Genomic DNA, 115,343 nt, shown 5'->3' with positions numbered 1-115,343 from the left:
ATTCAATAAGTGATTTTATTATTTTTCCTGCTCTTTTATCTACTACTTCATAAACTATTTCTAGTCCATTTCTTTCACCTTTTATTATTCCAACACTTTTTAGCTTTTGTAAATGCTGAGAAATTGTAGATTGAGGCATCCCTAAACAACTATGCATATTAGTTACATTACAACAACCTTTTTCTAAAAGATTCTTTACTATACAAAGTCTAACAGGATGAGCTAAAACCTTTAAAAACTCTGCTATATCTTCATATTGTTTATAATTACTATCCAAGCTATCACCTCTTCCCCCTTCTCAATATAAATATCATCGCACTTTGTTATTAATCTGTCAATAATATTACTATATTCAAATTTTATGATATTGTTACTGAGATGTCAATATAAATTTAATAACTCCAATTTATAATTTTAATTTTTCCTCTACTTAGTTTTAAAATGCCACGTTTTTCTAAAGCTTTTAAACTTCTGCTTACAACTTCTCTAGATGAGCCTATATCAGCTGCAATTTTTTCATGAGTGGTATAAATTATCTTACTACCATTATTATCTTTCATTTTTTCCTTAAAATAATTTATAAGTCTATTTTCTATACTGTCAAATGTAACTTTTTCTAACCCTTGCACTACATCTTCAAACTTATTATATAAATTTTTAAATATATATTTTAAGAAACTACTATTATCTAATAAGGTTCTTTTAAAAAAGTCCATTGGTATAAGGGCAATAACAGAATTCTCTTCTACTTCTGCAAAAGAAGTATCTTCTGATTTAGTTAATGCACATAGTATTGTATTAAAACAATTATCACCTTTTTTCAACCTATATAAAGTTATGTCTTTACCGTCATCCCCTAATTTGTAAACTCTTATTGTTCCTTCTAGTATAAAAGAAAAACCTATACAACTTTGTATATTATTAAACATACTGTCTCCAATAGAATAACTATTTATAATTATTCTATTGAAGAGCTCTTCTAATAAATCTTCATTTAAATCTTTTAAGAATGGATAGCTTTCCATTAATTCATTTCTTAAATCCATATTACACATACCTCATAAACTCTAAAAAAAGTAAAACTAATATTATTTTAGCTTTACTTTTTTTCTTTATCAACCCATTTGATAACTATTTTAAATTATAGTCCTAATAAATTATCTATTCTATTCTTGTCAAACCCAACAACTATTTTCCCATCTATATCTAAAACAGGAACTCCCATTTGTCCACTCTTGTTTACCATTTCCATAGCTGCTGCTCTATTTAACCCTACATTAACTTCTTCATAATTTATATTGTTGCTTTTTAAATAATTTTTAACCTTAGTACACCATGGACAAGTATTTGTTGTATAAACTCTTATATTATTCATTTTTTTATTTCCTCCAATATCATATTATTTATTCTATGATATAAGTATACTCTTTCATATTGTTTTTGACTGTAACAAAGTCACAAAACTTAATTATTATATTAATTGCTTTTATATAGTTCACTGCAGATTATACTGCTATTTACTATATAAAAATAATCTACATTTTAGATATGCAAAAATCTAAAATGTAGATTATTTTATAAAATTCTTTTAGGATTAAACTCTAAAAAATCACAGGCTGTCATTATATATTCAATTCCTTCGTGTTCTCCATTAAGTGCATTTGCTAAGGAAGGTCCATGTAAATGTCCATATATAACCTTCTCTACAGCATATTCTTTAAATAGCTCTGTAAAGGCTGAAGGTTCTCTTTTCTCGTTAATTGGAGGATAATGTATCATCACTATTATCTTTGTATATCCTTCTGCTTTTGCTTTATCTAGGGAAAGTCTTAATCTTATAAGTTCTCTATTAAATATCTTTTTATCCTTTTCTGTAAATCTATCTGTTCCTTCTAAGATCCATCCTCTTGAACCACAAATAGCATAATCCTCATAGGTATAAAAATTATTCTGGAGAAACTTTGTGTTTTCATACATCTTATTAAGCTTCGATATTCCACCCCACCAATAATCATGGTTTCCCTTTGATATAATTTTTTTCCCTGGCAGGGCATTTATCCAATCTAAATCAACTTTACTTTCATCCGATCTCATTGACCAAGATATATCTCCTGCTATAAGCACTGTATCATCATTTGTGATTTTATTCATCCAATTATCCTTTATCTTTTCATCATGCTTAAGCCACTTTTCTCCAAATATGTCCATTGGTTTGTCTGTTGTAAAAGCAAGATGAAGATCTGAAATAGCATATAAAGCCATTTAATCTACTCACCTTTCTACTATTCTATCTAAATCTGTTACATATGCAATAATATGTGCTACTGCTTCATAAAGATCAGAAGGTATTTGTTCTCCTATATCTACATTACAAAGCAAGTCTGTCAACTCCTTATTATACACTACAGGAACATAATTTTCTTCTGCTTTTTCAAGTATTTTATCTGCAATATGTCCCATTCCACTTGCTGTAACAATTGGAGCAATTAAATTTTCTTCATATTTTAAAGCAGCAGCCTTTTTTCTTCCTTTCATATTCTCCTCCTAAACTCTTTACTTTAAACTCTCCTATCAAGTGATATTCCTGAGTTTGAACTAAAGAAATCCCTGCATGATGTTAATGAAACTTCACTTTCTTTTTTAGATACTTTTACACCTACTAAAAATCCCATATTCTCTATATTATTAACTAATTTTGTCTTTGCCATATCTACTATTTTAACAAATTTTTCTTCACATTTTAAATCTATGTCTATTTTTCTATCTAAAACCTTCATATATCCATCTATTGTGCCTAAATTTTTAGTATCAACTGTAACTACCATTTTTACATTTGTACTATCTATTTTTTTGCCTTCTTTTCTATTATCCTTAATTATTAGCTTACATGGATATTCTCTTTCTTTAATATTAACTGGAACATCTGCATAATAGTATTCTTCACTTATTTTATTAAACATCTTTATTTCATTTATATTATTTTTTATAATATCTATAACTTTTTCAGAAATTATAGACTCTCCCTTTAAAGTAGATATAATATCTTTAATTATTTCTTTATTATTTTCTCCACCTTTATTAATAGAAGCTTCTATTAACTCTTTTGATGGTATATTTAATTTATTATTAATGAATATATCAGATTTTATTATAGCATCTTTTATTGTAGTATCTTTAATAACTCCATCTTTCAGTAAATCACTTGTTTTAGTATTTTTAATTGAATCTTTATCTAAAGTTTCTTGGTACTTTAAATTTATAACATCCTTTAATTTTGAAAACTCCTCTTCTGTTAATGTTATTCCTTTTCCCATAGCAGTAGATAGTAATTTTTCTAATTGTCCTTTACTAAAGTCTAATGATTCTGTTACTCCTAATGATTCATTATTAGCTTTATTTAAATAATTATTAAACTCATCTACTATATTTTTAGCCCCAATTTCATTAAACTCAGCTATTATTTCTTTAAGCTTGCCTATAAATTCTTCTGGCTTTATTAAATTTATTGAGTTAAAAGTTCTATCAAATTCATTACTTGTAAACTCTACTCTTCTATTACTTAAGATTTCTTTTAATGAAGTATTAAGCAAGTCTTCTGCTTGACCTGAAATAGATTTAAGTAATGAAAGCATACTAACCTTAGAACTTCCTGAATCACTTTTTTGATATAACTCATTAATTAATTTATTACTTATATTATTAACTTCTTGTCCCTTATTAGTTTCTTTACCATTACTAATTTTTTGATTATTATTAACCTCTTCGCCACTACTAATTTTAGGATTTTTTATATCTACTGCCTCTTCTATATCTGTAGTCTTAATATTTATATTATTTAACTTCAAATTATCCTTATTATTATTTGAATTATCTTCCAAAATCCCATCCTTAAACTTTGGAATAGAATTAGAAATATCATCAAGTAATTTAGGTATATTATTTTCCCCTTTAAATATCTTATTATACCCCTTTATATTTTCTTTATTAAATTCTATATCATTTTCAAAAAATAACAAAATATCTTCTTCTGATAATGTCTTAAACTCTCCTAAAAATTCTTTAAGGATATTATTAATTTTTATTCCTTCTTCACTATTCTTGCTTATTCCTTTGCTCATTAAGTATTTTGATATAAACTCATCTATCTCTTTTGGATTAGCTTGTATCTTATCCGAAAACTGAATTAACCCCTTAATTTCTTTTATATTTTCTTTAGTAAGGGGTATTCCAAACTTTAACATAGACTTTAATAAGTTTGTATCTTCTTTGCTTAATCCTTCTTTCGAAATAATATCATTAAATTCACCTTGAGCTAACTCATCTCCAGAAACACTCTTAGCTATAACCTTTAATTTTAATTTTCCATTTACAAAACCTTCAACTTGAAATCTTTGTAATCCATTATCTAATGATTCTATATCTCCATCAATTTCGGCTGAAAACTCCCAACCATCTAGCAGCTTTATAGTAACTTCATTTTTATCATCTTTGTTAATTATCTTCCCTGAAAATTTTTCACCAGAATCAAAAGTCAGTTTACTAGATATTCTTTTGTTGTTTACATTATATGAATTACCTACATTAAAAACTCCTGGCATAATTTCACCTCATATACATCTATATTATTTATAATGTCGAATACTTTATACAAATTCTTAACATATATAACCTCAGAAAGCTTTATTTAAAATCCAAATTAATTTTCTTTTGGAAATAAGTTAGAAATAACTATATAATCTTTAGAAATTTTTACCTTATATGATATAAGTATAGAAATCAATGGAGGTTAAAAAATGAATAAAAAACTTTTTTCAAAAATAATAATTATATCTGTTATTACAATTTCATCAACCCTAGTATCTTGTCAAAATACTTCAAAAAAAATAACTATATCGGATAATACAAAAAACACAATTTCCTCTGAGGAAAATGAAATAAATCAAGCTATAAAAACTGCTGAGGAATATCTTAATGAAAATAATTTCGATGAAGCTAAAGAATATTTTAATAAAGCAATATCTCTAGATAAAACAAACAAGGACATATATTTAAAAATTAAGGATATCTATATGTCTCTAAATAGATTTGATGATGCCTATTTTATTGTAAAGACAGCACTAACAAACAATGTAGATATTGAAAATATGAAGTTAATTTTAAAAGATATTTCCTCTAATTTTGAATCAATAAACATGACTTTATCTATATATCAAAATACTAACTACACCTTACCTAACGAAGTTAAAACTGTAATTTCAGGAAATACAATATCACTTCCTATAACCTGGGATAACCAAGTAGTTGACTCTTCAACTGTAGGTACTTTTATTTACGAAGGCTTTAATGAAGAGTATGGTAGAAAAGCAAAAATGGAAATAACAGTTTTAGAAAATGTTTATGATAAACAAATTGGATGGGTAAAAAATTTCTATACTGATAATGGGAAGTTATATATAGATGTAGATTTAATTGAATTTTATTTAGGTAGAGAAGATGCTCTTAGAGAGGCTATTAAAGATGGAAAAGCTGGAATAGACGAAAATGGGGAATATTTTTTACCAGCTCCAGTTTGGATAAGAAATAACTCTGATGCTATTACTACTTACTCAGTATCTAACGATTGTATATATTCTTTATGTTCAGCTACTCTAAATCTTGAAAATCATGAAAATAGGGGGACACTAGTAAATACTTCTTATGATGATTTTCTAAAAGAATTTAATGATACAAAAAATAATAAATCAAGAATACTATTAGTTTGGGTTGATATAAAAAATGGTTCAGTTTTTAAAATATCTGAACAATATCTTCCATAAAATATTTAAAAGTAGAGCTTATTATGAATAGAAAATTTATAAAACTCGCTATTATCCCTATTTTTTTAATACTAACTACTTCATTATTTGCCTGCGAAGACACAACAAAAAAAGTAACAGTTTCTAATGATACTCAAAGTGAAATCTTAGTGGAAGAAAATGAAGTTAGTGAAGCTATTAGCAATGCAAAAAAACTTCTTGATGATGATAAATATGATGAAGGTAAGGCATATTTTAATAAAGCTATTGATCTAGATAAAACAAATAAAGATTTATATTTAGAAATAAAGGATATATATATGAACTCTAATAAACTAGATGATGCTTACTTTATAATTAAAACTGCTCTAGCTAATGGAGTAGACAGTGAAAATATGAAAGCAATAGCTAAAGAAATTTCATCTAAATTTGATGTAATTAAGCTTACAAATTCTGTTTATCAAGATTCGGAATTTAACCTACCTCAAAGTGTAACTACTGATATAAACGAAGAACAAATCTCACTTCCTTTAACATGGAATGTATCAAAAGTTGATACATTAAATCCAGGTACCTTTAGTTATTACGGTACCAACGATGAATATGGCAGGCAAGTAGAAATGAACCTAACAGTTTTAGAAAATGTTTATGATAAGCAAATCGGATGTATTAATAATATCTATACTATTGATGGAAAAACTTATATAGATGTTGACTTAGTTGAATTTTATCGTGGGCAAGAAGAATCTCTTAGAGAATTTCTCAAAGATAATAAAGATAAAGATAAGATAGATCTTCCTACTAATGAAAAGGGAGAGTATTATGTTCCAGATAGTTATTATATAAGAAATAACTATGATAAATTAACCACCTATGAAATATCAAATAACTGTAGCTTTCAATTATTAAATCATGATTTTCTATCTTTGGGATATAATGTTAATCCACCTAAAAATTCCTCTGTAACTGAGGTAGCTTCATTTAAAGATTTTAAGGATTATATTAATTTGCGAAAGTCAATGGACATAGGAGATCTCGTTACAAAGGATGGTAAGCCATTAACTAATAGAAGTACACTTTGTTGGATAGAATTGAAAAACGGATCAGCTTATTCTATCTATAGACAATATACACCTTAAATTTATTCTTGTGATCTTAAAGAAATAGATTTCTTACTTCTTTAAGATCACATTTAAATTAATAGTCTATTGTATGTCTATTTAACATTTAGTAAATATTATGTATAATTAAGCTATAATACCCATATTAAGGAGAATATATAATGAATAATCAAATACTTATTATTGAAGATGACAAATCTATAAATGATATACTATTCCATACTTTAAAATCTGAAGGGTATTTACCTCATAGTGTCTTTTCTTTAAAAGAAGCTAATGATTTTTTAAGTGTAAACTTACCTGAATTAATTTTATTAGATTTAAACTTACCTGATGGAAGCGGATTTGACTTATGTAAAGATATAAATGCTAAATATACTATACCTATTATAATTCTTACTGCGAAATGTGATGTATTTGATAAAGTTCTTGGCCTTGAGCTTGGAGCTGATGACTATATTACTAAGCCATTCCATATAAAAGAAGTTATAAGTAGAATAAAGGCCGTATTTAGACGAATTGAAAAATCATCTTCAAAAGATAATAAAAATTTTATTAATATAAATTCAAATATAAAAATTAATTTTGATAACAGAACTGTTTTAAAAAATGATGAAGTTATTCAACTTAAACCTAAGGAATATGAACTTCTCGAATTTTTTGTTCAAAACAGAAATAAGGTTTTTTCTAGAGAACAAATTATAGATAATATTTGGGAGTTTTCTTATGATGGTGATATAAGAACTGTTGATATTCATATAAGAAGAATTAGAAGTAAACTTGATATAGTTGGACAACCATCAATAATTGAAACAGTATTTGGTATTGGATATATGATGAGGTAAATATGAAAATTAAATATAAGTTTACTTTAATTATTACTCTTACAATTATCTTACTTGGTATTTCATTAAATATATCTGTTAGAAAAATATTAAAAGATAATATGGAAAATACAGTTACTTCTTCGTTAAAAGAAATAATGAAGAGTACTCGTGAATCTGTTAAATACACATTATCTGTAAGAAATTATCTTTATAAAGATAAAGCTTTATCTCAAGAAAGTAAATATTTAATGGAATATATTTCTTTAAACTATGATAGTAAGCTTCAAATATGTGATGTAGATGGTAACGTACTTGCTTCTAATTTAGAAAAAGCTAGTCCTGAATTTACTGAAAATCTTCCTCAAGTTAAATCTGGTAAAACTATTGTTGATATAAAATATAATAATAAAACTCTTACAGGAAAGCTTTCTTATCCAATAATAATTAATGAATCCTACATAGGTATAATAAATTTAAATAAAGACTATACCTATCTTTATTCGGATTATACTAAAGCAACAAATATATTAACTTTAATTGAAATAGTGTTAATCTTATTTATATTCTCAATTTCATATTTCTTAACAAATAAGATAGTACAACCAATTACTTATTTAACTTTAGCCTCTAAAAAAGTTGGAGAAGGAGACTATAATGTTTCTATAGAATCCTCAGGAAATGATGAAATTTCCATATTATCTAAAGAATTTATAAATATGAAATCTAAAATACAAGAACAAATTTTAGATATTGAGCAAGAAAAAGAAAAAGTTGAAAAGTTAGCCTTAAGCAGAAAAATATTTTTTGATACAGTAACTCATGAACTAAAGACTCCTTTAACTTCAATAATTGGATACTCAGAAATGATATTAGAAAATGTAGTAGATGATGAGGAATTTAAAAAAAGAGCTGTAAGCAGGATATATTCAGAAAGTCAAAGGTTAAATACTCTTGTATTAGAAATTATAAAAATATCTAAAGGCCTTTCTTCAATAAATGAAGAATATGTAGAATATAATATAAAAGAATTGCTTCAACAAGTAATTGCTGATATGTCTATAAAAGCTGACAAATATAATTTAAATATAATTTAAATATAATTTATAATTTAGAAGATAGCTTCTTAAAAATTAAAGCTAATAAAATCAAAGAAGTATTTATTAATTTAATAGATAATGCTATTAAATACTCTGTTAATAGTAATAATATTGAGGTACATGGATTTATTGAAGATAATTTCTATAGGGTTTCAATTATAAATGAAGCTAATCTAATACCTGATGAAATATATAGCCATGTTTTTGAGCCCTTTATTAAGATAAATTCTCATGACGATAATTATAGCTCTGGCTTAGGTTTATATCTTTGCAGTGAAATAATAAAAGATCATAATGGAAGTATTACTTTATCAAATGGTACTAAAGTAGAGGCTCTTGTATCTCTACCACTACCACATAATTCATTATAAATTATTGTTATATACTGGTCTACAGCTTGTTAGTAATTTGAAACAAATGACTTCCTCAATTATTAATTGTTAACTGTCAATTTTTAAATAAAAAAGGCTGCCTTATGCAGCCTTTTATTATTCTACAACTATTTTATTATAATTTTTCTTTCCTCTTTTAATTAAAGCTGAACCATCTTCTAAATCTGATTCTTCTAAAGTTCTAGTAACTTCAGTAACCTTTTCCCCATTTAGTGATAATCCACCTTGTTGAATTAATCTTCTTCCTTCAGCTTTAGATGGAACTATTTTGTTTTCAGCCATTATATCTAAGATAGTTGATCCTAACTTTTCTTTACTTATAGTTACAGTTGGAACATTACTCATATCTACTCCACCTGAAAATAAAGCTTCAGCAGCTGTTTTAGCTTTATTAGCTTCTTCTTCGCCATGAACTAACTTTGTAACTTCAAATGCAAGACGCTTTTTAGCTTCATTTATAGCTGAACCTTCTACTGAACATATTTCTCTTACTTCATCCATAGGAACAAATGTTAATAATGATAAACATTTTTCTACATCAGCATCATCAACATTTCTCCAATATTGATAGAAATCAAATGGTGAAACTTTATTTGGATCAAGCCATAAAGCTCCTCCAACAGTTTTTCCCATCTTTTGACCTTGGCTATTAGTTAATAAAGTACAAGTCATTGCCATTGATTGACCTTGTGCCTTTCTTCTAACTAATTCAACACCTGCAATCATATTTGACCACTGGTCATCTCCACCTAATTGCATCTTACAATTATACTTTTGATTTAATACGTAGAAATCATATCCTTGCATTAACATATAATTAAACTCTAAGAAGGAAAGACCTTTTTCTAATCTTTGCTTAAAGCACTCAGCAGAAAGCATTCTATTTACAGAAAAATGAACTCCAACCTCTCTTAAGAAATCTACATAATTTAAGTTTAATAACCAATCTGCATTATTTACTAATATAGCTTTATCATCAGAAAAATCTATAAATCTTCCCATTTGCTTCTTTATTGAATCAACATTATGTTGAATTTGTTCTTTTGTAAGCATAGATCTCATATCAGTTTTTCCTGAAGGGTCTCCTACCATTGCAGTTCCCCCACCAAGAAGTGCTATTGGTCTATGTCCTGCTCTTTGCATATGAGCCATAAACATTAATGCAATGAAATGTCCAACATGTAAACTATCAGCTGTTGGATCAAAGCCTATATAAAAAGTTATCTTCTCCTTTTCTAGCAATTCTCTAGTTTCATCTTCATGAGTAAATTGCTTTATGTATCCACGATCTAATAACTCATCTAAAACATTAGCCATTCTACGTAACCTCCTACTTTTATTACTTATTATAGTATATCTTTTAATTTAAATATTATCAACTGATTAAAGCTTAAAAAAGTGAAGGTAAGGAAAGTGGATAGTAAAAACTATCCACTTTTGAACCTTTGACATTTATGCTGCATATTTCTTTATAAAGTCTGGTAAATCTTCTTTGCAATCACAATTTAAATTTATAAATAAATTTAGATTAAATTTTTGAGAGAATTCCTTTAATTTTATAAACAGGTTTGTTGATTCTAAATTACTACACTCTACTATATTAGATAAAGCATCTATATATATATTTTCAACATCATAATTTTGAGATATAACTCCACAAAGTAATCCATAAAAGCTATCACAATCTATTACGCCTAATTCATTAGTATTTATAAACCTTATCTTTCTTCTAAGCTGCATCATGTATCTTGTATCATTATCAATGTAAACTGAATCCCCTTTTGCCTGGCTTAAACGTTCATTTGCAAGTTCTATTAATCTTTTAGTTTTACCTGACCCCCTACTTGCGCAAAAAACTTGAATCATTGGAATCCACTCCTTCTATATAAAATTTTTTATTCTCTTAATATATATATATTCTATCTTGTTGAAATTATTTACAATATTATATTTAAAAAAATAAAAAGATAGAGAATTCCTTTTAATCTCTATCTTTTTACCTAAAAAAGTGCGAACTCATTACTTTATTCTTACCTGCATGTTTTGCTTTATAAAGATACTTATCTGCGCAATTTATAACTTCTTCTAAAGTTTCTCCATCATAAGGATAAAAACCTACTCCAAAGCTTGCAGTAACATTTCTAACAATTCCTTCTTTTAAAACAAAGTTTCTAGACACTGCTTCTCTGATTTTATCTATTCTTTCGTACACTCCTTCGGTGTCATTCATACAATCTATATATAATATTATTTCTTCTCCACCATACCTTGCAATTATATCTTGTTGATATAACCTATCTCTTATTATGTTTGCAGTTTCTATTAAAACCTTATCACCAAATTGATGCCCTAATGTGTCATTAACCCTCTTAAAATTATCTAAGTCAATCATAACTATAGCATACTTATCTACTCTTCCATTATCCAATCTTTCTTCTATAATTTCATAAAATGTCTTTCTATTATAAATTCCAATTAGTGCATCAAACTTCGCTGCCTTTTCTATTTTTTTATATAAAATAGAATTTTCTAAAGCAATTGCAATTTGACTAGCTATAGAACTTAAAAATATTTCATGAAACTCAGTTAAATAATTATAATGTGTATGATCAACAATTATATATCCTATGAATTTTTCTCCAACCTTAATTGGTACTCCCATTCTTGAGTGAATAAATATACCATTTAATTCATCTTTTACAATCGGTTCTTTTGAATTTACTATAAATGTTTTATTCTTACCTATGTTCCTCTTACACTCTTCTGTAAGCCCTATACTTTCCTTTGTTCCATTAGTAGCCTTTATTACAAATTTAAAATCTTCTAACAAGTATATAGTAGATTGTGTTACTCCTATAATTCCTATTATCATATCATTTATCATTTGTATTATATTCTTATTACTTAAATTTGAATTTATATAATTGCTAATTAATATTACATTAGAAAGCATATCAAGATTTTTTTCATATTGAACGTTAACACAACTTAATTCTTGTATTTTTTCTTCTGTGATTTTCTGATAGCTTTCGTACTCTGACTTAAGTTGATGATACTTAACTTTATAATCGTCCATACTCCCTCCCTATTTCATCTTACATAGTATGAATCGAATTCAGACAATCTATAGATTAATATTACTTTATTTTCCTTTTAATATCAATAGCTTTTTCTTACTGAAAATTTTTTAGCTAAACTATTGTTATAGACTATCTTTAATTAAGCTGCTTCCTTCAATTATTAAGTTAACATTAACTTCTAAATCTGTTTTCGAAATAGGATCAGATACTGCTGCTTTAGGATAATATATATCTAAAAGTCTTTCAACCTCAAAAACATCTAAATCTTTTTCTTTATACTTATTAAATATATCTTCAAGATAATTTTCTATTTCCTTTGCTTTAACCTCTTTTATATATTTCAACAATTCATTATCAACAATAAATCTATCTTGAGTTTCTGCAATTGATACTTTTACTTCTAAATTTTTAACTAACTTTATATTATCTCCATCTAATCTCAGTTTGCTCTCTGTGTTACTATCTAATACATCAAGAGTTATAAAACCTCTTTTTGATTGTGGATTAGACATTTCAAGGGTTCCTCTTTTAATCTTATTCATTAGTAAATTATAGCTCATAGCATCTTTTGCATCTATTCTTTCAACTAAAGTATTATCCTTTATTATAGCTCCTCCACCTATTTCTATTTTCTTGTCTAATGCATCATCTCTTATTTCAATTACTCCTACTATATATGTATCGCTAGCTGTTATTGAATTACTTAAGTAATCATTTATATTTGCTCTCATTGCTCTTGGGTTTCTTTTATTCTTATGAACTAATTCTTCTAAATATAACCCTAAATATTCTTCATCACTTGAAGTAACTTTTAATAAATCATCAACTTCACCAAAATATACAAATATATCTGGTTTAATTTGAAATTCTTGATTGTTATTTATTAAATCTACATATTTTTTAATTCCTTTTCTAGCTGCTTTTTCTGTAAATATATAAGCTCTATTTTGAGAATAATTCAACTCGTAACTAGAAGCTAAATTTACATCTCTTAATGCTTCTAAAGCCGTCTTTCCTACGCCCTTATATATTACTCTTTTTCCTTTATCTGAACTTTCATTAGTACTTCTATAAGGCTTTACACCATCTACATAAACTATAGCTCTATCGAACTCATCTGTATCAAAGATAACACTTGTTGCAAAGCTTACCTTATTTATATCTCTATAATTAAAACATCCAACTAAAAATAAAGGAATAAAAAATATAGTTAAAATCTTACTTAATATTTTAATTTTCATTTTTAGTTCCCCTTTTTTATTATATTCTTTGATATTTTTCCAAGGCCACCTCTTAAAACTACGTCTTTAAATCTATATTCGTTTATGCTTCCAACTGGAAATAAAAATTGATATCCAACTGAATCTAATTCTGCTAATTGTATTAATAGTAATAAAGCTCCACATAAAAATCCTGGTATTCCAAATGCAGCTGAAAATACAACTAATATCAATGCCCAAAAGGATACTGCTCCATAAAGTTTTGGAATTAAGAAATATGATAAAGTACTTAACGCTACTACTATTATTGTTATTCTTGATGCAATACCAGCACCTACTGCAGCATCTCCTAAAATTAATGCTGAAACTATGCTCATTGCTCCACCTATCGGTTGTGGTAACCTTAAACCTGCTTCTTTTATAAATTGAAAGGCAAGCATCATTAACATTACCTCAATAAATGTAGGAAATGGAACCCCCGCTCTAGATACTGCAAGTCTAAACATAAATAATGAAGGTATCATAGCAAAGTGATATGTTATTACCGCAACATAAAGTCCTGGTACTAATGTAGCTATAAAAAATGCAAACCATCGTAATATACGATTAAAATTTGTATAATATTTATTTAAATAGTAATCATCTGGCATTTGAAAATTTTCTAAAAAGAAGTATGGCGCTGTAATTACAAATGGTGTTCCATCAACAATTACTCCAACTCTTCCTTCTAATAATTTTGCACTAACTTCATCTGGTTTTTCTGTATAACCAACTGTATCAAAAAAGCTTTTTTGGTTTTTAAGGGCATCTTCTACATAATTAGTATCTAATATAAATCTTAAATCTAAATTATTTACTTTTTCCTTTATATTCTCTACTAATTCACTTGGAGCAACTCCATCTATATAACATACAGCTACTGATGTTTTAGATTGTTCTCCTACTACTACTGCCTCAAACTTTAAATTAGGATTCTTAACTCTTCTTCTTATTAATGCAATATTAGTTACCATTAACTCATTAAAGCCTTCTCTTGGTCCCTTTAAAACCGATTCTGTCTGTGGGGTTCCAACACTTCTTACTGGAAAGCCTTTTGTTTCTACATAAATTATCTCTTGAAAGTTATCAAATATTAATATAGGATCTCCTGATAACACATGCATTATTGCATCGTCTATATCTTTAGCAATATCTGTTGCATTTATGTCTAATGCATTTTCTATTACTTCTTTAGGAGAATTAATACTTCTACTATTAAGAGTCATTTCTCCAAATCTCCTTAATGGTAAAACTACATATTCGCTTATCATAGCCACATTACATAAATCATCAATAAATACTACTGTAGCCTTCCCTATTACTGTTTGGATTGGTCTATACTTAACATCAAAAGAGTTCTTTAATTTCTCTTTTACATATTCTAAATTATTCATATACATCACCTGATTGTATTATTTGTTGAAAAACTGTTTAATATTCATTTTTTTGCTAATACTAAATAATGCACAAAATCAATGCATTAGTGAAAATCTTAATTGTTAAGTATTAAATATTCAGAAAGGTGATAAAGATGAATAAAATTTCTAGTAAACATTTTATATTATTTATAATTGGAGTAGCCCTTATATCTGTTAAAACATATCCATCTATATTTGTTGACATAGGGGGAAGAGATACTTGGCTTGCATCATTAATAGCATCTATAGCATTTATAGTTTTCTTAATGTATATAATTAGTGTTTGTAAAACAACAAAAACCTACGATATAAACGATATATTTTATCGTTCCATGCCCAAATGGATAGGTATAATTTTAATGCTTATATTTTTATTAACTTTATTTATAAATGCAATTGAAGCAGGTGCCGTAGAAGCAAATGTATTACATTCCACACTTTTTCTTGAAACTCCTGTTTGGTATGCATTAATTTTTTTCCTTCTTCCATCTCTTTTTATTTTTAATAAAAAGCTAAAAACTATCTTAATCTTTGTCTTAGTTAGCGTATTTATACTTATAGTAAATGGAATAATATTTTTTATCTTATCTCAAAGCTATAAGGATATAAATAATTTACTTCCTGTAATTGGAAACGGAATTTCTATGGAATTTATAATTTCAAGCTTTCTTGTACTTGGAGGATTTTCTTCCTTTATGATAGCCCTACCATTTTTAAAGTACATAGAAAAATATGAAAATATAAGAAGACATACTTTTTACGCTGGAATTATTACCTCTGCCTTTGTAGTTATATCAATGATAGGAGTAATAACAGCCTTTGGTCCATTAAGGGCTGCAAATATCTTTTATCCAGAATTTATATTAGGTCAGAGAATTGAAGTTGCTGGTTTTTTAGAGTTTGGAGAACTATTTTTTATAGTTCAAACAGTAATAGGATTTTTTGTAAAATATGTTTTATCAACTTATAGCATTCTATTAATTTGTGGAAAATATATGAAAAATAAGCGTATTTTTATAGGCATATATACATTTCTAATATTTGTTTTTTCTAATTTTTTAGGAATGAATAATTATATACTTTATGATGCTTTAAAGTATTTACAAATACTTAATTTATTTAGTTTTATTTTAATACCTCTTATAGTATTTTCTTCTTATTACTTTAAATTTAAGTCTATGGAGAAGTTTTCAAAAAATTCTAAATAATTTATAAATATTTTTATTATATCTTATTGAAATAATTATACTTTATGGTATAATTATTTTGAAAATTTAAATGATTAGGAAAAATCTCGATACATTCTCTATCCCTTAAAGTTCATAGTACACCTTAAGGAAGAAGATTTATCAAGTTTATCCCTATGAATTTTAAGGAGGATTTTAAAATGGAAGATAAGAAAATAATTTGTAAAGATTGTGGAAAGGAATTTATTTTCACAGTTGGAGAGCAAGAATTCTACAAGGAAAAAGGATTTGATAACGAGCCAGTAAGATGTCCTGATTGTAGAAGAGCTAGAAAAGCACAAAACAATAGAAGATAATTCTATTTCTAAAGACTAACCTTCAATGGTTAGTCTTTATTTTATGTATTTTTTTTGGAAACTTGCATAAACTAAGTATCTAGACCTATCATTACATTATAGGAGGACTTACTTAATGAAATTTCTAAAAATATTTTTTAATATATTTGTTTTATTCACGTTAATTGCTTTAATATTTAAATTTTCAGTTTGGTCAATTAATATAATACTACTTTTATCTATGTTAGTATTATTTATTGACATTTTTTATGTAAAAGCTTAGATATTATTAATAAATAACATCTAAATTAAATTCTTGATTAATGTATTGGCATTGTAAAGATTTTTAATTTCTCCCTCTCTTAAAAATCTTTTTATATAAATTTTAATATTTATCATAATTTAAATTAATCTTTAAACATGCTTCTTATCTAAATTTTTTCCTCTTTATAAAACCTCAAATTAATTCATTACCACTTTCATATTACATCAATATTGCTACCTATAGTATTAATAACTTTAATATTAATCCATCCTTATTGACATCATAATTTTCCAAATCTATAATTAAGAATATAGTTATGGTTATAAATGTTAGTATGCACAAATGAAAGGAGTGCTTTATTTGGAAAGTAATACGGAAAAAAAGAAGGTTATTTTTAGTGGAATTCAACCCTCTGGTCAATTAACATTAGGAAATTATTTAGGAGCAATAAAAAACTGGGTTTCTCTTCAAGATGAGTTTGATTGTTATTTTTGTGTAGTCGACTTACATGCAATAACTGTTAAACAAGAACCAAAGGATTTAAGACAAAGAACTCTTGAAGTTCTTGCAATATATATAGCAGCAGGTATAGTACCTGAAAAAAATACTCTATTTATTCAATCCCATGTTCCTGCTCATAGTGAATGTGCATGGTTATTGACCTGCAATACTTATATGGGTGAACTTAGCAGAATGACTCAATACAAAGATAAATCTCAAAGATATGGAGATTCAATAGGAGCTGGATTATTTACTTATCCAGTATTAATGGCTGCAGATATCCTTTTATATAATACAGACTTAGTACCAGTTGGGCAAGATCAAAAGCAACATCTAGAAATTGCACGAGATATTGCTAATAGATTTAACAATACTTATAGCCCAACATTTAAAATACCTGATCCTTACATTCCAAAGGTAGGAGCTAAGATAATGAGCCTACAAGATCCAAGTAAAAAGATGTCTAAATCAGATGATAATCCTAATTCATATATTTTAATTATGGATCCACCTGAAGTTATCAGAAAAAAAGTTTCTAGAGCTGTTACTGATAGCCTAGGAATTATAAACTACTCTGATGAACAACCAGGTGTTAAGAATTTACTTGATTTATTAGTTGCAATTAAAGGATCAACACCAGAAAAACTTGTAGAATACTATAAGGATAAAGGTTATGCTGATTTAAAGAAAGATGTCGCTGACGCTATAGTTGGAGAATTAGAACCAATTCAAAATAAGGTTGAAGAAATCCTTAAGGATAAAAAAGCATTAGAGGATATCTATAAATTAGGTGCTGAAAAAGCAAATTATGTTTCAATGAAAACTTTAAGAAAAATGCAAAAGAAAATTGGGTTTATACCAAGATAAAGTGTAATAATAAAAAATTGACTTAAAGCTTTATTAATACTTTAAGTCAATTTTTTAATCATAAATTATCATTTTTATTAATGTTAGGAAATATATTATTTTTAATTTTATTATATTGCTCTAATGTATCTACTTCTCCCCACTTTAATGCATCTACTTTAACATATCCAACATCATAAGTTCTTGCTACATCTAACAATATGTATTCATAATTCACCATTGGATTTATGTTTTTACTAAATTCATCTAACATCAAATTAAACAATTTAAAAGAAAGTTTTGTTATTCCAACAAACTCTCCATCTATTTTATTAAATTGATGCATGTCTTTTCCTATTTTATACAAATAATTATTTCTGATTTCAACAAATGTTTCATCTCCAATTCCACTTACATCAGTTATTAAAGCGCAATCTCTTATTATATTATCAGTTAAAAATTTTATGGCTCTTTTCTCAAATACTAAATCGCTCTCAACTAATATAAAATCATCAGATATTATCCCTTTAGCACATGCTAAAGAACTCATTGTTCCAGTATTAATATAATTGGGATTATATACACAACTAACATTATCATACTTTGAGATGGCATTATTATATTCTTCTGATTTAAATCCTGTTATTATTAAAATCTTTTCTATTCCAAACTCCTTTAGTATACTTATAGTTCTCTCAATTATTAAATTATCACCTATTGGAAGCACTCCTGTTGGAATATTAAAATCCTTTTGTTTACCAGCTCCAAGAATAACAGCTTGTTTTACATTTTTTTTAATAGTAGAATCGTTTATATTTAACTTAGTCTCCATTGCTAATTCTATCCAATCTACTAATAAATCTTCACCTAATTTAGTTATTTCATATCTAACCCTCTTATCAACTAAATGTTTTTCTATAAATCCATTCTCAATAAACTCTTTTAATAAAGAATTTATTTTTCCCAGGGAAACTCCTGTTAAACTCGCTAACTTCCTTTGAGTTATAAATTCATTATCATTTATTTCTTTTAATATTTTAAAATTAATTTCTAGCATAATTCCTCCAAATAGAAATAATTTAATGTTATTATATCATAATAACATTAAATTAAACTTATTTGCAGTATTTAAATTTCAAATATAAACTTACTTTTTCAAAAATATTTTGATTAATAAGCTTACCTATATAAAAAATAAAAACTATGAAATATTTTAATTGTTTCCATAGTTTTTATCTTTATATAAACTTACTTATTCCAATCACCATTAGTTAAATATTGAATAAATGGCTCTCTAAGCTCTTCTCTTTTTAAAGCATACTCAACAGTCGCTTGTAAGAACCCAAGCTTATCTCCAACATCATATCTTCTTCCTTCAAAGTTATATGCATACATTGCTTCACTTTCTATTAATGTTTGCAATGCATCTGTAAGCTGAATTTCTCCCCCTTTTCCTGGAGCTGTATTAGTTAAGATTTCAAATATATGTGGTGTTATTATATATCTTCCTAATATGGCAACATTGCTTGGAGCTTCATCTATAGAAGGCTTTTCTACTAGCTTTTTAACCTTATAAACTCTGTCTTCTATATGGATTCCATCTACTATTCCATATTTATTTACATCTTCACGGGCTACTGTTTGAACTCCTAATATAGAAGTCTTATACTCTTTGTAGCAATCCATTAATTGCTTTAAACAAGGGACTTCTGAGTCAACAACATCATCACCTAATAAAACAGCAAAAGGTTCATTTCCAACAAAAGCCTTTGCACATAGTATAGCATGCCCTAACCCTTTAGGCTCTTTTTGTCTTATGTAATGGATATCAACAAGGTCTGATATATCTCTTACAAGCTCTAAAAGATCTTCTTTGTGATTTTTTTCAAGTTCCATTTCCAATTCTACGGACTTATCAAAATGATCTTCTATACACTTTTTGTTTCTTCCCGTAATTATAAGAATTTCTTCAATTCCTGATGCTACTGCTTCTTCTATGATATATTGTATTGTTGGCTTATCAACTATAGGTAACATTTCCTTTGGTTGTGCCTTTGTAGCTGGTAAAAATCTAGTACCAAGCCCAGCAGCTGGTATAATGGCTTTTCTTACTTTCATCTTTATCCCTCTCATTCATATATCTTTACATAATATAACTAAGTATAATTTTAACATATCTACTTATATAAAACAAATTGCATTTACTTAATTTAAATCACTTTACTATATTCAACTTTAAATTTTTCTAAATATATTATGAATTAACAATTTCATTTAATATCATGTGCTTTTTTTATAAAATTTATGAATTTAACAATTAAGTTTCTCTTAAATATCAATTTCATTATACCATTATTTCTCTTAAGTTTTAATTTAATAATTTATTGAATAATTTTCTTCATCATGGTAATATAAAAAATATACAATTTAACATTTAATAATAATAATATATTTTTATTATTAAACTATTATTAAATTATAAGTTTTGATAATAATTTGTTGTGAAATTAAATTCTGTTATAACTTTAAGTAAAGGAAGGTAAAAATATGAAGAAAAGTACGAAAGATTCCATTGTTGTTGGTTTTGCTCTATTTTCAATGTTTTTTGGAGCTGGAAACCTTATATTTCCTGCTTTCCTAGGAAATAAAATAGGAAGTGAATTTTTATTAGGAATTATAGGTTTTATATTTACAGGAGTTGGATTACCACTTTTAGCTATCCTTGCTTGTTCTAAGTGCAGTGGCACTTTTGAAGCTCTTGCTGGAAAAATAAATAAAAAATTTGCTATTATTTTTACAGCTGTGCTTTTTACAGCTATAGGGCCAATGCTTGGTATTCCTAGAACAGCTGCAACTACTTTTGAGCTTACAATAAATCCATTTTTCCCTAATATATCAGCATTTTGGGCAATGACAATTTATTTTGTAATAAATTTATTTTTTGTTTTAAAAAGTACTTCTATAATAGATACAATTGGAAAATACTTAACACCTGCTTTAATAGTACTGTTAGTAACTATTATTGTCAAAGGTACATTAATGCCTATAGGTCCTATATTAGAAACAAATGCTGTTTCTGTTTTTCCATCCTCATTATTAGAAGGATATCAAACTATGGATGCAATAGCAGCTCTTTTATTTGCTGGGATAATAACAAAGTCAATAAAAGACAAAGGATACAAAGAAAAACAGCTTTCACCAATGATCTTAAAATCAAGCCTTATAGCCGTTATTGGACTTGCATTTGTATATGGTGGATTAACTTACATAGGAGCACAAACTGTTAATTTAGCTCCATCTGACATAGGTAAAACAGCCTTATTAATCTTAATATCTAAAAATGTATTAGGCTCAATTGGTCCTGTAATAATTGGAGTTGCTATGGGCCTTGCTTGCTTGACAACATCTATTGGGCTATTAACTGCTGGTGCGACATTTTTTGAAAAAGTATCAAAAGGAAAGTTACCATATAAATTTAATGCTATAGTCCTAGCTATAATTAGTTTAGGTATTGCTACATTAGGAGTTGATAAAATAGTTCTTTTATCTGTACCTATACTTAATGTATTATATCCAGTTTCTATCACATTAATTGCAACTACTCTTTTATCAAAAGTTTTAAAGAATATAAGAGCTGTAAGACTTGGAGTATATACTTCACTAGCATTTGGGTTATTATTTGCAATTCCGGGATTAAATTTAAGTTTTATTCCCTTAGGAGAATTAGGCTTTGGTTGGGTTATTCCAACAGTAATCTCAATTATAATAGGATATATTATATTTACTCCAAAAACTAAAGAAGTAATTCAATTAGATTAATTTAAATAAAAGCTGTGCTAAAATAGTATAGCTTTTATTTGTATATCTTTTGTTTTTTCTTCCCCTTTAACCTTCTTAATATAAAATATGTTGCTATAGAAATCGTAAATATTAGTATCTTTCTTATGAAAAATAATTCTTCATACTGCAAATTATAATAATATATTTCATTTATTAATTCACTTAAAGTTGGTGATAATAATAAACCTGGAAAAGTAATCACCATAAGTTTTCCTATTTTTTTAGGAAAATCAAATATTATTCCTTCACTCATACTCTCAACTAACATCTTGTTAGTTAAATTCTTAGCTATTATTATAAAAATAATCCCTAATAAAATCAATGATATTGATATATAAATTATTTCCGAGTTTGATATAGGTATTTCATAATATGTTCCGCTCAAATATTGATAACATATGCCATATAAATATCGTAATCCTTTAATTTTTTCTTCACCAATATAAATATAATTAATATAAGCACTTGATTCAATATTAATTAGTATTGAAACTAGATAAATAAATATAAATACTAATGAACCAAAGAAATAATATATGTTAGAAAAAATTGAGTCAAAAAAACATAAAAATCCTATTACTATTGTAGATATACTAATTATTCTAATAATATCTAATAATATTAATTCATTTAAATTGCCAATATACACTACAAGCTCCCTATTTTCTAATACACTTTGTCCAATAATTATTAAATAGATAAATATATAAACTATATTTGAAATAATTAGCACTATAAATTCTCTTTTTCTTATATCCATTCGTGAAAATGGTCCAGCTAATAAAGTTGACCACTTTTTTCTTTTAAATATACCAGTTGCTATTATATAAACAATTATTAAATATAATACTAAAAAAAATAGTCCTTCAAAATTATAAATATACTTATTTAAATGCCCCCAATAACTATCATTATATAGATAACCTTTTAATGTATAATTAAACCAATTACTAATAATGCTCTTATTAATGAAAAATGATGCTATATAAATTATAATCAAAAAAGGAAATATATTAGAATCACCTTGATAAAATAGAGCCTTACCTAAATATTTCTTCATACTCCCCCTCCTTTTCGAGCTTATAAATGAATACTTCCTCTAAAGTTAAATCTATTTCATCTATAAATAAGGGATTAAATTTTTTCAATTGCTTTTTTAAATTATCATCATATTTTTCAGTAATTATTGTAAAGACTCTACCAACTTGAGATATATTAAATATCCCATTTATATTTAAATCTTCCTCATAAACTGGAATATCAAATGCAACTTGTATCTTTTTTATATTTTTCTTCATACTTTCTAAAGAATTATGATAATCAATCTTCCCATCATTTAATATAAGCACTTCATCGCATATCCTTTCAAGTTCACCTAAATTATGCGAACTTATTATAACTAGTTTTTCTTTTGTAGAAACCTCATTTATAATTATCTTTAATACCTTCTCTTTTAATATAGGATCAAGGCCAGATGTAGGCTCATCTAAAACTAACAAATCTGCATTTAAAGAAAAAGCCATCATAAGATTTACCCTAGCCTTCATACCTTTAGATAATTGAAAAAATCTTCTATTAGTAGGTATTCTAAAAACTTTATTTATACGATAAAACTTATCTTCATCAAAATTTTCATATATTTTTTTATAATAATTAATTATTTCTTTTAATGTTATTAAATAGAAACTGCTATGCTCATCTGGAACAAAGGCTATTTTACTTTTTGTTATTGGATTATCATAAACATCTTGTCCATCTAAAAAAATTGCTCCTTCAGTCCCTTTGTAAATCCCAACTATACTTTTGATTAAAGAAGTTTTCCCCATACCACTAGGTCCAACAATTCCTAACACCTTGCCTCTTTCAACTGAAAAGTTTATATTTTCCAAGACCATCTTTTCATTTAATGTAAGAGAAAAGTTTTTTACTTTTAGCATTTCTAAACTCTCCCTTCACTTGATCAACTTAATTCTTTATGTAAATATCATCAGTATGAGATGGTATTTGACACTCTTTAGGAGGAAATTTTTCCCATTCATTATAGAAAACTTTTAATACATTTTCATGATTATTAGGTACAGGAAATTCTAAACCTTCAAAGTTATAAGTTTTTAATGGAAATACATCTGATTTGTGTACCGCTTCCTTAAAAGGCACTTCTACTCCATATACTATTTTTTCTGCTTCCGTTACTTCGCTTTTTGATGCGTTTTTATACATATTTTTTATCACTTTTTCATATGGTATAAAATAATATATGCTATTAGTTATTTTACATATAAATATTATTAAGTTCTTTAAAATATTTTTTAAGAATGGTTTTTTAAATTCTAAATCTCCAAACCACTTGCTTAATATAATCGCATTAAAAAACTTTTTATAATAAATGTTTTTCTTTGTAAAACTATCATATGGAAATATATCTATAAAAACTCCCAAATTCCTTTCATTATTATGCTTACTTCTTATCTCGCTATTTTTATCTCTTATCTTAGCAAAAGCATTTTGACATAAATCATCTGTTTCAGGACTTTGAAATATAAAATTTGAATTTAATTCATTTTTAACTATTTGTAAAAATTTATTATAGTCTTTTCTTAACATACCTATATCAAGATCATCATCCCACGGAATAAATCCCTCATGCCTTATAGCTCCTAAAAGTGTTCCTGCATCTAGCCAATAGTTTATATGATGCTTTTTACATATTCTATCAACTTCAATAAGTATCTCTAACATTCTTAATTGCGCTTCTTTTAAGCTTGCTTTCTTCATATTACCATTCCCCCTACACAGTTTTAAATTAAATATTATTATATAAATTTTAAAATTCCTTACTTAACTTTTTACCTCTTATAAAATTAGTTATGAGCTACTTCATAATAATCAACTACATAACCTTCTCCCTCATCAATAACTACTAAATAGATAGTTATATTTTGAGTTTTTGTTTCTTTTTCATTAACTTTTTTGATAGTTCCATCTTCATTTATTAAACTCTTATCAGTATATAAATCATATCCTCCTATAGAATCTAATTTATAAAATTTAACTACATCTGGTTTCTTATAATTAGGTATTAAATCATAAGATTTTTCATAAGAATCTATGAAGTAGTTAATTTCTTCTTTATTTGCTAAACTAAGCTCATATTCATACAATACAGGAATCTGCTCTTTAATTTGATTTACTATCGTATTATTACTATTATATAGCCTATACCTTCTTGATATACTTTCATGAAATTCTTGAGGCGTTCTATCTTCATAAATTCCTTTGTTTATTTTTACTTTTTCATGCACATTTGCATACCCTATAAAATTTACAATAGCTTCTTCTGGAGTTTCATATATTGTTTGTTTTTCATAAACTTTAGTTTTATTTTGTATTGCAGATATAAATAAAAAAACTATAACCAATCCACTTACTGCAATAAATGTAGACTTTTTCATAAAACTCCCTCCTTACTTATAAAAAAATACTAAGTACACTAATTAAAATAGTACACTTAGTATTATATTTAATAAAGTATTTTAAAACAATTAATTTTTCCTTAATATTAAATCAAAGCTATTTAATCAGGTATTTTTTCAAAATCTTTATCTAACACAACTGGCCATTGATATTTTACTGGGAAAAGACCTCTATATCTTTCATCACTGTTTATTTGCATATATGAATGAATAGAATCTTTATTAAATATAGTTACATATGGATAATTAATCACATTTACATAACTATAGTAGTTTCCTTGATATAATAAAGAATTTATATTCTTTATTAATAAAATTATCATTATTCCACTTATTATAGCCATTTTTCCAATTTCTATCTTTGTTTTAATATACATAGGAGCTAAATTAGCAATAAGTACACAATCTACTATTTTTATATAAAAATTTAATCTTGATGCAATGGCAGGACTTGTCATTAATATTAAATATAAAAACAATCCAAAAATATAAATATTTAATAAGAATAAATTATTTTCTTTCTTTTCTTCACTACTACTATAAAATAAATAAATTACTATAAAGAATATAAATAATCTATTTAATAAGCCACTATAAGATATACTATCAGATAGATATACATATATTCTAGACTGAAAATGACTTGGTAATATTTTTATTAATAAATTTTGTACACCTAATATCTGATAAAGTATAATAGTTGTAAATATTCCAGTAAAAACTTTCTTATTATATAGAGGAATAAATTTTACTACTAATAATACTAATAAAAACATAGCAGATAAGTGAAATGATGCTGTAATAATTGTTCCAATTACATAAGAAATATATTTTTTCTTATGTAAAAGAGGCAATAGCACACCAACGAATATTGACATTGCTAAGCCTTGTCTTATAGCACTATACCAAAATACCATATAATATACTGGATAAAATACAGTTAAAGCTAGTAGTTTATTTTCACAAAATTTATGGAAAAATCTATATACCAATAACATTGATATAATTGCTATAATTGCATTAAATTGAATGTAACTTATTCCTATTGATCTAGTTAATAGTATTAGTACATTAAACCCAGGATCCCCAGCATTAAAAATATTTTGATAGCCACCTAAATTATTAAATATAATATTATAATTAAAATAATCTGTTCCTTGACCGTATCTAAACACTAAAAGTAATGTTAAAAGTAAAAACATTATTTTATAAACATTATCTTTTTTATCTTTATCTTTTATTATAAAGCAGCAAAGTACTAATGCTAATTCTATTGCTATATATAACATATTATCAATCCTTTATCAAATTTTTAGTTTATTTATACTACTTGCTTAATATATTTTCTATCTTCTTTACAAACATTCTATCTGTATAAGAATTATTAGCAATTTCGTAGTTATTATTACTGTACATTAAAATATTTTTCTTTGTTTCTAAAATTGCATTCGCTATACTATTTTTTTCTGCTTCACAAACACATCCATTTACTTTATCTTCAAATATATCACTTATTCCACCTTGATAAGTTGTAACTATAGCATTTCCAGTAATCATTGCTTCTAAAATAGAAATCGGTTGTCCTTCATTAGGATAGTATGTTGGAAGACAAAAAATATCGTTGCCTATTAAAAGTTCTCTTTTTCTTTTGCCTTTAACTAAACCATGATATTCAACAAACCCATTAAGTTCTTCTATTTTTTTATTTACTTCACTTTCTATGTCAGTTTCTATAGATCCTGCAAGATTTAGCTTAAATTCTATATTATTATCTTTCATAACTTTACAAGCATCTAACAATTCAAGTATTCCTTTTGTTTTCATTAAATTGCTTAAATATAGTATATTAATACCTTTGCTATTTTTCATTCTATTTTGTTTAGCAATAAATTCATTATTATTTAAAACAAATTCTTTTTGTACTCCGTTTTCACAAACAAAAACCTTTTCCTCAGGCACAATATTATCAAACATTTTTACTAAAGAGTTACCTAAAACTATTATCCCATTACTCATATTTAAGTACTTAGAAACAATTTTCTTTTTTCTTTGAGAAACTGAATCATACATTTTCCTTACAAAACCACCATGAAAATGTAAGTAGCAAGGAGTTTTAGATAATTTAGAAGCACTTATAAAAAATGTATATTTCATAAATCCAATAAAGCTCTGAGCTGGTGTTATATAAACAACATCAAAATTTTTAAATAATATCTTATAACAGCCCTTTAAAATTGGCTTTAAGCTCCATAAAACCTTAGATAGATCAAATTTACCTTGTTCATTTAAACCACCAAACTTCTTTGCATTGTTTTCTTTATCTGCATTTGTAACTATAATCTCTAAATGATTTCCATTCTCAATCAATCCTTCACTAACCATCTTATTAGCTATTGTCATTCCATTAATTTGCCCTGGAAATGAGACCTATCATTAATATTTTCATAAAATCCTCCAAATATGAATTTTGTCTACTAATCAACTTAATTAATTAGTAGACAGAAATTTTACTTTCCCCAAGTTACCTTATTAATTATCTTAGTGAAACTTTGAATTATTTTAACAACTTTAACTGATACATTTTCATCATTATAGTCTATTGCTAGTAAAACTTCCTCATTATTTTCTTCCATTGATTTTGCAAGCTCTATTGATTGTAGGATATCATCTTTCTTAATTCCTCCAACTATAACAGAACCCTTATCTAAAACTTCAGGTCTTTCAGTACTTGTTCTTATTAATACTCCTGGGAAATTTAGCATAGCTGATTCTTCACTTAAAGTACCACTGTCAGATAATACACAAAAAGCATTCTTTTGTAATTTATTATAATCCATAAATCCAAAAGGCTTTAATTGTCTTACCAATGGATGAAATGATATTTGTTTTTCTTCTATTCTCTTCCAGCTCCTTGGATGAGTAGAATATATAATTGGCATATTATAGTTTTCTGCTACTGTATTTAAAGCTTCTACTAAACCAAATAAATTTTCATCGTTATCTATGTTTTCTTCTCTATGAGCACTAACTAATATATATTTTCCTTTTTCTAACTCTAATTTTTCTAATATATCAGACTTTTCGATCATATCCATATTTTTAGTTAAGACTTCTTTTATAGGCGAACCAGTAACAAAAATGTGCTCTTTTCTAATTCCTTCACTTAACAAATATCTTCTTGAGTGCTCTGTATAAGCTAAATTAATATCACTTACATGATCCACTATCTTTCTATTAATTTCTTCAGGCACATTTTGATCAAAACATCTATTTCCTGCTTCCATATGGAATATAGGAACCTTTAGCCTTTTAGCTGAAACAGCAGCTAAGCAACTATTTGTATCTCCAAGAACCAATAAAGCATCTGGTTTTTCTTTACTTATTACCTTATATGATTCGGCAATAATATTCCCCATTGTTTCTCCTAGGTCGTTTCCAACTACTCCAAGAAAATGATTTGGTTTTCTTAAACCTAGTTCATCAAAAAATACATCATTTAATGTATAATCCCAATTTTGACCTGTATGTACTAATATATGATCAAAATATCTATCACAGGCTTTAATAACCTCTGAAAGTCTAATTATTTCAGGTCTAGTTCCAACTATAGTCATAAGCTTTAATTTTTTCATAATAGCTCCTCCAGAATATATTACATACTTATTTTATACTTCTTCCCAAAAAGTGTCAGGTTTCTCTTGATTAAAAATTTCATTTGCCCAAAATAGAGTTATTACTTCATCTTCTCCTATATTGGTAATGGAATGAGTATATCCAACTGGTATATCAATTACTTCTAAATCTTCACCATCAACTTTATATGATATAATCTTGTTATCATTTATATTTCTAAATTTAACTTCAGCTTTACCTTGAATAACAATAAATTTTTCAACCTTAGTATGATGATAATGATTTCCCCTTGTTATACCTGGTTTTGTTTTAGATACAAAAATTTGTCCAAATTCTTTTGATTTAACTATTTCAGCTAACCACCCTCTATTATCTACCTTTTTATCCAAAAGATAAGAAAATTCATCTTCTGGTAAGTATGATAAATATGTAGAGTAAAGAACTTTTAAAAACTCATCCGAAAAATTTGGAAGAACTCCAGTCTTTCTTATTTCTTTAAATCCTCTAAGACTATCTACAATGTAACCTAAAGTTTTCTTATATATTATGTCAATTTCCTTAAATGAAAATTCATTTTCTATATCATTAGTTTCATTTATTAAACACCTAATAACATCATCTATATAAACTAAATTCAACTCTATAGATCTATCATTTATCCATATTTCGATATCTTTAGCTATATTATGACAAAAAGTAGCTACTGCTGAGTTATAATTTGGCCTACACCATTTCCCAAATACATTTGGTAATCTATAAATTGTAACTTTTGCAGAAGAATCCATACTATATTGCTTTAAATACTCTTCAGCCATCTTTTTACTTTTACCATATGCATTATCCAATTCTGCTTGTATAGATGATGTTATTACAATAGGAGTGTTCTTATTTTTACTTTTTAAATAATTCACAATATCTTTAGTTAACCCTGAATTTCCTTCAAAAAATTCATTTTCATTTTTGGGTCTATTAATTCCAGCTAAATGAAATATGAATTCTGCTTTATCTAAAGCCTCATTTAGCTCTTCAAGTGAATTTTCTTTATCTATCTCTATTACTTCATTTTCACCTAATTGTTTTAATACAGAAACTAAATTTTTCCCTATAAAACCTTTAGATCCTGTCACCAAAATTTTCATATTATTATCCTCCTATATCCTATTAATAATGATATCTGCTGAAGTTTTAACAGTATAATTATCTTCTAGATATAATCTTCCATTTTTACCCATCTCAATCAAATTATCTCTATTTATACTAATCTTTTTAATTAAATTATTGAACTCCGTTAAATCTCCACTTTCACACCAATATCCAAAATCCCCATTTTCGATTACTATTCCCACATCTGTATTTTTATCAGTTGCTGCTATTACTGGAATACCAATTTCCATATAGCTTAATAGTCTTGATGGAAAGTTTGGTATTGTAAATCTGTTATCTAATAAGATTAGCCCTATATCGCATGCTTTGATCAAGTTATCATAATCTTCTTTTGGTAACATTGAATACAATAAACAATTTTTAGGAGAGTTTAACTCAATCCAATTTGAAATTTTACTGTACTCAGTTCCCCCTCCAACTATTAAGAAAAATACATCACTGTTATTTTTATTGCTTTCTAATACCTCCATTAGAAAGTCTATCCCCTGAGGTTTTCCTAAATTTCCTCCATAGACTATTATAGTAGAATCATTAGGTAAATTATGTTTATTCCTAATTGATAATTTTTCATCCTTTGGTATTTCATTAAACTCTAATGGCTCTATGCTATTAGGACATATTTCTACCTTGCTATGGTCTAACCAACTGTTATGCTCTAATATATATTCTTTATTTCTTTCAGACATACAACCTATATAGTCAGATATCTTATATAACTTTTCTTCTTTTTTTCTAAAATACTTATAAATTAAGCCATTTTTACTTATCATATTAAGATCAACTGCATTTTGAGGAAATATATCTTTTAATAATAAATAGGATTTTGCATTGTCTCTATTTTTTATATACTTTATAACTTTCTCAAAAGTAATAGGAGGAGTAGAATACATGATTAAATCAAACTTTACATTTTTTAATTCTTTTTTTATAGCTTTAATAAATTGACTTTCTATTAATAATGTACTTATTCCTTTTTCTATCTTATTTGTTTTTTGTATATTTCCAGTTTTAACTCTTAAAACTTTTACGCCATTACAATCAGATATATAAGTTTCTTTATTGTTTCTTTTTTCAGTAGGAGTAACGACTGTTATATTATTACCCCTACTTTTTAGTTCATTCATTAAATCTATATATATTCCTCTACTATTAGCCTTTTCTGGATAAGCTAGTGTTAAAAATAATATATTCATGTAAAATCCCCTTTATTAAACTAATTCTGTCATTACATCTTTACTAGCTTCTTTTCCGATGCTTTCTAACTCATGTTGAATATATGGTAGCTTTAACAACATCTTTTTAACTTCTTCTACGTTTACTCTATTTGTATTATCTGAATTATACTCTTCTTGGTTTCTTATCTCATTGTTACCTTCTGTAAAATATTTTGCATAATTTAAATCTCTATTATCTGAAGGTATTCTAAAGTAATTTCCACAGTCTATAGCTTTAACATACTCTTCTTTAGTTAATAAAGTTTCATATGATTTCTCACCATGTCTAGGGCCTATTATTTTAGTTCCTACATTAGAATCAAATATCTCCTTTACAGCTGTAGCTAATTCTAAAATTGTAGATGCAGGAGCCTTTTGTACAAAAATATCACCTTGCTCACCATTTTCAAAAGCATAAAGAACTAAATCAACCGATTCTTCTAATGACATTAAATACCTTGTCATATTAGGATCAGTTATTGTTAAATCTTTTCCTTCTTTTATCTGATTTATAAATAATGGAATTACAGAACCTCTAGATGCCATAACATTTCCATATCTAGTTGCACAAAAAACTGTTTCTCCTTCAGCAGTAGCTCTTGCTCTTGCTATCATAACTTTCTCTGCTAGAGCTTTTGATATACCCATAGCATTTACTGGGTAAACAGCTTTATCAGTACTTAATAAAATTACTCTCTCAACATTATTATGTAATGCTGCTTTAAAAACATTATCAGATCCTTCTACATTAGTTTTAATTGCTTCCATTGGATAAAACTCACATGAAGGTACTTGTTTTAATGCCGCTGCATGGAATACATAGTTTACTCCCTTCATAGCATAGTCAATACTCTCGTAATCTCTTACATCACCTATATAGTACTTTACTTTATCACTTTTTATATAAGTTCTCATATCATCTTGCTTTTTTTCATCTCTTGAGAATATTCTTATTTCTCTTATATCTGAATCAATAAATCTCTTTAATACTGCATGACCAAATGATCCTGTTCCTCCAGTTATTAAAAGCACTTTATTCTTAAACATAATTATTCCTCCATATTTGAAAATTTAATCGGTTTTGCTGGCACTCCAACTGCTGTACAACACTTTGGTATATTTTTTACTACTACAGATCCTGCGCCTAATATAGATCCTTTCCCAATAGTTAGCCCTTGTATTATAGCAGTTCTTGTACCAATCTCCACTCGCTCACCAATATCGCAATTTCCTGAAATACTTACACTTGGATACACAGTTATATAATCTTTCAATATAACATCATGTCCTATAGTACAAGATAAGTTTATAGTAACATATTTTCCAGTTTTAACATTTACAGTTATTACATTTCCTGCACAAATTATATTTCCAATACCGATCTCATTAAAGTTTCCCAACTCTACATTAGGATGAATCAATGTTGCTGGCTTAAGTCCTATTTCTTCACATCTATTAGCAAGTTTGGCCTTTATATTGGAATTACCTATTGCACAAGCAAAATATAAATCCTTTATCTTTTCTAAAGATTGCAGATCTCCAAGTATTTCATATGCATTTAAAAAGTTGCCTTTTTTACTCAAATCATCATCTATAAATCCAAGAATATTCCACTGCAACTCTTTCTTATTTATTTCTTCTATTAGCCATGCAACCTCTCTTCCAAATCCTCCAGCACCAACAATTACAATATTCTTTATATTGGAGTTATTTCCAGTAAACTTTTCCATTGTGACGCCTCCTTCTTGATTAATTCCTTCTCTTTTAAATACTTTTAGAATAGTCTTAAAGAATATTTCAATATCTATCCATAAAGACCAATTTTCTACATACCATACATCATGTTCAAATCTTTCTTCCCAGCTTAATAAGTTTCTACCATTAATTTGAGCCCATCCAGTAAGTCCTGGTAGCACATTATGACGTTTTATTTCTCTTTCATTGTATAATGGAAGATATTCAACTAAAAGTGGACGTGGTCCAACTATACTCATATCTCCTTTAAGTATATTAAAAAGTTCTGGTAATTCGTCTAAGCTTAAACTTCTTATCAAGTTCCCAAATTTGGTTAATCTTTCCCCATCCGGTAGCATATTCCCAAACTTATCTTTAGCATCTTTCATTGTTCTAAACTTTATCATCTTAAAAATCTTATTATCTTTACCAACTCTCTCTTGAACAAAAAAAACAGGACTTCCTAGCTTTATAGCTATTAATATTCCCACTATCAAAAGTACTGGTGATAAAATAACTATAGCAAATAACGATATTATAATATCTATTAACCTTTTTATTGTCTTCATAACTACCTCAATTTTATATTTAATTATATGGATATAATAAAAAATATATATTTTTTATTATATCCATATTTCTATAAAAATAATTTTTTTATTATCGCTATAACTCTATCTATATCTTTTTCAGTCATTTTTGTATCTGATGGAAGACAAACTCCTCTATTAAATATATCTTCAGAAATACTTCCTTCATTATCTAAATGAGAATAAAATTTATATTTACTATAATAAGGTTGTAAATGCATTGGTTTCCATATATGTCTTGATTCTATATTATCTTCTTCAAGAGCAAGTATTATATCTAACGGTGATACCTTACATTCATCTTTTATAGTAATTGTAGTAAGCCAATAATTAGACTCACCATAACTACATATAGGCATCATTTCTATAGCATCAATTTCTTTAAATGCTTCTTTATATCTTTCAAATATTTCTTTTTTCTTATTAACTCTATCTTTTAGTACCTTTAATTGTCCCCTACCGATCCCAGCTACAATATTACTCATTCTATAGTTATATCCAAGCTCTGTATGATGATAGAACCTTTCATTATCTCTCGCTTGAGTTGACCAAAACCTTGCCTTTTGAATTGCCTCTTCATAATTTGATATAAGCATTCCGCCACCTGATGTAGTTATAATTTTATTACCATTAAATGAATAAATACCAAACTTACCAAAAGTTCCACTATATTTTCCTTTATAAGTTGCACCTAAGGATTCTGCTGCATCTTCTATAATTGGCACATTATATTTATTACAAATTTCTAATATTTCATCCATATCAGCGCTTTGTCCATATAAATTTACAACTACTACAGCTTTAGGAAGCTTTCCGTCCTTTTCACAATCTTTAAAAGCTTTTAATAAAGCTTTAGCTGAAATATTCCAGCTTTCAGGCTCTGAATCTATAAATATCGGCTCACCACCTTCATACATTATAGGATTACAGCTTGCTGAAAAAGTTAATGATGAACAAAATACCTTATCACCCTTTTCTATTCCAATTAATTTTAAAGCTAAATGAATCGCTGCTGTCCCTGAAGATAGTGCTGCTGCACTTTTTACTCCAACATATTCTGCAAGTTCTGTTTCAAAGTTATTTACATTTGGTCCTAATGGTGCTATCCAATTATCTCTAAAAGCCTCATCAATATATTTTCTTTCTTCTCCCCCCATATGTGGTGAAGATAAATAAATTTTTTCCTTACTCATCCTATTACCTCCAATATTACTATTTACTAATTTGTACTGGTTGTAGCTACTTCATCTAATCTAGTATAGGTAGGAACAATCTTTTTCAATTCATATTTTACCTTTTCTTTATTCTCCATTTTGCTGGCAGAAACAAGAATTTGTATCTTATCTTTAAGTAATTCATAATCTATATTAGATGGCATTTCAATAAATATTTTTTCATGTTTAGTTTCACTTAATTTATTCTCTGCCATTAAAAGCTCTTCATACAGCTTTTCTCCTGGTCTTAACCCTACAATTTCAATTTTTATATCCTTCTCTGGAGTAAAACCAGATAACCTTATTAAATCTAAAGCTAAATCATATATTTTAACAGGTTTCCCCATATCAAGAACGAATATCTCTCCACCCTTTGCAAAAGCTCCTGCTTGTAATACAAGTTGAGCAGCTTCAGGAATAAGCATAAAGTACCTAGTTATATCCTTATGGGTAAGAGTTATAGGACCACCTTCTTCTATCTGTCTTTTAAAAAGAGGAATAACAGATCCATTACTTCCAAGTACATTTCCAAACCTAACTGCAACAAATTCTGTTTTACTATTTTCATTTATAGATTGAACTATCATCTCACACAGTCTCTTTGTTGCACCCATTACATTAGTAGGATTAACAGCTTTATCTGTAGAGATTAAAACAAATTTTTCACATTCATACTTGCTTGCCATCTCAGCTACGTTCATAGTGCCAACTACATTGTTTTTAATAGCTTCTGCTGGATTAAACTCCATTAATGGAACATGTTTATGAGCTGCAGCATGAAACACAACGTTAGGTCTGTATTCTTTAAATACCTCTTCTATCTTCTTTCTATCTCTTATTGATGCAATTACAACATCTTGATCAAGATTAGGAATTCTTCTTTGCAACTCAGTTTGCAAATCATAAGCATTATTTTCATAAATATCTAGTATTATAATTTTTTTAGGATTAAACTTAGCTATCTGTCTACAAAGCTCAGAGCCTATGGAACCCCCACCACCTGTAACTAAAACTACTTTTTCTGTTATATAATCTGATATACCTGATTTATCAAGTTTAACTTCTTCACGCCCTAGAAGATCTCTCAAATCCACATCTCTCATTTTTTTTACATTTAAATCACTATCTATCATTTCTGATATTCCAGGCATTATTTTTACTTTAACACCAATCTTTTGACATAAATTAATTAAGACTTTTTTATCATTAGCATTTATAGATGGTATAGCTAATAATACGGTGTCAACACCTTTACTTTTAACTATTTGCGTAATATCATTACTCGTCCCTAGAACCTTATATCCATTCAAATAGGTTCCAACTTTAGTTGTATCATCATCAACTAAACCTACTATATTATAATTCATAGAATTATTTTTCTTGATTTCCGATATAACAAGCTGTGCGCAAGACCCAGCTCCTATAATTAATAAGTTCTTTTTACCTTCCTTATTTAAAGAGTTTATAAATATCAAAAATCTGTTATATGCTCTAAAAGATATTCTATAACCTAAAACAAGAATAGCTATAAGAACTCCTGATATAGAAGTTACTAGATTAGGGATTCTCATTGGAACTATAAACATTATTATTAAGTTTAATATCATTCCTAAAATACAAGCAATAACTCCTTGTAAATACTCATCTAAGCCTGCACTCTTCCAGTTATTCCTATAAAATTTCATAAAATAAAATGGAAGTATATATGCTATAACTATTAAAGGTAAATGATTTAAATAAGCTTTAATGTATTCATCCGGAACTAAAGAAGTAAATCTAATATAAAAACTAATCACATAAGCTAAGTTTATTAAAATTATATCTACTAAAAGGAACATAAACCCTTTTATTTTGCTGATTTTTCCCATAAATTTGCCTCCTGGTACTATAAGCTAACTAAGTATAATTTTCAGTTTGTCCAAATATATTAAAATATACATAGATTACTCCATTTTAGACATCTAAATATTATTATATCACAAACTATTTCTATATAATAAGAATTTTTTATATTATTATTTATTTAAAATCTTAATATAAATTTAAAATGACTCTATTTAAGAGTCATTTTACTTTTTAATCTTCTATTCCCCAATTTAATGATTTAATAGAATCAATCTTAAATATCTTATTTGTGTATTCTGAATTTTTTATTGGATGCATTTCAACTACTAACTGTTTAAATCCTGGAGTACTTAAATACCTAGCTGCATATTCATTAGTTTTATTTCCTTTTTCTAAAAATCCTTGTATTTCTATTTTTGTAACTGGATCTTTTAATGTTATTGAATAGTATTTATCTATTTCAGATAAAATTTCTTTATCTATTTCTTTATCTCTTATTTCATTAGTCAATGAAATACCCTTACTTGTTCTTTTGCTATCTTTAAATAAACTGATATTATTATAGTTATCTAATTTTGCATAAACTTTAAATTCTTTCTTTTCGTTACTATTATCAAAAATAAACTCATCTAAAGTTAACTTATTTTCTCTTATGATGGGTTCAAAATCTATCTTATATGAATCATTAACCTTTTTTAAATAAAAAATATAAACATTATCTTCATAATCTCCATTTTCATTGTTTTTAAAAATCTTTACCCTACTATACTCCCCCTCTTTATCGGCTTCCCAAGTTGTATCTTGTTCTAGTACATATGAAAATTTATTTTTTCTAAACTCTTTTGAAAACTCCATTATTTTCTCTTCTTCTATAGAACTCTTAACCTCTTCATAATCATATATATACTCAATTTTACTCTCAATACTTTTTGATGATAAAAATTTATATACTACGTCTCTAGGCGAATTACCTATCTTCTCTCTTCCATATACTATATAAATACCAACTGCTATAATTGCAATAAATATAGAATATATAATTATTTTCTTTCTATTTTCCATAATAATACTCATCTCCTAGTTTTTTATGTATTTAATATATAATTGAATTACAACTATATTATAAATAATTATTAATGATTTAACAATAAATAATATATTTTAATAATTGACCTCTAATCTCGAAATACTTTTAGACAGTTAAAGTTATAGATGTTAATATATAATTATAAAAAATTTTAAGGAGATATTAGTATGAATTACTTATCAAACTTTTATAAAATAATAACTAATAAATTTTATTTTAAAATCTTATATTTATTAATAAGTTTATCTACTATAACAATTTTAAGATTTATTCCTGGAATAAGAGTTATAAATAAACTACTTATTTTCTGGGGAATGTTACTTATATTTATTAATATTCTTGATATGTTAATAAAAAGATATTTGCCATCTAAATTTCAAATAGCTATGCATATCTTTTTATTAATTACGTTAGTATTTACATTAATAAAATATCCTTCCATAGAAAATCTTAAACTTGTAATAATAAATGCTATGATACTAACTTTATTTTTTGACGTGGACGTTAACAAAAGTAAAAATAAACTTATACAAGAACTTAAAGTATTTAGCTATATATACTGTATATTTACTTTCATACTGTCCTTTATATCACTAATAATATATTTCTCTAAAGAGACTATTTGGATTTCAGAAACACTAAATGGAGAGTATCTTGTGTATTCATTTACTACTGCTTTTGCTAATGAGAATTCATTAGGTATATCTGCAGTAATATCATTAATTATTAGTATTTACTTATTAATTTCTATTAAAAGTAAACCTGCAAACAATTTTCTAATGTTATTTAACATAATGATACAATCTATAGCTATGATTATTTCAAATTCGAGAAGTGTTTATTTAATTATTGCTACTTTTATTTTATTTTCTCTATTTATGTACTTAAAAAATTATATGTTAAGAATCGCATTAATAATATTACCATTTTTATCAGTTATATTTTTATTCATTACAAATAAAGCTAGTATTAACAACTTCTTAACTGGTAGAGATATATTATGGTCTACATGCTTTGATGTTATAAAAAATAATCCTATCTTTGGAATTGGATTCACTAATTTAACTAATGTATTAAGTGAAGAAAAAGTATTAACCCTAGGTAGAGTTCATAATATATATATAGAATTAGCAGCAACAAATGGCTTAATAGCCTTAATTGTTTTTATTGTAATATTAGCTTTAATAATATTATTCATATTTAAAAAATTTGATTTATTTCATTATAAACAACTTCTTTCTTATAATGTTCTTTTTGCATTAATTATATCTATAATGTCAATAAATCTTGTAGAAAGCAGTTTAGTTTATATAGTAAGCTTTATTTCAATAATATTTTGGGTAATTTCTTCTTATTTAGTATCAATTTTTTTAAAAGAATAGTATGAAAAATTATCCCATTAAGTGTTTATAGAGCTAAATTCACGCTTCTTATATTACTTAATGGGATATAATTTTTTATAAATTTATATTAAATAATTATTTTTTAATATGTACTCAGCTATTCTAAAGTCAAAATTAGTATCGATATCTATAGAATGTAAATTATTCATAATATAAGCTTTACTAAGATCACCATAAAAGTCTCTTGTCTCTATATAATGATTTGTCTTTGTAGCATAAATTGCTCCATTAATTCTATAATACTTATTTAAATCCTGTCTTCTCTTATTATTTTCTTTTTTTATAAATCCATTTAAAGATAAACTTTCATCTAACTTATTACATAGTAATGGAGAATGCTCCTCCTCACATACACTGACAATAGAATTTAAATCTTCATCAATTAACATTCTAATTGAGTCTCTAATATCAGAACTTAATCTTAGAGGTGATGTAGGTTGTAAAACTAAAAAATAATCATAAATTTTATTCATATCTTTTAATTTATTTAAGGTAAATATAATAACATCTTCTGTAGCAGAGTTATCTGCAGATAGTTCCTTTGGTCTTAAAAAAGGAACCTCAGCTCTATATTTCTTAGCTATTTCTGCATACTCTAAAGAATCTGTTGAAACTATAATATCAGTACATACTTCACTCTCTATCGCTGCCTCTATTGTATAAGCAATTAAAGGCTTTCCATTTAACAGTTTGATATTTTTATCTATAAGTCCTTTTGATCCACTTCTTGCTGGAATAATAGCAAGAACGCTTTTATCTTTATACATAAATTGTCCCTCATTTTAATCAACTATTTGCCTTAATAGCATAAATGCCTCTGCATACCCACATCCGATATTTGCTCCCCTTACCATAGCTAGAGCTTTTATAGCCTTTTCTGAACGCGGAAATGGAAACTCTCCTATTTCTGATGTAAAAACATTCATTATATCTATTTTTTTATCTATAAACTTTTCTATATTAACAAATACATTTCCATTAAACTTACCTATGGAGTTATTTATACCAAACTCAGTTTCTGATAAGGTTTCATATGCATATATAGTTTTAACACTAGGATTTCTAAACCACTTTGTACAGGACATAGCAGCTTCAGCAACTATTCTATGATCACTATGTACATCTCCCCAATTAGGAATATATAAAATTTCAGCATTAGCTTCACTAATACACTTAGAAATTCTCTCAACTAACTCCCTTTTATCTATTTTTTCAAGTTGAGTCGTTGGAAATTTCAAGTTATAAATTTTTTTAAAGCCATACATATTTGTAACAGTAAATATTTCTTTTTCTCTAATTTTAATTTGTTCTTTCGTAAAACCCAGTTCTTCATTTCCACACGTTACTATTATCCAGTAAACATTATCACCTTCATTTATATGCTTTAAAATAGTTCCTCCACATCCAAGAGTTTCATCATCAGGATGTGGCGCTATAACAATTATATTTTTCATAATTTCCTCCTATAATAATGGATCCTCATATTTATCTACAAAAGATTTATAATCTAGCTTTCTAAATAAATCAATGATATTATCTATTGATTTCCCATCACCGTAAGGAGACTTAACAGAAATAAGCTTTTCTAAAAATTCCTTCGATGTAGCTTTTTCTATAGCAGTAGATATGCTTTTTCTATCTTCTTTTACAAATAATACATTTTCTGCTGCTAACCTTCCCCTTTGTCTATTACCTACATTTATAGCTGGTTTATTTATAGTAGGAGCTTCATATAATCCTGCACTAGAATTACCTATCATAAATTTACAATTTCTTAATAAATTAATAAAGATTTCTCTAGAAAGATTTTTATAAAATTTAAAACTTATATTATTTTCATATCTATGAATAACTTCAATTATATTTTTATTACCACTATCAATATTAGGATAACTTACAAATGCGTTAATTCCTTTTTCTTCAAGAGCCAATAATATTTCTTCAAAATGCTTTCCTGCTGCTTCTTCCTCTCCAGTGTTAGGATGAAATATAACTACAGCATATTCACTCCATTTAGAGCGTTCTAAATCTTTTAACAAATGCTCTTTAGATATATGTCTAGTAGATATAAATTTATCTAAAGCAGGACTTCCAACATTAAATATTCTGTTATGAGTCTCACCCATTTTTATTAATCTACTCTTAGCTTTATTATTACTTACAAAGTGTAAAGATGATAACTTTGAAGTCGCATGCCTTATTGAATTATCAACATTTCCATCTGATGCATGATCTCCACCAAAGAAATGTACTGTTGGAATTCTTAAATAAGAGCCTATTATTCCAGCTACTATCACATCTTCTCTATCACCAGCATAAATAATTAAATCTGGATTATACATAGTTACACTATGTATACAATCTTGAAGCAATATAGATAAAGATTTAACTCTTGCTGATTTAGAGCTAGAATCTATTAAAGTCTCTATCTTAGCAATTATAGGAATGCCATCTTTTTCGATATTATCTACTGTATAACCATAACTATCTGATAAATGAGCGCCTGAAACAATTACACCTATTTCAAAATCATCACTGTTATTTAATTTTTTGTATAAACCACTCATTAAATCATAATCTGATCTTATTCCTGTAAAAGATAATATTTTTTTAATAGACATCAGATACCCCCATATTAATGTTCCAATTAATATAACTATACATTTCACTATTGTTATTTTCTAAATCTCTTGCTCCAAAATAAGTTATAGGATTACTATTAACAAAGCCCAATCTTTCTAATATTTCGTGCTCAGGAGAATAGATTGAATTCCATGTATTTATATATTTAACGCCCTTATTCTTACTAATATAAACAATATATTCAATTAGGCTTTTTGATAGTTGGATTTCCAATGAATTTATTAATACAATATCAACTTCTTCATTATTAAACTCTTTAGTGATTATTGAAGCTAATGCCTTCCCATCTTTGCTAATAACATAATTCTTATATTTATTTATTGGATTATTCTTAAATCTCCATATTAAAGATTCATTATTAGAATATATATTTATTTTATTACCATTATTAAGAAGTTCTGAATAATCTAATTCAAAACTGTTATCTTCAATAATATTAAAGTCACTACCATCTGTAATTCTCACATTATCTAAATTTAATTTCAAAGTAGGAATTTCATATATATCTTTCCACCCTAACTTTTTAACAAATCCTATATGAGAATTTACGTTAGGAAAACCTAGCACAGTTTTATAATTAGACTCTTTCATTTTCTCATAAACACCATTTGCCAATTTAGTGAAAAAACCTTTTCCTGCAAAATCTGGATGAGTCATGGTTGTCATAGAAAGTGCTAACTTCTCACACTTTCCATTTACCGATCCAATTAAAGGTGAAACAGAATAGTTTGCTACTATCTTATTATCTTCTATAGCAACATATACAAAAATATCATTTATAGGATTATCAATATATCTCCATTTTAAGAACTCATACGATATTTCCCTATTAAAACAAATTTTGAACAAATCTTGTATTTCAGCAATTCTTAGAAGATACTCTTCCTTACTTAAAAACTTAAACTCCATAACAAAGTCTCCTTTATATTTCGATTAAATCATCTTTTTTAAAATCTTTTTTTGCTTTCATTCCTATAATTTCATCCCAATTCTTTGGTGATATTCCATTACCAGGTCTTTTAACTGATATATTATTAGATGTAAATATATCGCCTTTTTTAATATTACCTAAAGAAACAATACTTTTCTTTCCTGCAATAGCATTTTCTTTTTCCGACTCTGTTAAATTTTTAATTCCATCTCCTAAAGCTAACTCTATATTTCTTATAGAACTAACCATATTACAAAGCTCCTCAGGATTTAAACTAGCCTTATGATCTGGTCCTGCCATGTTCTTATCTAATGTAAAATGTTTTTCTATTACCTCTGCCCCTAATGCTACTGCGGCTATCGGAACCTCTATACCCTTTGTATGGTCAGAATAGCCAACTTTAACTTTAAACGCTTTTTTAATAGTATTCATAGCTAGCAAGTTTACATCACTCATCTTCGTTGGATAAGCTGTGTTACAATGTAAAACAATAACATCCTTTGCCCCTTCACTGTATAATAAATTAAGTGCAAATTCTATATTAGATAAAGTGCTCATCCCTGTTGATAATATAATTTTTTTAGCTACTCTTGCTACTTTTCTTAAGTATGGTACATTTTCAATTTCACTAGAAGGAATCTTAAATATATTCATATTAAATGAACTTAATAAATCTATGCTATCTAAATCAAAAGGAGATGATAAAAACATTACTCCTTTATCTTTACAATAACTTATAAGTTCTTTATGGTCTTCTACTGATAGTTCTAGCTTTTTTAACATTTCTATTTGAGATGTTTCTTCTTTTAAATTTTCTATTTGATAATTAGCTTGTTTTGCACTTGTTGTAACTAAATTTTCAGATTTAAATGTCTGAAACTTAATTGCATCAACACCTGCCTCAACTGCAACATCTACTAATTGTTTGGCTAAATTTAAATTTCCATTATGATTTACGCCTGCTTCTCCAATTATAAAAACTCTACTCATTATAAAATCTCCCTTCCAGGATTTCCGCATACCTTTATATTATCACCTACATCTCTTATTATAACCGTTCCTGCTCCAACGATAGAATCTTCTCCTATAGATATACCTTGTATTACAGTAGAATTAGTTCCAATATGGGAATTTCTCCCTACCTTTACTCCTCCACTTAAGGTTACACCTGGAGCAATATGTACAAATTCTTCTATAAAACAATCATGCTCTATAATAGAACCTGAATTAATTATAGAATTTTTTTTTATAATAGAAGAAGAATTTACTATTGCGCCTTTACCTATAAACACACCTTCTTCTATTTTTGAACTTTCAGAAATAATTGCAGATTTATCTATAATTGTTGGAATTTTATATCCTATATCTTTTAACTCTTTATATAACTTCACCCTAATTTTAGGATCTCCTATGCTTCCTATGGAAATAAAAGCATTATGATATCCTTTATCATAAAATTTTTGTAAATCTCCATCTATACCTATGACTTTTATTCCTAACACTTCATGACCTACACCAATTGAATCCACTATTCCTGCAATATGAAACTCATTACTTCTTATAATAGAATCAATTATGCTTCTACAGTGACCGCCACCACCAACTAATATTATTTCTTTCATTACTTTCCCTCTAACCTAGAAATCATTTCTTTCATCTCATCAATTTGTCCCATATCCATCCATGATTTTTCTGTGATTGGATAAACACTAACTTTTTTATTTTCTTTCATACACTTTTCAACTATTTGAGGAAGATGTATAAAGGTATTTTCTTCTATGATATCTAAAACTTCTGGTTCTAATAAATAAAAGCCTGTATTTGCTAAAAATGAGTATTCCGGCTTTTCAATTATTTCAGATATCCCACCATTATTATCAATATTAATTACTCCATATGGTATAGCAAAGTTTTTTACTGCACACACTATAGTTATTAAGTTTTTTTCGTTCTTATGATATTCATATATAGAACTATAATCAGCATCAATTAATATATCACAATTAGAAACAAAAAATGTTTTATTAATTTTTCCCTTTAATAAATATAGGCTTCCACCAGTTCCTAGAGGTTTTTCCTCTTCTACATAAATTATCTCATAATTTTTTTCAATCTCATCAAAATATGATCTTATCATATTCTTTTTATAGTTTACAGTTAAAAAGTATTCTCTACACTCATACTCTCTAAACTTATTTATTATTCTTTCTATAATTGGTATATCTCCAATTGGAATTAAAGGTTTAGGTAATATTTTTGTATATGGATATAACCTGCTTCCTAAACCTCCTGCCATTATTACAACTGGAATGTTTAAGTTAGCTTTACACTCTCTACTTTTTAATTCAATATCATCCCAAAAAATAACTGACTCTAATTTACCTTTTGCTCCTACCACAGGAATAGCAGAGACTCCATACTCTCTCATAATATCTTTTACTTTATTTTTTTCAAATTCAGTTATGTACTTTGGACTATAATTAGCAACTTCTTTTACGGAGTTAGATAAATTACCATTCTTCATAATCCATCTTCTAATATCTCCATCTGTTATTACTGCCTTTAATAATTCATTTTCTAATATTATTAAAATTCTTTTACCTGTATCATCTAACTTCTTAATAGCTTCTCTAATAGTTGCCTTCTCACTTATTATTAGTTCATTTATATCCATAGCACTCTCCTATCAATATAATTATATATTATATATATCACTCTTGTACTTCTGTAAGTTTTCCTTTATCTTAAACCATTCTATAGTTTCTTCTATACCTTTTTCAAAAGTATATTTAGGTGCCCAATTAGTTAATTTCTTAATCTTTTCATTTGATCCTAACAATCTATTTACTTCACTTTTATCTGGTCTAAGCCTCTCATTCTCACAAATAATTTTTGCTTTCGGATTTATTTGACTAATAAGCTCCAGCGCTAATTCTTCAATTGAAATTTCCTGTTGTGTTGCTATATTTATTTCTTCACCTATAGCCAAATCCGATTTAGAAATTTCTAAAAATCCCCTTGTTGTATCCTTCACATAATTGAAATCTCTTGTAGGTGCTAATGATCCTAATTTTATTTCAGTTTCACCTGCTAATAACTGTGTTATAATTGTAGGTATTACAGCTCTTGCAGATTGTCTTGGTCCATAAGTGTTAAATGGTCTAACAATTGTTATTGGCATATTAAAACTTCTATAAAAAGATTCTGCTAATCTATCAGCTCCTATTTTAGTTGCTGAATATGGAGACTGTCCTTGATATGGATGCAACTCGTCTATTGGGACATACTTAGCAGTTCCATATACTTCTGATGTAGATGTAACTAGTATCCTACTAGTTTCTAGTTCTCTAGCAGCTTGTAAAACATTTAATGTACCCTTTATATTAGTATCTATATATGAATCTGGTGAGTGATAACTAAATGGTATAGCAATTAAAGCAGCTAAATGAAAAACTTCATCAACACCTTTCATAGCCTCTCTAACTCCATTTGGATCTCTTATATCTCCAGTAAAAACTTCAATATCTTTAATTTTGTTCTTAGGTAGCGTATCTAACCACCCCCAAGAGTTAAAAGAATTATAATATGAAAAAGCTTTAACATCATATCCTTCTTCTAATAATAATTCAGTTAAATGACTTCCAATAAATCCATCAGCTCCAGTTACCAACACTCTTTTCGACATGATTTTCCTCCTTAAGTTAACTTTCAAAATTCTTAAATACTTTAAGTAATAAGTATAATATTCCCATTAAAATCACATATCTAATAATAATGAAATCCATTATTAAATAGAAACAGCCTGTTACTATAATCATTAAAAACAAAGCTCCAAAATAATAAGAAACATTTTTATCATCATATTTAATAAGATACCTAACTACTAATAAATGAATTATAAATAGCACTATGTATGATACTAGTGTTGTAATAGATGCAGCTACCATTCCATACTTAGGTATTAATATTATATTTAGTAAAACATTAACTCCACCAGCTATAATAGTTCCTATAGGTATGTATATTACTTTTTCTACATAAAACTCTAAATTTACAGAGAAATTATATAAAAATGAACAGTAGTAAGATAATATTATTATTGGAATAAGCTTTATTCCTTGCCAATAAGAGCTTGGCGCAAACATTTTACCTATTTCTGGAATGACAATCATAAAAGATATAACTATTAAAGTAAATATATTTATATACTTTTTTATCATTTTATTAATTTCATAAATATTATTTTCTTTTAAATTGTCAAAATACCACGGAATCCATGCGTTATTTATTCCTCCCCACAGAAGATTTACAACCATCCCTATATTGTAAATAAAGCCATATATTCCAACTGCTTCATTTCCAATATATCTTTCTATAAATATTCTATCCGCATTTATAAGCACCTGTTGTGAAAGTACATGTGGTATTACTGGTACAGAAAGCTTTAGTGCATACTTTAAACATTTCTTTGTAATAAATAACTTCCCTCTAGTTGCCTTAAAATAAACTATAGATCCAATAAGTAAGTTTGATAAAACTCCTCCTAAAACTAATCCAATGTATTTATTGTGTTTCATTAATAAAACAAGTAAGAAAGAAATAACTACATTTAATATAGTTACAACAAATGATATAGTTAAACATTTTTTATCTTCTTTATTTTGAATAAGATGAATACTATATATTGAAATAATACATGAAAAAAAGCTCTGAATTGTTGCTAAAAGAATTAAATTACTATTTAGTCCCATATGTTCAGATATTGTTTTACTAAATAGTATTGATATTAATGTTAAAACACCAAATACTGTAGTTGTAAAACTTATAATAGTAATAATTAATTCATCATATTCCTTTTTATTAAATTTAACTCGCCCTTTTGCAATAGATGAATTAAGTTGCAACCCACCAAATACACTTATAAATCCTACCCATACAGTAAATATATTAAATGATCCATATTCTCCAGGAGATAGCATCCTTGAAAAAATAGGAAAAGTAAAGAAGTTTATTCCTTTTATCAATAATGAGCCAACAGTATATAAAATACTTGATTTAAGCAAATTATTTTTTTTTATTACATTAATTAACCTCATTTTAATTACCTTTTTTATCAAAAAAACTTATTATTTCTGATACTACACTTTTACTTTTTTTATTTTTAATCCAAATAACATTAACTCCACTTGCTTCATACTCTAAACCTAATGTGGATTCATAAGCTAAAGCTAGATCAACTCTAGGGTAAAATTTATTATCAGTAATTATGTTAACTTCATCTTTTAACGAATTATATAAACTAACTCCGAAACGTGGATGAGGCTTTATGTATATATGTAAATTAATATTATTATCTAATAATTCTTTTACTATTTTCTTTTCCATATCTACTGAAAAAGGTTGCCCTATTATTAATATGCTATTTTTGCTACTAACTTTTTCACTTAAATCAATAGATAAAGGAATATTTTCAAAACATATGTCTTTACAATTTATAAATATAGAATCTCTAAATATATCTTTTTGGTTTTCATTAAAGCAATAAATTTTAGATATATTTTTTACTTCTTTTATTTTAAAAGGAACAACAACACCATGCTGTATAAGAACTTTTTCTCCCGATATATTTATATTATCTATTAAATGTATCCATCTATCATATTGATTACAAAAATATAACGTTTTACAATTTTTAAGTTGCCTGTCTAAAACATCGTACACTAAAAACCATTCAAAAGCTGAATATGTAAGTAGTCTTGCAGTTATATCATAATCCTTCTTAATAGACCCCTTAGCTTTAGTTAAAGAATTCTTAAAAGCTCTAAAAATATCTTTATATGTAATTAAACTTAAAAAATCTATTGACTTCTCATCTTTAGTTATCTCAGATTCATTAACCCAAGGAAAATCTATCCTATAGTCTACATTAATAAACACTCTTTTTTCTAAATTATATATTCGCGGTGATAATCCTAGTACTATATCTCCATCTAATAAATTCTCATTATTTTTTACTTCTAACTTTAAAATTAGAAATTTTCCAAGCTTATATAACTCTAAAGTTGGAAATAAAATTATCCACCATAATATAGATGCTATATAAAAAATAATAGTCCATTGAATTTTATTTTCTTTTATTTCTGTAAACTTAACTGATCTAGGGATAACAAAAGAGAAGTACTTATGTAAACCTGTTTTTTTCATAACCATCTCTTCTAATTCTAACTCAGAATTTATGCATCGCTTATAAATATTTTCCATTGAGAACTTTTCCATAATATCTCCTTAATTATATAGAAAGTTATAATTTAAATAATGCAATTTAAATTATATCAACATTTATTTTCTTAATCAAGAAAACAAGTCCATAACTAATATTACTTAATTTTAATAATATTTTCAATACCATTAAATATTTACTATAAATAATATTCTAAGTTATAAAGCTTTAAATTAGAATTACTAATTTAAAGCTTTTAGTCTTTTATTTTTTAAATTTACTTTTTATTTTGGTTAAAATATTAATTACTACTCCCGATATTTGCTCACTATGTTTTAATACATATACTCCATATATTCCTACTGAAAGAATGACAGTAAATAAGGCTACTAAAATTATATTGCTAGTAAACATACTTACTATGAACTTAACTAAGAAAAAACTCATACAAACACTTATAGTTTTTATTGTTTCCTTAGTAAATATTTTATAATTAATTTTCAAAGTTCTCTTTATGTATATATATTCAGAAGTTATTAATATAGTATTAGCTATGAATGTAGTTGCAATAGCTGTAGTTGCATTTAATATACCAAAGAAAACTAGTAATGTATTTAATAATAGGTTTATAATTCCACTTACTAATACAAACCACATAAGTTTATCTTCTTTTTTATTTAAGTATAATATATGATTTGTTAATACATACTCTATACCTAATGTAACAAAGTATATAGAAAATATTCTCATAGTATTTATAGATGGAGCAAGCTCACTTCCTCCATAAATAAGCATTATTTCTTTAGATAAAACTAACATCCCAATTGCTACTGGGAATAATAAATAATAAAATTCTCTAGAAACACTTCTTAAAAGATTCTCATAGGAATCCTTTCCTTTTGTTTGCAATATATTAGATAGCCTTGGTAATGCTACTGCTGTAAAACTTAGCATGAGGGCATTCATTGTTCCTGATATACTTTGAGGCATAGTATAATATGTTACACTAGCCTTATCAACAAACTCTCCAATCATCAGCCTATCTAACTGAGTAAACAAAGTATTTATGTTAGCCATTACAACAACAACTATTAAAAACTTTATATGCTTTTTTATTTCTATGTTCGAGAAGTCATATCCAACTTTTCTAGATATATATATGTAGCTAATAACATTATTAAGCATAGTAGATAATAATAGTAATATTACATATTTATTAGTATCACCTTCCCCCTTAATAATTAGAAGTAATATTACTAAATAAATAATTTTAACTGCTAAAGTTTTAATTGTTATAAACTTATACTCTTCTAACGCCTCTACAACATACTCTACATACACGGCATTAGAAACTATATTAACCGCATATAACATTAAAATTGTGTACTCACTACTATTAGAATACCTATAATTTATAAAAACTAAATATATTATCAAAGTTATAGCACTTGCTAACACACTAATAATCATCAATGATGAAAATAATTGTTTTAATTTAACTTTATCATCTCTGCATTTACTTAACTCTCTTAATCCATATTGATATAAACCGAAAGAACTTAATATTAAAAAATATCCGAATACGCTTTCTGCAAAATAAACCCTGCCCATGTTATCCGCATTCAATACCCTTATAGCATATGGTCCTATTATTAAAGGTATTAATAAATTGCATATATTTAATATAAGTTTATATATACTATTTTTAACTAAAGAATTCATATCTACCTCATTTTATTTATTCTACTTTCTAAATATTTTATTAAATCATCTATTTCTTCATATATACCAACTTTGTTTAACAGATTATCCATTTCCATTGGATCCTCCTTAATATTGTAGATAGCTACTATTTCATAAGTTTTATCTAAATTAACTTCCGAAACCAATTTATATTTTTTACTTCTTACTGCAATTTGTTTATTTCTTAAAATATAATCTGGACATCCACTTCCCATATACTCTAAAGTTATAAAATCTCTTTCTTCCTTTAATATAGACTTACCATCTAAATTATAACAAGTAAAATCATCATCATTTAATTCTAGTATAGTTGGTATTATATCTATAGCCGATCCATAGTTATTGCAAACTTTTCCTTTTATATCTTTGCCTAAAAAAATTAGTGGTGTTTTATAATTTTCATCATACATTGTACATACTTTTGACTCTCTGTATATTTCACCTAAATAAGATGTTCCATGATCAGAAGTTATAACAATTAATGTTTCATCATATATACCATCTTCCTTTAATTTTTCAACAAAATCAATTACCTTTTTATTTGAATATCTTATAGATGCCTCATAAAAAACATTTGTACTATTTTTTTCTTTTATAAGATTATTAAAATCATTAAATTCACTATTTATATTATCAGTGTCATTAACATCATAAGAAATAAAATTGAATGGAAAGTGCGTATCCATTGTTTGTAAATATATAAAATTATTGTTTTCCTTGTTATCTTTTAAATACTCATATATGTAATCTAAATTACTTTTTGTAGTAGCCATATCATAATAAGGCTTTCCAGTGTAATTTAAAAGATACATTATTCCATGCTTTAATTTTGAAACATCTTTTTTATTAAAAGCATCTGCAATAGATTTTTTTAAAACTTTAGAACTTCTATTTTTAAAACTGTTTTTTAAAATTCTTAATACCTGTATACCAGATTGAGTTAAACATTTGCTTATTAATTTTGATTTTATTTCCTTATATGCATTTGTTTCTGTAAATTTAACGTCTTTTATTTCATATAACTTTTTTCTTTTGTCCTCTAAAACTTCATATATATATACATTTTTATCATCATTATAGCATTTTTCTTCATCAATCATTATATCTTTATATTTCTTGAAATTTAATTCATTTAAATTAGTATGTTTTCTTAAGTAGTCAAATCTATATGAGTTATTAAAGTAATCATATATGTAATCATTCATTACTTTAAAATAATCATCAAACAATTCAATTAATTGTTTGTTATGTTCTTCTGTTATTTGATTATTTTTATATAAATTAATATAATACTTTATTCTATAGTCATATACAGTACTATAACTTAATGAATGTATATAATAATACTCATCTACTCCCCTTTTAAATGATAATGTGTTAGGATAATACCAAATACTATTAAATGTCTTATAACCTTTTTCTTTAAAGATCTCATTTATAGTGTATTTCCTGTGCTTTAAATTCATCAGGTATCCTTCATAGTCTAATACATTTGTCCCTGTTAATAATGCTCCCAAGGCTGCTTCTGTATATGGTGCTTGTGAAAAAACATTATCAAATATTAATGCATTATCCTTATATGTATCAATTATATTTAAATTCTTTTTTAAATAATCTATATTATTATGAGATAGTGAGTCCATCACTAAAAAAATTATATTTTTATACTTCATATAATCACCTGCTTTAATTAATGTATCCATTAATTATTCTTATAAATATCAATTTCTTCACTTCATTATACAATAATTTCACATTGTTTTAAATTAATTTTTAGTTAATAAAAAAGCATTTACTTGTACTAAACTACATAAATGCCTTTTAAATTACCATCTAAATATTTTTATTTCTTAAATACTCTTCTGCATTATTTAAATCCTCTACTGAATCTATTTCAAACCAATCGTCAGTCTTTATTTTTTTCGCAGTCACACTCATTTCTTTTAACATAGGGGAAACTACATCATCCCAATAGACATCTTTAAAATTTTCACTTTCAACTACTTCTTCTAATCTCTTTTTAATCTTGATACCATCCTCTTTATTCCAAAATGATATTCCAGACATAATATATCCAGTGCCACCTTCTACCTTTAAGTTAACAACTCTTTCCCCATCAAATATAACTTTCCATTCTTTTTCAAAGTTTTCTTTTACTCCTGTGAAATAAGCAGAAGAATTTATATTTTCATCAAAATAATTATTCACCATATATACATCTGCTTCAGTAACATAAGCATCTTCTAAATAATCTCTTATCAAATACATAGTATAAACATTATTATATAAATTATATTTATCATTATGTACTAATTTAACACCATACTTTTCTCTTAAATATTCAAACTTATCACTTAGATAACCTGTAACAACTATTATATTATCAATACCCTTTTCTTTAAGAAACCTAATTTGTCTTTCTGCCATAGGCTCTCCACAAACCTTAACTAAAGACTTTGGAGTATTATCAGTTAAAGGTCTTAATCTAGTTCCCATTCCTGCCGCTAAAATTATAGCTCTCATTTTTACCTCCTATTTTTCATTAACTATATTATTTAATAAATACTCTTAATCGATATATAAGTTCAAAATTTGAACTACTTAACAATTATATACTATCACCCGATTTATAGCAATATTTATGAATTTATAATGTAAAAAGGATGTCTAATTAGACATCCTTTTTACATTATAAATTACTATCTATCACTCTTGCTATAATCTCAGCCATTTGCTGTTGCTTATTTGGATCTGCAAGTAAACTGGCCTCATATGAATTAGTTATAAACCCACATTCAACCAATAGGGAAGGCATCCAAGTATTTTTTACAACATAAAAATCATCGTCTTTTAATGTTCTGTTTACTCTTCCCATTTCACTTGCTATAGCATTTACCATAGAAGTTCCTATTTTTTCACTTGTTTCTATTTTAGAATTTGTTACTCCCATTCTACTAACAGGCCCGTATAATCCAATTTCTTTTCCATCAGTAGCTAGTAATCCTCTAGTTAAAGGTTCAGCTGTACTATAATATATCTCTACCCCATTAGGTGAACTAGGAGGAATACCTGCTGAATTATGATGAATACTTATAAAAAAGTCAGCATTTAAATTATTAGCTAAATTAACTCTATTTTGTAAACTTTGCCTCATTGCAGTATAATCTCTATCCTCAGGATTTCTAGTCATAACTACATTAAAGCCTCTTTTTTCTAGTTCCTTCTTTAGTTTTACAGAAACATCCATATTTAAGTCTCTTTCAACATATGTTGTAGACCCATGAGTTGCATAAGCTCCATCGTCTCCACCATGGTTATGTCCTGGATCTATAACAATTAATTTAGCATCTCTAACAATTAAATCCTTAAAATAAAAATCATCATATTCTTTTGATGACAACTTATGTTTTACATGAACTACAAATCTATATTCTCCTTGATCTACCGGAACATAGTTAACACTATTTTTTTCACTATAATCTTGTATTGTTTTCCAAGTTCCATCAGGAGTTCTTATACCAAATTTATAAAGAGTTTCACTTGGCTTATCAGTTGTTCCTACTAAAACTAAATTTTCATTCGGCTTTAAATCACCATTAATAATGAAAGAATTAACTTTAACTTCGGCCTTTGAAATTGATATATCTTCAAATCTATAGTCATCATACTCATTAAATGAACCTTTATGTTTCGCATGTACAACTATTCTATAATTTCCTTCTTCTTTAGGAGTGAAGTTCAATGTATTATTATTACTATAATTTTGTATTGTTTCCCAAGTTCCATCAGGAGTTCTTATACCAAACTTATATAAAGTACTATCTGAAGGTGTTGCCTTTGCTGAAAATTTTAAATTAAAGCCAACATACTTATTTCCAGAAATATTAAATTCACTTAATTTAGAATCTTTAGAGTTTATAGAAATATCTTTAAAATCATATTCGTCATAGTCTTTCATAGATTCTTTATGTTTAACATGTACTACAAATCTATATTCTCCTGGCTCCTTAGGAGTATACTCAAACTTACTTATTTTACTATATTCTTTTATAGTAATCCAATTTCCCTTAGGATCCCTTACCCCAAATTTATATAGGCTATTATCACTAGGATCGGCTAAAGCGCTTAAATTTATTGGTGATCCAATTAAATCTCCACCATTTACAGTAAACTCTTTTAAAGCAGACTTCTTTTCAACATTTTCAACAATTTTAATATCCTTGAAGTTATAGTCTTCATAAACAGCACTAGAATTTTTACTCTTTACATGAACAACGACTCTATATTCTCCAGGTTCTTTTGGCACATATACAGAATTATTTTTTGAGCTGTAATCTTGTATAACTATCCATTCACCATTAGGATTTCTTATTGCAAACTTATATAGAGCTTCATTTTGTGGATTTGCTTTAGCATTCATAACAATATCATGTTCCACTATATTTGCTCCATCAACATTAAATTCACCTAAAGCTACAGTTGAATATTTGACATTAAAATCCCTAAGGTCATAATCATCATATGCCTTACTAGATAGCTTATGTTTCACATGAACTACCACTCTCAAATCTCCAGAAAATGGTATGTTATAATTAACACTATTCTTTTCACTGTAATCTTGGATCACTTTCCACTCACCACTCGAGTCTCTAATAGCAAATTTATAAAGTACATCCTCTGGCTCAGCATTTGCACTAATATTAATAGTAGAACCTGTAATCATATTTCCTGTTACATTAAAACTTGTAACTTTTCCTTTTCCAGCTACATTCTTATCTTCAAACCCAAAATCATCATATGCTTCTAATGATTTTTTATGTTTTACATGAACTACAAATCTATAGCTTCCAGTTTTATTAGGTGTAAATGTTGCTTTATTATTAGAGCTATAATCTTGAATTACTGTCCATTCTCCTGTGCTATCATCTCTATATGCAAACTTATACATTGTATCTGATTGCATATTACCTGTTGCAGATAAGTTAATAGGTTGTCCAGTTACAAATTCACCTTCAACATTAAAACTATCTAGTTTCACAGAGTATTTACCTTGTTCACTTTGTAATTGATCTATAATTGAAAGAAGATAGTATCCATAACCTTGATGAGCTGCCCAACCTTTTCCCTTAGGATTTTCTTTTATTCCTAGATGCTCAACATAATTAGCACTTCCTCTTTGAACATACTTAAATCTACTATCTACACATTCTAGTTTTAATGGTTCTGTAGATGCATATGCTTTTAAATGTTGAACTACAGCTCTTATACCAATTCTAATGCTTGGAAAAGATTCGCCTGGAGCTCCGTTTCCTACTGCTCCTAAACCTGCGAAATTGTTTTGCTCTTCCTTAACATCTCCTCCAAATTTTAGGTATCCAGTTTCATGCATCATTTGAGCAAATAATATATCAGGATTAACACCTTCTATGTTAGCTTCTTCAATAGTCATGTTTACAAAATCAACAACATAAGACAAAGTCTTATCTGGATTTTTCTTACTCAATAAAGAAACCATTTGCTCTTTAGTTGCTTTTCCAGTTCCCATGATAATATTTTTACTTGAGTTTGTATTTATTGTTACACTAGTCTCTTTCGTTGCTCCCTTATTATCAATTGAAACTATCTTAAGTGTGTGTACACCATCAGATACACCACTTATTTCTTTAGTAAACCCACTATTTAAGGAATTCTTATATTGTGGATATTTAGATTGTATATCTGTTCTTTCAACACCATAGGTTGCTTGTCCTATACTTTGATTATCTAAATAAACCTCAACCTTTGAAATTCCATTTTCACTTAATGCCCATCCCTTTATAAAAAATGAGTCTGTCAGCTTATGATTTTGTGTTGGATTTTCTAAAGTCAATACCATATCTAAATTTGAATCTGCTTTTGCATTAAAATTTGGTGCAAATAAATTAAAAATAAATGCCATTAATGTAATAATGGCTAACCTTTTTGTTTTTTTCATTTTATCCCCCTTATTAATTAGGGCCATAAATAAAATGACTTCGTAACAAATTAAATAGAATGATATTTACACTATCTTAATAATTATACATTTTTTAACCTTTTATAGCAATGACTTTCAATTAAATAAAAAACTTTTTTACAAATATATACCATTTATAGCTTATACTCCTAATAAATAATATACAAATCTGTTTATTATTAAGATATTATGTTAAAATTTCTTTTCAATAAATGTTAGGTTATGTCAAAACAGTTCATTAAAAGAAGAAAGAGATCTTTACTATTTAAAACAACTTTAGTAATCTGTTACATATTGTCTAAGGGATGACTATTGCAAAGGACAAATGATTAATGGTGTTTATCACTTAGTTTTTAATATAAAGGATACAATATATCAAATGAGAGATTATATATTTAATGATATGCAGTAATAGTAAAAATGACCTAAATCTATAAATTTAGGTCATTTTTACTATTACTTAATTATTAGTTACATTTTGCTTAATTTTTCTCATAATTATATTTTTAATTGAAATTATTACTTCATCCTTTGTTAATATTAGAATAATAATATATATTATCCCACATACTGTAGCACTAAGTATAGTATATATAAATACACTTTGTATTAAAAATTTTAATATATAAATAATAGGTATAAAAATTAATGATATAATCCCATATTTTAACTTATTTATAGTAAATAGATTAATATTCATTTTTAATTTTAACTTCATATATATATATTCTATTAAAATTAGTATACAGTTAGCTATAGTTGTAGTAATTATAGCATTAGTTGCATTAAATTTATTATATTTTACTAATATTATATTTAGTAGTAGATTTATAACTCCTGAAAAAAAGACAATTTTTACTTGTACTTTCTCCTTGCCATTTATATACAATACTTGATTGCTAATTATATTTTCATATGCAACTGTTACCATATAAATTGAAAAACCCGCTAATATAGGTGCTGCACTAATAAATTCTTCCCCTCCATATATTTTAACAATTTCATAAGATAAACTAAACATACCAACTGCTGCTGGAAACACAAAAAGAAAATATATGCCTGTTATTTTATCTAATAGCTTAGAATAATCCTCTCCTTTATCTTTGGATAAATAACTTGATAGTCTTGGTATAGTTACCTGCACTATAGTTAGCATAAATGAACTTATTATAGTCATTATTTTTTGTGCTAACCCATAGTAACCTACAGAATCCATACTAACTAATTCTCCAAGCATAAATTTATCTAATTGTGTATAAAGTACATTCGCATTAGATAATATAACTACTAAAAACATTGGTCTTATATGCTTTTTAATATGCATTTTATCAAACTTGAACTTTATCTTTGACTTTACATAAATAAAACTCAATAAATTATTAATTATATTTGTAATAACTACTAATAATAAATATTGTATATAGTTATCTGAGCTCTTTAATATTAAAAATATAGCTATAGTATATATTAACCTAACAATTATTGTTTTAATAGTAATGAAATCATAATTTTCTAGACCCTCATTTACCCATTCAACATAAAAAGCATTAGCTAAAAAATTAAAGGTTGTAACTATACATGCAGAATAAAAAACTTCATTTGAGTATCTAAAATTTATAAAGACAACATATCCTATTGTTGATAAAATATTAGTTACCATCGTAACTGTAAATAAACTTGTAAATACACTTTCTAATTTATCTTTGTTATCTCTTACTCTACTTATTTCTCTAATTCCATATTGATAAATGCCAAAACTTGCAAAAACAAAGAAATATTGATATATTGAGTCTGTAAAAGTTATATATCCATTTAATGTATCTCCTAGTTTTCTATAAACATATGGTCCAATTATTATAGGTACGACTATATTAAATAAATTTAATAGTAACTTAAAAATTATATTTTTTCCTATGGATTTTGACATTATTACTTATCTATCCCCTCTACCTCATCATACACGACTTCTATGCTCTTTGCATGACTGAACCTTTCATTTTCTGGCGGCATTTTATGATAATCTCCATACATACTTTTTAGTATTTCATCTGGACTGTTTGGTCCTTTGAATATTTTACCTTCAAACTCTATTTCTTTTATAGGAAATACATCTTCCTCTTTATATATTTGCTTAAAATATAAATCAATACCACTCCAATATAGTTTATCATAAGATTTACATTTATCTCTAAAAAACTTTTCTATACTTCTTCTATTATTTATACTAAGTACTTTTACAAAAAAATAAACAACTGGATAAATAATTTTCCTTTTTAATGATAATTCACTAAATCTCTTATCTAAAATAATTGATCTTTCCATTATGAACTTATATAAAGTTTGTAATCTATAATTAATTTTTCCTTTAGGAAGTTTATCTAATGGAAATACATCAATATAAATACCATTTCTAAACCCCTCATCACCACTTTCAATTATTTCTACATATTTACTATGATTATGCCTTATTTTCATAGGTATATAAAAATACTTATATTTAGTATCAGTTTCTGGAGTTTGTAAAAAATAGTTTTCATTTAATTCTTTTTTGGCTATTGATTTAAACTTTTCAAAGTCATCTCTAGGCATTGAAACATCTAAATCATCATCCCACGGAATAAATCCATTATGTCTAACAGCTCCTAATAATGTTCCCCAATCTAAGAAATAATTTAAGTTGTTTTTTTTACATATCCTATCAAATTCAACTAACATATCTATCATTATGTACTGTGCTTCTCTAACACTAATTTGTTTATATTTTAGCATAATATGCAACCTCCGCGTGCCTAATCTCCTTATAATTTTAACATATATTCACTATAATACAATTAATTTTAATATTACAACATGAAACCTAAATATACTAAAATATATAAAAGAGTAGATTAAAAAATAATCTTTAATTATTTTTCATCCACTCTTTTATAGTAATTAATTCTTTATCATTTCAAAATATTTCTTTAATAAATCTATAAATATTTTCATATCACTTTCATTTATATTTCCTATATTTGCAATTCTAAATGTATTTTTTGAATCTATTTTTCCTGGATATATCGTAAATCCTCTTTCATACAAATAATCATGCATTTCATCAAAATCATATTTATATATTTTAGGCTCAATTATAGAAGTTATTAGCTTAGAGTGATTTTTTTCATCAACTAGTCTTTCTAAGTTAAGTTCTTTTAAACCATCCCATAATATATTGCAACAACTTACATATCTTTTATATCTTTCCTCAATAGTTTCCTCTTTAGTTTCTATTATAGCCTGTTTTAAAGCATAAAGTATCTGTACTGGCGGAGTAAATCTCATTTGATAATTCTTTTTAAAATACTCATATTGCTTATATAAATTTAAATATAAATTTCTTGGCTTAATACTTTTTATTTTATATAAACTATCTATATTAGCAATTACAAAACTTATTCCAGCCATTCCTTGAATACATTTATTAGAACTTGAAGCCAAATAACTAATATTCATATCCTTCATATTTATAGGCATTCCTGCATATGAACTCATAGCATCTACAAGCATTTCTACATTATATTTAAAACATATTTTTCCTATACTCTTTATGTCATTTAAAAGCCCTGTTGTAGTTTCATGATGAACAACAGCTAAATGAGTTATTTTATTTTTACTATCTTTCACTACAAATTCAAGCTTCTCTAAGTCTATAGAATTTATAGGTGAACTTTTAAATTCTATAAAACTTATTCCATAGCTTTCGGCTATTTCACACATTCTTTGACCATATGCCCCATTGTTTACTATTAATATAGTTCCATCTCCTACAACTGAACTAATCATAGCCTCTACGGCAGCTGTTCCAGAACCTCCAAAAAGAACAGTAGTATACTCTTCTAAAGGGCCAACAAATAATGTTAATTCTTTAGATACAAACTCCATAACATCACCAAATTCACTTTCTCTTGGACATATGTCTGGAACAACCTGAGCTAGTTTAACTGTATCTGTAGTAGTTGCTGGACCTGGATTTAACAATATATTTCTCTTTATATTCATTCAAATTCTCTCCTTCAACTATTTATTCAAAAACCTCATAAAATTTTCTTTATTTTCTATTGGAGTTGTAGTTGGTCTCCCCAAATTTTTCCTAGCACCCTTTTTTACTATTACTTCTAAAAGTACTGGCCCCTTAATATCCTTAATTTCTCTACTTATTCTTTCTAAATCTTCCTTAGTTGAACAACTATAAGCAGCTTTATATCCTAATGATATTGCAGTTTTTCTTAAATCTAAATTTAGTGCCACAGTCTCTTGTCCACCAACTGAATCATGAGCTCCATTATTAATAACTATATGCTTAAAATTTTCAGGATTTTGAGATGCTATTATAGCTAATCCTCCTAAATGCATTAATAAAGCTCCATCACCATCTATACAATAAATATCTCTATCTTTTTTATTTAATGCAATACCTAAAGCTATTTGAGAAGCATGTCCCATTGAACCTACAGTTAGAAAATCTTTTTCATGAGATTCCCCTCTTTTTTCTCTTATTTCAAATAGTTCCCTTGATGCCATTCCTGTTGTTGATATTATTATATCATCCTCCTTAGTTTTCGATATTATTATTTCTATTGCTTCTTCTCTAGATAACTCAAATTTACCACCATCATTATCCTTTAACCTATATTCCCCAAAAGTCCCCTTCTTAATAATTAAAGCAACGGCTTCATTATTTTGTTTTGAATATGAGTAAGCTTTTTCTATGATTATTTTAGCTTCTTCGTTTGAAGTATCTTCTGATAGTATTTCATATTTAATTCCTAATATCTCTATAAGCTCTTTAGTAATTAATCCTTGTTTTTTATGCTGAGGTTCATCTTTTATTCCTGGTTCCCCTCTCCATCCAACTACTAAAATCATTGGAATACTATATACTAATTCATCAATTAAAGATGCTAAAGGATTTATAGCATTTCCAAGCCCTGAGTTTTGCATATATACTAATGGTATTTTTCCAGTTGCTAAATGGTACCCTGCTGCCATTGCCACAGCATTTCCTTCATTAGCTGCTATAATATTATTTTCACTTTTTGTATTATCCTTAATATAAGCACAAAAATCCTTTAATAATGAATCAGGTACTCCAGTAAAAAAGTCTATTTCATTTTTAGTGAGTTCCACATAAAAATTAGAAACATCTATCATTTTATTTTCCTCCTGGAATTAATGTAAGTATTTCTTTTATTGGCATACATAGCTCAGAAGCCTCTTTAGATCTCTCATTTCTCAATATAGTTTCAGCTGTTTTTACCATAGCAGGATATGCACTTCTAATTAAATGATTAGCATAAATAACTATATTAACACCTACTTTTCCAAGCTCTTCTTCAGTCATATGATTATAAGATGTTGGAACTACTACTAGTGGTACCCTCTCATTAAATTTTCTAAATCTTCTACAGAACTCAATTATTTCACTACCGTTCTTTTCCTTACTATGAATCATTATTCCATCTGCACCAGCGTCTACATAAGCCATTGCTCTTTCCATTGCATCCTCAATACCTGCACCAGCTATTAGACTTTCTATTCTTGCAATTATCATAAAGTCACTGGTAACCCTAGCTTCTCTACCAGCTTTAATTTTATTACAAAAGTTTTCTATTGTATCTTGTGTTTGTGTTACATCTGTACCAAACAATGAATTTTTCTTAAGACCAACCTTGTCTTCAATAATAATTGCAGACACTCCTAATCTTTCTAAGGTTTTAACAGTATAAACAAAGTGTTCAATTTTTCCACCTGTATCTCCATCTAAAATTATAGGCTTAGTCGTAACCTCTAAAATATCATTAATAGTATTTAGTCTTGATGTTAAATCTACTAACTCTATATCTGGCTTTCCTTTTGCAGTTGAATCACATAAAGAGCTTACCCACATACCATCAAATTCTCTTATCTCCCCATCACTTTCACATCTAGTCTTTTCAACTATTAATCCTGTTAAACCATTATGAGCCTCTAAAATTCTAATTGGATTTTTTTCACCTAACAGTTTCTTTAATTTTTTCATTCTTTGTTGAGGCGTTGTCCCTATTTGATTTAACATGTTATCTAGCTTACTTATTGATACACCTTTAGTATATGGGATTTCTACTAATTCACCATTCCACTCCTTTAAAACATCAATAACCCTTTGTCTTAAATTTGATTGCAACCCATCTTTCCAATCATCACCATGAACAACATAATCTGGCTTTATCTTTCTTAAATTAGGTACTTGATCTAAAGTATCCTGTAATATAACTTCTGAAACGCCTTTAATATTTTTTATTATTTCATAACGCTCATTATAATTAAGAACAGGACTTCTCCAATATTTACATATGACCTCATCTGTATGTAAACCAATTATAACCTCTCCTAATTTTCTTGCTTCCTCAATTACATTTAAGTGTCCATAATGAAGTATATCGGCACTCATAGCTACATAAACCTTTTTCATAATTCTCCCTACCTTTACTAATTTTAATAATTCCTTTTGAATATGTTCACAATATATACATGTTCAAATTGTGTACACGTTCATATTATGAACATATTTTATTATATTTTACCATATTTTGCAATAGGTATTTTTAAAATTAAAAAAATTTAACAACTGAATGGATTTTACTATATTAATCCAAACATTGCTTTTTTCTTCTAAATAATTTAATATGTTGTTATGTTTTTGTTTAATAATATTAAAAAGAAAGGGAATATCTATGAGAAAATTATCTTTATTTAAAAAGACTATTATAATAATAACATCGCTATTATTATTGATTATCTTATCTGGTGGAATATATACATACTATCTATCTAATAAAGTTTCAAGAGTTGATGTAGATAGAAATGAGGTTACTGATACTGGAAAGGAAGCCCCTAAAGAAGCTGATGATGTTATAACTATAGCTTTATTTGGAAGTGACTATTCAGAGTTTTATGATGTAAGTTCTGCTGATGCAACTATGATTTTGTCTATAGACACTAAAAATAATAAAATAAAACTTTGCTCACTAATGAGAGACATTTATTTAGATCTACCTGATGGTGGCAAAATGAACTTAAACTATACTATTTTAGATGGCGGCCCTAGTTCAATATTAAAAGCTATAAATTATAACTTTAACCTAAAAGTAGATAAATTTGTACAAGTTGATTTAAAAAGACTTCCTAAGATAATTGATTCTCTTGGTGGTGTAGAAATGGAGATAACTCAAGATGAGTTAAAATATATTAATAGTTACATAGATAATATTGATAAAAATAATGGTACTAAAACTCAACATATAACTACAGCTGGAAAACAACTTTTAAGTGGTACCCAAGCTTCTGCTTATTGCAGAATAAGATACACAGAAGGAAGAGACTTTAAAAGAACTGAACGTCAAAGGGATGTTCTAGAAGCTTTATTTGTTAAGTTTAAAGACATTAGTTTGACTGAAATGCCAGGTCTTGTTAACAATATTTTACCATTAGTTACAACTAATCTTTCAAACTCTGAAATTATATCTATTTCAAATAAAGCACTTGGAATGGGTTTAAGTAATATTGAGCAAGGAAGATTCCCTTCTGATAAAAATATTATAAGTGCTGAATTTACAGATATGTATCATACTAATATAGATATAGAAGGAACTACTAAAGAACTACATAAATTTTTATTTTCTATTGAATAATTTACCTAAAAAGTGTGTATATAATATGGCTTACTCCGTCGCTTTACTCCAAGTCGTCATCATATTATATACACACTTTATAAACTAAAGGTTAAATATAGGGTTATCTATATGAAAATCTTTATATGATAATTGCTTAATCACTAATTCATATACTTTAAGAATTTCTATTATTTACTCAAGAATTCATGAAATTCTAAAACCTTTCTCATATGTGAATATATAAATGTAATATCAATTTATCTTTATAGGCTCAATAAATTTTTCTCTTTCTATAAAGTATCTATTAAAAACTTCATTCTTTTCTATATTATTGTCTAAAGTCTCTCCAAGCTTAAATGCATTTACTAAACCATCCATTCCTTCTTTTGCACATATTACAAAGCCACTAGCAAGTTTATCTCCTGGAATTGTTAAAGCTGTACACTTACACATATTTGCTGCCTTTACTATTGCTTTTCCACCATTTGAAGTAATTTCTTTTTCTGCTTTTCCTTTAAAGCTTCTTTGAATAGTTTCATCATAGCCATAAACATCTATTGGTCCTTCATAGGTTAAAATAATGTCTGCCATGTCATTTTCAAAAATATATTTAATTTCTTTTATTCCTATGCTTCTTTCATAAATATTCTCAAAAAAGTATTCCTTAAACTCAAATTCTTCTTTGTTTATATTAGATATTGTTTTATCTATTTCTAACCTCATATCTATGCCATCTGGTAACTTTAAGCAATTATATGCTGGTATTAATACTCTCGTTTTCTTTTGTTTATAATTTATTTCCTTGTGGATAATATCTTCTACTACCATCTTCAATACAGGTAAATCTTTAGAAATTATCCCAATTCCTCCATTAAAAGATATACTATCTGTGGATAAGCCTTCTTTACCTGTAACTAATCCTATTCCTGAACCTATAAAAGAATACAAATTAGTACTAAGGGCAGGAGCAAGGACTGATCCTCCCCCATCTGTTCCTATGCCAAAGTCATTAATTCCTTTAAGAATATTTACTGCGGTTCCACTACTTGATCCAGTCATACATCTATAAGTTAAAGGATTAATTAAATCAGTATCCACACTTCTACCAATATGAGACATCTTATCCACAGTAGTGAATAAATATTTAGAATTTTTCCTCAATTTATCCACTACCTCTATAGGTATATCCACAGTATTTTTAACACCAAAGGTTAAATATTCTTTTTCTTTGTGTTTTTCTTCTTCTTCTAAGGTTTTATTTATTGAAATAACAGATTTATATAAATTTTGTTCTGCTAGAATTTTAGTCTTATATAATTTTGTTTTACAATCCATCATTTAGGTAACCTCCTTGTTAATTAAAGATAACTTTTCACCTCTATAAAATAAGCAATGGAGAAATAAAAACAAATTAAATTTATTAATCCTTTATTAACCTTAAATTTCTTCATTTTAATTTCTCCATTATATTGAATTATTTAATTTTCCTATATATAATATTTATCCTTGTCTCTTTAAAAAGTTTATACTACTTAAAGTACAAATTTTATAATAGTTTATTTAAGAAACTTGCTCCATTTTCCGGTGCTTTTACTTTAAAGTAATCTGCAACTGTTGCTCCTACATCTGAAAGTGTTGCCCTTACTCCAACTGTTCCTTCTTTAATATTTTCTCCATATATCATAATTGGAACCATCTCTCTTGTATGCTTACTATGCCCTATTGTTGGATCATTTCCGTGATCTGCCATTACTAGTAGTATATCATCTCCAGTTATTGTTTCTATAAGCTCACCTATAAGCTTATCTGATATTTGAAGTTTTTCTGCATATCTATCAATATTTTCCGCATGTCCTGATAAATCTGTCTCCTGTACATTACAGCATATAAATCCTTCTTTTACTTCTTTAGATATTTCTATTGTTCTCTTTAATACCTTTTCTGTATCTACCATAGGGATACTTGTTCCTTTTTCATTTATAACTACATCTGCTACTTTTCCTAATAAATAAACTGGTATATTTTCTTCAGAAAGTATTGTTGAAACTTGAGTTTTAGGATTAACTCCATATCCTAAATGAATACATTCATATCCATTATCATAGACCCCTGATTTTGGTGCATTTATTCCTATATATCCACCATCTTTTTCTTCTTCTGCATTTAATATATCTTCTAAAGTAATTCCTTTTCCTCCAAAAGTTATAACTCTTGGAACTGTTGCAATAGATCTAACTATATGTCCAATTTCTAAAACCTTACTAAAATGTATTAAATCTAATGCTGATGTAATATTGAAAGCTTGACCTAAATCGCATTCTATATTATCTGCAACAGTAAGTGCATCTTCTACAACTAGATATTTCTCCTTATTTCCCTCTTTATATTCAACTTTATATCCAGCTTCTTTTATAGCATTATATATTGATTCTATTTTATTTTTAATAGGCTCTCTAAATGGCATCTTTGGTTTTGTTCCCATTATTTCTTGATGACCAAAGAAAGTATCTGCTCCAAAGTGAGTTAACTTACCCTTTCCAAAAGTTGCATGTGGATTTTCCTTCATTCCATTTATTTCTGTTCCTAATATATTAATAAGACCTAGCTTTTCAAGATTTGGTAAAGTTACATCTTTTCTTCTTTCTAATATATGAAGACATGTATTTGAATTTATATCCTGAGGTCTTGTTTCTTTAACATCATCCATTTCTCCAATTCCAAAACCATCGAGTACAATTACAACAAATTTTCTCATCTTAATCTTCCTCCTCTTCTTATTTAGTAAAATATTAATTTCAATATTTCACTGTGTTAGACATTTTTGTTGATATGATAGTTACAATCACATATGAGAAAGTTTTTATGGTTTCATTCTCTCTAGAGCAGGCCCCATATCAACATGTGCGTATAGCACTGCCTATTTTGAATATAATTAAAAGAAACTTCAGCACAAGGTTGTAGTACTATCCCATCCTCAGCATCCATTTCTTTTAACTATTTTTTATTTTAAATATTGGTTATTTATATTTTTATAGTAGCTATATTTATGATTCAATAGATTTTTATCAGCAATTTCTTTAATCTATCACTATTTTACTAATCTTCCTTGCGAATCATAAACTCCAACTATTTCTGGATTTCCACCTTTAATTCCTTTAACTAAAGCTACGTTACTTCTAGTTACAAATATTTGAGTTCTGAAAGCCATAACTACAGTATCTGATACTTTACAGTTTTCTGATAGTTCAAAATGGTAATCTATACTTTCATCTGTTGGTGGAATAACTTTAATCATTTTTGAATTATCTATATCTTCACCAACTAAAGCATTTTCCATGTGAGATCTTCTATAATGACCTCCACCATAACAATAAGATCTATCTGCTAAGTTATGTGATACTTCACTTACATAAACCATAGCTGGAAGCTCCACTCCATCATTAAACTTATGATATGGAGTAGTACCAGTTAAACCATGACCTGGTTCTCCATGAGTTCCACCTTCTTCGTATATACTCTTTATAGAGCTAACACAAGTAGCTGATGGCATGTTTAATTGTTCTATTTTCACATTAAATGTCTCTTCTAAAATATCTTTAGCCTTTTTAATTGTATCTATATTATTTGTTCTTTTAATCTTATTACTTTCTTCATTAAACAAGAAACATGGAAATGAAGCTACTCCTGCTAAATTTAAATTCTTAAGCTTTACTAACTCTTCTCCAATTGTTTTAAGCTCTTCTAGCTTAAATCCTCCATATTGACCTGAATATAAGTTATCATTTTCTCCTAAAACTCTAAGCATTATATTTTGCTTTAATCCAAGCTTTTCACAGGCTTCATTAATTTCTTTAGCTTTTTCAACTGAATAAACAGTAATATAATCTGGTTTAGATTTAACTACCTTTTCTATTAAAGCCTTTGGAATTTGAACTAAGTGTCCTACGTGACCTATCTTAATTCCATTATCAATCATAACTTCTGCTTCTTTAAAGTCTACTACTACTGCTCCATCGTAGCCAAGCTTCATAAATTCCTTGCAAATAAGTGGATTTCTACCTATTTGTTTTGTCATAAAATAAAGCTTTATCCCATACTTATCTGCTTCATCTTTAAGTTTCTTAGCATTTTCTATTAAAGTATCTAAATCAATAACATAAGTATCAGGTATTATCAATCCTTCTTTATGGAGCTTAAATGCAGCTTGAACTAACTCCCTATTTCTTTCTATAGTTTTTTCAAGAAACATCTTTACTCCCCCTTACTTAATTTCTTTTTTAACGTCATCAATTGCATTTTTTAATATTCTTATTATTGTATCTGCTCCACTTCTCATTGGATTTACTCTTATCATTCTCTTTTCTAAAGTAGGATCAGCTGCTCTAAAGGTTCCAGAAACTCTATACATCATTGGAACAAATTCATATTTTGATTCTGAGCCTACTGGATGTGATGCTGCTCCATATTTAGTTGTTAATTCTAAAACTTCTTCTGCTATATTTTCCTTTAATTCAACTAATAATACTTTTGATTGAGCATTAGCAAGAAAAGCATCCTTTATTTCTGGGATCTCTCCACTTTTTAATCTAGTTACAAGCTCCTCATTAACTTCTGATTGAATTGCTAATGAAACTGGTGCATATACAAGTCCTCTTAAAGCTTCCATTGCTTCATGTCCTTGGACTTGACTTCCCCCTGAATAATTTAATGAATAAACCTTATCTATAAGATCTTTCTTTCCTAATAAAACACCAACACCTTCAGGTCCTAATATCTTAAAGCAAGAAAAACTTCCAAGATCAGCTCCACATTGGTTACCTATCTTCTTTACTTTTAAAGCAGCATAGTTATCATCAGTAATTATTTTTATGTTAGAATTAGCTTCTTTTATAGTAGTTATAACTTCTTCTAAATTATAAGAGTCATCTATTTTTTGTCTTGTATTTTGAACTAAAGCACCCTTTATTTCTGGATTTTTTAAGATAACATCTTTTACATCATTTAAATCATTAAAGTTAGCTTTTATAACCTTAAGTCCCATAGTTTCAATAGTAACTTTTGAAGTAGGATATATTGGTGCATCATGAACTAAAATAGTATCTCCGCTGTTCATAAAGCTAATTAATCCCCATCTTATAGCTCCAGTTCCTGCTCCTCTAACAAATATTGCTGCTTCTGCATCAAATACTTCTGCAAAAACCATTTCTACTTTTTTAGTATAAGTTGGTTTATTTAATCCCTTAACAACACCTAAGTCCCCTAGGGATAATATTTCTTGTCCATCAAAATTCTTTGTTATTGTATCTATTATTTTAAATTGTAATTTCTTTGCTTCATCTAAACTTATTGAGTGTAATGGGTATGTTCTCATAGATTTTCCTCCTACTTAAGGTTATATATATTTTTTATATTATTAACTAACATATTTTCTATATGTTTGTTAGAAATTTCATTTTCATATAATCTTGGTAAAAAGTTATCTATTAAATAACTATAACCAAGTCCACCATTTCCTTTAAAGTGAGATTTTCTTGTAATATCCATAGACATAACTATTTGATTGCTATATCCTTTTTCACAAAGAGCTTTTAACCACTCTACTCTCTTTTCATCTGGCTGATAATTATTTTTTCCAATTGTATCAAATGCTATATTTACTCCTGTATCAACTAATCTAAACATATATTCTAAATCACCACTTAGATCTATATGACTTAATGTAACTTTAGATAAGTCAACGTTAAACTCTTTAAATATTTCAATTTGCTCTAATCCTAATTTTCCAAGTGTTGTATGTGTTATTATTGGTGCTCCTGTTTCAGAGTGTGCTCTACATGAAGCTTCAAAAACTTTCTTTTCCATTTCCTCTATTTTATTTAAGCTAGTTCCTATTTCTCCTATAACAGCTGCTTTAACCTGTGTCCCATCTATCCCATTGACTATTTCATCTACTAAAAGCTTTGCCATTTCTTTTTCGCTTATCTTATAAACCTCTTCTGGAAGAAATGGTTCCTTATAGTATCCTGTTGCTTGAAGAATATTTATACCAGTTTCTTTAATAACTTCACTAACATATTCAGTACTTCTTCCCATTCCTCTATTAGTAACATCTATAATGGTAGAAACTCCTTTAGCCTTTAAATCTTTAAACTCTTCTATTGTTTGTCTTTTATTATTTAAAAAACAATCCGCATCTTTTTTTACGCCTGATAAATCTATAGTAATATGTTCATGACAATAAATTATTTCTTTATTCATATAAATATCTCCTTATAAAAAAGTTTATCTATGTAATTTTACTTATTCCGTCCCTTCGCTCCAAGTCATCGAAAAATTACATAGGTGAACTTCAAAGCTGAAGGAAGGAAATTATATATTGGAGTATATGTACTTCTATAACATTTTAGTTATTGAATAAGTTATGCTTATTTTAAAAGTGAGGTAGCAAGTTATTATGCTACCTCTCTATTTAATTAAGTAAAATTTATCTAATTTTTATTTAATTCTTATTTAGGAACTACATATAATCCAACTAAGTTTAATATGTTAATTAAAATTCCTACTGTAATTGCTCCTACTGGACCAACAGCCATATCTACTATTGGCTTCTTTGAAGTTTTATTTAATACATAAAGTCCAACTACTACGAATAATCCAAATCCTGGTGCCATTGCTTGAGCTGCCATCGCACCACCTACTAATAAAGCAACTTCTAGTACTTTACTCATAGCTGTTCTTATGTTATCTCCGCACTTTCTAACTCCTGGGAACTTGTCCATCATCTTAGCCATAACATCTAAGAATAAAATTTCTAAAGTCATTACTACTGCCCCTGCAACAAATGCTAGTATTGGGTTTCCTATTAAGAATCCAGTAACGAATACAAATGTCATACCTGCTGGTGCATATACTCCAGTTGAAATTGCAGTAGTTGCAACTAGTGGTATAAATCCTATACCTCTTGCAAATGCTGTCATTGCAGCTTCAGTTGTTTTTCCTTCTGCTAAAAGATTTAAACTAATAGGGTCTCCAGCTACTAGGCTTAAACTAGTTGCTGCTGATACTAATCCACCCATTAAAGCTAATAAAGGTAAGTTCTTTTTGATTTTTTTAACTCTTTCTTCAAAAAGTGCTGCTAAATCAATCTTTGGTGCATTTGGATCTGGTTTTTCCTTCATTGCAAAAGCAATCATTATTATCATACCTGCAAGTAATGCCATACCTTCTTGATCTAATTTAACCTTAGCTCCATTTATAGTGAAAACTCCATATATTGCAGTTATTTGTCTTACTATTAAAGCAACTATTCCTGTAAGGAATCCTTTTTTAATTCCAAATTGATAAGATACAACCAATGCTGGGAATACTGCAAATGCAACTGTAATTGGAGTACCAACTAGTTTTAATGAATCTAAGAAATTAACTGGTAGCTTTGCAAATAAATCAACAACAAATTGTAATCCATAAACTATACCTACTCCATAAAGAGCTCCAACTATTCCAGATATAACTAGTCCCTTTTTACCACTTGGACAGAAAGATCCAATAATATCAGTACCTAATAATATACTGTGAATTAAGATTATAGATGCAGCTATTGATACCGGAATACCAAAACCAATAACTAATCCAAAGCTTATTGCAAAAGATGTTGCTGCTAAAGCTTTCTTGTCCATTCTACCTTCTAGGTATTCAGGAACTATAGCTCTAAAACCATCATTGAAAACAGCTATACCAGCATTTGCTAGTATTGCTGCTAAAGCACCTAAAAGTGCTACAACTAAATATTGCATAAATAATACCTCCCAAAAATTTTTTAATATAATATATATAAATAAAATATATAACTAATTAAATTTTCTATTTATGTTTTTATGACTGTTTGCTCACTTTATTCAACAAAAGCTAACTTTCATATATAAATACTTGAGTTGATAAATATTTTATAATAGATATTTAAGAATTACTGGTATAACCTCTTCTGCATGTTGTGCTGTAAATCCGTACGCTTTTTTCCCTGCTTCTACTTCTGCTTTTATTTCTGCTTCGCTTTTAATATTTCCTGGCATTGATACTGTTGCACATTGGCCCATTCCAAGTAATGCTATTGCCATTGCAAGTGCTCCACCGCCACCAGTGTTACACGCTCCTAAATAAAAATCTGCTGCTCCTGTTTTTATTGCCATTGCTGCTTCTATATCACTTTTAATTTCAATACTTGCTTTGTCACCTGCTATTTTTGCTGTTATATCTGCTACTCTTTGCTTGTCTATTTGTCCACCTATTACTATTCTTTTCATTTTTATATTCCTCCCTAATTTTAAAAATTTCTTTATATTATTCTAATTTTTTTATTTACTTACTATCTATCTATATCTTTATATGTTTATTTACATTATCTACTTTTCCATATTGTTATTTATCTATTCATTTGTTTATTTTCTTATATATTTGTCCTATATCTATTTACTTGTCCCACTCTTCTTTGTTTACTTAGATTAATTATAGCAATGTACAAACATGCATTATTATAAAATCAAACTCTGAGTCTGGAATTTTTCCTAGAATTTCTTCTAATTCTTTTGTTACTAAATATGCTTTATCATAATTTTTATCTTCTTTTAAAGATTCTGCTACAACTTCATCTAATTTATTAACTAATTTATCTTCTTCAATTCTTGTTAATGCTGAACATAAATGAGTTATAAACATAGATGCATTCTCTTCTAAAAGTGTTATATCCATTTTTTCCTTAAAATGGTCTATTACCTTTAGAACCTTGTCATAATTTTGTTGTGATAATTGTCCTGAGTCTCTTAGTATATTTAATCTTAATGTTAATTCCATCTCCAAACCTCCAATATACGTTTTTTTGTATTTTGATATTAGTAATACCCCTAGTATTGAGGCATTATCTTCTTTTCCATAACAAGTCTTTGATATTCCTTCACATCATCTACATTTAAAACCCTAGAAAAAAGTGCTGGAACAATTGAATTTTTCTTATTTGCAATAATTACTGCTTCTGTATCTTTTATATTTTTATTTTCTCTGTTTATAGGAATAAATTTTATGTCATCTTTCCTATCCTCAATATCATCTAAATTCCAAATTGCAGCATCTATTTTATTTTCTTTTATTGCTGTGATAAACTGACTATAGTTTAATGGAACATATTCTACTTCTATTTCTTCAAAATATATTTTACTTAACATAAACTGATCTATAGAAGAATTATCTATTCCAACTCTTGTACCTTTTTTGAATTCACCATTAAAATCTTTAGAAACAACTATTATATGTTCATTAACATAACTAAAATCTCCAAAAGTTTTAACTATTTGAATTTCCTTATTATTTTCTAAATAATAATCAGCAGTTAGTCTAGAAGTTACTGCAAAATCATATCTGCCATCTTCCAAAGCTTTTAATCTATGGTTAGATCCTCTCATAAAAGCAAGATTTGTATTTATACCTGATCCATTTAAACACTTACAAAGTCCAGTTGCTAGTCCTTCATACCTTTTAGAATAAGGTAATGGCATAACCCCTACTAAAGATTTAATTCCTGTAAGTTCTAAAAGCTTTATATAATTTATCTCCTTTATAAAAGTTCCTAAATGTCCTCTAGATTCTAAAGTTAATGCACCATGCTCTTTTAAAAACTTTAAAGCAGATTGTATTGTACCTCTTGCGGTGTAGTAATTCTCAGAAAGCTCTGCAATAGTCTTAATTCTGTCACCTTCATTTAAAGATAAAAACTCAACTGCCAAGGAATTAATTGCTATTCCAAGCTTTTGCATAAGCGTACTTTGCAAGTCCAATATATCACTTCCTGTCTAATTCTCATTTAATGTACAATATTTTGTATATTTATAATATCACGCTTTGATTACCTTTACAATAGCATTTCAAAAAATATTTCTTGGAAATTATTAGACTAAATAAAGCATTTGTATCATTATATAGAATATCTAATTAATAAAAAAGACGATTCAAGTTTATAATTGAACCGCCCTACCAAAACTTTATATTTATCTTATACTATTAAATTATTTTTATATTATTTTTTCTTCTTAATACTTAATACAGAACCCAATAATAAAGATACTCCAGCTATATATGGTAATGGACTCTCTACCCCTGTTTTTGGAAGGTTGGTATATGAAGTATTATTTTTTGTATCTGATTTACCATTACTATTAGTATCTGAATTATTATTTTCAGTATTTCCTTTGTTATTATTTATATACTTAATTGGTTGTGATACTGATCCTGAATAAGTTCCCGTAGCATTTCCTATTTTCACATCATTTACAAAGGAATAATTCTCAACTACATCTTTTGATATATTATTCCACTTAATCTTATTTGTTTCTGAATTATAATTACCACCACTGCTAATTTCACTAGGCTGTATTCTTTCTCCATTAATACCAACTAAAATATTATCTACCTCAAGTGAAGCATTTGCTTCTAATTCAGATAAATTAATATCTTGATCACTTATATAAAATTCACGCAATTTAGTGAACTCACTTAATGGTTTTATATTACTTATTTTATTAGAATTCAAATTTAAGTACTCTATATTACTCAACTCTTCTAATTCTTCTATTTTACTTATTTTATTAAGTTGTAAAGACAAAAATCTTAAATTTATTAATCCTTTTAATCCTGTTATTTCAGATATTTCATTAGAGTCCATAATTAATAAATCTAAATTATTTAATCCTTCTAGCCCTTCTATTTTACTTATTTGATTTGACCTTAAAATTAAGGTCTCTAAATTCTTTAACTCTTCTAAACCTTCTATTTTACTTATTTGATTTGAATCTAATAATAAGCAATCTATATTAGTTAATCCTTTCAACCCTTCTATTTTACTTATTTGATTTGAAGTTAATTCTAATGATTTTAAATTAGTCAGCCCTTCTAACCCTTCTATTTTCTCTATACTATTTTTTCGTAAACCTAATATTACTAAATTAGCTAACCCTTCTAACCCTTCTATTTTAGCAATGTGATTATCTGATAAATCTAATAAATGTAATTTAGATAAATGGCTTATATTATCAATATAATTTATTTCATTACCATCTAAAAATAAATCCTCTAAATTAGTTAATTCTTCTAAGCCTTCTATTTTGCTTATTTGATTTTTTCCCAAATTAAGATATTTCAAATTTTTTAGGTCTTTTAAAGCTTTAATATCATTAATTTTATTTCCATATAAGTTTAATGTACCTAAATTAGTTAAAGATTTCAAAGGATTAATATCATTTATTTGACCATTCCACACTTCCAAATGTTTCAAATTTTTACAATATTGTAACCCTTCGATGCTATTTACATTTTTATTACTTGCTACTAATTTTGTTATGTTTTCAAGTTGCTCTTTAGTAATATCAGCATTTTCTGCTTGATTCAATGTTTCATTTAATGCTTTCTTTAAGTTAATATCTGGTATATTTATAAATTCATCTTTCTTTTGTAATGATTCATTAATTTTTAAGTTCTCTTCCTCTAAGCTTACTTTTTCATCAATTTTTTTAATATTACCTTCTTCAGCTGAAGCATTTACAGATGGCACTGTTACTTGATCTTGACTTAATGTTTCATTTAATGTTTTCTTTAAATTAATATCTGGTATATTTATAATTTCATCCTTCTTTTGTAATGATTCATTAATTTTTAAGTTGCCTTCCTCTAAGCTCACTTTTTCATCAATTTTTTTAGTATTAACTTCTTCAGCTAAAACATTTAAAGATGGGGCTGTTACTTGAGTAAGTATTGCTGTAGCTACTATTAAAGCATAGATTTTACTTTTATTCATAAAAACACTTCCTTCTATTATTTTCTATATGATAATTATATCACAATATTTGTAAATAATAACGTTAATTTGTATTTCGGACATATTTTGGACGTATTTGGACATATTTTGGACATATTTTTAAATGTTTTACTATTTATATCTAAATACATAAAAAAGTCGCTAAGGCGAGCTTGCCGAGCTGTCGACTTTTTTTGCGCATGTGCATTTAACTGACACTCCAAATTTTATATTTGGTTAGTGGAAGTTACACTACTCAGTGCCCGAAGCTTGCCTGAGGAAAATCTTGCACGCGCACTTTATTCTCTTTTTACTCTATAGGACTAACTTTAATAACTTATGTTCTATAAATAATTTATTCACAGATTTTAAAAATATAATTTCCTATAGAGTAAAAAAAGAGCTTTCATTAAGATAGCTCTTTTATTGAAAAAGAATTAGACCTCAAGTGGGTAACGTTACGCTACCCCCTTTGATTTTTTTATTTCTTAATCGGTATTATTATTGTTACCGTTGTTCCTTTATTTAATTTACTTTTTATCTCTATTCCATATTCATCCCCATATATAAGCTTAATTCTACTATCAACATTATTTATTCCTATTCCGCTAAAATGTTCGTTTTTAGATTCTTTTTTCTCTTTAACTTTTTCTAAAGTCTCTTCTTCTATTCCTACACCGTTATCATATATTTCTATTTTCATATTTTCATCTTGTTCTTTTATGAAAATTTGTATCTTTCCTTCTTCATCTGATGGAAATCCATGGAAGAAGGAATTTTCAATAAAAGGCTGTAGTATTAGTTTAGGCACCAAATAATCATTACAATCAGGCATTATAAAATACTCAACTTTTATTCTGTCTCCATACCTAATATTATTTATAAAAACATAATTCTTAATATTCTCTATTTCATCAGCTACAGTAATAAACTCATCTGTCTTACTAATTGTATTTCTTAATAAACTTATAAAAGAATCTAATGCACTTATTGATTTATCATTACTTCCTTGCCATATAAGCCATTTTATACTTGATAATGTATTAAAAATATAATGTGGATTTATCTGCATCTGCAAGGCATGTATTTCGGCTACTCTCTTTTCCCTTTGAACCTTAACTAGCTCATCTACATATTTATTTAAATCCTTTATCATATAATTAAAGGTAGATGATAACTCTTTAACTTCTTCTGGACCACTTACTTCTATATATTCATCAAAGTTTCCATCCCTTACATTAGACATTTTTTTAGTAAGTAAATATAGAGGTTTAGTCATTTGCCTAACTATTAAAAATATAACTATTAAAATACATAATGTAATTACAACACAAATGAGAATTATATTTCTCATATCATACATTTTTCCTAAGGCTTTATAATTATCTACAGTTCCGCATATAGTTAAATTACAATAAGGAAGTCTTTGAATTAATATTGTATTTGTATCACTTTTATAACTTTTACTTACTTCCTTTGTTAAAGCAAGCTCATCTATGCTTTCTTTAAATTCTTCTTGGACTTCTCCAATATTTTCTTTTTTGTTTGAAGATAGAACAACATTATTTTCATTTAGAACTACTATATCATTTATTTCTACTGTAAAATAATCATAAAATTTTTCAAAATCTTTTTCTTTTATTGTAAAGTATATAACCCCATAAGGCTTTCCATTACTTAAATTCAAAGCTTTTGTTATAACAATTACAGGCTCATCCTTTGTGAAGGAAGTAAATCCCTTTTTTAAATACTGATATAGAATAGTTTTACTATTTTCTAAGGATTTTTTAGAGATATCCATGTCCAATATCTCATTAGAATCCATAGTTAAAAGCTCTTCTCTATTTAAATATGAATTTCCATTTAAACCTACTATTAAAACACTCATATCATATGTATTTGTTGCTAATGCTGATTTCATCTGACTCTTAACATCATATATATTTTTAAAATTTTCTTTTATACTTAAATTTTCTTCAGCGAGAAATACTTTAAAGGCTTTATGAGAATTCACTTCATTTATAACTTTAACTACTTCAGCATGAAAATCATAAAATTTATCATTTACTTGCTGAAATATTTTTTTCTGAGAGTCACTATAAGTTTTTGTAAATATTCCCCTTGAAATATTTATTATAATATAACTAATAGAAGCTGATACACAAATTACTCCTGCAACAACAACACACAATATTTTAAAAAATAAACTATTTTTTATCAGCTTCTTTTTCATTACTTAGCACTCCCTTAACTTTGTTTAATCTTCGATAATTACTAGGAGTATGTCCTACTATCTTTTTAAAGACTCTACAAAAATAACTATGATCTGAGTAACCTACCATACTACTTATTTCAGAAACATAAAACTTATTTTCTTGTAATAGTTCACATGCTTTTTCAATTCTTATTCTATTCAGATATTCTGAAAAGCCTTCCTTACAGTGATTATTAAAATAGAAGGATAAGTAATAATAATTAAAGTTAAATGCCTTTGAAATATCACTTAACTCAAGAGATTTATCATAATGCTCATTTATATAATCTAAAATTTCTTTAATTCTTTCCTCTTCCACATTAATATTTTTTGAAATAATATCTTTAAGTTCTAAAATAATTTTATTAATTTCTTCAATAAAGTCTTGTGAATATGATAAATTATCTATTTTCTTAAAGTATGATTGCCTTAACTCATCTGTTTCTATTTCATAAGATTCTAAACTTACTATCACATTATATAATAAGTTTTTAACAAGGTTTTTAAGCTTATACTCATCGATCCTTAAAGCTATAGCATAATCTACATATTCATTTATCATATTAATTGCTAAATTGAATTCTTTTGTTTTTATTAGATTAGAATATTTATTATAATCAAACTTTACTAACTTGCTTTTTAAATCTATTCCTTCTGTATTTAGTAAAAACTCATCTTTATAATAAAATTTTTGAGATAGGTCTAAAATAAACTTTTCATTATATATTTCTTTAACTTTGTAAATGTTATCAAATTTTGGTGTGATTATAAAAAATATATTTTCTTGAATTAATAAATTCTTCTCAATATATTCTTTAATGTTCTCTACTATTTCTTTATCTTTACTTATTTTATAATTGATAATGTAACAAAGTACTTCATCATTAATTAAGAGCTTCAAATGAATATACTCTTCATTAGTTATAAAAAATTCTTCTATCTTTGTTTTAATTCTTTTTATATTTTCTTTATTTTTTCCATAAATTTGCTTTAAATTTATACCTAAAATTCTAAAGCAAGTATTAGGAAAAATTGCTGAAAACTTAGTATTATCTAATTTAGAATCAAAGCCAAGTAAATATCTTTCAATTAAATTATTGTAATAAACATCCTCATTTTTAATTAACTCTAAACCTGGAATTCTATCAACTGCTTTTTTTAAAGTTACTAAAAGCTGACTTGGATTTAATGTTGGTTTTAATATATAATCTACAGCTCCATTTAAAAGAGTATTTTTAACATATTCAAAATTATCATAGCTACTTAAAATAATAATCTGTAGATCTGGATATTTTTTTTGAACTATTTTGGAAAAATCAACACCATTAAGTATAGGCATAACTATATCAGAAATTATAATGTTAGGCTTTAAGGTATCTATTAGCTCTAATGCCTCTTGCCCATTTGTTGCTTCTCCAACTATTGTAAAGCCTTCCCTTTCCCATTCAAGCATATGTTTCATTCCTTGACGCATAATAAATTCATCTTCTACAATTAAAACCTTACAATAATTTTTACTCATAATATCACCCTCTACAGATTATTATATATAAGTTACACTAAAGATTAAATATTAGGCATGCGAAAATAAATAATAGACCAAAGGTTCGAAGCATATTTGCCACGAGACAAGAAGTTAAAAGACTGTCATAGTGGAGCTATGCCAGGCTTTTGACGACTAAGTAATCGTGACAAATAGGCGAGAAAACTGGTCTAATATTTATTTGATAATGCCTTAAGCCTTTGATATAATAAAACTTAAATTTATATCTTCTTTAGATGAAATTTTATATTCATCATGTACTAAGGCTCCCCAACTATCATCTCCACCAACACCCATTTGTTTAGCTATTATACGTACCCATGTATAATTAATAGGTGGAAGTTCTTCTATATGCATAGCATTTTCAAGCTCATAAGCACTATATGGTAATACGCTTAACTCAAATGGTATATTTATATATTTAAAAGATAAACCTTCATTATTACTATCTGTTACCCTTACCCATCTTACACCTTTTCTATTTCCACATTCTTGTGGAATTAAATATTTAGATAAATTATTTATAGCTGTATTTTTAAACCTTCCAAGCCTAGCACCATTATTACGATCTATATAATTTTCCTCTGGCCCATAACCACAGTATTCAAAATTACTAAGTTCCTTTTTTAATTTAAAATCCATAGCAAATATAGGTATCTCTGATAAACCCTCTACACCTTTATAATGTATATCAACTTCTATATTCCCATTTGGAGTTACTGTATATTTAACTATATTATTAGTTTTAATGCTAGTTGGCATTATAAATTTATAAGTTAATACTATTTTACCATTTTCTTCTATATATTTAAAGCCTTCTAATTTTTGATTAGCTCCTGCTATTTGCCATTGTGCAGTTCTAAAATCATGGCCATTTCCCCTATCATTATCTGTGGTTGCTCTAAAGAAAGAAGTTCTTGGAACTCTTGTTATATATTCAACTCCATCATAACAAAGAGATATTAAACCTGCTTCTTGTTTAGAAAACATCATTCTAAAGCCTTTACCAACTACACCTATATTCACATCTCCATGGATAATCTTGAAACTTTGTGGTGAACTGCTATTTTCAATCACTTGTAACAACTTGTCTTTATCTTCTATAACTTCTTTGGGGTATTCTTCTAATGATTTATTTAGATTATCTTCCTGTAAAATTTCTTTTAATGTACTTTTCTTGCTATTTATATTTTCACTAACTTTTGTACAACCTTTGCAATCTATATTATAAACTTCTTGACCAAAAGATACTTCAAACCCTTTATTAGCCCACAATAAATTTTCCTTTAACCTCATAGATATATTATAGGTATATTCCCCATAATTTTCAATATTTGGATATTGTATCTCTATATACTTTTCTGTTCCTGGTTCAACATCAGCTTTTATCATAGTTTCAAAAATCTTTTCGCCTTCTTTTTCAATATATACTACAAAATCATATTCATCTGTTCCCACAAATAAATTATTATTTTTTATAGTTACACCTTTGTTGTTAGGAATAATTTTTACATTTGAATATAAATATTTTACTTCTTGAGCCTTTGGAGATACACTTCTGTCAGCATAAACAATTCCATCAGTACAGAAACAATAGTCTGTTGCCCTATCATCAAAGTCCCCTCCATATGCAAATACTTTTTTTCCTTCTTTATTAGTTACTTCTATTGCTTGATCTATATAATCCCATATGAATCCACCTTGATACAGTTCATATTTATCCTCAAGATCTGTATATAACTTCATTCCTCCACAGGAATTGCCCATTGCATGCATATATTCACAGCTTATATAAGGCTTTTGTGGATTGTTTTTTAAATATTCCTCTATATCTGAAGGCTTTGCATACATTCTACTTTCAATATCACTTATTTCATCAAATTCTCTATTCCAAAATACCCCTTCATAGTGAACTAATCGAGTATCATCATTTTCATGAAAATACTTTGTCATCTCTAAAATATTTGTTCCTGCATAAGATTCATTACCACATGACCACATTAAAATTGATGGGTGATTTTTATCTCTTTGAAGCATTGATTCTGCTCTATCAATTACAGTATTTCTCCATTCTGGAATTGAACCTGGAACATTCCACTCTGGATCACATGCCCCCATCTTTTGCCATGATCCATGACTTTCTAAATTGGCTTCATCTATTAAATAAATTCCATATTCATCACAAAGATCATACCAAAGACTTTGATTTGGATAGTGAGATGTTCTTACTGAATTTATATTATTTTGTTTTAAAAATTTTATATCCCATAACATATCCTCTTTAGTAATTGCACGTCCATTTTTAGAGCTAAATTCATGTCTATTTATTCCTTTAAATACTATCCTCTTTCCATTTAAACACATCAGCTTATTAATTAATTCAAACCTTCTAAATCCAACATTTTGAGGAACTATTTCTAATAAAGTTCCTTCATTATCTAATAACTCAATATAAAGTTTATATAAATAAGGACTCTCGGCACTCCATACCTTAACTTTATTTATAGTAGACTTAAAGCTTACTTTATTAATGTCTTTATTAGTGGTGTTACTATCATTTTCATTATTATATTTATCAAATTTAACTTCTTGAAAGCTATGAATCAAATTATTATTTTTATCTTTTAAATATGCTTTTACAATACATTCTTTATTATTGTTTAATTTTATATCTATACTTAATTCACCATTAGTATAAGTATCATCTAACCCTGCCTTTACAAATAAATCTTCTACATGATAATTTGGTGTTGCATATAGATAAACATCCCTAAATATTCCTGAAAACCTCCAAAAATCTTGGTCTTCTATCCAGCTAGCACTACTTCTTTTATATACTTCAACAGCTAATTTATTTTCTCCATCCTTTAGATGCTTTGTTAATTCAAATTCTGATGGAGTAAATGTGTCTTCACTATAGCCTATAAACTCTCCATTTAACCATACATAAAATGCTGTTTCAACACCTTGAAAGGATATATAAATCTTTTTATTTTTCAATTCTTCTTTTACTTTAAAATATTTAACATAACTTCCAACTGGGTTATACTCTTCTGAAACTTGTGGAGGTCTTAATTCCTCTACTCCATCCCATGGATACATTGTATTTATATATTGACATTTATCATAGCCTTGCATTTGAATATGTCCTGGTACATTTATATAATCAAAACTACTGCAATCATAATCCTCCTTATAAAAATCTTTTATCCTGTTACTTGGATTAACTGCATAAGAAAATCTCCATTTTCCATTTAAACTTTGCTTAAGTGGTATATCATATCCTAATGACAAATCCTCTTTCTTATCATAAAATAAATGATCTGAATGGGAATCTATCCTATTAACTCTAAAAACTTCTGGATTTTCTAACCAATCTAAGCTTGGCTCATTTTGTAAGTTTTCAGTGCTTTGTGAGCTTTGTATATCTAACATAAACATAACACCTCTTTTCTGGTTTTATCTTTTTATTTGGCTGTGTTAAGAGCATTTACCTCTAACACAGCCTTTTTTAAAATAATTGAACCCCTGGAGGGAGGGGCAATAATTATCCTTTCATTGAACCTGTCATACCTGCAACAAAATGCTTTTGCATTAAGAAGAATATTAAAGCTGTAGGCAGAGTTGCTATTAAAACAGCAGTCATCATCAGTCCATAATCAGGAGTATATGATGAGCCTAATGCTGATATAACAAGTGGTAATGTTCTTTTCTCTGGTGATTGTAATGCTATAAGTGGCCATAAGTAACTGTTCCAGCTAGCCATAAAAGTAACTATTGTTGCTGCTGCATAAGTTGACTTCATTGTCGGTATATAAATCTTAAAGAAAATGCCAAATTCCCCTAGACCATCTATTCTTGCTGCTTCCATTAAGTCCTTTGGAAAACTCTTTGTGTTTTGCCTAAAGAAGAATATTAAAAATGCTGTTGCAACTGAAATAATAATTACTGAACCATGTGTATTTAAAGATATTCCTTTTAATGGAACAACGTTGCTAAATTTACTAAACATTCTAAACAAAGGTACCATTAAGGCTGCAAAAGGTACCATCATAGATAGTAGTATAAATTTAAATATTTTATCTTTAGTCTTTGTTTTATATACCTCAAAGGCATATCCTGCTAGTGAAGAAATTAGCATAGCTAAAACTGTAGTAACAGCTGCAATTTTCAGTGAATTTTTAAATGCTGTCATATATTGCAAGTCTGATGCTAATAAGTTTTTTAGATTTTCAAAAAAATATGTTCCTGGTATTAATGTGCCTTTTGTAATTTCAACGGACTTATTAGTTGTAGCTATGACCATCCAAATAAATGGGAAGACTGATATAAAAGATAAAATAATTAAAAACACATATTTAATAAAATTTATTATCTTACTTTTTTTATTCATCCTTATCCCCTCCTGCTTTTAATTGAATAAATGATAGTATCACTATAATTAGTACTACTACATATGATATTGCTGCTGCATATCCAAAGTTTGGTGAATATTTAAATAATAAATTATATATATATTGTGAAATTGTAATTGTTGCATTTGCTGGTCCTCCAAGTGTTATATTTGCAGTTTCATCAAATAATTGTAATGTTCCTATTGTAGAATTTATTGTTGTAAATAAAATTATAGGTTTTAGTAATGGAAGAGTTATGCATTTGAATCTCATAAAAGCACTTGCCCCATCAATTTCAGCTGCTTCATATATAGAATCATCAATTGATTGCATACCAGCTAAGTAAAATACCATATTATAACCTGTCCATCTCCATGTTATTGCTATTATAATTAATACCTTTGCCCATATAGGATGAGTAATCCATGCAATTGGTTCTGATATAACATTAATTTGCATTAAAATTACATTTATAAATCCATCAGTGGCAAATAGACTTTTAAAAATAATAGAATATGCTACAAGTGACGTAACACATGGTAAAAATATTGCTGTTCTAAAAAATCCTCTTGCTTTTAATTTTTTATCATTTAATAAAGCTGATATTCCAAGGGCTAATATAGTCATAATAGGCACTTGGATTATTAGATATAATAATGTATTAAATAATGCCTTTTTAAATGTTGAATCTGTTAACAACCTTTTATAGTTATCTATTCCTACAAAGCCTAGATTATTTCCCAGTCCACCTTGGAAGGAAGTTATAAAAGCTTGTACCATTGGATAAAACACAAAGACTGTTATTAAAATAATGCTTGGCATAATAAATATCCATGCTTTTCTATCCGACTTATAATTGAGACTATTGTTTTTCTTTCTTACTATCAAGCCTATTCCCCCTATATAGAAAATAACCATTTACTAATTTTTATTTTAATAAATGGCTACTCTCCTTATAATAATTATTTCTCTTTTAACTCTTATTATTGTGCTACAGCTGATTCAATTTGGCCTTGGAAATTCTTTAAAGTTGAATCAATATCAGCTCCACCTACTATAGCTTGAACAGCTTCAGTCATAATACTTTCAATTGCATAAGTGTGTAGTCCATAATTTACTGAAGGTACTTTTTCATTCCATTTTGCAAAATCTGCAAATATTTCTTGACCACCAAAGAATTCATTTGGCTTAGAATAATTTGGAGCTTTTGCTGCTGCTTTTAGAGTACTTACTAAATTTATATCTTGTGCTAATCCATTCATTAAATCTGTATTTGAAGCAAAAGTTTTTCCTAAGAAATCTACTGCCATATCTGTGTTTCCAACATTTTTAAGAACATACCATCCTGCTCCACCTAGTGAAGATGCATTAACAGATTTAGAATTAGCTCCCATCTTAGGGAATGGTGCTATAGCCCATTTTCCACTTTGATCTTCAGCCTTCTTAATTGAAGGTGCAATCCAACAACCTGTAACTACTGATGCAACTTCTCCTTTATTAAATGCTCCTACAAATTGATCCCAATTTGCTACTTGCTTTGTAATTCCTGATTCAGTTAAATCCTTATATGTCTTTAGAGCATCTTTTAATGCTTGATTATCTGCTATAGTAACCTTACCATTTTCATCTGTGTACCATGCTCCAGCACTTTGTAACATCATTCTAATTTGTCCTATATCACTTGGATCTAGTGTACACATAGCAACACCAGTCTTTTCTTTTACAGCTTTACCTATTTCAATGTATTTTTCCCAAGTTAGGTTTTGCATATCTTCCTTAGTGTATCCAGCTTTTTCTATTAAATCTGTTCTATAGAAAGTTTCTGCAACTCCACTATCAAAAGGAATTCCATATAATTTACCATCAACATAATTTACACCTGTTTTAAACTCTGCAAAATCTCCTGCTTTAGCTATAGATGATAAATCTGCAAATTCATCTTTATATGATGTTAGATATCCTTGAATTCTATAATCTTCAACTAATACAACATTAGGAAGTCCTTCATAAGATCCTGAAGATAAGCTTGTATTTAATTTAGCTACAATATCATTTTGAGCCATTGTAACAACTTCAATTTCTGCGTCAGGATGATCCTTTTTATATATTTCCTTTGCTTTATTTGCTGCTACTATGTTGAAAGACTCGTCCCATGCCCATATTGTTATTTTGTTACTTTTAGCATTTTTATTATCCGTCTTATCACTTGTGTTTTTGCTATTTCCTCCACAAGCTACTAAACCTAAAGTTAACGTTGCTGCTAATAAAATTGATGTCAATTTTTTAATTTTCATTTAAACCCCTCCATCTTAATATTCTCTTTGTCATTCCCCTTTTATGAAAAGTGTATTAAGCTTAACTAGGCTTGTTTACATTTTGTAATGCTTTACACCTTATGCATTTATATTATCATAACTTAATTGCTTTAATTTAGAAGATTCTTTACTTAAACTTTTAATATTTTTAGATTTTATTTTCTACATTACATAAGAAATGGATTATTTTTATAAACTTGTACTATTTTTAGATTAGAATAAATAAAATTTCTATTATCATAATTTAAAGATAAATCTTGTAAATTCTTTGAAACTACTTTATAATTGTATTGCGTTCAATAGATGAACATTATAAATTATACATATATTAAGTAACGAAATTATGGAGGTCATTATGGAATCAAATGAATTTAATAAAAATAAGGTTGATAATGCCATTATAATGGCAGCAGGTCTTTCCTCTCGTTTTGCTCCACTATCTTTTGAAAGACCAAAAGGTTTATTAGAAGTAAAAGGCGAAATACTTATTGAAAGACAAATAAAACAATTACAAGAAGCAGGAATAACTGATATAACAATAGTTGTTGGATATATGAAGGAAAGCTTTTACTATTTAAAAGATAAATTTAATGTAGAAATTGTAGTAAATAATGATTATAACAAAAGAAATAATAATTCAACATTATACTTAGTTAGAGAAAAACTTAAAAATACTTATATTTGTTCTTCAGACAACTACTTTACTAAAAATGTATTTGAGAGTCATGTAGAATTCTCATATTACTCAGCTGTATATGCAGAAAGCGAAACAGATGAATACTGTATAACAACTGACGAAAATGACATAATAACTAATGCAAAAGCTGGTGGATATGATTCTTGGATTATGTTAGGTCATGTTTACTTCTCAAAGGAATTTTCAGAAAAATTTGTTGAAATTCTAGAAAAAGTATATAACGATCCAGGAGTGGACAAACTTTTATGGGAAGATATATACATAAATCATATAAACGAACTTCCTATGAAAATTAGAAAATATGATAAAAATGATATTTTAGAGTTTGATTCATTAGATGACTTAAAGAATTTTGATTCATCTTATATAAAAGATACGCGTTCAAAAATAATTAAAAATATTTGTTCTATATTAGTGTGTGAAGAAAATGAAGTTTGTAATGTAGTTCAAATAAAAAAAGGACTAACAAACACCTCATTTTTATTTGAAGTAAGAAATGAAAAATATATATATCGTCATCCAGGTGCTGGAACAGAAGAAATAATAAATAGAGAAAGTGAATGTTTCTCTCAACAAATTGCTAAAGAATTAGGATTAGATAATACATTTATTTATATGTCTCCTAATGAAGGATGGAAAGTTTCTAAATTTATAGATAATTGTAGAGATTTTAATTATAGAAACCCAGAAGATGTAAAAAAAGGCCTCTCTTTAGTAAAAAAACTCCATGATAGCTGTATAAAATCAAACTGGGAGTTTAGTATTTTTGAAGAAACTGAGAAATTACTAGATTTAATTAATGAAGAATCTCACCTTCCTCACTTTAATGATATTGAAACTTTAAGAGAAAAAATTAGCAATCTATATGAATATGCTGAAGGTGACAATATAGAAAAGCGCTTATGTCACAATGATTGTTATGATCCAAATTTCTTAACTGATAATAACAATATATACCTAATAGATTGGGAGTACTCTGGCAATGCTGATCCAGCCAGTGATATGGGTACATTTATATGTTGTTCTGATTATACAGTTGATGAAGCTATGGAAGTATTAAAAATTTACTTTGGAAGAGATCTGACTTTAGTAGAGAAATGTCACTACATTGCTTATATAGCTATTAGTTCATATTACTGGTTTATATGGGCATTATACAAAACATCACTTGGTGAAGATGTTGGAAACTACTTAGATCTATGGTATGAATATGCAGATACATATGGAAATGTTGCCCTAGATTTATACAAAAACAAAAAATAGGAGGATTTTCTATGGAGATAATAGGAAAGATAGTCGTTTATATAATTATGTTCTGTGCAGTAGTTGGTGCTATTGCATCAATAGTTAAAGAAGAGAGCGAGCTTGGAAATCAGTTCTTAGAAGGTATAAACTCAATAGGAGCAATATTCTTACCTGTAGCAGGTATAATGGCATCTGCTCCTTTTATAACTAAGTTTGTTTCTACTATCTTTGGACCGCTATTCCAAGCTGTAGGAGCTGACCCAGCTATGGCTGCTACTACATTTATAGCTGTAGATATGGGAGGCTATCAACTTGCTGAAGCACTAGCTTCTACTAAAGAAAGTTGGATAATGGCAATGACAACTGGATATATGGCTGGTGCTACTATTGTATTTAGTATCCCAGTTGGATTAAAGATGATAGGAAAAAAAGATCATAAATATCTTGCTTTAGGCATGATGTCTGGTATATTAACTATTCCTATAGGTGTACTAACTTCTAGCTTATTTATTGCATTAAACAAACCATTTGTTAGAGATATTATAAGTACAGATGCTGCTTCAACTTATCAATTATTATTAAGTTATATGCAAATCTTTAGAAATCTAATACCTTTAATTATAATTTGTGCAGCTATTGCTATTGGATTATTAATTAAACCAGATGCAATGATAAAAGGATTTATTGTATTCGGTAAGGTTATGGATTCTGTTTTAAGATTAGTATTTGTATTTTGTGTTGTTGAATATTTCACTGGATTATTTAGTACTTTATTTGGCGTCTGGGGATTTGATCCTATAATAGCAGATGCTGTTGACCAGGTAAGAGCTCTTGAAGTTGCTGGAGCTATAGGAATAATGCTATGTGGTGCTTTCCCTATGGTATATTTAATTAAAAAATATCTAGCAAAACCTTTAAATGTAATAGGTAAAAAGTTCGGTCTTTCTACAGATGCTACTACTGGCTTACTTGCAGCAGCTGCAAATGTACTAGCCTTATTCGCTATGATTAAAGACATGAATGCAGAAGATAAAGTTAAAACTATTGCTTTTTCAGTATGTGGTGCCTTCCTTATAGGTGATCATTTAGCATTTACTGCAAACTTCCAACCTAATTTAATATTACCTATTATGATTGGAAAATTAGTAGCTGGAGTTTGTGCAGTTATTATAGCAGTTAAAATTGCAGTTCCAAAAGCAAAAAAATTAGAAGAACTTTCCACTGAAGTTTAAAAAATGTAATCAAAAGCCTATAGAAATTTTCTATAGGCTTTTTCAGGCCTGCTGACAAAGTATCAACAGTCTTCAGTTTTATACATAAAAGTATAACTTCAGTTGTTTCTTTAGTAACTACTTATGCATCAACTTTTTAATAAATCTTACCTCTAATAACTGTATCAATTATATTAAACTCATCATCAATTACTAATAGATCAGCATCTTTGTTTACAGCTATACTTCCCTTTCTATCAAATACATTTATATATTTTGCTGGGTTTATACTAGCCATCTTCACAATATCGAAGATATCCACCTTAGAATGTTTTACAACATTTTTTACTGAATTAATATAACTCATTTCTAAGTCTTTAACGTTTTCATATTGACTATTATCTATTATTTCTTCTCTTCCATCATCATGCTTAATCATTATGCCTTTTTCATGAGGAATGAGAGTTATTTTCCTAACGTAATGATGCCAAGGCTTATCTGTTTTAGCTAGTCCACAACAGTCTGTAGTTAAAATTATTTTATCGCTAGTTTTAATTCTTAAGGCTATATCAAAAATCTCATGTTTTACTGTTAATCCAGTTTGTTTAGCAAATTCACAATACATATCCTCAAAATACAGAGCTGCTCCAGCTACACCAAGCTCTCTATGGTGCATACCCCTCATTCCACTAAAGGTATGAGTAAATCCTCCAAACCCATATCCTCTCATTTCTTTAATTTTATCAAAGGTAGATGCAGAATGGCCAATTGAAAGTTGTATTCCCTTCTCATTGCAGAATTCAGCAACCTCTCTAGCCCCTTCTAATTCTGGTGCCATTGTCATTAATTTTATTAAATCATGTGACTTTTGCCTATTGTAAAAGGACTTCATAAGTTCAATATTAGGTGATATACAATTTTCTTCCTTTTGCATTCCCTTGTATTCCTTATTTATAAATGGCCCCTCTAAGTGAACTCCTACCATTTCTGCCCCTATTTGTTTTGATTCATATACTTCATTAGCTTCATTAATCTGTTTTAAAATATCTTCTATAGCATCTGCTCCAGTTGTTGCAAGAAAAGATGTTACACCTTCTTTTGGTAAATTCTTTTGCATTTCTAATATTGATTCTTTTGACTTTTCAATCCAAAAAGACCCTGTTCCCCATCCATGAACATGATTGTCTATAAAACCTGGAATAATATTAAAATCTGAATAATCAAGAACTTCATTATGATTATCCCATTTCAATGCATTTAAAATATAATTTTTTAAATCCCCCTCTATTAGTTCATCTTTACATTCTACTATATCTATAATTTTCTCTTCATGAATTTTAATAAAACCACTTATTTTTTTATCTTCTAGATATATATTTTTAGAATAAATTATCATACTACTTCTCCATTTCATCAGCTTTTTTAATATTTTGCCTATATTAGGCATCTGAAAATAAATAATAAGTCAAAGATGGGAAGTATATTTTGAGTTAGACAAGGAAACAGGTTCCGCAGATAGTAGTACTATCTAAGGGCTCTGTTGACGCAGTATAACACAAAATAGACGAGCATTCTGACTTATTTATTTTTTGAAGATGCCTTATTTATATCATTCTCCTAATTGCTTCAATGCATCATCTACGGCATTTTTTACAGCTTCTACATGTGGGCCAAAAACTACATGTATATGCTTTTCTGATGGTAAGAATATACCTAAGCATCCACTTTCTCTTATTCTATCTTTATTAATTAATTCCGGCTTATCAACATCTACACGCAAACGGCTTACACAGTTTTCTACAGTTAGAATATTAATTGCACCACCTAAACCATCTATAACAATTTCAGCAATTTCTTTATATCTCTTTTCTTTTAATAAAAGACTTGCACCTTCATCTAGTTCAAAGTCTTCTCTACCAGGAGTAACTAAATTAAACTTCTTAATCATAAATTTAAATCCATAATAGAATATTACAAAATTTATAATCCCTAGTATCACTAGATTAATCCAATTTGTATTTTCATAAAGAAGTCCAAATACTCCAAAGTCAAATATTGTACCTCTTATATAACCCATCTTTACTCCTAAAAATCCTAAAGGAATAGTTGTTATGCCTGCAAGAATTGAATAGGTAACAAATAACATTGGACTAACAAGTAATAAAGTAAACTCTAAAGGTTCTGTAATATTTCCTAGGAAAGCTGTTAAGCAAACTGTAATAATAACGCCTTTTGCTACTTTTTTATTCTTTGTAAATGCCGTATGGTACATAGCTAGTCCAATAGCTGGAACTCTAAATAAAGTAGTCAACATTTGAGCCGGAGCCATATAGCTTGATAAAGTTGGCATATACTCGTTCCATGCTGGATGTGTTGGCCCTAAATTAAATAATATTTCATTCATAGCATTCATTATTCCAACATATTGCTCTCCATTTATCATATAAACTCCACCAGCTTCTGTAAATCTTACTATTGAAGATAAAACGTGGTGCAATCCAAATGGAATCAACAATCTATTAAGTGCCACATATATACCAGGTCCTACGTATTTATTCATAAAAATTACAGATCCACTTATAAGCACCTTGGTTATTATTCCCCAGAAAAATGGAATTACTAATCCTATAGGAATCATTAATGCAAAGCTTATTATAGGAACAGATTTCTTACCACTAAAGAAAGCAAAGGCAAGTGGCAACTGTAATTTATAAAATCTATCTGTACACTTAGCTGCTACTATACCAGCAATAATTCCTCCTAGAGCCTCAATTTTCAATGTTTGTACACCTAATACCATTCCTTGTCCTAATTGAGTCATAGTTTCTTGAGGAGCTAAGGTTTTTGTCACTATTAGATAAACATTCATAACTATATTTAATGTTAAATATGCAACAACAGAAGAAAATACAGCTATGCCTTTTTCCTTTTTGCTTAATCCATAAGCTACTCCCATTGCAAATAATAAAGGAATATTATTGAATATGATGCTTGTTATGGACTTTAAACTATTTAAAATAGTTTGCAATGTTTCATTTGATAGCCAGCTAAACTGTTCTATCATATAACTTTGTGTAAATGCATTACAGATCCCCATTACCATACCAATTGGTGCCATAAGAGCAACTGGTAATAATAAGCTTCGTCCAAAGGTTTGTACGGATTGCCAAAACTTATCTTTTTTCTTCATAATTTAAATTCCCCCATTATAATTTTTGCACAATAAATTTCTTAGATAATCCCCAAATACGTTTATTGTGTATAGATACCCTCATACTCTTTATATGAAAATTTATGATATTTTATAACTGGTTTTTAGTAATTTTTTCTTGATCTACACCAATAGCTATTAGATTTTTATTTCTAGTTTCTTTTATAATTTTCGTTTTATAATATTTTATATAATGTTAGTCATTTAGTTACTCTTTGACATTTATCTATGTAATATCCTGTAGATGGTGTTTTCATAGTGTTAGTTATATAGTTATTGTTTGACAAAGACTTACTTATAAAAAGATAAAAATAGGCTGTATCAATTTTTTTTGATACAGCCTATTTGTTAATTCTATTTACTTTTAATTGTTAATATTGAGGCTAATAATTTTTATGATTTTTTATTAAATCTAATTATTTTCTATCCATGGAATAATAACCTGATTAAAAGCTACATTATCTATTAAGTATCTATTTTGATAATATGGATCTGAATCAGGTGTTATAGGTGATGGACTAAGGATAAAAGCTTCTTCGAAACCTGCTTCCTTTACAATATTAGTTACTTCATCCGAAGTTTCTCCAAATGGATACGCTATAGCTTTAACTTCCACTTGTAAGTTATTTTCTATTACTTCTTTACTTTTTATTATATCTTCTTTAAACTCTGTATATTTAGTCTCCTCTAAGAAAACTGCTTTATCATCTTCTAAATAATGCATATCATAAGAATGAGAACCAAAGGATACTAGTCCACTATCTTTCATTTCTCTTAAATCATCCCAAGTTGCCATTTGTAAGTTATTAAAATCATTATTTCCTACTTGTCCAGCTATAACAAATAAAGTAAATGGAATATTCATTTCTTTTAAAATTGGAAATGCATTTTCATACACACTTTTATCCACATCATCAAAAGAAATCCATACACACTTTTCCGGGAAATTCCCTTCTTCTCTAAATTTAATCATTTCATCTAATGTTGCAAAATATGCACCTTGTTCTTTTAACATAGTCATTTGCTTTTTAAAATCATCTTCATATACATTATATTTAGATAATTCTTTAGAATTAGTTATAGCTTCTATACTTTTAAACCATATTTTAGGCTTCTTCACTCTATGATAATTTAATGCAACACAAATATTTTCTGAAGTTATTTCTTTCAAAGTTTCATCTTCTTTAGAATCTAAAATAATCATTTGATAACATTTAAAAGCTACTAATAATATTACTAACCCTATTAAAATAATCTTATTTCTTTTTTTCAAGTTTCTTACCTCGTTCTAATTCTTTTATTGGATTCTCTTCAAAAATTAGAACTCCATGTTCTTGTAGCTTATTGAAGTTTTTCTCAGATATTAAATTTAAACTGAGCATTTCCTCTTTTGTTGTATTTTTAGGATATACTCTTCTATTTAACTTTCCAAATTTTTTTTTGTTATATGTTCTCCAAATAATCAATATTAAAAAGCTCATAATTAGTAATAAAAATACAATTATTAAAAATCCATTAATATCATTATTTGTCATTTTTAAAGCTTCCTTTACAGCAGATATGTACTTATCATTTTCATTAAACACAGCACTTATAAAAAAATAAAAAACTACAATAGAGTAAATCCACATAACTAATGTTAATATTATAGTTAATAATTTTTTAAAAGGATTTTGTTTCGATTTAATTATAAAATTATTCATTAAATACTACTTCTATGCCCCCTATCTGGCGAGGTCCACACAGCATATCCTCCCCTTATTCTCGACTTTATTGCTTTCGGTGTTGCAGCAATTACAACAAAAGTATTTATCATCCAATAAATAGCTGGATACCATGCTGCCCAAATATAGTATCTTGCCACTTTATCATATCTTGAGTCATTTATTATGGATATTATTAATTGGACATGGCTTAACATTACTAATGCAAAAGAATTAAATGCAAACCACATCATAATTTCTTGAAAATCTTTAGCTTTTAATATGTAAATAACAGTAATAATTAACCACATAAATGCCCATATAATACTAAGAATTTGCTCAATATATATTGGCCAAAGTCTCCTCTGTCTCCAATCTTTAAATATATCCCAATGTCTAAGGACTACTTCTTGTCCACCTTGAGACCATCTAACTCTTTGTTTCCATATTCCCTTTAAAGTCTCAGGAACTAACATCCAGCATAAAGCCCTTGGTTCGTATCTTATATCCCAAAATCTTTTTTGCAGTTTCCATGAAATAGCTATATCTTCTGTAATCATATCTCTATCCCACATTCCTACATCTATTAATGCCTTTTTTCTAAAAGCTACAATGACACCTGATACCGTCATAACCTTTCCTAGTATTCTTTGAGTTCTTTTAATAGATCCAATAATAGAAGAATATTCAACAATTTGCATACGAGATAATAAAGTATCTCTATTTCTTATTCTTGGATTTCCTGTAACAGCACCTACTCTTTCACCTTTATTAATAAAATGGTTAATTAAATAGTAAGGGGCACTGTCTTCTATTAAAGCATCAGAATCTATACATAATAAATATTCTGATGTTGAAGCAAAAGCACCAATATGCAAAGCATTTGCCTTACCTTTATTTTGCACTGAATGGATAACTTTTAACTTTTTTTCATTTTTAGCTATATCCTTTAAAATTTCTATTGTACCATCTGTGCTTCCATCATTAATAGCAATAATCTCATAATCTGGATATGATAAATTTAAGAGATTTTCTATTGTTTCTCTTATAGTTTCTTCTTCATTAAAACATGGTACTAAAATGCTAATTTTAGGCCATGATATTCCTTCTATATTTAACTCAATATGTTTTTCTCTATAAAATGAAAATATTACTGCTCCAGAAATCCAAAACAGAGACATTATTAACGGATACCAAAAAACAAATGCTCCTAGTATAGATAAATTATTATAAATAAAATCTATCATTATCCACAACCTTTCTAAAAAATAATATTAATAAAACATTCATACTAAAGTACTAATGTAGATATTTGAATAATTATATCATATTTTTTTATTCATTCATTTACAATAGTATCTATTTACATATTGTTCATATTATTTCTTATTCCAGATATATTACCTAAATTCAGTTGGAGTACAATTTGTATATTTCTTAAATACATTAATAAAATATCTATAATCCTTAAAGCCAACTTCTGATGCAATATTATATATTTTTTCATCACCTTCCTTCATTAATATTATTGCTTTATTTATCCTATACCTATTTAAATAGTCATTAAAGGTATATGTTGTTTCCTTTTTGAATTCATTATTTAAAAAGGTTGAACTTGCACATAGTATTTCAACTAAATCTTGAATGCTTATTTTTTCTTTATAATTTTCATTAACATAATCTATCATCTTCAAAACATATTTAGATGTTTTCTTTTTATCTTTTATTAAATTTGGTTTTAAACATGAAAATTCATCTATATCTTTATATTCTTCCTTTATAATCTTAGCTTGTTTTCTAAGCTCTACTTGTTCCTTAGCTTTTTCTAAAGCTATTTTTAATTGTTCTGTATCTACTGGCTTTAAAAGATATTCCGCTACATCTAGATGAACAGCCTTTTTAGCTAAAGAAAATTCTGCATAGCCTGAAAGTATTATTGCACTAAATATATATTTATCTACTGATTTTTCAAGCATTTCTATTCCAGTCATTATAGGCATATTCACATCTACTATAACTATATCTGGCTTTAAGCTTTCTATTTTTTCTAACCCTTCTATTCCATTTGCAGCTTCTCCTACTACTATTAAATCCTGCTCTTCCCATTCATAAGTATAAATTAACCCTTTTCTTATCATTTCTTCATCTTCTATAATTAAAACCTTATACATAGTTATTCCTCCGTTCATTGTTCATACTTTTATCTTCAAAGTATTCTTACTATAAAATCATAATTCATAGGGTAATTCTATTTTTATACTAGTACCTACCCCAAAAGTACTAGAAATTTCAAAGCTTTTATTTTCTCCATAAAATAGCTCAAGTCTTCTATATAAATTATGTAATCCTATATGATTAGAATTATTTTCAACCTTTGATATTATTTCTTGAATCTCTTTTAATGTTTCTTCATTTATTCCTGATCCATTATCTTTCACTTCTATTATTAGTTTATCTTCCTTATTTTCACATATAATATCTATCTTTAGGCTGTCCTTTGTTATATAACCATATTTTATTGAGTTTTCTACTAAAGTTTGTATTAATAACTTTGGCACTAAAGCCTCTTTTGCTTTATCAGTTATAAAAAAATTATAATTAAGCATGTCCTTAAACCTAAATTTATTTAACTCTAAAAAATCTTCTATATAACAAATATCCTTATCTAAAGTTACTCTATCAGCCTCATAATTTATGCTATACCTTAATAAACTCGCTAACTTTATTATTATCTTTTCTGTATCCTTTGGTGCTATATATATCGAATACCTTAATGTTTCTAATATATTAAATATAAAATGAGGATTAAATTGTGATTGCAGTAGCTTCATTTCACTTTGATATTTTAATTTAGATAGCTCTTTATTTTTTATCATTAAAGAATTTAATGTGTCTAACATAGAATTATATTCATCCCCAAGGACTTCAAACTCATCCCCAGTTTTTATGTTAACATAATGGGAAGTATCCCCAGTTTTCAACTTATTAACTGCACAAATAAGCTTGTCTATCGACTTAGTATTTTCTTTTGACATCCTATTTGCTAAATGATTTAATAAAAACCAAAATAGAAATCCTACTATCATTAAAAAGGCTCCATAAACAATAAATAATGTATTTTTTATTTCCAAGGAATTTAAAGTGTAAATATTAAAATTAGACTTAGGTAAAGTTGTTTTCTTCATATAATAACTACCTGATTCTAAAGCATCTACATTTTCTATTTTATTTCCTTTTGCAACTTGTGGATTAAACTTATTTACAAGTCCTTTAACTGAATTGTTCGTAGTTACAATAACTCTATTTCTTTTGTCTGTAAAAACTGCAAGCTCATTATTTTTTACAAAGAGCATTTCTTCTAACGGTGACTTAAACACCATTAAAAGAGCATAACCAATTATTTCGTTGTTATCCTTTACAGCTTTAGCAAAGGTAATAGCTGTACTGTCATTTTGATACTTAATAAAATTCTCTTCCACATAAGTCTCATCTGGTTTTTCTTTTAGCTTAGGTATTATATTTCTACGTATATATCCGTCTGCATCAAAATTAGAATCTGAATATGCTGTAGATATTATAAAGTTTCCACTTGTATCTACTACCTCAAATACGCCCTTTACATCTTGATCTTTATTAAATTTATAAAACTCATCAAAAATCAGATTCCCATCTTCTTTAGTTTTAATATACTTTACTAAATTACTAGAAGATGATACATTATTAATTTCATTATAATAATTCTCATATAACTTACTAATGTTCTCATTTATAATTTTATTTGCTTGAGTTGTATTAATAATAATATTTATCTTTAGCATTACAACTACAAATATTGAAAATAATACTAATGCTATAACTATAGACATTAATGAATACCTTAAAAACATGTATCTTATTGAATCTTCAAAATTTCTTACCTTTTTAGCTCCTTTTACCATATTATATTTCTCCTTCGTAAATCTGTTTTCTATTTTACACTATATTTATTTATTTTGACATTTATTTATGAAAACCTTTTTATTAAAATAAAATTGTTACAAATTTTAATTTTAAGGGGGATTTTATGATGAAAAAAATTATTGCTCTTTTAACTGCTACTGTAATAACAGTTGGTTCTTTTGTAGGTTGTAGTGGTGTAAAGGACTCAGCACAAACCAAAGACGGCTCTAAAAAGCTTGTTGTTTACTCACCTAATAGTGAAGATATAGTTAACACTATAGTACCTTTATTCGAAGATGAAACTGGTATAACAGTTGAACTAGTAAGTGCTGGAACAGGCGAATTATTTAAACGTCTACAATCAGAAAAGGATAATTCTTATGCTGACGTAATATTTGGTGGTTCAATGGCTCAATATGTTCAAAACCCTGATCTTTTTGAACCATATGTTGCTAAATATAATGATGATCTAGTTGAAGGTCATAGAAATGTTAATGGTTATGTAACTACTTACGGTTCTGATGGAAGCGTACTATTAGTTAATAAAAATCTAATTGGTAATATAAAAATAAAAGGTTATAAAGATTTATTAAACCCTGAGCTTAAAGGTAAAATAGCTGCTTCAGATCCTGCAACTTCAAGTTCTTCCTTTGCTCAATTAACTAACATATTACTTGCAATGGGTGGTGATTACACATCTGATGCTGGTTGGAATTATGTTAAATCTTTAGTTGCTAATTTAGATGGTAAAGTTGCTAATGGTTCAGGTGCTGTTCACAAAAGTGTTGCTGATGGTGAATTTGTTGTTGGTTTAACTTATGAAGATCCATCTGTAAGCTATGTTAAAAATGGTGGAAACGTTGAAGTTGTTTACCCTGAAGAAGGTGCAGTTTTCCTAGATCCTGGTTCTGCAATAATTAAGGGTGCTAAAAATATGGACAACGCTAAGTTATTTATGGACTTTTTAACTTCAAAGAAAGCTCAAGATGCTTTTGGTACTCAATTAACTATAAGACCTTTAAGAAAAGATGCTGAACTTGCTGATTATATGAAACCATTAAAAGATATTAAATTATTAGAAGAAGATAGAAATTATGTATTTGAACACAAGAAAGAAATAGCTGAAAAATATACTGAAATATTTACAAATACTAAAAATTAATATTAAATAAATTATTTATAGGAGGAATATTCGAAAATGAGTAGATGTATTACATGTGAAAATATAATAAAAAAATATGGTGAAAACATAATTATTCCTAATCTAAATCTTGAAATTAAAAATGGTGAATTTTTCACACTACTAGGCCCTTCTGGTTGTGGAAAAACAACATTATTAAGAATGATTATGGGATTTAATAGCATAGAAGGTGGCACTATAAAATTCAATGATACTATCGTTAACAATGTTCCTCCATCTAAAAGAAATATAGGAATGGTTTTTCAAAACTATGCTATTTTCCCTCACTTAACTGTTAAGGAAAATATAGCTTTTGGACTTGAAAATAGAAAGGTTCCTAAGGATGAAATAGCTAAAAAAGTTGATGAAATAATTGATATTGTAAAAATTAGTGATTATAAAGATAGACTTCCTGAAGCTTTATCAGGAGGTCAACAGCAAAGAGTTGCCTTAGCTCGTGCTATAGTTATTCATCCAGATGTTCTTTTAATGGATGAACCCCTTTCAAACCTAGATGCAAAATTGCGTGTAGATATGCGTAACGCAATTAAAGAAATTCAAAACCAAATTGGTATTACTACTGTTTACGTAACTCACGACCAAGAAGAAGCTATGGCTGTCTCAGATAGAATTGCTGTTATGAATTCTGGAGTTATTCAACAAATTGGAACTCCACAAGAAATTTATCAAAGACCTAGCAATTTATTCGTTGCTTCATTTATTGGAAGCACAAATATAATGAAAAGAAATATTTCTTTAAATAATGGAAAAGTTACTCTTTCATTATCTAAGAATTACAACATCGAAATGGATAATTTATCTAAAGACTTATTAAATAATAATGAGAAGTTAGATGTTACTGTATCTATAAGACCTGAAGAACTTGTAATTTCTAATGAAAATGAAGGAATTAAAGCTACTATTTTATCTAGCATTTTCTTAGGAATAAACACTCACTATTTCGTTGAAATAAAAGATACAAATGAAACCTGTGAAATAATCCAAGAATCAACTATTAATAATATATTAAAACCTGGAACTGAGATTAATCTTACTGTTAAAAAAGAAAAGATTAATGTATTTAGTAATAAAGGTGATGAAAACTATACTAAAAAATATTCTGTTGCAGCTACTGCTTCAAATTAATTGATAAGTGAGTAGGTGATTTTATGAAATTAAATAAATCAAATAAAAATTTAGATATTTGGACATCTTTAACAGGTTTAATCTTTATATTTTATGTAATATTTTTAATTTTCCCTTTATTCTCATTGCTTGCAAAGAGTTTTGTTGATGGAAATACACATGGATTTTCATTAGGATATTTTCAAAAGTTCTTTAGTAAACCTTATTACTACAGTGCGTTATTTAACAGTTTAAAGGTTACAATTAGCGTTACATTCTTATGTGTACTAGTTGCTACCCCTCTTGCTTATATAATGACTACTGTAAAAATTAAAGGTAAGGGACTTATTCAAATATTAATTCTTATATCATCAATGCAAGCCCCTTTTATAGGTGCTTATTCATGGATATTATTACTTGGAAGAAATGGTGCATTAACAAACTTTCTAAAAAACACACTTCATCTTCCTACTCCTGATATATATGGATTTGCTGGAATACTTTTAGTTTTAACACTTCAGCTTACTCCACTTGTATATATGTATGTATCAGGTGCATTAAAGAAGGTGGACAACTCACTTCTAGAAGCAGCTGAAAGTATGGGCTGTACTGGAATTAAAAAAATGCTAAAGGTTCTTATGCCTTTAATTATGCCAACAATTTTAGCTGGGGCACTACTTGTATTTATGAGAGCTTTAGCTGATTTTGGTACTCCAATGCTTATAGGTGAAGGTTATCAAACAGTTCCTGTTTTAATCTTTAACGAATTTATAAGTGAAATGGGTGGCGATGATGGCTTTGCAGCTGCCATAAGTGTTATAGTAATTGTTTTTGCAACAGCAGTATTTTTAATGCAAAAATATATATCAAATAAAAAGTCATTTACTATGAGCGCTCTTAGACCAATAAAAGCTAAAAAAGTAACTGGAATTAGAAATATATTATCACATGCTTACGTTTATATATTCACTTTATTAGCTTTACTACCTCAAATAACAGTTATATATACTTCCTTCCTAAATACATCTGGTAGATTATTTAAAGAAGGTTATTCATTAAATAGTTATAAAAATGCCTTTACTAAAGTTGGTGGTTCAATAAAAAATACTTTTTCACTAGCTATAATAGCATTAATAATTATAATTATATTAGCTGTAATAATAGCATACGTAACTATTAGAAGACGTAACGTTATGACAAACTTATTAGATATTATTACAATGTTCCCTTATATAGTTCCTGGTTCAATTTTAGGTATTTCATTATTAGTTGCCTTTAACAAAAAACCATTACTTTTAAGTGGAACGGCCTTTATAATGATACTGGCCTTTGCAATTAGAAGACTGCCATACACTATAAGATCTAGTGCAGCTATAATACATCAAATTGGTACAAATACAGAAGAAGCAGCTATAAGCCTTGGTGCCTCTAACGTAAAAACCTTTAGTAAAATTACACTACCACTTATGTTACCTGGTGTAATTTCCGGGGCAATCCTTAGTTGGATTACAATTATAACTGAACTTAGTACATCAATTATTCTTTATACTGCAAAGACTAAAACAATGACAATAGCCATATATACTGAAGTTATTAGAGGAAACTACGGTGTTGCAGCAGCACTTGCAACTATACTACTGATAGTTACCGTTATATCCCTATTAATCTTCTTTAAAGTATCAGGACAAAAAGAAGTTACTATGTAACCTCCATTAATTAGTCCTCAGGTGGCTTATTATGGACTTACTATAAATCCTAAAAGGACCTAACGTTTCGTTAGGTCCTTTTAGATATTTTTTATCTTGTTAAAATAATATTTCTTAAATAATTACCTATATAATTCAATATCATATGCATCATATTAGTATCAATATTTGTATTTGTTCCTTTATAAACAATTGATATATCACTATTTTGTTCTATACTTCTAAATTTTATGTTTCCAATATACGCCGTTTTGGCCCCTTTGCTCTTTGCTTTTTTAATTAATCTTTCATTATGATTATCTTGTTGTCGATTATATTGCAAGCAAATTACAAGTGAATCAGCTCCTACCTTATCTACTTCAGAAACTTGATAATTAGGATCTAAAAAAGCACTTGTCCTTTTACCCATAAAAATCAATTCTCTTTGTAGACGCCATACCTCTGAAGTAAGTTGAATCCCGATAAATATAACCTCTTTACTATCTTTAATCATCGATACTAAAGACTCAATTCTATTTTGATCTAACACACTCATAACCTCTGTTATTTCATCACATAAAATTCGTCCATATTCAATAGGAGTAACAATTTTTTCATTTACTCCCGGAAAATATTTGCCATCATAATAATAATTTTCCTCAGACATACTCATATAATTTCTAAAGTCTGAAAAATTACTATAATACATTTGTCTTATGAATCTATTTAATGTTGAAACTGAAATATGTAGAGAATCTGCGCAAGATTGTAAATTTGACATATCAAGATTATTATAATTTTCTAAAATAGATTTAGAAACCTCAAAATATATATCCCCTTGATCATAGGTATTATAACAATCTATTATAGCTCCTAACTCTAGCATAAAATCATCCCCTTAAAATCCTTTAGTAGCCTCTATTATGATAACACAATTTATGCCTTAAATGAAGTTTTATGCCATTTAAGAATGGACATATGTAAATTTACTTATTCCGTCGCTTTCGCTCCAAGTCAACGTAAACTTACATATGTCCACTTACAAACTGAAGGTAATAAAAGCATTATATAATCACATTTTCACGATCTTAAACTTTTATACTTTCCCAAAGATTTAAAAACAGGTCATCTCTAGCTTGGCTATAGATGACCCGTATCTCTTAATAATTATTAATTCTATTAAAAACTAGTTACTCTTAACATATTTTGCAGCATTAATTCCTGCGATTCTACCTGATGTATATGCAAATCCTAAAGTTGCACCTTCAAAATCAACATATGCTTTACCATACATTCCTCCTGCATCAGCACCAGCTGCATATAATCCATCTATAGGCATTCCTTTTTTATTAACTACTTCTATATTTTCATTTATACTAATTCCACCTAAAGTGCCTAAGTTTCTTGCTGAGAACTTAACCGCATAATATGGTGCTTTATCTACTGATATAAATCTAGATGGATTTGAGAAGAATAATTCATCTTTTCCATTTTTTATAGAATCATTATATTGCTTAACTGATGCTACAAATTTTGATTCATCTACACCCATTTCCTTAGCAAGACCTTCTAATGTATCTGATTTAAATACAGCACCAGTACCTAATGCTTTATCTAAAAGTGCAGCATAATCTACCGGAGTATGCTCTTCTTCTAAAAACATAGCTGTATCATTTGGCTCATTAAACTCCATAAAAGATTGTGGATTATCTTTCCATTTACCAAATTGTTCTTCAATAGCTGCAGTACCTGATACTTTAACTTTATCTAACATATTTGAGTCAATAATTACATATTCTGTTTGTTCTGGTTGTGCACTAATTTCTGCACCATGAATTGAATATAATGTTGCTTTTGTTTCATCTGAGAAACGTTGTCCTAATTTATTTACTCTTAAGTTAGGAAATTTACTAAGGTTTGGTAATATATATGAAGCATCACCTATTGCCTCAGCAAGTTTAGCATTTTCTTCATCTGTAAACTTCTCCCAGAAATATTGTGCTACATCTGTTCCATACTTATCAGCGCCTGCATCCCAAGCCATTTTGATTCCATCACCTGTATTTTGAGCAATTTCACCTTTAGTGTAACTATCACCAATATATTCCTTTAACATCTCATCGTTTCCACCAAAACCACCTGTTGCTATTATAACAGCTTTAGCATTAACATTTAAAGTTGATCCATCTGGTTTAGTAGCCTTAACTCCAGTAACTTTTCCATCAGAATCCTTAATTAATTCATTTGCTGGTGTACCAAACCTAACATCTCCACCTTTAGATTTAAATGATTCTATTAATTTATTTATAGCTACTGTTCCACCTTCTTTATATCCATGTAATGTAGCAGGCTTTCCTATATGTTCATATCCTCCACCTGTTCCAGCATCAACAAGATTTAACTCACAGCCATTTTCTTGTAACCAGTCTACAGTAGGACCTGATTCATCAATTATTTTACGAACTAATAATGAGTTCATAAATCCATCAGAAGCTTTAAGATATTCGTTATATAGCCATTCTTTACTTACAGTAGCATTTTTCTCCTTTTGCTCTTTTGAATCAGCAGCAAACATACCACCTGCAAGTGTTCCAGCCCCCATAGGTGTTGCTGTTTTCTCAAGTAAAGTAACTTTTGCCCCATTATCCACAGCTGAAAGAGCCGCTGCTGTTCCAGCCGCACCAGCACCTATTACAACTACATCAGTACTAACTTCTTCATTTTCTTTTTTAGAAGCTGTATCTTTAACTTGCTTTAATTTTTCAACATCACCATTAGCTTGTACAGTACAATCTTCAACAGCTTTTAGTATAGCCTCACTCATTAATGTAGCACCAGAAATAGCATCAACACCTATACTTTGATTTGAAACAATTTTTTCTGGTAACTGGTTAATTGCCGCTTCAGCAATAGTTTCTGTTTCTGAATGACTAACTACTTTAACACTTTTAATTTCTGTATTTGTAAACTCTACTTCAACTGTAACAGGACCATTTTTACCATCGGCAGTTCCTGTATATACTCCTGGTGTAAATTTAACACCTGATTTACCTGAACACCCAACACTAGCAAATAAAAGGGTCATTACAGCAAATAGAGACAAAAACTTCATAAGACATTTTTTCATATTTCCCTCTCCTTCAACTTTATCCTACGTCTCATAGTATAACATGGATAAATTATTAACAAAGTTTCAGAATCAGATTTATTTTTTCTATTCTAGACGTTTACATATATATAATCATTCTTATATCTTTCACATCTAAAAAAGTATGGAACCTTACAAGTAGTTTTTAGTAACCTCGCTATAATTATAAAAGGGGGTCGCGTTTCGCGACCCCCTTTTAGATCCTTAGTAAATATAACCTTATTTAACTTTATCCCCATTAAATATTAATGAACTTGTTTTACTTTGTGAATTAAAGTGTAACTTTAATTGTTTCTTTAGTAACTACCTGTGCAGCAAATTTTTCAGCAATATCTCCTGCTTCTGTTTTTATAAGCTTTTTAGCTATAACAGCATCCATAAGCGCCGAAATATCTGCATCTTGAACATCTTGCTTAACATCTCTAACTATTAGGTTAAGCTTCTTTCCTGAAACATCTTTAAATGCCATAGTAGCAGTTCTTTGAATCATTCCCCTTCCCCCTTTCTTTATTATTTGTAATAACTCCTATTAATCTACTATCCTCTAGTTATTACAAAGGTTTGCTCTTTTTTGATTGTACCAATATTAAAATCTAAAAGTTTTTCTATACCATCAGATAATAATACTAGCTCCTCATCTGTTGCAGTAGCTGATATGTTTTTAAAGCTTTGTTCCTTAAAAACATCTTTCCCCTTAGCATTAACACCTACTTGGTATCTTACTGCTAAATTGTTTCCTACTAATACTGAACTTGCTGCCATATTTATCACCTCCTCATTATCTATATATGCAGATATGAGAGGTTTTTAAAAATTATATAAATTTTTTCATAAAAATAAGGGACTACTGAAACGGTAGCCCCTTTAAAAATATTTGATACTTGTTTTTCTTTGGAGATTAATTAGACTCCAGCTCAGCTTAAAATGTTACCTCGAAGTCCAAAAATAATAAGAAATCTTACTTGTCTTCAAATATATAGTTATGCACACTACTTCTTACTAAATCTCTATCAAAGGTTAAATAATATACTCCATCTATCATTTGACCTTCCCCCTGATTATCTCTTGGGAATCTCTCTTGTGCTAGTCCACCTGATATTAATCCACTAAAATCTTTTCCTAAAGTTAATATCTCATTTGGTGACATATTAGTTTTTACGAAAGGTAAAAACTCACTAACAAGAGCTGGATACTCTGTTAAAGTAGTATCTTTTAATTTATTAAATATTGCATCTACAACAGTTCTTTGTCTTTCTGTTCTCTTATAATCTCCACCACTAGCATATCTAATTCTTGAATATGCTAAAGCTTGTTTGCCATTTAACACTTGATTTCCAGCTGAAGTTATACCTGGTATATGAGATATTTCTTCTGGTATTATGTTAATAGTAACTCCTCCAAGCTTGTCTATAATTGTTGGAAGTGAAGTAAAATCAACTGCCATAAATTCCTTTATATTTAAATCAAAATTTTCATTTAAAGTTCTAACAGCTAGTTCTGGACCACCAAAGGCATATGCATGATTTATTTTATCAAGACCACGTCCTGGAATATTAACATAAGAATCTCTCATAATAGAAGTTAACTTTAATTTATTATGTACACTATCTAAAGTTAAAATCATAATAGAGTCAGATCTACCAACATCACCTTCTGGTGCATCAATACCAAATAAAGCTATATTTCTAATTTCCTTAGATTTTTCTTCTACTTCTGGCTTAATTCCAAGTTCTTCTGAAGATGTGTTAATCTCTACCTTTTCAACTTTATTTAGCATGTTATTAGCATACCAATATCCCCCACCAATTAATCCTAATAAAAGGAATAACACAACTCCTAATGTCCATAGAACTACCTTTTTATTTTTTGACATTTTTCTTTTATTATTTCTTTTAGACATAAATATCTCTCCCTATTAGACTGATTTAATCATAATTTTCTTACTACCTAGTAATATCACCAGATAGTAATTACATTCTATTGTTTAATTTTAATAATTAAACTTAATTTTACTATACAACTTTTATTAATGCAAATATCAATCAATTTGGCCCTAGGGGATGTCGCGAAACGCGCCTCCCCTAAGACCATGCTATTAATTATAAATTTTAATCATGCCCACCCTAAAAGCTGCTTTTCTAAAATGTCATAATCATAATCTCTTCCTATAAAATTATTAAATCTTAATTTCTTATGGGATCTATAATCTTCGTAGTCCCTATTCTTTTTCTCTTCTTTAATAATATTTTGATTTAAATATATTTCAAACTTATCTCCAAATAAAGTTTGTGGATTTAAATATTGCTCAAACTTATTATTTTTCCAAGTCTTCACCTTTTTATCAATAACAGTCTTAAAATCATCAATATTATAGCCTTCCTTGAGCTTATTCTTAATTAACATAATAGTAGCTTTGTTACTTTCTTTATAATTAGTTCCAACCTTTGAATTTAAATATGCAATTATTTCTTTAACTTCTTCTATATATTTATATATATTAGTATCTATAGTAGATGAATTATTTAATAGATTAGTCTTTGATGAACATTTTGATGTACACCCCTTATCATTTTCTGTAGATAGCCTTTTATCATTTTTATAGATAACCTCATCATCACAAGGCTTTTCCTTCTCTAATTTATGAACAGTATCATCATTTTTAAAGACACCATGGGCATTATTTTGCATATTATTATCATCAAAAAGTTCATAAAATCTTTTACCAAGCTTAAAGTAAGAAAAAGTTCCTCCTTCTTTTTTAGTATAATGATCTAATATCTCTAAATCTCTTAGTTTTAACATCCTAGCCATAATTGACCTCTTTTCTAATCCTAAGTAAGGCATTTCCTTTGCAAAACTTTGATAACTAACCCAATAATACTTTTCACCTTCAATAACTTCATAATTCATCCTTCCACTATCTCTAAAATCATCAAAATATCTAAGTATAGCTAAATCTTTAACATCTAAATCAAACTCCATAATCTTTTTAACTGAAAACCCTAAAAATGAATATTGCATAAACCCTATCCCCTTTAAAATAATTATTTTATCCTTCAACTAATAAATATCTTATATTTTAAGTTTTTGAGAAAATTATTTTATAAATTTAAAAAAATTATAAAAATAAAACATCTGCCACCCCATTTCTGGAATTTCAGATGTTTTAATTTTAAGATATATTATTTATATCATTTTACTAAAAATTCTATTATAATTTCTTTGCTAACATAGTTAAATCAAAAATATCTATAATATTATCTAGATTTAAGTCATACTTATCTCTCCAATTAGTATCACCCTTCGATAATCCATATTTTAATGATACATTGCTTAAATCTTCTATATCTACAACACTATCATTATTAAAGTCTTCATTTATTTTTAAAGAAATCCTTTCAATATTATATGAATCTGTATCATATGGATTTATATTCAAAATATTATCTGTTATGTATAGTCCACTTACATTATAATTTAGTTCAAATAATGTTTTAAATTCTTTACTCTTAATGTTGTAACTTTTTACTTTATATCCCTCTAAAAAATTTAATGTATTGTTATAGCTAACCATATACCTAGGATATAACCCCTGAAGCTCTATCCTATTATCTTTTCCTAATAAATCTATAGAATAAATACCACTTCTATTAGATGATACATAATAAATTCTATCGTTAATTCTAGATATGTCATTAGGATTAAAATTTCTTAAGAATTTAAAACTTTCATCACTGCATTCTGGATATTGACTTTTATTCCAAGTATGGCTTGTACTCATTTCATCATTTGATTTATTAAAATAAGTATATATTCTCTCGTTACTTTCTGGAACTGGATCGTTAAAAGTAACATCAAGATTATAGTACTTACCATTTATATTAATATAATTCCAAGCATGATTCATTTCAGAACTAGTAACTATACCACTCTCTATACCCAAAATGTTTGCTAATACCTTTACTGCTTTTGCATATCCATCACAAACAGCTACACCATTTATTAAAGCTCCATAAGCAGTATGCGAAATATCTGGTATCGTATCCTTTAAATAATTATCATAATCATAAGTAGTATTATCTAATAAGTAATCATTTATTATATATTCAAGAGCTAACTTATCATTAGTATTACTTAAATATTCTTCTAGTATATAATTAACCTTATTATTAAACGCATTCGTCATTTCTAATATTTCTGAGTTACTGTACTGATAAGAAACATTCAAGTTACATTTAATTAACTTTTTAGTATTCCTATCATAAGCGTAGCTCATTCCTACTTTATTGGGTGCATAAAAAATATTTGGATTTTCATATATAGCATCAAAATAAGCTGAAAATATATCTTGTGCATCATCATAATATATGTTTGTACACAAATCAGATATATCAATAGTACTTTCAATATTTACTAAAGATTTATATACCCTATCTTTTATCAATTTCTTAATTTCTGAATAGCTTAACGTATTACTGTCTAGTGTATTTGTATCATTATATACTCTGCCCTCCATCAATAATTCTGTTTCTGAAACATTTGCTATCTTGTTTTCTAATCTACTTTTGTCATTATACTCATAATATTGCTTTAGATCCATAGAGGCTTCATTATTATTTATTACCTCTGCATTAACCTTATGGATACTACTACCCAAAATTAAAATAAAAACTAAATTTAATACCCTAATTATTTTTTTCATGACATTTCCCCTTTTAATTATCATATAGTTTTTAAATATTATTTCGAAAATCAATACTTATACTTATTTAATATTCTTAGATACGTATACAATATCAAATAAATAAACTATATTAATTTCTCCATATTTATTAAAATCTGTTTTACTATGACCTCGTATAAAAACTTATTATTATTATTATCTTAAATTTCCATTAAATCTTTAGACTATTTTTATAATTAAATATAATAATATAAATTAATTATGTACTATTTATATTCTTTTTTATAAATACTTTTAGTAAAAAATGCCATTAATAATAAAAAGTAATGGTAACCAATTACCATTACTTTTTATTAATTAAAATATTATCAGCAGTCTATTTAACTCTTTTTATATTTATTTCTCTAACTTAATAATATATTTGCTCTACTTACTATAGTTCATTGCTGCCTTTGCTAAGTCTGCTATATCGATTTTATTATTACTATTATCTAAATTTACTCTTGGATCAAAAGAGCTATCTACTCCCTTTTCCTTATCTATATCTTTTGAAATATATATTAAGTCAAATAAGTCTACATATCCATCTAGATTTATATCTCCAACTAATATATCCTCATTATTATTTATAACTATAGGAATATTTTTAGAAACAATTTTTCCTAATGAATCACTTACTCCACTTATTCTAATTATGCAATCTCCTTTTAATGATTTAGGTATTGTATTTCCAAAAGAAGTCACAACTGAATCTCCATGCATTAAATCTATCTTAATATTACTAAGATTATTGTCCACCAAATATGATTTTATTGCATCATTGTCTTTAAAGTTATTTATTACTCCTCTAACCTCTTCATTGATATTATACTCACTTTTATCTGAGTTAATTTCATAAGATAAATTTTTCCCTATAGGAATTATAACATTACTAGAACCTACTACAATATTCTTTTTATACTTTGAAATACCTAAAGCGTAATTAACTAAATCCATAGTAATTTCATAAGAACCACTTGGTAAGTATAACCCTTTTGATATATCCGAAATCTCGTTTAATTCAAATTTCTTCCCATTTACATATGATAAGGTTAAAATATGTGTAGCTAATTTCCCTTTTGCACTACTTTCAATTGTTACCTTCTTTAATGATGATTTATCAAAATCAATAAGCTTATACTCATAACCTGTCTTCTCAGCAATAAAGTTTTTACTTACTAAATATATTCCTGAATTATCTTCTATTAATGCCTCTATTGTGTAAGCTTGTCCTTTAAGTAGCCTTAATTCAACTTCTGAATCCTCTGCAAGAATATTTTCTACTTTCAATCCTTGCTTTCCATAAACGGATACTCTTTTAGCATTAGTTATCTTATACCAAGATACTTCGTCATTATAAATACTATTAACATGTAGCTTTCCTTCTTTAACATATGCAGTCTCACTATTATCTTCTATTTCTACTACTTCCCTCCTACCTTGTGTATAACCTGAAACTTCAAAATAATTATATCTATAATCCTCTCCATCAATAATATTAGGATTTTGTAATATAACTGGACCAATACTATTATTGAAGCTAGCATCGACTTCTTTACTTCCTTTATATAACTTATATGAAGCCACATTTACACTAGTCTGATATATAATCTTATCTCTTGATATGACTTTTATATTATTTTGAGTTATTTTAATTGGATTATTACTATCTTTATTAATAGTTAATTCTACAGTGTAGACGCCCTCTTTAATACTACTTGGCAATGAATTTATATTATTAATTTCTCCACTATCATAATTATTTCCTTTATATCTAATTGTATAATTAATTGCTCCACTTAATTTATTTCCATATTCATCATTAAAGCTATCACTTTTAATTAAAGTATTATTCTCATTTAAATATAATAGGTCATTTAATTTAACATTATATGTTCTTTCACTTCCTATCATAATTCTTTTACCTTCATTACTGATGAATGAATCCTTAATTTTTATTTCTTCACTTTCAGTACCATTATCATATTCCTTATGAATTGATGCTCTATTTATATAAAAAGTATTTGGCGCTAAAAAAATATTTTTATTAACATCAAGTGAATTAAGTCCATATGAATTACTCTTTAATGAATAATATAGTTCATCTACAGGATATTTAGATGACTTAATTTTCACATTAACTTTTGCATTATTAGCTATATTAGATACTATATTACCTTTTCCTATTTTGCTTGAAGTAAGATATATCGTATCTGAGTTGTTTGATTCAATAACTAAGTCGTAGTTATCTGCCTTTACAAAGTACTTGAAGGATGGTTTTATTTCATCAAAATCTTTTTCGAAGCTATCTGTATTTGAACCGTAATATGAATTACTTTTCTCCATCAAGATAAATTTCATAGTATTTATATTTTTAAAGCTATTTTTATCTAAATTAACTGTATATCCAGCAAGAGAACTATCCATTATTTCCTTAGTATCTTTATTTAAGGAATAATCTTCATATATAACCCTATCTCCATTAGCATTAAATCCTTTAATATCATACTTACGGGATGAATTATTAATTTCATCATTGCTCATGTAAAAATAGCCATCAATTATTTTATATCTACCAACACCACCACTAACCAACGGTTGTCCCAACGGATCTTTCGCTGGAATAATTTTATATTTTGATTCATCAAAAGTATATTTAATAGTATTAGATTCAATTATTCTTCCATTAAAATCTAGACTATAAAATACATCTACATTCTTACCACATTCATATAAAAAATTATTTACTATATAATATCCATTACCTCTGTTAGTATATATCTTACTTTGCTCTTTTTTCTTTCCACCAACTATCTTATTAATGTATTTATCATTAATAAGATTAGAATCTACTAAATTTTCATACTTATCATATAAATATACATTAGCAGTAATTTTCATATTCTGAGTAAATAATAGACTATCTGATGTTTCAGCTACTAACCTTAACGGTTCTCCATATTTAATAGCATAACTATCTGTATTAATTGGACTTGATAGCTTCTTTACATAATTATACCTTTCATAATCTTTAGAGTTATTATTCACTACCTGAAAATTATAATTATCAAATACATTTTTACTTATATAATCTGAATTATCTACTTTTAATGTAGCCCAACTACTACCTAATTTAATGTAATCCACTTTATGACCTTCATGATTTTCTAGTAAAATTTGAGAAACATTATTATAATCCAAGTTTATATTAGTTGTTTTATTATTAACGACTTGTGCTAACATACGTTTATTAGAGTTATTGTAGTCAGTACAATAAGCTTCAATTAAAAACTCGCTTCCATCAATATAAATATTTTTATTGTTATATTTTTCAAGAAAACTATTAATTGAAGAATTTCCAACATAATCTTCAATGGCCATATCCATATCATAATATTCTATTCCACTTTTCTTTTTTAATATTTTAAAATTTAATCTGAATTCTTTATTATTGGGTATAGAAATATTAAATTTAGTCTTATTTAATGATGTTCCTTTAATTTCCACAGTTGAATTATCTATTTTTATATCACCATAAAGGACATATTCATCCTTGCTTGTTTTACCAAAAACACTAAAATTATTCCCTTGTACTAAAGACCTTTTATCAATATAAGTAATTCCTTCTACAATTGGTATTTCCATGGTATCACTTCCAGATCCGCTAGTTATTATAAGTTTACCTGAAATTACATTATCTCCATTTGGAGCCTTTACACTTATTTTTAATGTATTGCTTGAAATACCTTGTGCTGCAGTTTTATATTGAGTTGTATCAGTAACCTCTCCAAGTGCATCCACAGAACTTGTATTAGATATATAATCTTGTTTCCTTACTAATTCTTCTAAAGATACTGTCAGTTTTTCACCACCAGCATTATCTTCTACAAGCTCTACATTTTGATTTAATTTTATTTCCTCTTTAAAATCCTTTATTTCAGAATCATCTAATTCTATTAATAAATAATTATCATAAGATTCTATTTCTTTGCCTTGATACTTTTCTATTATGTCTTTATAACTTGTATCATTTAAATTCTTCACCTTTACAACTACTTGTCCACTAATTGCTTTTAGTTCTAAATTCTCATCATTTAATGTAGTTGCTAATACCTTACAGTCCAAATCGGATAAAGTCATTGTAATTACAAATATATATGTAACAATTAAAGACATTATTTTCTTTACCTTAGCCATTTATCCCCCTCCAAATATTATTATTTACGTTATAATTTTAATATATTTGTAATATTTTATCAATATTTGTATTTTATAATAATTTTTGTATATTTATAGCCATACTTTTTACTTTAACCTAAAATAAGACTGCATCATACTGAATGACTCATCCGATATGATACAGCCTCATCTTTTTCTTATTTTTATAAGTTTATGAACTTACTAAATAATATAAAAATATTTATTATATTATTTTTCTTTATCTAATCAGTACACTTCTTATTAATAAAAGCAAAATCAGCAATCTATTTTATTCTTTTTGTACATAGTACTAAATCAAATATATCAATTATATTATCTTTATTGAAGTCTAATCTAGAATTCCAATTTATTTCATCTTTCTTTTTATTGT

The 115,343-nt window shown here is 27.3% G+C and carries 94 protein-coding genes and 2 pseudogenes (2 of these 96 running past the window's edge); 17 read left to right on the top strand and 79 right to left on the bottom strand.

Translation table 11 applies throughout. The annotated features are described in order from the left end of the window. From ACH36K_RS05270 to ACH36K_RS05245, 6 genes are all read right to left on the bottom strand, one after another. Nucleotides 1-277, bottom strand: the 5' portion of a protein-coding gene (locus tag ACH36K_RS05270) for an ArsR/SmtB family transcription factor (RefSeq protein ID WP_411169908.1). The gene continues 2 nt to the left of window position 1, outside the view; the window shows 277 of its 279 coding nt (coding positions 1-277); it begins with the start codon at nt 275-277; only part of the stop codon is in view: it crosses the left edge, with 1 base visible at nt 1. 115 nt (nt 278-392) lie between these two features. After that, on the bottom strand, nt 393-1,046 hold the full coding sequence (locus ACH36K_RS05265; protein ID WP_411169907.1) for a Crp/Fnr family transcriptional regulator: 654 nt from the start codon (nt 1,044-1,046) through the stop codon (nt 393-395). 95 nt (nt 1,047-1,141) lie between these two features. Next, on the bottom strand, nt 1,142-1,375 hold the full coding sequence (locus ACH36K_RS05260) for a glutaredoxin family protein (protein ID WP_291650811.1): 234 nt from the start codon (nt 1,373-1,375) through the stop codon (nt 1,142-1,144). Nucleotides 1,376-1,575: 200 nt separating this feature from the next. Next, a complete protein-coding gene (locus tag ACH36K_RS05255) occupies nt 1,576-2,262 on the bottom strand; it encodes a metallophosphoesterase (protein ID WP_411169906.1) in 687 nt (228 codons plus the stop codon). A gap of 9 nt (nt 2,263-2,271) precedes the next feature. Continuing rightward, a complete protein-coding gene (locus ACH36K_RS05250; RefSeq protein ID WP_411169905.1) occupies nt 2,272-2,535 on the bottom strand; it encodes an EscU/YscU/HrcU family type III secretion system export apparatus switch protein in 264 nt (87 codons plus the stop codon). A gap of 23 nt (nt 2,536-2,558) precedes the next feature. Then, the gene (locus ACH36K_RS05245) at nt 2,559-4,598 is read right to left on the bottom strand and encodes a hypothetical protein (protein ID WP_411169904.1); all 2,040 of its coding nucleotides are present in this window, start codon (nt 4,596-4,598) and stop codon (nt 2,559-2,561) included. Between the two features lie 195 nt (nt 4,599-4,793). Here ACH36K_RS05245 and ACH36K_RS05240 point away from each other — a divergent pair, with 195 nt between their 5' ends. The 5 genes from ACH36K_RS05240 (at nt 4,794) to ACH36K_RS05220 (ending at nt 9,211) form a co-directional block, all read left to right on the top strand. Beyond that, on the top strand, nt 4,794-5,816 hold the full coding sequence (locus ACH36K_RS05240) for an Ig-like domain-containing protein (protein ID WP_411169903.1): 1,023 nt from the start codon (nt 4,794-4,796) through the stop codon (nt 5,814-5,816). A 23-nt stretch (nt 5,817-5,839) separates the two neighbouring features. After that, nucleotides 5,840-6,934 (top strand): Ig-like domain-containing protein, encoded by a 1,095-nt coding sequence (locus ACH36K_RS05235; RefSeq protein WP_411169902.1) that lies wholly within the window; start codon nt 5,840-5,842, stop codon nt 6,932-6,934. Nucleotides 6,935-7,077: 143 nt separating this feature from the next. Continuing rightward, entirely contained in the window at nt 7,078-7,761 is a 684-nt protein-coding gene (locus ACH36K_RS05230; RefSeq protein ID WP_411169901.1) for a response regulator transcription factor, read from the top strand. 2 nt (nt 7,762-7,763) lie between these two features. Continuing rightward, a complete protein-coding gene (locus tag ACH36K_RS05225; RefSeq protein ID WP_411169900.1) occupies nt 7,764-8,837 on the top strand; it encodes a histidine kinase dimerization/phospho-acceptor domain-containing protein in 1,074 nt (357 codons plus the stop codon). A 2-nt stretch (nt 8,838-8,839) separates the two neighbouring features. After that, nucleotides 8,840-9,211, top strand: a complete 372-nt coding sequence (locus ACH36K_RS05220) for a sensor histidine kinase (protein ID WP_411170655.1) — start codon at nt 8,840-8,842, stop codon at nt 9,209-9,211. Between the two features lie 117 nt (nt 9,212-9,328). Here the strand turns inward: ACH36K_RS05220 and tyrS are convergent, their stop codons facing one another. From tyrS to ACH36K_RS05195, 5 genes are all read right to left on the bottom strand, one after another. Beyond that, on the bottom strand, nt 9,329-10,549 hold the full coding sequence (gene tyrS / locus ACH36K_RS05215) for a tyrosine--tRNA ligase (protein ID WP_411169899.1): 1,221 nt from the start codon (nt 10,547-10,549) through the stop codon (nt 9,329-9,331). Nucleotides 10,550-10,684: 135 nt separating this feature from the next. Beyond that, nucleotides 10,685-11,098 carry a hypothetical protein gene (locus ACH36K_RS05210; RefSeq protein WP_411169898.1) on the bottom strand — a complete coding sequence of 138 codons (414 nt, stop codon included), beginning with the start codon at nt 11,096-11,098 and terminating at the stop codon, nt 10,685-10,687. A 130-nt stretch (nt 11,099-11,228) separates the two neighbouring features. Continuing rightward, nucleotides 11,229-12,308 carry a diguanylate cyclase gene (locus tag ACH36K_RS05205; protein ID WP_411169897.1) on the bottom strand — a complete coding sequence of 360 codons (1,080 nt, stop codon included), beginning with the start codon at nt 12,306-12,308 and terminating at the stop codon, nt 11,229-11,231. 126 nt (nt 12,309-12,434) lie between these two features. Next, nucleotides 12,435-13,553 (bottom strand): Ger(x)C family spore germination protein, encoded by a 1,119-nt coding sequence (locus ACH36K_RS05200; RefSeq protein ID WP_411169896.1) that lies wholly within the window; start codon nt 13,551-13,553, stop codon nt 12,435-12,437. Between the two features lie 2 nt (nt 13,554-13,555). Next, nucleotides 13,556-14,965, bottom strand: a complete 1,410-nt coding sequence (locus ACH36K_RS05195; protein WP_411169895.1) for a spore germination protein — start codon at nt 14,963-14,965, stop codon at nt 13,556-13,558. A gap of 137 nt (nt 14,966-15,102) precedes the next feature. Between ACH36K_RS05195 and ACH36K_RS05190 the strand changes: the two genes are divergently transcribed. The 4 genes from ACH36K_RS05190 to trpS all read left to right on the top strand — a co-directional run bounded on the left by ACH36K_RS05190 (nt 15,103) and on the right by trpS (nt 18,144). Continuing rightward, on the top strand, nt 15,103-16,197 hold the full coding sequence (locus ACH36K_RS05190; RefSeq protein WP_411169894.1) for a GerAB/ArcD/ProY family transporter: 1,095 nt from the start codon (nt 15,103-15,105) through the stop codon (nt 16,195-16,197). Nucleotides 16,198-16,376: 179 nt separating this feature from the next. After that, the gene (locus ACH36K_RS05185; protein WP_411169893.1) at nt 16,377-16,532 is read left to right on the top strand and encodes a zinc-ribbon domain-containing protein; all 156 of its coding nucleotides are present in this window, start codon (nt 16,377-16,379) and stop codon (nt 16,530-16,532) included. A 115-nt stretch (nt 16,533-16,647) separates the two neighbouring features. Further along, entirely contained in the window at nt 16,648-16,794 is a 147-nt protein-coding gene (locus tag ACH36K_RS05180; RefSeq protein ID WP_411169892.1) for a hypothetical protein, read from the top strand. Nucleotides 16,795-17,118: 324 nt separating this feature from the next. After that, a complete protein-coding gene (gene trpS, locus ACH36K_RS05175) occupies nt 17,119-18,144 on the top strand; it encodes a tryptophan--tRNA ligase (protein WP_411169891.1) in 1,026 nt (341 codons plus the stop codon). Nucleotides 18,145-18,202: 58 nt separating this feature from the next. Here the strand turns inward: trpS and ACH36K_RS05170 are convergent, their stop codons facing one another. Then, complete coding sequence (locus ACH36K_RS05170) at nt 18,203-19,180, bottom strand: winged helix-turn-helix transcriptional regulator (RefSeq protein ID WP_411169890.1); 978 nt, start codon at nt 19,178-19,180, stop codon at nt 18,203-18,205. Between the two features lie 191 nt (nt 19,181-19,371). Further along, entirely contained in the window at nt 19,372-20,241 is an 870-nt protein-coding gene (galU, locus tag ACH36K_RS05165; RefSeq protein ID WP_411169889.1) for a UTP--glucose-1-phosphate uridylyltransferase GalU, read from the bottom strand. Between the two features lie 429 nt (nt 20,242-20,670). On the opposite strand from galU, the gene brnQ reads away from it, so the two are divergent. After that, complete coding sequence (gene brnQ / locus ACH36K_RS05160) at nt 20,671-21,942, top strand: branched-chain amino acid transport system II carrier protein (protein ID WP_411169888.1); 1,272 nt, start codon at nt 20,671-20,673, stop codon at nt 21,940-21,942. A gap of 34 nt (nt 21,943-21,976) precedes the next feature. Here brnQ and ACH36K_RS05155 read toward each other — a convergent pair whose 3' ends face one another. From ACH36K_RS05155 to ACH36K_RS05085, 15 genes and pseudogenes are all read right to left on the bottom strand, one after another. Then, on the bottom strand, nt 21,977-23,023 hold the full coding sequence (locus ACH36K_RS05155; protein WP_411169887.1) for a hypothetical protein: 1,047 nt from the start codon (nt 23,021-23,023) through the stop codon (nt 21,977-21,979). Further along, nucleotides 23,004-23,900 carry an ABC transporter ATP-binding protein gene (locus ACH36K_RS05150; RefSeq protein WP_411169886.1) on the bottom strand — a complete coding sequence of 299 codons (897 nt, stop codon included), beginning with the start codon at nt 23,898-23,900 and terminating at the stop codon, nt 23,004-23,006. The genes ACH36K_RS05155 and ACH36K_RS05150 overlap by 20 nt, the downstream gene beginning before the upstream one ends. Nucleotides 23,901-23,928: 28 nt before the next feature. After that, the gene (locus ACH36K_RS05145; RefSeq protein ID WP_411169885.1) at nt 23,929-24,738 is read right to left on the bottom strand and encodes a phosphorylcholine transferase LicD; all 810 of its coding nucleotides are present in this window, start codon (nt 24,736-24,738) and stop codon (nt 23,929-23,931) included. Between the two features lie 86 nt (nt 24,739-24,824). Next, nucleotides 24,825-25,415 carry a hypothetical protein gene (locus tag ACH36K_RS05140; RefSeq protein WP_411169884.1) on the bottom strand — a complete coding sequence of 197 codons (591 nt, stop codon included), beginning with the start codon at nt 25,413-25,415 and terminating at the stop codon, nt 24,825-24,827. Nucleotides 25,416-25,537: 122 nt separating this feature from the next. Beyond that, nucleotides 25,538-26,725 (bottom strand): EpsG family protein, encoded by a 1,188-nt coding sequence (locus ACH36K_RS05135; protein WP_411169883.1) that lies wholly within the window; start codon nt 26,723-26,725, stop codon nt 25,538-25,540. A 37-nt stretch (nt 26,726-26,762) separates the two neighbouring features. Beyond that, nucleotides 26,763-27,836 (bottom strand): glycosyltransferase family 4 protein, encoded by a 1,074-nt coding sequence (locus ACH36K_RS05130; protein ID WP_411169882.1) that lies wholly within the window; start codon nt 27,834-27,836, stop codon nt 26,763-26,765. A 107-nt stretch (nt 27,837-27,943) separates the two neighbouring features. Next, nucleotides 27,944-29,068, bottom strand: coding sequence for a non-hydrolyzing UDP-N-acetylglucosamine 2-epimerase (gene wecB / locus ACH36K_RS05125; RefSeq protein ID WP_411169881.1), 1,125 nt, complete (start codon nt 29,066-29,068; stop codon nt 27,944-27,946). Between the two features lie 33 nt (nt 29,069-29,101). Beyond that, nucleotides 29,102-30,208 carry an NAD-dependent epimerase/dehydratase family protein gene (locus ACH36K_RS05120; RefSeq protein WP_411169880.1) on the bottom strand — a complete coding sequence of 369 codons (1,107 nt, stop codon included), beginning with the start codon at nt 30,206-30,208 and terminating at the stop codon, nt 29,102-29,104. 12 nt (nt 30,209-30,220) lie between these two features. Further along, complete coding sequence (locus ACH36K_RS05115; RefSeq protein ID WP_411169879.1) at nt 30,221-31,426, bottom strand: glycosyltransferase family 4 protein; 1,206 nt, start codon at nt 31,424-31,426, stop codon at nt 30,221-30,223. Nucleotides 31,427-31,441: 15 nt separating this feature from the next. Beyond that, nucleotides 31,442-32,494 carry a polysaccharide biosynthesis protein gene (locus tag ACH36K_RS05110; protein ID WP_411169878.1) on the bottom strand — a complete coding sequence of 351 codons (1,053 nt, stop codon included), beginning with the start codon at nt 32,492-32,494 and terminating at the stop codon, nt 31,442-31,444. Between the two features lie 2 nt (nt 32,495-32,496). Then, nucleotides 32,497-33,129 (bottom strand): annotated as a pseudogene (locus tag ACH36K_RS05105) (acetyltransferase); the annotation flags it as partial. Between the two features lie 24 nt (nt 33,130-33,153). Beyond that, nucleotides 33,154-33,750 (bottom strand): annotated as a pseudogene (locus ACH36K_RS05100) (sugar transferase); the annotation flags it as partial. A 71-nt stretch (nt 33,751-33,821) separates the two neighbouring features. Then, nucleotides 33,822-34,964 carry a DegT/DnrJ/EryC1/StrS family aminotransferase gene (locus ACH36K_RS05095; RefSeq protein ID WP_411169877.1) on the bottom strand — a complete coding sequence of 381 codons (1,143 nt, stop codon included), beginning with the start codon at nt 34,962-34,964 and terminating at the stop codon, nt 33,822-33,824. 26 nt (nt 34,965-34,990) lie between these two features. Further along, the gene (locus ACH36K_RS05090; protein ID WP_411169876.1) at nt 34,991-36,853 is read right to left on the bottom strand and encodes a polysaccharide biosynthesis protein; all 1,863 of its coding nucleotides are present in this window, start codon (nt 36,851-36,853) and stop codon (nt 34,991-34,993) included. Between the two features lie 208 nt (nt 36,854-37,061). Then, complete coding sequence (locus tag ACH36K_RS05085) at nt 37,062-37,892, bottom strand: hypothetical protein (RefSeq protein ID WP_411169875.1); 831 nt, start codon at nt 37,890-37,892, stop codon at nt 37,062-37,064. 192 nt (nt 37,893-38,084) lie between these two features. Here ACH36K_RS05085 and ACH36K_RS05080 point away from each other — a divergent pair, with 192 nt between their 5' ends. Beyond that, entirely contained in the window at nt 38,085-39,299 is a 1,215-nt protein-coding gene (locus ACH36K_RS05080) for an O-antigen ligase family protein (protein ID WP_411169874.1), read from the top strand. Between the two features lie 83 nt (nt 39,300-39,382). On the opposite strand, the gene ACH36K_RS05075 is transcribed toward ACH36K_RS05080, so the two are convergent. From ACH36K_RS05075 to aepX, 19 genes are all read right to left on the bottom strand, one after another. Then, nucleotides 39,383-40,087: a cytidylyltransferase domain-containing protein gene (locus tag ACH36K_RS05075; RefSeq protein WP_411169873.1), complete on the bottom strand. Its 705-nt coding sequence runs from the start codon at nt 40,085-40,087 to the stop codon at nt 39,383-39,385. 15 nt (nt 40,088-40,102) lie between these two features. Continuing rightward, nucleotides 40,103-40,774, bottom strand: a complete 672-nt coding sequence (locus ACH36K_RS05070; protein ID WP_411169872.1) for a PIG-L deacetylase family protein — start codon at nt 40,772-40,774, stop codon at nt 40,103-40,105. A gap of 9 nt (nt 40,775-40,783) precedes the next feature. Next, entirely contained in the window at nt 40,784-41,941 is a 1,158-nt protein-coding gene (gene neuC, locus ACH36K_RS05065; RefSeq protein WP_411169871.1) for a UDP-N-acetylglucosamine 2-epimerase, read from the bottom strand. Further along, nucleotides 41,931-42,872, bottom strand: a complete 942-nt coding sequence (locus ACH36K_RS05060) for a GNAT family N-acetyltransferase (protein ID WP_411169870.1) — start codon at nt 42,870-42,872, stop codon at nt 41,931-41,933. The genes neuC and ACH36K_RS05060 overlap by 11 nt, the downstream gene beginning before the upstream one ends. A 13-nt stretch (nt 42,873-42,885) precedes the next feature. Next, on the bottom strand, nt 42,886-43,884 hold the full coding sequence (gene neuB / locus ACH36K_RS05055) for an N-acetylneuraminate synthase (RefSeq protein ID WP_411169869.1): 999 nt from the start codon (nt 43,882-43,884) through the stop codon (nt 42,886-42,888). Further along, a complete protein-coding gene (locus ACH36K_RS05050; RefSeq protein ID WP_411169868.1) occupies nt 43,884-44,516 on the bottom strand; it encodes an acetyltransferase in 633 nt (210 codons plus the stop codon). Before ACH36K_RS05050 ends, neuB begins: the two co-directional genes overlap by 1 nt. After that, entirely contained in the window at nt 44,516-45,568 is a 1,053-nt protein-coding gene (locus ACH36K_RS05045) for a nucleotidyltransferase family protein (protein ID WP_411169867.1), read from the bottom strand. The genes ACH36K_RS05050 and ACH36K_RS05045 overlap by 1 nt, the downstream gene beginning before the upstream one ends. A gap of 21 nt (nt 45,569-45,589) precedes the next feature. Next, nucleotides 45,590-46,579, bottom strand: a complete 990-nt coding sequence (locus ACH36K_RS05040; protein WP_411169866.1) for an NAD-dependent 4,6-dehydratase LegB — start codon at nt 46,577-46,579, stop codon at nt 45,590-45,592. Nucleotides 46,580-46,595: 16 nt separating this feature from the next. Beyond that, complete coding sequence (locus ACH36K_RS05035) at nt 46,596-47,990, bottom strand: lipopolysaccharide biosynthesis protein (protein ID WP_411169865.1); 1,395 nt, start codon at nt 47,988-47,990, stop codon at nt 46,596-46,598. Between the two features lies 1 nt (nt 47,991). Beyond that, nucleotides 47,992-49,170, bottom strand: a complete 1,179-nt coding sequence (locus tag ACH36K_RS05030; RefSeq protein WP_411169864.1) for a hypothetical protein — start codon at nt 49,168-49,170, stop codon at nt 47,992-47,994. Nucleotides 49,171-49,378: 208 nt separating this feature from the next. Then, nucleotides 49,379-50,836 carry an oligosaccharide flippase family protein gene (locus ACH36K_RS05025; RefSeq protein WP_411169863.1) on the bottom strand — a complete coding sequence of 486 codons (1,458 nt, stop codon included), beginning with the start codon at nt 50,834-50,836 and terminating at the stop codon, nt 49,379-49,381. Between the two features lie 2 nt (nt 50,837-50,838). After that, nucleotides 50,839-52,530 (bottom strand): sulfatase-like hydrolase/transferase, encoded by a 1,692-nt coding sequence (locus ACH36K_RS05020; RefSeq protein ID WP_411169862.1) that lies wholly within the window; start codon nt 52,528-52,530, stop codon nt 50,839-50,841. A gap of 160 nt (nt 52,531-52,690) precedes the next feature. Next, nucleotides 52,691-53,380, bottom strand: a complete 690-nt coding sequence (locus ACH36K_RS05015; protein ID WP_411169861.1) for a sugar phosphate nucleotidyltransferase — start codon at nt 53,378-53,380, stop codon at nt 52,691-52,693. A gap of 166 nt (nt 53,381-53,546) precedes the next feature. After that, entirely contained in the window at nt 53,547-56,831 is a 3,285-nt protein-coding gene (locus tag ACH36K_RS05010; protein ID WP_411169860.1) for a triple tyrosine motif-containing protein, read from the bottom strand. 481 nt (nt 56,832-57,312) lie between these two features. Further along, nucleotides 57,313-58,779 carry a flippase gene (locus tag ACH36K_RS05005; RefSeq protein ID WP_411169859.1) on the bottom strand — a complete coding sequence of 489 codons (1,467 nt, stop codon included), beginning with the start codon at nt 58,777-58,779 and terminating at the stop codon, nt 57,313-57,315. 2 nt (nt 58,780-58,781) lie between these two features. Continuing rightward, nucleotides 58,782-59,621 (bottom strand): phosphorylcholine transferase LicD, encoded by an 840-nt coding sequence (locus ACH36K_RS05000; protein WP_411169858.1) that lies wholly within the window; start codon nt 59,619-59,621, stop codon nt 58,782-58,784. Nucleotides 59,622-59,786: 165 nt separating this feature from the next. Beyond that, nucleotides 59,787-60,890 (bottom strand): 2-aminoethylphosphonate aminotransferase, encoded by a 1,104-nt coding sequence (locus ACH36K_RS04995; protein WP_411169857.1) that lies wholly within the window; start codon nt 60,888-60,890, stop codon nt 59,787-59,789. An 18-nt stretch (nt 60,891-60,908) separates the two neighbouring features. Then, on the bottom strand, nt 60,909-62,042 hold the full coding sequence (gene aepY, locus ACH36K_RS04990) for a phosphonopyruvate decarboxylase (protein WP_411169856.1): 1,134 nt from the start codon (nt 62,040-62,042) through the stop codon (nt 60,909-60,911). Nucleotide 62,043: 1 nt separating this feature from the next. Further along, entirely contained in the window at nt 62,044-63,342 is a 1,299-nt protein-coding gene (gene aepX / locus ACH36K_RS04985) for a phosphoenolpyruvate mutase (protein WP_411169855.1), read from the bottom strand. Between the two features lie 262 nt (nt 63,343-63,604). On the opposite strand from aepX, the gene ACH36K_RS04980 reads away from it, so the two are divergent. Then, on the top strand, nt 63,605-64,561 hold the full coding sequence (locus ACH36K_RS04980) for an LCP family protein (RefSeq protein WP_411169854.1): 957 nt from the start codon (nt 63,605-63,607) through the stop codon (nt 64,559-64,561). 234 nt (nt 64,562-64,795) lie between these two features. On the opposite strand, the gene ACH36K_RS04975 is transcribed toward ACH36K_RS04980, so the two are convergent. The 16 genes from ACH36K_RS04975 to ACH36K_RS04900 form a co-directional block, all read right to left on the bottom strand. Continuing rightward, entirely contained in the window at nt 64,796-65,881 is a 1,086-nt protein-coding gene (locus ACH36K_RS04975; RefSeq protein WP_411169853.1) for an amidase family protein, read from the bottom strand. 208 nt (nt 65,882-66,089) lie between these two features. Next, nucleotides 66,090-67,298, bottom strand: coding sequence for a phosphopentomutase (locus ACH36K_RS04970; RefSeq protein WP_411169852.1), 1,209 nt, complete (start codon nt 67,296-67,298; stop codon nt 66,090-66,092). A 333-nt stretch (nt 67,299-67,631) separates the two neighbouring features. Further along, nucleotides 67,632-68,792 (bottom strand): YhfX family PLP-dependent enzyme, encoded by a 1,161-nt coding sequence (locus ACH36K_RS04965; RefSeq protein ID WP_411169851.1) that lies wholly within the window; start codon nt 68,790-68,792, stop codon nt 67,632-67,634. Between the two features lie 12 nt (nt 68,793-68,804). Further along, nucleotides 68,805-69,914, bottom strand: a complete 1,110-nt coding sequence (locus tag ACH36K_RS04960; protein WP_411169850.1) for an aminotransferase class V-fold PLP-dependent enzyme — start codon at nt 69,912-69,914, stop codon at nt 68,805-68,807. 11 nt (nt 69,915-69,925) lie between these two features. Next, nucleotides 69,926-70,801: a phosphotriesterase gene (locus ACH36K_RS04955; RefSeq protein WP_411169849.1), complete on the bottom strand. Its 876-nt coding sequence runs from the start codon at nt 70,799-70,801 to the stop codon at nt 69,926-69,928. 248 nt (nt 70,802-71,049) lie between these two features. Beyond that, on the bottom strand, nt 71,050-72,336 hold the full coding sequence (locus tag ACH36K_RS04950; RefSeq protein WP_411169848.1) for a YhfT family protein: 1,287 nt from the start codon (nt 72,334-72,336) through the stop codon (nt 71,050-71,052). A gap of 150 nt (nt 72,337-72,486) precedes the next feature. Then, a complete protein-coding gene (locus ACH36K_RS04945) occupies nt 72,487-72,843 on the bottom strand; it encodes a DUF2620 domain-containing protein (protein ID WP_097033665.1) in 357 nt (118 codons plus the stop codon). A 202-nt stretch (nt 72,844-73,045) separates the two neighbouring features. After that, nucleotides 73,046-73,390 carry a PRD domain-containing protein gene (locus ACH36K_RS04940; RefSeq protein ID WP_411169847.1) on the bottom strand — a complete coding sequence of 115 codons (345 nt, stop codon included), beginning with the start codon at nt 73,388-73,390 and terminating at the stop codon, nt 73,046-73,048. Nucleotides 73,391-73,440: 50 nt separating this feature from the next. Further along, nucleotides 73,441-74,367, bottom strand: coding sequence for a GntR family transcriptional regulator YhfZ (gene yhfZ / locus ACH36K_RS04935; protein WP_411169846.1), 927 nt, complete (start codon nt 74,365-74,367; stop codon nt 73,441-73,443). A 239-nt stretch (nt 74,368-74,606) separates the two neighbouring features. Further along, entirely contained in the window at nt 74,607-76,379 is a 1,773-nt protein-coding gene (locus ACH36K_RS04930; RefSeq protein ID WP_411169845.1) for a leucine-rich repeat domain-containing protein, read from the bottom strand. 481 nt (nt 76,380-76,860) lie between these two features. Beyond that, nucleotides 76,861-78,612, bottom strand: coding sequence for a sensor histidine kinase (locus tag ACH36K_RS04925; protein ID WP_411169844.1), 1,752 nt, complete (start codon nt 78,610-78,612; stop codon nt 76,861-76,863). Then, nucleotides 78,587-80,155 carry a response regulator gene (locus tag ACH36K_RS04920; RefSeq protein ID WP_411169843.1) on the bottom strand — a complete coding sequence of 523 codons (1,569 nt, stop codon included), beginning with the start codon at nt 80,153-80,155 and terminating at the stop codon, nt 78,587-78,589. Before ACH36K_RS04920 ends, ACH36K_RS04925 begins: the two co-directional genes overlap by 26 nt. A gap of 213 nt (nt 80,156-80,368) precedes the next feature. After that, nucleotides 80,369-83,617 carry a glycoside hydrolase family 2 TIM barrel-domain containing protein gene (locus ACH36K_RS04915; RefSeq protein WP_411169842.1) on the bottom strand — a complete coding sequence of 1,083 codons (3,249 nt, stop codon included), beginning with the start codon at nt 83,615-83,617 and terminating at the stop codon, nt 80,369-80,371. 106 nt (nt 83,618-83,723) lie between these two features. Next, nucleotides 83,724-84,569, bottom strand: coding sequence for a carbohydrate ABC transporter permease (locus ACH36K_RS04910; RefSeq protein ID WP_411169841.1), 846 nt, complete (start codon nt 84,567-84,569; stop codon nt 83,724-83,726). Continuing rightward, nucleotides 84,562-85,455, bottom strand: coding sequence for a carbohydrate ABC transporter permease (locus tag ACH36K_RS04905; protein WP_411170654.1), 894 nt, complete (start codon nt 85,453-85,455; stop codon nt 84,562-84,564). Before ACH36K_RS04905 ends, ACH36K_RS04910 begins: the two co-directional genes overlap by 8 nt. A gap of 98 nt (nt 85,456-85,553) precedes the next feature. Next, nucleotides 85,554-86,864 (bottom strand): ABC transporter substrate-binding protein, encoded by a 1,311-nt coding sequence (locus ACH36K_RS04900; RefSeq protein WP_411169840.1) that lies wholly within the window; start codon nt 86,862-86,864, stop codon nt 85,554-85,556. Between the two features lie 376 nt (nt 86,865-87,240). Here ACH36K_RS04900 and ACH36K_RS04895 point away from each other — a divergent pair, with 376 nt between their 5' ends. Then, a complete protein-coding gene (locus ACH36K_RS04895) occupies nt 87,241-88,845 on the top strand; it encodes an NTP transferase domain-containing protein (protein WP_411169839.1) in 1,605 nt (534 codons plus the stop codon). Between the two features lie 11 nt (nt 88,846-88,856). Then, nucleotides 88,857-90,059, top strand: coding sequence for an ethanolamine utilization protein EutH (eutH, locus tag ACH36K_RS04890; RefSeq protein WP_411169838.1), 1,203 nt, complete (start codon nt 88,857-88,859; stop codon nt 90,057-90,059). Nucleotides 90,060-90,195: 136 nt separating this feature from the next. On the opposite strand, the gene nagA is transcribed toward eutH, so the two are convergent. The 7 genes from nagA to ACH36K_RS04855 all read right to left on the bottom strand — a co-directional run bounded on the left by nagA (nt 90,196) and on the right by ACH36K_RS04855 (nt 98,890). After that, nucleotides 90,196-91,434 carry an N-acetylglucosamine-6-phosphate deacetylase gene (gene nagA, locus ACH36K_RS04885; protein WP_411169837.1) on the bottom strand — a complete coding sequence of 413 codons (1,239 nt, stop codon included), beginning with the start codon at nt 91,432-91,434 and terminating at the stop codon, nt 90,196-90,198. Between the two features lie 213 nt (nt 91,435-91,647). Continuing rightward, nucleotides 91,648-93,228 carry a PTS transporter subunit EIIC gene (locus ACH36K_RS04880; RefSeq protein WP_411169836.1) on the bottom strand — a complete coding sequence of 527 codons (1,581 nt, stop codon included), beginning with the start codon at nt 93,226-93,228 and terminating at the stop codon, nt 91,648-91,650. Between the two features lie 433 nt (nt 93,229-93,661). Further along, nucleotides 93,662-94,522: a polysaccharide deacetylase family protein gene (locus ACH36K_RS04875; RefSeq protein WP_411169835.1), complete on the bottom strand. Its 861-nt coding sequence runs from the start codon at nt 94,520-94,522 to the stop codon at nt 93,662-93,664. Then, nucleotides 94,506-94,952, bottom strand: coding sequence for a poly-beta-1,6-N-acetyl-D-glucosamine biosynthesis protein PgaD (pgaD, locus tag ACH36K_RS04870; protein WP_411169834.1), 447 nt, complete (start codon nt 94,950-94,952; stop codon nt 94,506-94,508). Before pgaD ends, ACH36K_RS04875 begins: the two co-directional genes overlap by 17 nt. Next, nucleotides 94,952-96,199 (bottom strand): poly-beta-1,6-N-acetyl-D-glucosamine synthase, encoded by a 1,248-nt coding sequence (pgaC, locus tag ACH36K_RS04865; protein WP_411169833.1) that lies wholly within the window; start codon nt 96,197-96,199, stop codon nt 94,952-94,954. Before pgaC ends, pgaD begins: the two co-directional genes overlap by 1 nt. Before the next feature lie 153 nt (nt 96,200-96,352). Then, entirely contained in the window at nt 96,353-97,123 is a 771-nt protein-coding gene (locus ACH36K_RS04860; protein WP_411169832.1) for a response regulator, read from the bottom strand. A 57-nt stretch (nt 97,124-97,180) separates the two neighbouring features. Beyond that, nucleotides 97,181-98,890 (bottom strand): sensor histidine kinase, encoded by a 1,710-nt coding sequence (locus ACH36K_RS04855; protein ID WP_411169831.1) that lies wholly within the window; start codon nt 98,888-98,890, stop codon nt 97,181-97,183. 125 nt (nt 98,891-99,015) lie between these two features. Here ACH36K_RS04855 and ACH36K_RS04850 point away from each other — a divergent pair, with 125 nt between their 5' ends. From ACH36K_RS04850 to ACH36K_RS04840, 3 genes are read left to right on the top strand one after another with little or no spacing between them, the layout of a single operon-like run. Further along, entirely contained in the window at nt 99,016-100,053 is a 1,038-nt protein-coding gene (locus tag ACH36K_RS04850; RefSeq protein WP_411169830.1) for an ABC transporter substrate-binding protein, read from the top strand. Nucleotides 100,054-100,089: 36 nt separating this feature from the next. After that, entirely contained in the window at nt 100,090-101,217 is a 1,128-nt protein-coding gene (locus tag ACH36K_RS04845) for an ABC transporter ATP-binding protein (RefSeq protein ID WP_411169829.1), read from the top strand. 23 nt (nt 101,218-101,240) lie between these two features. Next, nucleotides 101,241-102,902 (top strand): ABC transporter permease, encoded by a 1,662-nt coding sequence (locus ACH36K_RS04840; protein ID WP_411169828.1) that lies wholly within the window; start codon nt 101,241-101,243, stop codon nt 102,900-102,902. A 91-nt stretch (nt 102,903-102,993) separates the two neighbouring features. Here ACH36K_RS04840 and ACH36K_RS04835 read toward each other — a convergent pair whose 3' ends face one another. The 9 genes from ACH36K_RS04835 to ACH36K_RS04795 all read right to left on the bottom strand — a co-directional run. Then, nucleotides 102,994-103,767: a MurR/RpiR family transcriptional regulator gene (locus ACH36K_RS04835; RefSeq protein ID WP_411169827.1), complete on the bottom strand. Its 774-nt coding sequence runs from the start codon at nt 103,765-103,767 to the stop codon at nt 102,994-102,996. Between the two features lie 300 nt (nt 103,768-104,067). Then, a complete protein-coding gene (locus ACH36K_RS04830) occupies nt 104,068-106,008 on the bottom strand; it encodes an FAD-dependent oxidoreductase (protein ID WP_411169826.1) in 1,941 nt (646 codons plus the stop codon). A gap of 292 nt (nt 106,009-106,300) precedes the next feature. Further along, a complete protein-coding gene (locus ACH36K_RS04825) occupies nt 106,301-106,519 on the bottom strand; it encodes a DUF2922 domain-containing protein (protein ID WP_411169825.1) in 219 nt (72 codons plus the stop codon). A 47-nt stretch (nt 106,520-106,566) separates the two neighbouring features. Further along, the gene (locus ACH36K_RS04820) at nt 106,567-106,791 is read right to left on the bottom strand and encodes a DUF1659 domain-containing protein (protein ID WP_411169824.1); all 225 of its coding nucleotides are present in this window, start codon (nt 106,789-106,791) and stop codon (nt 106,567-106,569) included. A gap of 196 nt (nt 106,792-106,987) precedes the next feature. Then, entirely contained in the window at nt 106,988-107,929 is a 942-nt protein-coding gene (locus ACH36K_RS04815) for an LCP family protein (RefSeq protein WP_411169823.1), read from the bottom strand. Between the two features lie 212 nt (nt 107,930-108,141). Further along, nucleotides 108,142-109,050 carry a conserved phage C-terminal domain-containing protein gene (locus tag ACH36K_RS04810; protein ID WP_411169822.1) on the bottom strand — a complete coding sequence of 303 codons (909 nt, stop codon included), beginning with the start codon at nt 109,048-109,050 and terminating at the stop codon, nt 108,142-108,144. Nucleotides 109,051-109,240: 190 nt separating this feature from the next. Further along, nucleotides 109,241-110,731: a transglutaminase domain-containing protein gene (locus ACH36K_RS04805; RefSeq protein ID WP_411169821.1), complete on the bottom strand. Its 1,491-nt coding sequence runs from the start codon at nt 110,729-110,731 to the stop codon at nt 109,241-109,243. Between the two features lie 408 nt (nt 110,732-111,139). Continuing rightward, nucleotides 111,140-114,949 carry a hypothetical protein gene (locus tag ACH36K_RS04800; protein WP_411169820.1) on the bottom strand — a complete coding sequence of 1,270 codons (3,810 nt, stop codon included), beginning with the start codon at nt 114,947-114,949 and terminating at the stop codon, nt 111,140-111,142. Between the two features lie 287 nt (nt 114,950-115,236). Continuing rightward, nucleotides 115,237-115,343: the 3' end of an immunoglobulin-like domain-containing protein gene (locus ACH36K_RS04795; protein ID WP_411169819.1), read on the bottom strand. It continues 1,846 nt past the right edge of the window; the window shows 107 of its 1,953 coding nt (coding positions 1,847-1,953); its start codon lies off the right edge, out of view; it ends in the stop codon at nt 115,237-115,239.

The sequence above is a fragment of the Clostridium sp. MB05 genome (genome assembly GCF_046581255.1).
Classification (GTDB): Bacteria; Bacillota; Clostridia; order Clostridiales; family Clostridiaceae; genus Clostridium.
This window is presented reverse-complemented; position numbering and strand designations above follow the sequence as displayed.

Bases quoted from the DNA above. Each gene is read 5' to 3' on its own strand.
- ACH36K_RS05265 (WP_411169907.1), bottom strand. From the start codon at position 1,046: ATGGATTTAAGAAATGAATTAATGGAAAGCTATCCATTCTTAAAAGAT.
- ACH36K_RS05260 (WP_291650811.1), bottom strand. From the start codon at position 1,375: ATGAATAATATAAGAGTTTATACAACAAATACTTGTCCATGGTGTACT.
- ACH36K_RS05255 (WP_411169906.1), bottom strand. From the start codon at position 2,262: ATGGCTTTATATGCTATTTCAGATCTTCATCTTGCTTTTACAACAGAC.
- ACH36K_RS05250 (WP_411169905.1), bottom strand. From the start codon at position 2,535: ATGAAAGGAAGAAAAAAGGCTGCTGCTTTAAAATATGAAGAAAATTTA.
- ACH36K_RS05245 (WP_411169904.1), bottom strand. From the start codon at position 4,598: ATGCCAGGAGTTTTTAATGTAGGTAATTCATATAATGTAAACAACAAA.
- ACH36K_RS05240 (WP_411169903.1), top strand. From the start codon at position 4,794: ATGAATAAAAAACTTTTTTCAAAAATAATAATTATATCTGTTATTACA.
- ACH36K_RS05235 (WP_411169902.1), top strand. From the start codon at position 5,840: ATGAATAGAAAATTTATAAAACTCGCTATTATCCCTATTTTTTTAATA.
- ACH36K_RS05230 (WP_411169901.1), top strand. From the start codon at position 7,078: ATGAATAATCAAATACTTATTATTGAAGATGACAAATCTATAAATGAT.
- ACH36K_RS05225 (WP_411169900.1), top strand. From the start codon at position 7,764: ATGAAAATTAAATATAAGTTTACTTTAATTATTACTCTTACAATTATC.
- tyrS (WP_411169899.1), bottom strand. From the start codon at position 10,549: ATGGCTAATGTTTTAGATGAGTTATTAGATCGTGGATACATAAAGCAA.
- ACH36K_RS05210 (WP_411169898.1), bottom strand. From the start codon at position 11,098: ATGATTCAAGTTTTTTGCGCAAGTAGGGGGTCAGGTAAAACTAAAAGA.
- ACH36K_RS05205 (WP_411169897.1), bottom strand. From the start codon at position 12,308: ATGGACGATTATAAAGTTAAGTATCATCAACTTAAGTCAGAGTACGAA.
- ACH36K_RS05200 (WP_411169896.1), bottom strand. From the start codon at position 13,553: ATGAAAATTAAAATATTAAGTAAGATTTTAACTATATTTTTTATTCCT.
- ACH36K_RS05195 (WP_411169895.1), bottom strand. From the start codon at position 14,965: ATGAATAATTTAGAATATGTAAAAGAGAAATTAAAGAACTCTTTTGAT.
- ACH36K_RS05190 (WP_411169894.1), top strand. From the start codon at position 15,103: ATGAATAAAATTTCTAGTAAACATTTTATATTATTTATAATTGGAGTA.
- ACH36K_RS05185 (WP_411169893.1), top strand. From the start codon at position 16,377: ATGGAAGATAAGAAAATAATTTGTAAAGATTGTGGAAAGGAATTTATT.
- ACH36K_RS05180 (WP_411169892.1), top strand. From the start codon at position 16,648: ATGAAATTTCTAAAAATATTTTTTAATATATTTGTTTTATTCACGTTA.
- trpS (WP_411169891.1), top strand. From the start codon at position 17,119: ATGAAAGGAGTGCTTTATTTGGAAAGTAATACGGAAAAAAAGAAGGTT.
- ACH36K_RS05170 (WP_411169890.1), bottom strand. From the start codon at position 19,180: ATGCTAGAAATTAATTTTAAAATATTAAAAGAAATAAATGATAATGAA.
- galU (WP_411169889.1), bottom strand. From the start codon at position 20,241: ATGAAAGTAAGAAAAGCCATTATACCAGCTGCTGGGCTTGGTACTAGA.
- brnQ (WP_411169888.1), top strand. From the start codon at position 20,671: ATGAAGAAAAGTACGAAAGATTCCATTGTTGTTGGTTTTGCTCTATTT.
- ACH36K_RS05155 (WP_411169887.1), bottom strand. From the start codon at position 23,023: ATGAAGAAATATTTAGGTAAGGCTCTATTTTATCAAGGTGATTCTAAT.
- ACH36K_RS05150 (WP_411169886.1), bottom strand. From the start codon at position 23,900: ATGCTAAAAGTAAAAAACTTTTCTCTTACATTAAATGAAAAGATGGTC.
- ACH36K_RS05145 (WP_411169885.1), bottom strand. From the start codon at position 24,738: ATGAAGAAAGCAAGCTTAAAAGAAGCGCAATTAAGAATGTTAGAGATA.
- ACH36K_RS05140 (WP_411169884.1), bottom strand. From the start codon at position 25,415: ATGAAAAAGTCTACATTTATTGCAGTAAGTGGATTGGTTATAGTTTTT.
- ACH36K_RS05135 (WP_411169883.1), bottom strand. From the start codon at position 26,725: ATGTTATATATAGCAATAGAATTAGCATTAGTACTTTGCTGCTTTATA.
- ACH36K_RS05130 (WP_411169882.1), bottom strand. From the start codon at position 27,836: ATGACAATAGCTAATAAGATGGTTAGTGAAGGATTGATTGAGAATGGA.
- wecB (WP_411169881.1), bottom strand. From the start codon at position 29,068: ATGAAAAAATTAAAGCTTATGACTATAGTTGGAACTAGACCTGAAATA.
- ACH36K_RS05120 (WP_411169880.1), bottom strand. From the start codon at position 30,208: ATGAAAATTTTGGTGACAGGATCTAAAGGTTTTATAGGGAAAAATTTA.
- ACH36K_RS05115 (WP_411169879.1), bottom strand. From the start codon at position 31,426: ATGAATATATTATTTTTAACACTAGCTTATCCAGAAAAGGCTAATAGT.
- ACH36K_RS05110 (WP_411169878.1), bottom strand. From the start codon at position 32,494: ATGTTTAAGAATAAAGTGCTTTTAATAACTGGAGGAACAGGATCATTT.
- ACH36K_RS05095 (WP_411169877.1), bottom strand. From the start codon at position 34,964: ATGAGTAAGGAAAAAATTTATTTATCTTCACCACATATGGGGGGAGAA.
- ACH36K_RS05090 (WP_411169876.1), bottom strand. From the start codon at position 36,853: ATGGGAAAAATCAGCAAAATAAAAGGGTTTATGTTCCTTTTAGTAGAT.
- ACH36K_RS05085 (WP_411169875.1), bottom strand. From the start codon at position 37,892: ATGGAAAATAGAAAGAAAATAATTATATATTCTATATTTATTGCAATT.
- ACH36K_RS05080 (WP_411169874.1), top strand. From the start codon at position 38,085: ATGAATTACTTATCAAACTTTTATAAAATAATAACTAATAAATTTTAT.
- ACH36K_RS05075 (WP_411169873.1), bottom strand. From the start codon at position 40,087: ATGTATAAAGATAAAAGCGTTCTTGCTATTATTCCAGCAAGAAGTGGA.
- ACH36K_RS05070 (WP_411169872.1), bottom strand. From the start codon at position 40,774: ATGAAAAATATAATTGTTATAGCGCCACATCCTGATGATGAAACTCTT.
- neuC (WP_411169871.1), bottom strand. From the start codon at position 41,941: ATGTCTATTAAAAAAATATTATCTTTTACAGGAATAAGATCAGATTAT.
- ACH36K_RS05060 (WP_411169870.1), bottom strand. From the start codon at position 42,872: ATGGAGTTTAAGTTTTTAAGTAAGGAAGAGTATCTTCTAAGAATTGCT.
- neuB (WP_411169869.1), bottom strand. From the start codon at position 43,884: ATGAGTAGAGTTTTTATAATTGGAGAAGCAGGCGTAAATCATAATGGA.
- ACH36K_RS05050 (WP_411169868.1), bottom strand. From the start codon at position 44,516: ATGAAAGAAATAATATTAGTTGGTGGTGGCGGTCACTGTAGAAGCATA.
- ACH36K_RS05045 (WP_411169867.1), bottom strand. From the start codon at position 45,568: ATGGATATAAATGAACTAATAATAAGTGAGAAGGCAACTATTAGAGAA.
- ACH36K_RS05040 (WP_411169866.1), bottom strand. From the start codon at position 46,579: ATGTCGAAAAGAGTGTTGGTAACTGGAGCTGATGGATTTATTGGAAGT.
- ACH36K_RS05035 (WP_411169865.1), bottom strand. From the start codon at position 47,990: ATGAGGTTAATTAATGTAATAAAAAAAAATAATTTGCTTAAATCAAGT.
- ACH36K_RS05030 (WP_411169864.1), bottom strand. From the start codon at position 49,170: ATGGAAAAGTTCTCAATGGAAAATATTTATAAGCGATGCATAAATTCT.
- ACH36K_RS05025 (WP_411169863.1), bottom strand. From the start codon at position 50,836: ATGAATTCTTTAGTTAAAAATAGTATATATAAACTTATATTAAATATA.
- ACH36K_RS05020 (WP_411169862.1), bottom strand. From the start codon at position 52,530: ATGAAGTATAAAAATATAATTTTTTTAGTGATGGACTCACTATCTCAT.
- ACH36K_RS05015 (WP_411169861.1), bottom strand. From the start codon at position 53,380: ATGAGAGCTATAATTTTAGCGGCAGGAATGGGAACTAGATTAAGACCT.
- ACH36K_RS05010 (WP_411169860.1), bottom strand. From the start codon at position 56,831: ATGAAAAAAACAAAAAGGTTAGCCATTATTACATTAATGGCATTTATT.
- ACH36K_RS05005 (WP_411169859.1), bottom strand. From the start codon at position 58,779: ATGTCAAAATCCATAGGAAAAAATATAATTTTTAAGTTACTATTAAAT.
- ACH36K_RS05000 (WP_411169858.1), bottom strand. From the start codon at position 59,621: ATGCTAAAATATAAACAAATTAGTGTTAGAGAAGCACAGTACATAATG.
- ACH36K_RS04995 (WP_411169857.1), bottom strand. From the start codon at position 60,890: ATGAATATAAAGAGAAATATATTGTTAAATCCAGGTCCAGCAACTACT.
- aepY (WP_411169856.1), bottom strand. From the start codon at position 62,042: ATGATAGATGTTTCTAATTTTTATGTGGAACTCACTAAAAATGAAATA.
- aepX (WP_411169855.1), bottom strand. From the start codon at position 63,342: ATGAAAAAGGTTTATGTAGCTATGAGTGCCGATATACTTCATTATGGA.
- ACH36K_RS04980 (WP_411169854.1), top strand. From the start codon at position 63,605: ATGAGAAAATTATCTTTATTTAAAAAGACTATTATAATAATAACATCG.
- ACH36K_RS04975 (WP_411169853.1), bottom strand. From the start codon at position 65,881: ATGATGGATTGTAAAACAAAATTATATAAGACTAAAATTCTAGCAGAA.
- ACH36K_RS04970 (WP_411169852.1), bottom strand. From the start codon at position 67,298: ATGAGAAAATTTGTTGTAATTGTACTCGATGGTTTTGGAATTGGAGAA.
- ACH36K_RS04965 (WP_411169851.1), bottom strand. From the start codon at position 68,792: ATGTTTCTTGAAAAAACTATAGAAAGAAATAGGGAGTTAGTTCAAGCT.
- ACH36K_RS04960 (WP_411169850.1), bottom strand. From the start codon at position 69,914: ATGAGAACATACCCATTACACTCAATAAGTTTAGATGAAGCAAAGAAA.
- ACH36K_RS04955 (WP_411169849.1), bottom strand. From the start codon at position 70,801: ATGAATAAAGAAATAATTTATTGTCATGAACATATTACTATAGATTTA.
- ACH36K_RS04950 (WP_411169848.1), bottom strand. From the start codon at position 72,336: ATGCAATATTTAGTTGTAGCACTTTTAGGTGCTTTAGCAGCAATACTA.
- ACH36K_RS04945 (WP_097033665.1), bottom strand. From the start codon at position 72,843: ATGAAAAGAATAGTAATAGGTGGACAAATAGACAAGCAAAGAGTAGCA.
- ACH36K_RS04940 (WP_411169847.1), bottom strand. From the start codon at position 73,390: ATGGAATTAACATTAAGATTAAATATACTAAGAGACTCAGGACAATTA.
- ACH36K_RS04930 (WP_411169845.1), bottom strand. From the start codon at position 76,379: ATGAATAAAAGTAAAATCTATGCTTTAATAGTAGCTACAGCAATACTT.
- ACH36K_RS04925 (WP_411169844.1), bottom strand. From the start codon at position 78,612: ATGAAAAAGAAGCTGATAAAAAATAGTTTATTTTTTAAAATATTGTGT.
- ACH36K_RS04920 (WP_411169843.1), bottom strand. From the start codon at position 80,155: ATGAGTAAAAATTATTGTAAGGTTTTAATTGTAGAAGATGAATTTATT.
- ACH36K_RS04915 (WP_411169842.1), bottom strand. From the start codon at position 83,617: ATGTTTATGTTAGATATACAAAGCTCACAAAGCACTGAAAACTTACAA.
- ACH36K_RS04910 (WP_411169841.1), bottom strand. From the start codon at position 84,569: ATGAATAAAAAAAGTAAGATAATAAATTTTATTAAATATGTGTTTTTA.
- ACH36K_RS04900 (WP_411169840.1), bottom strand. From the start codon at position 86,864: ATGAAAATTAAAAAATTGACATCAATTTTATTAGCAGCAACGTTAACT.
- ACH36K_RS04895 (WP_411169839.1), top strand. From the start codon at position 87,241: ATGGAATCAAATGAATTTAATAAAAATAAGGTTGATAATGCCATTATA.
- eutH (WP_411169838.1), top strand. From the start codon at position 88,857: ATGGAGATAATAGGAAAGATAGTCGTTTATATAATTATGTTCTGTGCA.
- nagA (WP_411169837.1), bottom strand. From the start codon at position 91,434: ATGATAATTTATTCTAAAAATATATATCTAGAAGATAAAAAAATAAGT.
- ACH36K_RS04880 (WP_411169836.1), bottom strand. From the start codon at position 93,228: ATGAAGAAAAAAGATAAGTTTTGGCAATCCGTACAAACCTTTGGACGA.
- pgaD (WP_411169834.1), bottom strand. From the start codon at position 94,952: ATGAATAATTTTATAATTAAATCGAAACAAAATCCTTTTAAAAAATTA.
- pgaC (WP_411169833.1), bottom strand. From the start codon at position 96,199: ATGATAGATTTTATTTATAATAATTTATCTATACTAGGAGCATTTGTT.
- ACH36K_RS04860 (WP_411169832.1), bottom strand. From the start codon at position 97,123: ATGTATAAGGTTTTAATTATAGAAGATGAAGAAATGATAAGAAAAGGG.
- ACH36K_RS04855 (WP_411169831.1), bottom strand. From the start codon at position 98,890: ATGGTAAAAGGAGCTAAAAAGGTAAGAAATTTTGAAGATTCAATAAGA.
- ACH36K_RS04850 (WP_411169830.1), top strand. From the start codon at position 99,016: ATGATGAAAAAAATTATTGCTCTTTTAACTGCTACTGTAATAACAGTT.
- ACH36K_RS04845 (WP_411169829.1), top strand. From the start codon at position 100,090: ATGAGTAGATGTATTACATGTGAAAATATAATAAAAAAATATGGTGAA.
- ACH36K_RS04840 (WP_411169828.1), top strand. From the start codon at position 101,241: ATGAAATTAAATAAATCAAATAAAAATTTAGATATTTGGACATCTTTA.
- ACH36K_RS04835 (WP_411169827.1), bottom strand. From the start codon at position 103,767: ATGCTAGAGTTAGGAGCTATAATAGATTGTTATAATACCTATGATCAA.
- ACH36K_RS04830 (WP_411169826.1), bottom strand. From the start codon at position 106,008: ATGAAAAAATGTCTTATGAAGTTTTTGTCTCTATTTGCTGTAATGACC.
- ACH36K_RS04825 (WP_411169825.1), bottom strand. From the start codon at position 106,519: ATGATTCAAAGAACTGCTACTATGGCATTTAAAGATGTTTCAGGAAAG.
- ACH36K_RS04820 (WP_411169824.1), bottom strand. From the start codon at position 106,791: ATGGCAGCAAGTTCAGTATTAGTAGGAAACAATTTAGCAGTAAGATAC.
- ACH36K_RS04815 (WP_411169823.1), bottom strand. From the start codon at position 107,929: ATGTCTAAAAGAAATAATAAAAGAAAAATGTCAAAAAATAAAAAGGTA.
- ACH36K_RS04810 (WP_411169822.1), bottom strand. From the start codon at position 109,050: ATGCAATATTCATTTTTAGGGTTTTCAGTTAAAAAGATTATGGAGTTT.
- ACH36K_RS04805 (WP_411169821.1), bottom strand. From the start codon at position 110,731: ATGAAAAAAATAATTAGGGTATTAAATTTAGTTTTTATTTTAATTTTG.
- ACH36K_RS04800 (WP_411169820.1), bottom strand. From the start codon at position 114,949: ATGGCTAAGGTAAAGAAAATAATGTCTTTAATTGTTACATATATATTT.